The 100,500-nt window shown below is 41.8% G+C and carries 77 protein-coding genes, 1 tRNA gene, 5 pseudogenes and 1 riboswitch (1 of these 84 cut by a window edge); of the genes and pseudogenes, 30 read left to right on the forward strand and 53 right to left on the reverse strand.

Going from position 1 to position 100,500, the window contains the following annotated elements; genetic code table 11:
- From C825_RS27165 to C825_RS27180, 4 genes are all read left to right on the forward strand, one after another.
- Positions 1–2,590: the 3' portion of a glycoside hydrolase family 2 TIM barrel-domain containing protein gene (locus C825_RS27165; protein ID WP_010800876.1), read on the forward strand. 1,433 nt of this gene lie to the left of the window's left edge; 2,590 of the gene's 4,023 nt are visible here — the last part of the coding sequence; the start codon falls outside the window, past its left edge; its stop codon occupies positions 2,588–2,590.
- Positions 2,591–2,742: 152 nt separating this feature from the next.
- Positions 2,743–2,964: a DUF3791 domain-containing protein gene (locus C825_RS27170; protein ID WP_010800877.1), complete on the forward strand. Its 222-nt coding sequence runs from the start codon at positions 2,743–2,745 to the stop codon at positions 2,962–2,964.
- Entirely contained in the window at positions 2,961–3,437 is a 477-nt protein-coding gene (locus tag C825_RS27175; RefSeq protein ID WP_010800878.1) for a DUF3990 domain-containing protein, read from the forward strand. Before C825_RS27170 ends, C825_RS27175 begins: the two co-directional genes overlap by 4 nt.
- On the forward strand, positions 3,434–3,652 hold the full coding sequence (locus tag C825_RS27180) for a hypothetical protein (RefSeq protein ID WP_010800879.1): 219 nt from the start codon (positions 3,434–3,436) through the stop codon (positions 3,650–3,652). The genes C825_RS27175 and C825_RS27180 overlap by 4 nt, the downstream gene beginning before the upstream one ends.
- 88 nt (positions 3,653–3,740) lie before the next feature.
- On the opposite strand, the gene C825_RS27185 is transcribed toward C825_RS27180, so the two are convergent.
- The 10 genes from C825_RS27185 to C825_RS27230 all read right to left on the reverse strand — a co-directional run bounded on the left by C825_RS27185 (position 3,741) and on the right by C825_RS27230 (position 16,411).
- Entirely contained in the window at positions 3,741–4,904 is a 1,164-nt protein-coding gene (locus tag C825_RS27185; RefSeq protein ID WP_010800880.1) for a DUF4934 domain-containing protein, read from the reverse strand.
- A 25-nt stretch (positions 4,905–4,929) separates the two neighbouring features.
- Positions 4,930–6,132: a DUF4934 domain-containing protein gene (locus C825_RS27190; protein WP_010800881.1), complete on the reverse strand. Its 1,203-nt coding sequence runs from the start codon at positions 6,130–6,132 to the stop codon at positions 4,930–4,932.
- A gap of 14 nt (positions 6,133–6,146) precedes the next feature.
- The gene (locus C825_RS27195; RefSeq protein ID WP_010800882.1) at positions 6,147–7,325 is read right to left on the reverse strand and encodes a DUF4934 domain-containing protein; all 1,179 of its coding nucleotides are present in this window, start codon (positions 7,323–7,325) and stop codon (positions 6,147–6,149) included.
- Between the two features lie 51 nt (positions 7,326–7,376).
- The gene (locus tag C825_RS27200; RefSeq protein ID WP_228100049.1) at positions 7,377–8,891 is read right to left on the reverse strand and encodes a tetratricopeptide repeat protein; all 1,515 of its coding nucleotides are present in this window, start codon (positions 8,889–8,891) and stop codon (positions 7,377–7,379) included.
- A 27-nt stretch (positions 8,892–8,918) separates the two neighbouring features.
- Positions 8,919–10,115: a DUF4934 domain-containing protein gene (locus tag C825_RS27205; RefSeq protein ID WP_010800884.1), complete on the reverse strand. Its 1,197-nt coding sequence runs from the start codon at positions 10,113–10,115 to the stop codon at positions 8,919–8,921.
- Positions 10,116–10,185: 70 nt separating this feature from the next.
- Positions 10,186–11,763: a tetratricopeptide repeat protein gene (locus C825_RS27210; protein WP_010800885.1), complete on the reverse strand. Its 1,578-nt coding sequence runs from the start codon at positions 11,761–11,763 to the stop codon at positions 10,186–10,188.
- A 19-nt stretch (positions 11,764–11,782) separates the two neighbouring features.
- The gene (locus C825_RS27215; RefSeq protein ID WP_010800886.1) at positions 11,783–13,777 is read right to left on the reverse strand and encodes a M56 family metallopeptidase; all 1,995 of its coding nucleotides are present in this window, start codon (positions 13,775–13,777) and stop codon (positions 11,783–11,785) included.
- A gap of 21 nt (positions 13,778–13,798) precedes the next feature.
- Entirely contained in the window at positions 13,799–14,161 is a 363-nt protein-coding gene (locus C825_RS27220) for a BlaI/MecI/CopY family transcriptional regulator (RefSeq protein ID WP_009860035.1), read from the reverse strand.
- 198 nt (positions 14,162–14,359) lie between these two features.
- Positions 14,360–14,581: a hypothetical protein gene (locus C825_RS27225; protein ID WP_009860036.1), complete on the reverse strand. Its 222-nt coding sequence runs from the start codon at positions 14,579–14,581 to the stop codon at positions 14,360–14,362.
- A gap of 51 nt (positions 14,582–14,632) precedes the next feature.
- Positions 14,633–16,411 carry a T9SS type A sorting domain-containing protein gene (locus tag C825_RS27230; RefSeq protein ID WP_010800887.1) on the reverse strand — a complete coding sequence of 593 codons (1,779 nt, stop codon included), beginning with the start codon at positions 16,409–16,411 and terminating at the stop codon, positions 14,633–14,635.
- Positions 16,412–16,481: 70 nt separating this feature from the next.
- Between C825_RS27230 and hflX the strand changes: the two genes are divergently transcribed.
- Positions 16,482–17,693 carry a GTPase HflX gene (gene hflX / locus C825_RS27235; protein ID WP_010800888.1) on the forward strand — a complete coding sequence of 404 codons (1,212 nt, stop codon included), beginning with the start codon at positions 16,482–16,484 and terminating at the stop codon, positions 17,691–17,693.
- Between the two features lie 28 nt (positions 17,694–17,721).
- Positions 17,722–19,710, forward strand: coding sequence for a DUF4954 family protein (locus C825_RS27240; RefSeq protein ID WP_010800889.1), 1,989 nt, complete (start codon positions 17,722–17,724; stop codon positions 19,708–19,710).
- 107 nt (positions 19,711–19,817) lie between these two features.
- Here the strand turns inward: C825_RS27240 and xerD are convergent, their stop codons facing one another.
- Positions 19,818–20,723, reverse strand: coding sequence for a site-specific tyrosine recombinase XerD (gene xerD / locus C825_RS27245; RefSeq protein WP_010800890.1), 906 nt, complete (start codon positions 20,721–20,723; stop codon positions 19,818–19,820).
- A 99-nt stretch (positions 20,724–20,822) separates the two neighbouring features.
- On the opposite strand from xerD, the gene aroQ reads away from it, so the two are divergent.
- The 5 genes from aroQ (at position 20,823) to C825_RS27270 (ending at position 25,051) form a co-directional block, all read left to right on the forward strand.
- Positions 20,823–21,260 (forward strand): type II 3-dehydroquinate dehydratase, encoded by a 438-nt coding sequence (gene aroQ, locus C825_RS27250; protein ID WP_009860041.1) that lies wholly within the window; start codon positions 20,823–20,825, stop codon positions 21,258–21,260.
- 33 nt (positions 21,261–21,293) lie between these two features.
- Entirely contained in the window at positions 21,294–22,745 is a 1,452-nt protein-coding gene (gene pyk / locus C825_RS27255; RefSeq protein ID WP_010800891.1) for a pyruvate kinase, read from the forward strand.
- Between the two features lie 95 nt (positions 22,746–22,840).
- The gene (locus C825_RS27260) at positions 22,841–23,467 is read left to right on the forward strand and encodes an O-methyltransferase (protein ID WP_010800892.1); all 627 of its coding nucleotides are present in this window, start codon (positions 22,841–22,843) and stop codon (positions 23,465–23,467) included.
- Between the two features lie 12 nt (positions 23,468–23,479).
- Entirely contained in the window at positions 23,480–23,815 is a 336-nt protein-coding gene (rbfA, locus tag C825_RS27265) for a 30S ribosome-binding factor RbfA (protein ID WP_010800893.1), read from the forward strand.
- Between the two features lie 12 nt (positions 23,816–23,827).
- The gene (locus C825_RS27270; RefSeq protein WP_010800894.1) at positions 23,828–25,051 is read left to right on the forward strand and encodes an ABC transporter permease; all 1,224 of its coding nucleotides are present in this window, start codon (positions 23,828–23,830) and stop codon (positions 25,049–25,051) included.
- On the opposite strand, the gene C825_RS27275 is transcribed toward C825_RS27270, so the two are convergent.
- A complete protein-coding gene (locus C825_RS27275) occupies positions 25,044–26,126 on the reverse strand; it encodes a mannose-1-phosphate guanylyltransferase (RefSeq protein WP_010800895.1) in 1,083 nt (360 codons plus the stop codon). The genes C825_RS27270 and C825_RS27275 overlap by 8 nt on opposite strands.
- A gap of 176 nt (positions 26,127–26,302) precedes the next feature.
- Here C825_RS27275 and C825_RS27280 point away from each other — a divergent pair.
- Positions 26,303–26,386 (forward strand) — tRNA-Leu (locus tag C825_RS27280).
- A gap of 120 nt (positions 26,387–26,506) precedes the next feature.
- On the opposite strand, the gene C825_RS27285 is transcribed toward C825_RS27280, so the two are convergent.
- The 3 genes from C825_RS27285 to C825_RS27295 form a co-directional block, all read right to left on the reverse strand.
- On the reverse strand, positions 26,507–27,268 hold the full coding sequence (locus tag C825_RS27285) for a class I SAM-dependent methyltransferase (RefSeq protein WP_010800896.1): 762 nt from the start codon (positions 27,266–27,268) through the stop codon (positions 26,507–26,509).
- 963 nt (positions 27,269–28,231) lie between these two features.
- Positions 28,232–29,098: a hypothetical protein gene (locus C825_RS27290; RefSeq protein ID WP_010800898.1), complete on the reverse strand. Its 867-nt coding sequence runs from the start codon at positions 29,096–29,098 to the stop codon at positions 28,232–28,234.
- A gap of 116 nt (positions 29,099–29,214) precedes the next feature.
- Positions 29,215–31,566, reverse strand: a complete 2,352-nt coding sequence (locus tag C825_RS27295; RefSeq protein WP_010800899.1) for an ABC transporter permease — start codon at positions 31,564–31,566, stop codon at positions 29,215–29,217.
- Between the two features lie 218 nt (positions 31,567–31,784).
- Here C825_RS27295 and C825_RS27300 point away from each other — a divergent pair, with 218 nt between their 5' ends.
- On the forward strand, positions 31,785–32,678 hold the full coding sequence (locus C825_RS27300) for an AraC family transcriptional regulator (protein ID WP_010800900.1): 894 nt from the start codon (positions 31,785–31,787) through the stop codon (positions 32,676–32,678).
- On the opposite strand, the gene C825_RS27305 is transcribed toward C825_RS27300, so the two are convergent.
- The 3 genes from C825_RS27305 to C825_RS27315 form a co-directional block, all read right to left on the reverse strand.
- The gene (locus C825_RS27305) at positions 32,667–33,305 is read right to left on the reverse strand and encodes a DNA-3-methyladenine glycosylase (RefSeq protein ID WP_010800901.1); all 639 of its coding nucleotides are present in this window, start codon (positions 33,303–33,305) and stop codon (positions 32,667–32,669) included. The two genes, C825_RS27300 and C825_RS27305, sit on opposite strands and share 12 nt — an antisense overlap.
- Positions 33,306–33,460: 155 nt before the next feature.
- A complete protein-coding gene (locus tag C825_RS27310) occupies positions 33,461–33,613 on the reverse strand; it encodes a hypothetical protein (RefSeq protein WP_157310086.1) in 153 nt (50 codons plus the stop codon).
- Positions 33,614–33,624: 11 nt separating this feature from the next.
- Entirely contained in the window at positions 33,625–34,506 is an 882-nt protein-coding gene (locus C825_RS27315) for an agmatine deiminase family protein (protein ID WP_010800903.1), read from the reverse strand.
- 223 nt (positions 34,507–34,729) lie between these two features.
- Between C825_RS27315 and C825_RS27320 the strand changes: the two genes are divergently transcribed.
- Entirely contained in the window at positions 34,730–35,716 is a 987-nt protein-coding gene (locus C825_RS27320) for a sensor histidine kinase (RefSeq protein ID WP_010800904.1), read from the forward strand.
- 10 nt (positions 35,717–35,726) lie between these two features.
- Here C825_RS27320 and C825_RS27325 read toward each other — a convergent pair whose 3' ends face one another.
- Both C825_RS27325 and C825_RS27330 read right to left on the reverse strand, forming a co-directional pair.
- Positions 35,727–36,509 carry a class I SAM-dependent methyltransferase gene (locus tag C825_RS27325; protein ID WP_010800905.1) on the reverse strand — a complete coding sequence of 261 codons (783 nt, stop codon included), beginning with the start codon at positions 36,507–36,509 and terminating at the stop codon, positions 35,727–35,729.
- Between the two features lie 93 nt (positions 36,510–36,602).
- Entirely contained in the window at positions 36,603–38,249 is a 1,647-nt protein-coding gene (locus C825_RS27330; RefSeq protein WP_044215131.1) for a sigma-70 family RNA polymerase sigma factor, read from the reverse strand.
- Positions 38,250–38,453: 204 nt separating this feature from the next.
- On the opposite strand from C825_RS27330, the gene C825_RS27335 reads away from it, so the two are divergent.
- The 3 genes from C825_RS27335 to C825_RS27345 all read left to right on the forward strand — a co-directional run bounded on the left by C825_RS27335 (position 38,454) and on the right by C825_RS27345 (position 40,924).
- Positions 38,454–38,804, forward strand: coding sequence for a hypothetical protein (locus C825_RS27335; RefSeq protein ID WP_228100050.1), 351 nt, complete (start codon positions 38,454–38,456; stop codon positions 38,802–38,804).
- 195 nt (positions 38,805–38,999) lie between these two features.
- On the forward strand, positions 39,000–40,283 hold the full coding sequence (locus tag C825_RS27340; protein ID WP_010800908.1) for a hemolysin family protein: 1,284 nt from the start codon (positions 39,000–39,002) through the stop codon (positions 40,281–40,283).
- Positions 40,284–40,291: 8 nt separating this feature from the next.
- On the forward strand, positions 40,292–40,924 hold the full coding sequence (locus C825_RS27345; RefSeq protein ID WP_010800909.1) for a DedA family protein: 633 nt from the start codon (positions 40,292–40,294) through the stop codon (positions 40,922–40,924).
- Positions 40,925–41,036: 112 nt separating this feature from the next.
- Here the strand turns inward: C825_RS27345 and C825_RS27350 are convergent, their stop codons facing one another.
- From C825_RS27350 to C825_RS27375, 6 genes are all read right to left on the reverse strand, one after another.
- Positions 41,037–41,660 carry an LOG family protein gene (locus tag C825_RS27350; RefSeq protein WP_010800910.1) on the reverse strand — a complete coding sequence of 208 codons (624 nt, stop codon included), beginning with the start codon at positions 41,658–41,660 and terminating at the stop codon, positions 41,037–41,039.
- 162 nt (positions 41,661–41,822) lie between these two features.
- Positions 41,823–43,253 carry a BACON domain-containing protein gene (locus C825_RS27355; RefSeq protein WP_044215080.1) on the reverse strand — a complete coding sequence of 477 codons (1,431 nt, stop codon included), beginning with the start codon at positions 43,251–43,253 and terminating at the stop codon, positions 41,823–41,825.
- A 174-nt stretch (positions 43,254–43,427) separates the two neighbouring features.
- Positions 43,428–43,694: a GNAT family N-acetyltransferase gene (locus tag C825_RS27360; protein WP_052334429.1), complete on the reverse strand. Its 267-nt coding sequence runs from the start codon at positions 43,692–43,694 to the stop codon at positions 43,428–43,430.
- Positions 43,676–43,921 carry an MBL fold metallo-hydrolase gene (locus C825_RS27365; RefSeq protein ID WP_010800913.1) on the reverse strand — a complete coding sequence of 82 codons (246 nt, stop codon included), beginning with the start codon at positions 43,919–43,921 and terminating at the stop codon, positions 43,676–43,678. The genes C825_RS27360 and C825_RS27365 overlap by 19 nt, the downstream gene beginning before the upstream one ends.
- Before the next feature lie 11 nt (positions 43,922–43,932).
- The gene (locus tag C825_RS27370; protein ID WP_044215129.1) at positions 43,933–44,985 is read right to left on the reverse strand and encodes a winged helix DNA-binding domain-containing protein; all 1,053 of its coding nucleotides are present in this window, start codon (positions 44,983–44,985) and stop codon (positions 43,933–43,935) included.
- Between the two features lies 1 nt (position 44,986).
- Positions 44,987–45,172 carry a hypothetical protein gene (locus tag C825_RS27375; protein WP_010800915.1) on the reverse strand — a complete coding sequence of 62 codons (186 nt, stop codon included), beginning with the start codon at positions 45,170–45,172 and terminating at the stop codon, positions 44,987–44,989.
- 107 nt (positions 45,173–45,279) lie between these two features.
- Positions 45,280–45,406, forward strand: a riboswitch (FMN riboswitch).
- 127 nt (positions 45,407–45,533) lie between these two features.
- Here C825_RS27375 and ribB point away from each other — a divergent pair.
- Positions 45,534–46,169: a 3,4-dihydroxy-2-butanone-4-phosphate synthase gene (ribB, locus tag C825_RS27380; protein ID WP_010800916.1), complete on the forward strand. Its 636-nt coding sequence runs from the start codon at positions 45,534–45,536 to the stop codon at positions 46,167–46,169.
- Positions 46,170–46,231: 62 nt separating this feature from the next.
- Here ribB and C825_RS27385 read toward each other — a convergent pair whose 3' ends face one another.
- The 3 genes and pseudogenes from C825_RS27385 to C825_RS27395 all read right to left on the reverse strand — a co-directional run bounded on the left by C825_RS27385 (position 46,232) and on the right by C825_RS27395 (position 53,222).
- Positions 46,232–48,286 (reverse strand): alpha-L-fucosidase, encoded by a 2,055-nt coding sequence (locus C825_RS27385; protein ID WP_010800917.1) that lies wholly within the window; start codon positions 48,284–48,286, stop codon positions 46,232–46,234.
- A 59-nt stretch (positions 48,287–48,345) separates the two neighbouring features.
- On the reverse strand, positions 48,346–50,040 hold the full coding sequence (locus tag C825_RS27390) for a RagB/SusD family nutrient uptake outer membrane protein (RefSeq protein WP_010800918.1): 1,695 nt from the start codon (positions 50,038–50,040) through the stop codon (positions 48,346–48,348).
- A 12-nt stretch (positions 50,041–50,052) separates the two neighbouring features.
- Positions 50,053–53,222 (reverse strand): annotated as a pseudogene (locus C825_RS27395) (SusC/RagA family TonB-linked outer membrane protein).
- A 1,439-nt stretch (positions 53,223–54,661) separates the two neighbouring features.
- On the opposite strand from C825_RS27395, the gene C825_RS27400 reads away from it, so the two are divergent.
- Both C825_RS27400 and C825_RS27405 read left to right on the forward strand, forming a co-directional pair.
- On the forward strand, positions 54,662–55,705 hold the full coding sequence (locus C825_RS27400; RefSeq protein ID WP_010800920.1) for an acyltransferase family protein: 1,044 nt from the start codon (positions 54,662–54,664) through the stop codon (positions 55,703–55,705).
- A gap of 8 nt (positions 55,706–55,713) precedes the next feature.
- A complete protein-coding gene (locus C825_RS27405) occupies positions 55,714–56,901 on the forward strand; it encodes a DUF418 domain-containing protein (protein ID WP_010800921.1) in 1,188 nt (395 codons plus the stop codon).
- A 252-nt stretch (positions 56,902–57,153) separates the two neighbouring features.
- Here the strand turns inward: C825_RS27405 and C825_RS27410 are convergent, their stop codons facing one another.
- On the reverse strand, positions 57,154–58,080 hold the full coding sequence (locus C825_RS27410; protein ID WP_010800922.1) for an Rpn family recombination-promoting nuclease/putative transposase: 927 nt from the start codon (positions 58,078–58,080) through the stop codon (positions 57,154–57,156).
- A gap of 223 nt (positions 58,081–58,303) precedes the next feature.
- Between C825_RS27410 and C825_RS27415 the strand changes: the two genes are divergently transcribed.
- The 5 genes from C825_RS27415 (at position 58,304) to C825_RS27435 (ending at position 62,151) form a co-directional block, all read left to right on the forward strand.
- Positions 58,304–59,347 carry a sugar kinase gene (locus tag C825_RS27415; protein WP_010800923.1) on the forward strand — a complete coding sequence of 348 codons (1,044 nt, stop codon included), beginning with the start codon at positions 58,304–58,306 and terminating at the stop codon, positions 59,345–59,347.
- Positions 59,348–59,380: 33 nt separating this feature from the next.
- Positions 59,381–60,049 (forward strand): bifunctional 4-hydroxy-2-oxoglutarate aldolase/2-dehydro-3-deoxy-phosphogluconate aldolase, encoded by a 669-nt coding sequence (locus tag C825_RS27420; RefSeq protein ID WP_010800924.1) that lies wholly within the window; start codon positions 59,381–59,383, stop codon positions 60,047–60,049.
- 3 nt (positions 60,050–60,052) lie between these two features.
- Entirely contained in the window at positions 60,053–61,456 is a 1,404-nt protein-coding gene (uxaC, locus tag C825_RS27425; protein ID WP_010800925.1) for a glucuronate isomerase, read from the forward strand.
- A 135-nt stretch (positions 61,457–61,591) separates the two neighbouring features.
- Positions 61,592–61,852: a hypothetical protein gene (locus C825_RS27430; RefSeq protein WP_010800926.1), complete on the forward strand. Its 261-nt coding sequence runs from the start codon at positions 61,592–61,594 to the stop codon at positions 61,850–61,852.
- Positions 61,849–62,151: a type II toxin-antitoxin system RelE family toxin gene (locus C825_RS27435; protein WP_010800927.1), complete on the forward strand. Its 303-nt coding sequence runs from the start codon at positions 61,849–61,851 to the stop codon at positions 62,149–62,151. The genes C825_RS27430 and C825_RS27435 overlap by 4 nt, the downstream gene beginning before the upstream one ends.
- Before the next feature lie 85 nt (positions 62,152–62,236).
- On the opposite strand, the gene C825_RS27440 is transcribed toward C825_RS27435, so the two are convergent.
- From C825_RS27440 to C825_RS27910, 4 genes and pseudogenes are all read right to left on the reverse strand, one after another.
- A complete protein-coding gene (locus tag C825_RS27440) occupies positions 62,237–63,364 on the reverse strand; it encodes a DUF4998 domain-containing protein (protein WP_010800928.1) in 1,128 nt (375 codons plus the stop codon).
- A 27-nt stretch (positions 63,365–63,391) separates the two neighbouring features.
- Positions 63,392–64,579, reverse strand: coding sequence for a DUF5000 domain-containing lipoprotein (locus tag C825_RS27445; RefSeq protein ID WP_009860084.1), 1,188 nt, complete (start codon positions 64,577–64,579; stop codon positions 63,392–63,394).
- Positions 64,580–64,600: 21 nt separating this feature from the next.
- Positions 64,601–66,517, reverse strand: coding sequence for a RagB/SusD family nutrient uptake outer membrane protein (locus C825_RS27450; protein WP_010800929.1), 1,917 nt, complete (start codon positions 66,515–66,517; stop codon positions 64,601–64,603).
- Between the two features lie 18 nt (positions 66,518–66,535).
- A pseudogene (locus C825_RS27910) lies at positions 66,536–69,777 on the reverse strand (SusC/RagA family TonB-linked outer membrane protein).
- Between the two features lie 590 nt (positions 69,778–70,367).
- Here C825_RS27910 and C825_RS27465 point away from each other — a divergent pair.
- Positions 70,368–70,877, forward strand: coding sequence for an RNA polymerase sigma factor (locus tag C825_RS27465; RefSeq protein WP_010800931.1), 510 nt, complete (start codon positions 70,368–70,370; stop codon positions 70,875–70,877).
- 59 nt (positions 70,878–70,936) lie between these two features.
- Here C825_RS27465 and porW read toward each other — a convergent pair whose 3' ends face one another.
- The 19 genes and pseudogenes from porW to C825_RS27560 form a co-directional block, all read right to left on the reverse strand.
- Positions 70,937–74,533 carry a type IX secretion system periplasmic lipoprotein PorW/SprE gene (gene porW, locus C825_RS27470; RefSeq protein WP_044215079.1) on the reverse strand — a complete coding sequence of 1,199 codons (3,597 nt, stop codon included), beginning with the start codon at positions 74,531–74,533 and terminating at the stop codon, positions 70,937–70,939.
- A gap of 47 nt (positions 74,534–74,580) precedes the next feature.
- Positions 74,581–75,387, reverse strand: a complete 807-nt coding sequence (locus C825_RS27475) for a metal ABC transporter permease (RefSeq protein WP_009860090.1) — start codon at positions 75,385–75,387, stop codon at positions 74,581–74,583.
- 169 nt (positions 75,388–75,556) lie between these two features.
- Positions 75,557–75,976 carry a hypothetical protein gene (locus C825_RS27480; protein ID WP_009860091.1) on the reverse strand — a complete coding sequence of 140 codons (420 nt, stop codon included), beginning with the start codon at positions 75,974–75,976 and terminating at the stop codon, positions 75,557–75,559.
- Between the two features lies 1 nt (position 75,977).
- Positions 75,978–77,207 carry a 3-phosphoshikimate 1-carboxyvinyltransferase gene (locus tag C825_RS27485; RefSeq protein WP_010800933.1) on the reverse strand — a complete coding sequence of 410 codons (1,230 nt, stop codon included), beginning with the start codon at positions 77,205–77,207 and terminating at the stop codon, positions 75,978–75,980.
- A 55-nt stretch (positions 77,208–77,262) separates the two neighbouring features.
- A complete protein-coding gene (locus C825_RS27490) occupies positions 77,263–77,592 on the reverse strand; it encodes a type II toxin-antitoxin system RelE/ParE family toxin (RefSeq protein ID WP_009860093.1) in 330 nt (109 codons plus the stop codon).
- Positions 77,589–77,870, reverse strand: a complete 282-nt coding sequence (locus C825_RS27495) for a hypothetical protein (RefSeq protein WP_010800934.1) — start codon at positions 77,868–77,870, stop codon at positions 77,589–77,591. The genes C825_RS27490 and C825_RS27495 overlap by 4 nt, the downstream gene beginning before the upstream one ends.
- Before the next feature lie 200 nt (positions 77,871–78,070).
- A complete protein-coding gene (locus C825_RS27500; RefSeq protein ID WP_010800935.1) occupies positions 78,071–78,526 on the reverse strand; it encodes an HU family DNA-binding protein in 456 nt (151 codons plus the stop codon).
- Positions 78,527–78,754: 228 nt separating this feature from the next.
- Positions 78,755–80,227 carry a TolB family protein gene (locus C825_RS27505; protein ID WP_228100051.1) on the reverse strand — a complete coding sequence of 491 codons (1,473 nt, stop codon included), beginning with the start codon at positions 80,225–80,227 and terminating at the stop codon, positions 78,755–78,757.
- Positions 80,214–81,901: pseudogene (locus tag C825_RS27510) on the reverse strand (DUF6057 family protein). The gene C825_RS27505 and the pseudogene C825_RS27510 overlap by 14 nt, the downstream one beginning before the upstream one ends.
- A gap of 93 nt (positions 81,902–81,994) precedes the next feature.
- The gene (locus C825_RS27515; RefSeq protein ID WP_009860098.1) at positions 81,995–82,675 is read right to left on the reverse strand and encodes a DUF4998 domain-containing protein; all 681 of its coding nucleotides are present in this window, start codon (positions 82,673–82,675) and stop codon (positions 81,995–81,997) included.
- Between the two features lie 24 nt (positions 82,676–82,699).
- The gene (locus tag C825_RS27520) at positions 82,700–83,875 is read right to left on the reverse strand and encodes a DUF5000 domain-containing lipoprotein (protein WP_009860099.1); all 1,176 of its coding nucleotides are present in this window, start codon (positions 83,873–83,875) and stop codon (positions 82,700–82,702) included.
- A 32-nt stretch (positions 83,876–83,907) separates the two neighbouring features.
- Positions 83,908–85,851 carry a RagB/SusD family nutrient uptake outer membrane protein gene (locus tag C825_RS27525; RefSeq protein WP_010800939.1) on the reverse strand — a complete coding sequence of 648 codons (1,944 nt, stop codon included), beginning with the start codon at positions 85,849–85,851 and terminating at the stop codon, positions 83,908–83,910.
- 12 nt (positions 85,852–85,863) lie between these two features.
- A complete protein-coding gene (locus tag C825_RS27530; RefSeq protein WP_010800940.1) occupies positions 85,864–89,085 on the reverse strand; it encodes a SusC/RagA family TonB-linked outer membrane protein in 3,222 nt (1,073 codons plus the stop codon).
- 727 nt (positions 89,086–89,812) lie between these two features.
- Entirely contained in the window at positions 89,813–91,060 is a 1,248-nt protein-coding gene (locus C825_RS27535) for a uroporphyrinogen decarboxylase family protein (protein WP_010800941.1), read from the reverse strand.
- A gap of 36 nt (positions 91,061–91,096) precedes the next feature.
- A complete protein-coding gene (locus C825_RS27540; protein WP_350339016.1) occupies positions 91,097–92,113 on the reverse strand; it encodes an L-rhamnose/proton symporter RhaT in 1,017 nt (338 codons plus the stop codon).
- A gap of 16 nt (positions 92,114–92,129) precedes the next feature.
- Positions 92,130–92,831, reverse strand: a complete 702-nt coding sequence (locus tag C825_RS27545) for a vitamin B12 dependent-methionine synthase activation domain-containing protein (protein ID WP_224264106.1) — start codon at positions 92,829–92,831, stop codon at positions 92,130–92,132.
- Entirely contained in the window at positions 92,828–93,826 is a 999-nt protein-coding gene (locus tag C825_RS27550; RefSeq protein WP_010800944.1) for a uroporphyrinogen decarboxylase family protein, read from the reverse strand. The genes C825_RS27545 and C825_RS27550 overlap by 4 nt, the downstream gene beginning before the upstream one ends.
- A gap of 6 nt (positions 93,827–93,832) precedes the next feature.
- Positions 93,833–94,501: a cobalamin B12-binding domain-containing protein gene (locus tag C825_RS27555; RefSeq protein WP_010800945.1), complete on the reverse strand. Its 669-nt coding sequence runs from the start codon at positions 94,499–94,501 to the stop codon at positions 93,833–93,835.
- Positions 94,502–94,540: 39 nt separating this feature from the next.
- On the reverse strand, positions 94,541–94,864 hold the full coding sequence (locus C825_RS27560) for an L-rhamnose mutarotase (RefSeq protein ID WP_009860107.1): 324 nt from the start codon (positions 94,862–94,864) through the stop codon (positions 94,541–94,543).
- Between the two features lie 155 nt (positions 94,865–95,019).
- Between C825_RS27560 and C825_RS27565 the strand changes: the two genes are divergently transcribed.
- The 4 genes and pseudogenes from C825_RS27565 to C825_RS27585 form a co-directional block, all read left to right on the forward strand.
- Positions 95,020–96,003, forward strand: coding sequence for a FecR family protein (locus C825_RS27565; RefSeq protein WP_010800955.1), 984 nt, complete (start codon positions 95,020–95,022; stop codon positions 96,001–96,003).
- Between the two features lie 155 nt (positions 96,004–96,158).
- Positions 96,159–99,629: pseudogene (locus C825_RS27800) on the forward strand (TonB-dependent receptor).
- Between the two features lie 219 nt (positions 99,630–99,848).
- Positions 99,849–100,298 (forward strand): RagB/SusD family nutrient uptake outer membrane protein, encoded by a 450-nt coding sequence (locus C825_RS27580; protein ID WP_250690628.1) that lies wholly within the window; start codon positions 99,849–99,851, stop codon positions 100,296–100,298.
- A gap of 14 nt (positions 100,299–100,312) precedes the next feature.
- Positions 100,313–100,500: pseudogene (locus tag C825_RS27585) on the forward strand (RagB/SusD family nutrient uptake outer membrane protein); the annotation flags it as partial.

Raw genomic sequence — 100,500 nt, forward strand, 5'->3', positions numbered from 1 at the left:
TCTGGAAGATGAAGCCAATATCGAATCGCACGAATATTACTATGGCCAGGCCTCCCTGTCCCACCCGAAAGAATGGCGGGATGCACATGTGGCACGTGTCATGGAAATGGTAAACGCCCATATCAACCATCCGTCTATCGTGATCTGGTCGTTGGGGAATGAAGCCGGTCCGGGACACAACTTCATAGAGGCCTACGATGCTTTAAAGAAAGCAGACCTGTCACGTCCCGTTCAGTACGAGCGCAACAATAAAATCGTAGATATGGGTTCCAACCAGTATCCGTCTATCTCTTGGGTGCGCGGTGCCGTGAAAGGCGATTATGACATCAAGTATCCGTTCCATATCTCAGAATATGCCCATTCGATGGGGAATGCCTGCGGTAACCTGGTTGATTACTGGGATGCAATGGAGTCGACCAACTTCTTCTGTGGTGGCGCCATCTGGGACTGGGTGGACCAGTCTCTTTACAACTATACCCCCGACGGCAAACGCTACCTGGCTTATGGCGGTGACTTCGGCGATACGCCCAACGACGGTCAATTCGTAATGAACGGTATCGTGTTCGGCGACCTGGAACCGAAACCGCAGTATTATGAAGTGAAAAAGGTATACCAGCATATCGGCGTCACAGAAGTCGATGCACAGAAAGGCCTTTTCGAGCTATTCAATAAATACTATTTCAACGATCTGTCCGATTACGATGTGAAATGGTCGCTTTATGAAAACGGCAAAGAAGTGGAAAGCGGCTCCCTGAATCCGGGTAAGGTTTCACCACGTAAACGTGTGCAGGTAGCCATTCCTTATACGTACAGCCAACTGAAAGCGGACAACGAATATTTCGTTAAAGTTCAGTTTCTACTGAAAGAGGATAAACCCTGGGCCCCCAAAGGTTATGTAATGGCAGAAGAACAACTTCCAGTCAAAGCATCTGTGGGCAAACCTGCCATCAACGAAGTGGCAAATGCCTCAGCAGGAGAACTGTCTCTCGAAAAACAGTCGGACGCACGCTTCTCTACGATCAAAGGAGATAACTTCAATGTCACATTCGACAATGAAAGCGGTACGATCTATAATCTGAATTATGGTGGCGAAACAATCATTGCCGACGGTAACGGTCCGAAACTGGATGCTTTCCGTGCCTTCACGAACAACGATAACTGGTTCTACGGAAGCTGGTTCGAAAACGGCTTGCATAATCTGAAACATAAAGCTACCGCGTCCAAAGTGATCAAGCGGAAAGACGGTTCCATGGTATTGTTCTACACCGTAGAATCGCAGGCTCCCAATGCAGCCAAGATACTGGGCGGAACATCCAGCGGCAAGAACAAAGTGGAAGAACTGACCGATAAAGCCTTCGGCGAAGACGACTTCAAGTTCACGACCGACCAGGCATGGACCATCTACCGTGACGGTTCCATCGAACTGCAAGCCAGCATCACCTCCAACAATTCAAGTCTGGTACTGCCACGTTTAGGCTACCGGATGATCGTTCCTCAGCGTTATGAAAACTATACATACTACGGACGTGGTCCGGTTGAAAACTATGCCGACCGTAAAGCCGGACAGTTTATCGAGCAATATAAATCGACCGTAGCCGACCAGTTCGTGAACTTCCCGAAACCGCAGGATATGGGTAATCACGAAGATGTGCGCTGGTGTGCACTGACCGACAAGGCCGGCAAGGGAGCTCTCTTTGTGGCAACCAACCGCCTTTCTACTTCTGCTTTGCAATATTCCGCACTCGATATGACATTGGCCGGACATCCTTATCAGTTACCGAAGGCCGGTGACACTTATCTGCATCTTGATCTTGCTGTTACAGGTTTGGGAGGTAACAGTTGCGGACAAGGTGGCCCATTGATTCATGACCGTGTATTTGCCGGACAGAACAATATCGGCTTTATCATCCGCCCGGCCACACAAGACCTGTCGGCTGCCGCACAGGTATCGGCCGCCGGTGAGATTCCTTTCTCCATCACCCGTTCCCGTGTAGGTATGGTTGAATTATCATCTATTGATAAGGATGCTGTCTTCTGCTACACGATCGGCAAAGAGAAAAAAGCGAAAGAATATACCGGAGCTATCCCGATGCGCGAAGGCGGAACAATCACTGCCTGGTTAAAGAACAATCCGGAGATCAAGTCGACAAAGACTTTCAATAAGTTGGAAAGCATCCAGACAGAGGTTATCTACGCCAGCAGCGAAGAGGTTGGCGAAGGCGATGCCAAACACCTGGTAGACGGCGATCCGAATACGATCTGGCACAGTATGTATTCTGTCACAGTAGCCAAATATCCACACTGGGTAGATCTGGATGCCGGCGAAGAGAAAGCATTCAAAGGCTTTCTCTATATGCCTCGCAAAGACAGCAACAATGGTAATATCAAAGAATATTCCATCCAGGTCAGCTCCGATGGCAAGAATTGGGGTGAGCCTGTCTGCAAAGGCCAGTTCGCGAATAACCGGGACGAAAAGAAAGTCCTCTTCGACAAACCGGTAAAAGGACGTTACATCCGTTTCACCGCACTGAGTTCACAGAACGGACAGGATTTCGCAACGGGAGCGGAACTGACTATTTTGAGTGAATAAGAGATTTGTATCTTAGGATGTCTCTATAAGGGCGGGCTTTTGCCCGCCTTTTTTAATAATTACCCAAGCAGCAATCAGCCTTACTGAATAAAGATTTGCCTCTATTTGGAAAATCAGGAAAAATCCTGTTTCTTTGTAAAAAGGTTATATCAATGAGTAACATAAGAGACAAAGTGGAATTTATAGCGGCTATGATTGATGCGTTTGCACAACGGAATAGCTTAAATAAGCAGCAAGCTTACCGTTATATCCGCCGTTTTCACGGGATTGACTTCCTGGAGCAGCACTATGAGGCTATCCATACGCTCGATTTTAAAGAAGCTCTTTCTTATCTGACACTTTATTGCCAACGCCAGGGAGGGGCTATCGCATGATACTTTACCATGGTTCCAATGTCATTATAGAAAATATAGATTTAACTCGCTCTAAACCTAACAAGGATTTTGGGAAAGGTTTCTATTTGTCTTCGGATGAAGAACAAGCTTTTCATATGGCCGCTCTTAAATCTGCTATTTTAGGTGGAGAACCGATAGTGACTCGTTACGAGTTTGATGAAACCTATCTTCACGGAACTGATCTATCAGTGAAAATATTCAGTTCATATACAGAGGAATGGGCGCAGTTTGTGTTTGCAAATAGAAATAGTAAAAATGGAAATGCCGTATTTCAATATGATATCGTTTATGGACCGATAGCAAATGATAAGGTTGGTTTACAGATCAAGAAATTAGAAGATAAATCTATTGATATACAAGAATTTCTCCATCGATTAAAATATATGAAAGGAATTACTTTCCAGTATTATTTCGGAACTGAAAAATCAATTCATTTACTAAGAAGATTATGACAGACTTTGATTATATGGTTGAATCGGTTACGGCAGACTTAGTTGTCTTACTGATGGAACGTTTGGGGATGGATTTACAAACCGCATTGGATACGGTTTATACATCGGATACCTTCGCTAAATTGTCCAACCCGGCTACGGAGTTGTATTATCAAAGTCCATATTATATTTACTCTTATCTCGAAACCGAAATAAGAACAGGCGTGATGGGATAAGGTATTATCTCGTCATAGTGAAGCCGGACAGGGGCCGGCTGTTCACTTAAACAAGTTATTAGTAGCGGAACAATAATAGTAATCAGTATTATTTTTTCATTGTAACGATTATCAAAACAGGGTTATCATCTTCTTTCAGGTTCTGTAAAGCTTTATGTTCCAACAAAGCAGGATCTTTTTTTGTCAGTTCCAGAATATCCGTTGCCTCCCACAGATTAATAACCACATCGTCCGTTGTCTGGATATTCGGATAAAAAGGTAACCGGCTATTCATATCATTTTTTATGTATCCGCCTTTTACATTATAACTACTTTTCCCTTTTTTATCGTATACGACCAGCTTGCGTCCTTTGATACGATCTTCAAATTTCCAAGGAGAATAAGGAACGAAAACCGAACGGGTGGTTTCCACCATATTAGGACGCCAGTAAGGAGCTGAGACTTCATTAAAGCGCTCCCAGTTTCCATCCAATACTTCAAACCGGTACTTATCGGGCAATCTATACTTTCCCATGTCAAGGATATAACGCGGTATAAGCTTATCCTTCTTTACAGTAAAAACGGTATCATTATAAAACTCTTTCAGACAGGTGTTTCCGGCAAACTGATACAAGTATCTGTCATAAGGGTCTGTATTATAAAACGTCATTCCGCTCGGGACAGTAAACTGATCGTATTGCGGGAAAGTATTTATCTGTTCTCCTTTCATATTAGACAAAACAATCTTCTCTCTTTTCTTTCCGTTACCATTATATACATAAGAAACATACGTATCTTGCCCCAACAGTTCTAATTGCCACACCATCGGGAACCGGGCTTCCCTCAAAGATTTACCTTCCGACGAGAAAACCAGTACTTTTCCATTAGTTAATAAATGGATTTGCTTCTGTACTCTATCAACAGCGACATAGCGGATATTTGCATATTCACCGGGACCTTGCCCTTTACGGGAAACAGAGCAAACAAATTTACCGTCATCGGAAAATTGAAGCAGTCCCATATCACAAGGAATATAAATATCATGTCCGATCATCTGTATAGCACCTGCTTTCACTTTTGAGAGTAAACAATTCTCCGTTGTTTCCAACGGTACTATTTTCACATCCGCTGCAATCTGGCTCAAGACTAGTTCTTTCGTTGTATTTAATGCTGTTTCAAACGGTATTTTAACAGGGGATACATCTTGTGCATCCATATCATAGTAACTACTTAAAAGCAGCAACATAAACAAAAATAAGTTTTTCTTTTTCATAATGCCCTTGATTTAAAGTCGTGATTCAATCTCTCTTCAAATAAACAATCATCAATACCGGATTATCATCCTCTTTGAGATTTTTCAGCTGTTCATATTCCAGGATAGAAGGATTATCTTCCGCCAACTCCATCACCTCGGGTGCTTCAAGATAATAAAGCAATACATCATCCGAAATGCGGGTCTCCGGATAGAAAGGTAAACTACCCTGCATATCATTTATGATACGATTGTTTTTCACCTTATAGCAAGCGCCTTTCTTCTTATCGTACATGGCCAGACGGGGTAACTCATCTTTGTTGGTAACATCCCAGGAGGTATAAGGGAGAAATACCCATTGAGACGTTTCATGGAAATCCGGTCGCAGATAGGCTTGTGCCGGTTCTGAATAGGCTTGCCAATTTCCTTCCAGAACTTCAAAACGCCTTTCTTTCGGTATCTTATACTTTCCCAAATCCAGGATATAGCGGGGTTCAAGCCGTTCCGGGGTAACCGTAAAGACCGTATCATTATAATACTCTTTACAACAGGCTTCTTCCCTGAAAGAATAGAGATAACGGTCGTAATACCCCCACAAATAATAATTCAACCCATTGGCAATCGTAAACTGATCATATTGAGGAAAAGTATTCAGTGTCTCTCCCTGCCGGTCAACCAGGACAAGCCGGTCTTTCTTTTGGCCGGTATTGTTATAAATGTAGCCGACGTATGCACTATCTCCCAACAAAGTAAACTGCCAACAGAAAGGTATTTTAGACTCTCCTACATAGTCACCGCCTATTGTATAGGTAAGAATCCTTCCGTTATCCATTATATAAATTTGTTTCAGCCTGTCGTTAGCCGCTATAAACCGGATTATGCTGTATTCTCCCGGTCCTTGTCCCCGCTTGACTACCGAACGGACAAACTTTCCGTCATCTGTAAACTGCAATAACCCTTCGCTACATGGAATAAACAGGTTATGATCTACCATCTGTATCATACCCTGAGATACTTTGGCAACCAGACATTCGGGCTTTGTTTCCAACGGCACGACCTTTACTTCCCTGGCAATTTCACTCAACCGGACTTCCTGTTCCGTATCAATGCCCTTGGCAAAGGAGATTGTTATCGGATATTCAGGCACTTCCGATATATTTTCAACCGGCTGATCACCGGACTTCTTTCCTCCGCATGAGAGCAACAAAAGGGAAAATCCCCCTAAAAGCAAGTGTTTGATAGTTTTCATATTTGTGTATTTTGTTATTTATCTTTCAATAGAATGACCTGTATTACTTGATTATCGTCTTCTCGCAGGTTCGTCAAGAGATCTTTCAGAGAACCTTTGGCATTTTCAGGCTTTACTTTCTCCAAAAGAACAGAAGCAGAGACAACACCGATCATCTTATTGTTTTTGACAAAACGTGGAAAGATAGGACAACCACCTTCCATATCATCGGTAAAACCATCCCATTCGGCTTTCGGGGAACGGACACGGCAAACAGTTTCTTTCCCTTTGTCATACCAGGCTAAACAGCGACCTTGTCCCTGTGCATACTCCACACCTATCGCATGGGTTATCTCAAAGACATTGAAGAAACTGAATTTCTTTTCAGCGGCTTTATTGGGAAGGTTGGTTCCCGTATTCGTTTTCTTGTCTATAGCGATGATAGCATCATCTTCACCCGATAATTTTTCATATTGCGAAAGATCCAGTTTATATGCCGGAATTCTTTTTTTCCCTTCCAAGCGAAAGATTGTCGTTTCTAAAGGATTTTTATAATAGGTATTTTCCTGATAATCATAAAGAATACCATAACTGAAGATAATCCCCGGATAACGGACTCCTTGTTCCGGTCTGAAATGGTAGCTATACAATTCCTTTCCTTTAGTATTGTACACGAACAATTCTTTGCCTCTTTTGTCCTTCGTATACAGGTACTCATTGGTTATCCCAAACAGATTTCCGGTTTTATCTCTATAAGTAGTCATCGATCCACGTTGAGTATTGATGTCATACAAATATTTACCCTCAAAAGAATAGACCAGCACCTTGCCTTTTCTAAAATCAGATATAAAAATCTGTTTTGCATCTTCATCATAAGTAACAGCCAGAATAGATTTCGCATATTCCCCCGGCCCCTCTCCTGCCTTTCCTATCTTACGAATAAATTTACCTTCCGGCGTAAACTGGAACAGATTAACAAAATCACAGACAAACAGATAGTCACCGGCAAAAGTCACATTCAAAATATCTTTATCCAGCAACGATTCCGCTGTCGTTTCCAACGGAATATATTTCACTCCGGAAGCGACCTCACTTAACTTTATTTCTTTCTGTTCATCTACTCCTTCGGCAAAAGCAATCTTCTTTTGCGCCATAGCCGGACAAAAAAACAAAGCAAGTAATAATATTCCTATAATTCTGACGTGTTTTCCCATATCTATTTTAGTTTAAAGGTTATATTTCATTTTCTGCATCATTGGCATCCTCTATCGGCCGGTTTTTCCTTCGATATGGATGCCATTTGCCGAATCCCTTGCTGCTATCTCTTTTTTCTTATTTTTCTTTTCATATTCCTTCATGGCAGCTTTCATATCTTCACGACGTTTCCGTTCGAGGTCTGAAGGCTCTGGAAGTTGGTTGATAACGTTTTGTAAATCGGTCATGGTTAGTTTACTCTTTTTACCATCGGGAGCCAGCATTGTGAGTTCAGTAATATTACGGAAGAAAGCCTCCTGATATAAGTCTTCAAAGAAATAACGAAAGCCAAACAAGTTCTCTTTAGATTCTTTCCGCTTCATCATTTCAGTCATGTAAGTGTATTTACTGAAAAGGGTTTTCTGTAACAACTTCTCATCCTTAAACATTTCCGACTCCCTTAGCCAGTAGTGCTTATTGATTTCATATAGTAAATTCAACTGTGTCGGATCTTTCTTCCATGCTTCATAATAGACTTTCTCCGCTTCATTGAAACGACCGTCCCGTTCGAGTGTACTTCCTCTGAAAGAGGCCAATAGATTGACATAAAACTTCTTTGGTTTCATACACTCTTCTGCCTGGTCAAATAATTGATAGGCACGTTTGCGGTCATAGGTTTTACCCAATGTAGCTCCGTACAACAAGACTGTTTCCACGTCTGTCGAATCTATTTCGTAAGCCAGCTCCAACGGTTCCACGGCATCTATTGCATGGCCGGACATATAGCGGGAGGCACCTGCATATTTCAGATTGATAAAAGACGAATCACCTTCCGCTAACAGGTCGCTGTAAACGGTATCCGCTTTCAAATAATTTTTAGTCATATACAAAGCCATTCCCTGGCTTTGCCGAATCTGCCGGTTATCGGGATTATAGTACAAGGCGGTATCACAGACCTGTAAAGCAGTTTTTCCATCTCCTTTCCATAATAATGAATTAATCAGGGAAGAGGCCACACGGATATTCTCCGGATTGATTTCCATAGCACGGGTATACAGTTCCAATGCGATCAGCATATTCATACCGCCTTTTTTCATATGGCAATCCGCCAAACCGGCCAGAATAGTCGGATTATCACTCTCGTAGGATGCTAAAGTCCGGTAATGATCCATCGATTTATCATAATCACCCAACTGATAATAAAGACGTGCCAACTGATTATTGGCGTAAAAATTCAGACTATCCGATTCCAGCACTTTTCCATAGCAACGTTTGGCTTCCGTAATCTTACCATAATTAATTGCAGCACGGGCAAGTGCATTCAAAGCATCCACATTCGTTGTATCCATTGACAAACAATATTGAAAACAGGTATAGGCTTCCTTATACCGGAACATTCCCTCATAAGCCTGACCGATAGCCGACATAGTCGTATAACTGGCCGAATCGGCTGCCGTAAGACTGTCCGCCCGAGCCAACACTTCCGGGAATTGTTTTCTGTTCACCAACTCCTGTAAAGAAAGGTTTTGCGCCTGTGCAACAAAAGAAAGAATACTGAAAAAAAGGACAATAGTATATTTCATCATAAACTCTTTTAATTTTCCTATTTAGCTCTACTTAAAATGAACGACCATCAGGACCGGGTTGTCATCTTCTTTCAATCCTTTCAACTGCGGATGTTCCAGAATAGAGGAATCTTTATCAGCCTGTTCTAATATATCCGAAGGAGTCCATATACTTAACAACAAATTATCACCTATTGAAGTATAAGGTATAAAAGGTAATTTCCCTTCCAGATCATTCTTGATTATATTGCCGGCGACTTTAAAGCAAGCCTGAGTATTCTTCTCATATATAAGTATTTCTTCCAAACGACTTTTTTCTCCTGCCCAATGGCTATAAGGCATAAAAAGGAAAGAGTCCGTTTCCATCACATTGACGCGAAGATAAGAAGAGGCTATCTTTGTAAATTTATTTTGATCGCCTCTTTGATTTTCCCACCGGGCTTCCAGCGGCATGGCATATTTGCCCAACTGAATAACGTATCTGGGCTGTAATTCATTCTCCGTAACAGTATATAAGGTATCACAATAATAATCTTTAAAACATAAATGATTATCATAATGAAACAGATAGCGGTCATTACTTCCCATCATCATATATGTAACCCCTTTTTCTATTGTAAACAGATCATGTCGGGGAAAAACTTTTACCTTATCGCCGGCTTGATTGAACAAGAGAATGCGGTCCTTCATTTGTCCGGAACTATTATAGATGAATGAAGCCAAAATATTGTCATTCAATATCGCTGCATATCTCACTTCGGGTAGAGGTATACTCTTTAAGTAATCACCGGTTAATGAGTATACGTTCACTTTTCCATTATCCAACAAATAAATCAGTTCATTCTCGCGGTCAACATCTAAAGATAAGACAAGGCTATATTCACCGGGACCTTGTCCTTGACGACCGATTCGACGGACAAATTTACCCTTACCATCAAACATATAAACGCCCCGGCTACATGGAATAATATAATTACCGGCTATATATTGAATATACCCTCTATAATTGGATAACAAACAATCAGCTTTTGTTTCAAGCGGAATATACTCGACTTTTTCTGCTATCTGGCTTAGAGAAACTTCACGCTCATTCTCTATCCCCATCTCAAAAGGGACAGTTATCGGAAATTCGGTTCCATGTTGTTCTTCCTCTAAAACAACAGTCTTTTCAGTCGACTGCTTTCCTCCGCATGCGCCCAATAACATACAGGTTATGACTAAATTATAGATACTCCATTTATTCATAATCGGATTATTTTAAAGTTATTACCTGTATAACGGAATAGATATAATTAATCTATCCGTACTTATTTAGTTATTCCGACTTTTGCTCTTCTTTCTTTTGACTGTCAAGATACTTTTGAGCAGCTTTCATTCCTGCTTTAAACGCTTCCGAGTTCTCGTCAAGAGGCTCCGATTTTGTACTTCCGACTCCGTTTTCTTTCCTCTTTTTAAACACTTCTTCCATCTGTTGATAATGTTTTCTTTCTACCTCCGGAAGTTGCGAGATATCCGGCAACCGGTCTATTATAGACTTTAAGTCTTCAGCCGATATCTTACTTTTCTTATTGTCCGGGGCAATCATCACCAGTTCTGTCTTATTCGTAAAGAAAGCATCTTCATACAGATATTGCAGTATAGAACGATACCGCTGGAATCCCTGCATTTTCTTTCCGGTCAGAAAATATTCTCTCAGGAATGTAACCTTGGCAAACAAAGCCCTGCCCAAATCTTCTGCCGATTTATACTCCGGTCCCCAGTTGGAATACTCCCGTTCAATACGGAACAATAAGTCCAGCCGGTCCTTATTGGCAAGCCAGGCTTTATAAAGCAACCCTTCAGCTTCACGCTGACGCCCATCTTTGAACAAAGTCTCTGAACGGGAAGTCAACAACATATTCACCAATGCTTCATTCGGCTGCATCAACTTTTCTGCCTGATCGAACAACAGGAAGGCCCGTTTACGGTCATATGTTTTACCTAAAGCAGCACCCAACAACAGGTTCGTTTCTACATCCGTCGTATCTTTCCCATACGCCCATTCCAGCAGATCGATCGCATCCATGGCACGTCCGGCCAGATAACGCGAAGCACCCCCATATTTTAATGTAAGGAAAGAGGTATCGCCTTCTGCAAACAATTCTCCATATAACGTATCAGCCTGGGCATACTGTTTATTCATATAAAATCCCATAGCCTTACTGCGACGCAACGCATGATTTCCGGGATTATAAAACAACGCCGTATCACAAATGGATAATCCGTCCTGTATATTCGGACCTCCCATCCGGTATAGGCAATTCACCAAAGCACTGGCCAATCCGGCATTTTCACGGTTAACATTATAAGCCTGAAAATAGCAGATCGTAGCTGCCGGGATGGCATTCATTTTCATATAGCAATCAGCTATATTCCGGTAAATAACAGGATTTACCTTTGTCGTATCCTGATCGCGCAACACATTGAACTGCAACACGGCATTCTCATAATCGCCAATCTGGGAATACAGGCGGGCTAATTGATAATTAGCATAGAAATCGGTACTGTCGCTTTCGAGTACTTTCCGAAAACAATCCTGGGCTACGGAAGCTTTTCCCAGGTTCATAGCTACCCGGGCAACGGAACTTAAGGCATCGACATTCGTCGTATCCATTTGCAGACAATGCTGATAACACCGGTAAGCCTCATTATATTCCAATACACCTTCGTAAGCCTGGCCGATAGCCGACATAGTAACATAATCAGCAGAATCTGCCGGAGTAAGACTATCGGCCAGGGCGATCACTTCTGTGAACTTCTTTTTATTGAGTAGTTCCTGAAATGAAAGACTCTGTGCCTGCCCCATAAGGGACAGGACACTGAGAAGAAGCAAAACAGTATATTTGTGCATCATCTGCTCTATGTTTTAGTGATTACTGCAATGTGAAAGTAACAGGCATAGTATATTTTACACGAACCGCTTTTCCCCGTTGCGTACCGGGAGTCCATTTAGGCATTGCACTAACGATACGCAGCGCTTCCCTATCCAGAGAAGGATCAACACCACTAACCACTTCAGCATCTGTGACCGAACCATCCTGATTTATAATAAACGAACAAACGACCTTTCCCTGGATGCCATTTTCCTGTGCAATGACCGGATATTGCAACGTCTTTGAAATAAATTCATTGATCGCTTTTTCTCCGCCCGGGAACTGTGGCATCTTTTCCACTATTGCAAATACCTGGCCGGAAGTATCGGCTGATTTCTGTTCGCCATATCCCACAACAGTGATTTCATTATCGCCCTCTCCAGCAGGAAGAGGTGTCGGTTTATTGTCTTCTTTTCCTTGCAAACGGAAAGTCACCGGCACCGTATACTTCACACTGACCTCTTTCCCTTTCTGCATACCCGGTTTCCATTTAGGCATCATGGATATTACCCTGGTAGCCTCCAGGTCCAGCGACGGATCAACCCCGCGAATGACCTCGATATTCCGGATCACCCCATCTTTACCCACCACAAACGAACAGGTTACACGTCCCTGAATACCATTTTGCTGAGCGATTACCGGATATTTAATACTCTTTGCCAAAAATTGCAGTAAGGCACCTTGTCCGCCCGGAAATTCAGGCATCACTTCCACGACTGTGAAAACCAGATCCGAGGGGTCTGTCGATATCTGAGGTGACATAGGAGGAGGGGGAGGAGCAGACTGCGATCCCTGTGCACTTCCATCCGAGTACAACTGTACTTTCAACTTACCCTGCACATCCTTCACTGCGACTTCTTTCGCCTTCATACCCGGGAAAGAGAAGCGGAGAACAGCATTCTTTGTCGTTTCCAGCACAAAATAACCTTCCGTATCCGTAATGGTACCTACATTAGTACCCTTTACAATCACATTCGCGCCGATAACCGGCCCGTTAAAATCGTCAATTACCTGACCTGACACTTTCACATCATCCTCCGAAAGCACACTTATTTCAGTCGCTTCCTTTACCCCGGCAACAGCTTCAGCTGCGATTTCTCCCGTGATACGGGCAACCGCCTCAATGTTGCTCAACAGCATCAAAAATGCTGCTAGAGGGATGAATATCAGATATTTTGTTCTTCCGATCCCGTGGGATCTCTTTTTGTTCATCATACTGATTCTGTTTTTTAGATGTAATACGTTAAAACTATTATATAATGTTGCTGCAGCCTGATAATGGTGGGCAAGGCCTAACAGATGGTACTGATAGCTCTTGCAGTCGTATCCGGATTGGATAACGGTATTGTCTGCCAGGTATTCCAGGTTATGACGCACTTCGCGTTTCAAAAGCCACGCAAAGGGATTCACCCAACATATGACGGTAATCAGCTCGCAAATCATCACATCTACCGAATGCCACTGGAAAACATGGGTACATTCGTGTGTAAGTATCTCATCTATTTCTTTCTCCGAATGGCTTTCCGGATGTATGAAGATCATTTTGAAGAATGAAAAAGGTCCGGCAGGCTTATCCAGCCGGTAGACTGGTACGCCGTGTATAACAGTCCGTCTACTCCGGTAAGCCAGCAGCAGGATACTGCTTAACTGAATAAAAAAACGGACAAATAAAAGAGCCATGACACCCCAGTACATATATGAACTTGCCGAAAGCAGGATTCCTTTCCAGTCTGTTTTAACAACGACCTCTGGGGTTACTGTCATCTCCGGCAATATAGCCGAGTAAATCTGTATCACCTCCGTCATCGGCTCCTGTTCCTTCACCCAGTCCTGAATATTCAACAATGGGTAAAGCAACGCCAAACCAAAGAAAGCAAGGAGGGAAGCCCTGCGCAACTTAAAGAATGTGTCCTTATAAAAGAGCAGACGGTAGAAGGCGTAAAAGAGTACAAAGGCTACATTCACCTTCAGAAAGTAGGCAAATTCCGGTGTCATGGTAATAAGGTGTTAAAAGGTTTATTCTTTTCCTTTTTCTATCAAATCGATGATGTCTTTCAAATCTTCTGCCGAAATCTTCTGATCTTTGGCAAAGAAAGAAACCATTTCTTTGTATGAATCTTCAAAGTAGTTACGAACAACACCGCTCATAAAGGTACGTTTATATTCACTCTCCGGGATCAGCGGAGTGTATTCATACGTATTTCCATAGCGTTTGTTCTTCACGTACTTCTTACGTTCCAGATTTTTTACAATAGAAGCAAGTGTTGTATAAGGCGGCCTCGGATCGTCATACTTAGCCAGTATATCTTTAACGAAACAAGGCCCAATCTGCCAAATCAAGCGCATTACTTCTTCTTCCTGCATTGTTAATTTTTCCATGATCCCTATTTATTTACGATTATATCGCAAATCTACGAAATTATCGTATATCTGCAAATAGAAACAAGTTAAGAAGTATTAAAGATTAATACAAACGATTTCCTTTCGGTTCCAATCAATGTATCCGGTAAATCTCGTTTAAAACGAATCCTACACCCGTTTTAAACAAGATTTCGCCCGTTTTAAACGAAATATATCCTATTTTTCTGTTGAATGCCGATTCTCTTCTTTCCATTTATCCCGCATCTTCATCCGCTTAACTTGCAGATAGCGCAGCAGGAGAATGACGAAGAGGGATACTCCCATTACCGAGAAATACTGTACCCAGTCCGGATCGGGCTGTTTTCCGGGCCATCCCCATACACTCATCACAATCAGATAGATCACCAGAACGCCAGTTGTAATATTAATCTTCTTCATACGGCTTTTTTATTGTTTTGAACAGACAAAGATACAAGATAGTTTATTCTTTCATTGGGTCAGAACGCATTTGTGTTGGGCATGATAATGACCTGCCTCCACATTTATTATATAGAATCCTGCCGGTAAAGAAAGCGGCAGGGTTGAAGAACCCGGTGATACCGAATGGACAGACACCACACGTCCGGTAAAATCAGATACCCGCACAGTTCCAGTCGACGGCAAATCTGACAGATAAAGTATCTTTCCTTTCAAATAGCATTTCTTCTCTGTTCCTGAAAATACTGAATTATGAACAGCCACTTCTTCCGGCTCTGTAGCCACTACAGAGAAAGGAAAACCTGTTTTCAGACGAACTGCATTTGTTGACAATGCAGCAGCCGTCAAATCAATCTCCGTATCTACCGATGCTTTGACAAAGAAAGCCGAGAAAGGAGGAAGTACATACTCGCTGCCTATCGGATAGGACTCGTAGGCATTTCCATCATATATATAAATATTTCCATCCAGCGCCGGATTTGCTGATATCTGCGACAATGAGATAGGAGAAGGCAATGGATTTCCACAAAGATACCAACCCTCATGCGCTTTGTCCGTATTTCCGGCAGATGCCGCATAGACCGGAACAGATGCCGTTTTACCAAAACTTTCAGGAATATCGTTCCCTGCGGTTGAAAAGGTCAAAGTATTATCGGATGCAGCTGCATCCAAAGCGACCAGATAACCTTTTCCTTTTTCAAAGACAAGACCATCGGATAGTTCCTCCGGGGAAAGCACCGTCCAGTTACCCGTCGCGTCATTGCTTTGGGCACGCTTCTTCCCGTCATAAACTTGCACGTACAGAAAATCACCTTTACCGGAAAAGGTTTTATCTTTTAACTGAAAACGTTTATCTATATCATTCAGATAGACATCAAAGGGGAAAGAGAGGAAATACCATTTACCTTTTTCCGGAAATGTATAACGGACTTCCAATTGCTTGTTAACCGTCAGTTTACCTGCCACTATCAGTGAATTGTCAGTAGTTGTCAGCGCTCTGTCAGTGTTTGTCAGTGGATTGTCAGTGCTATAGAGAACAAGCTTATCCACGATGAAATGACCCTTTTCTGAAATATGCAGACCACCGTTACCCAACAGGGCCTGCTCACACTGCACGGTAGAATTAATTTCTGCCTCACCACTAATCAGGGCACTTCGATGACGCAAGGGAGGAAGGTGAGACCAACGAATGGAATCATTCCAGTTGCCATTTCCGGAAAAAAGGGAATATTGGCGGATTGAGCCGTAGCTATAGACACTGTCCACTTGAATATATCCGTTTTTAGTTTTACTTGAAGGTTTAGACGTTGATAGTTTTAAATAATAAGGATTTGTTTTAAATCGTATAGAGAAGTAATCTCTTTCCACATCATCAGGATCAGGATATAAGACTGCTGGCCTCTCTTCCCCAAGGGCGTTACTAAATACAGCATTCAACATTTCTCCTGACACCAATGAATAAGCTTTAAAGCCCAAGAAAATACGTACACTATCATAACCCAAAATAGATATTTTTTCAAAAGCGACTGAGGAAGACAAGGGCATTTTCAACGTTTTCTGATCATTAGAAATGATTGCACCACCACCAAGAGTATAATTCCAGTTATTCTGCTCTGCTTTGGCAAACAACTGCCAGCGGAACGTATCCACCACCGACGGATTCGCACCACTTTCTACAAAACTGCTCCATGTTTCGGGATTTGTTACCTGTGCCTGAACAGACACCATACTTGTTAGAACCATAGTTCCGGCAAGAATATGCCGAAACATACGTAAATGTTTCTTTTTCATAGCTAAACTATTTTAGTCGTTATTGTGTTTGCAAATATAAAGAAATAATTGAAATGATTATCTTTGCCGCATGAAAGAATTTATTATATCAGAAGCACTGACAGAAAAAGCGGTGCTCGTTGGTTTGATTACCCCCGAGCAAAACGAACAGAAAGTTAAAGAATATCTGGACGAACTGGCATTTCTTGCCGATACGGCCGGAGCCGAAGCCGTCAAAAAGTTTTATCAGAAACTGGACTACCCGAATCCCGTCACATTCGTCGGTACCGGTAAATTACAGGAGATAAAAGAGTACGTGATCGAAAATGAAATCGGACTGGTTATTTTCGACGACGAACTCTCGCCTAAACAGCTTCGCAATATCGAAAAAGAACTTCAGGTGAAAATACTCGACCGTACCAGCCTGATCCTCGATATATTTGCCAGCCGCGCCCAGACTGCCAACGCAAAGACGCAAGTCGAGTTGGCACAATACAAATATATGTTGCCTCGCCTGACCCGTCTGTGGACTCACCTGGAACGTCAGCGTGGCGGTGTCGGCATGCGTGGCCCGGGTGAAACCCAGCTGGAAACCGATAAGCGTATCATCCTGGATAAAATAGCCAAGCTGAAACGTGACCTAGTGGATATCGACAAGCAAAAGAGCGTGCAACGGAAAAACCGTGGCAAGATGGTCCGCGTCGCCCTGGTCGGATACACCAATGTCGGTAAATCAACATTGATGAACCAACTGAGCAAAAGCGATGTGTTTGCCGAAAACAAGCTGTTCGCCACACTCGACACGACAGTAAGAAAGGTAATCGTTGAAAACCTGCCGTTCCTGTTGTCAGACACTGTTGGTTTTATCCGCAAATTGCCCACCGAACTGGTCGAATCGTTCAAGTCGACCCTCGACGAAGTGCGCGAAGCCGACCTGCTGGTTCATGTGGTAGATATCTCCCACCCGACTTTTGAGGAACAGATCGAAGTGGTGAACAAGACCCTGGCTGAAATCGACAAGACCGAAAAGCCGATGATCATGGTCTTCAACAAAGTCGACGCGTTCACCTTCGTCCCGAAAGACGAAGACGACCTGACTCCGCGAAAACGGGAAAATATCGACCTGGACGAGCTGAAACGCACCTGGATGAATAAGTTGCAGGATAACTGCATCTTTATCTCCGCCAAGGAACGTACCAACATAGATGCGTTGAAAGCATTGTTATATGAACGGGTAAAACAGATACATATCACCCGTTTCCCATACAATGACTTTCTCTTCCAGCAATACGACGAAGAATAAAGCAATAGAAATACAAACAAGTTGACCAATGGAAAAAATCAGAAACCTACAACCCGAAGAGATTGCGGTATTGCAATCTCAGGGTTGTTATGCCGAAAACTGGGGACAGGTGCTAGTCCCTTTATCCTTCGAGACCAGATATATCCATCATGTACATTTCTCAGGCACAGTTATTTTAGGACATTTCGAGAAAGAGTTCACCCTCCCCGGTGGAATAAGAAAACATAGCGGACTCAGAAATACAACACTGCATAATTGCATGCTGGGCGATAATATCCTGATCGAGAACACCCACAATTACATTGCCAACTACCGTATCAAAGACAATTGTTATATAGAAAATGTCAACGTGATGGTCGTGGAAGGAGAAAGTACGTTCGGCAACAACGTACAGGTTTCAGTGCTGAACGAAACCGGAGGCCGCGAAGTCCCCATCTACAATCAGCTTTCCGCCCCATTGGCTTATGTAATCGCACTTTACCGCCACCGTCCGATACTGATCGAACGGCTACAGGAAATGATTGCAGATTATACCAAAAGCATCACCTCCGACTACGGGACGATCGGAGAGAACGTAAAGATAATCAATGCCGGGACAATCCGTAATGTAAACATAGGCCAACACGCTACCATCGAGAACTGTACACGCTTGGAAAACGGGACAGTGAACAGTAATAAAGAAGCCCCTGTATATATCGGTGACAGCGTGATCGCCCAGGATTTTATCATCTCATCAGGGGCAGTCATTGCCGATGCGGCAAAGATCATCCGTTGCTTCATCGGACAAGCCTGCCATGTGACACATAATTTTTCGGCACACGACTCCCTGCTATTCAGCAACTGTTCTTTTGAAAACGGAGAGGCCTGTGCCATCTTCGCCGGACCGTTCACGGTATCCATGCACAAGAGTAGCCTCCTGATTGCCGGCATGTATTCGTTCCTGAACGCCGGAAGTGGTTCGAACCAAAGCAATCATATGTATAAGTTAGGCCCGATTCACCAAGGCATTGTCGAAAGAGGTTCCAAGACGACCAGCGACTCTTATATACTTTGGCCGGCACGTATCGGTGCCTTTTCATTAATCATGGGCCGACATCACCATCACAGTGACACGTCCGATATGCCTTTCTCCTATCTGATTGAAAAAGACGACGAAACTTATCTGGTGCCGGGCATCAATCTGCGAAGTGTCGGTACCATCCGTGACGCTCAGAAATGGCCGAGACGTGATAAACGGACCGACACGAACAAACTGGATATGATCAACTACAACCTGTTGAGTCCCTACACCATCCAGAAAATGATAAAAGCAGTCGGTATCTTAAAGAATCTACAAAGCCTTGTCGGAGAAACTTCCGAAATATATTACTATCAGAATGCCCGTATTAAAGGCTCTTCTTTACAAAATGCACTGAAACTATACAGAATGGCAATTAATAAATTTCTCGGTAATTCTCTGATAAAAAGACTGGAAGGCACACAGTTCCAGAACATAGAAGAAGTCCGCAAACAACTGACCCCAACCGCCAAAGAAGGAACCGGCGAATGGGTTGACCTGTCCGGACTGATCCTTCCGAAAGATCAATTAAATGGTTTGATAGAAGATATCGAGAGCCACCGGATAAATTCTTTGGAAAAGATTAATGCCTTCTTCCAGTACCAACATAATTCATATTATGAAATAGAATGGACATGGGCCTATCAGAAAATAGAAGAATACTACGGAATCAAGCTAGGTGAGATCACCCCCGGAAAGATCATCGAACTGGTTGAACTCTGGAAATCATCCGTCATCGGTCTGGACGAGATGCTTTACAAAGATGCCCGCAAGGAGTTCTCCCTTACTTCAATGACCGGCTTCGGCGTAGACGGCACACGCAAAGAAAAAGAAGAGGACTTCGAAGTCGTACGCGGTGCTTTCGAACAAAACCCGTTCGTCGCAGCCGTAAAAGAACATATCAGCACCAAACGGGCACTGGGAGATGAACTGATCGGAAGGATAGAAAAGCTAATATAATAGTAGCAAAAGATTCGTATCATATATTATGAGAATATAATCTCACATATTATGCGAATCAAATATCATATATTATACGAATCCATTCTCATAATATATGATACATCTCATTCCCGCCGACGGCTCCGGGGATGGTGTTCCAGTATTTCCTTCCGGAGAAACTGTCGGTCGATATGTGTATAAATCTCGGTAGTCGTTATCTTCTCATGCCCCAGCATCTCCTGGATAGCCCGCAGGTTGGCACCGCCTTCCAGCAAATGGGTCGCAAAAGAATGCCGGAACGTATGCGGACTGACATTTTTATGAACGCCTGCCATCTCCGTCTGCTGCTTGATAATATGAAAAACCATGATACGGGAAAGAGCCGTGCCCCGGCGACTCAGGAATAAAATATCTTCGAACCCCTTTTTTACAACCATCAGATTACGATCCAGCAGATAATTCTTTATCTCCCGGATAGCCGTCTCTGAAATCGGAACCAGGCGTTGCTTGCTTCCTTTACCTTCCACCCTGATAAAACCTTCATCAAAATAAACATCCGAATAACGCAAAGAGATCAACTCGGAAACACGCAGGCCGCAGCTATACAACACCTCCAGCATAGCCCGATTGCGCTGCCCTTCCGGCAAAGAAAGGTCTATCGTATCCAATATATCATTTATCTCATTGATCGTCAATACCTCGGGCAGCTTCAATCCGATCTTGGGCGATTCCAACAATTCCGTCGGGTCGGCTGTTATATACTCGTCGAGTAAAAGAAAGCGGTAGAACGATTTTATACCGGATATGATGCGGGCCTGCGAACGCGGATGGATTCCTATATCACGCAGCTGGGCTACGAACTGCTGTAAATCCTGATAAGAGATCGTAGCAAAGTCTTTCCCTTCACTTTCCACGAAGCGAATGAGTTTGTCCAGGTCAGTCAGGTAAGCTTCTATCGAATTGGCAGATAGAGACTTTTCCAGCCGGAGCCAGGTCTTATATTTGTCGATTATATTATTTCCTTGTTGCATTGTACACAGGCAATTATGTATGTATCAAATAAAATCATTACCTTTGCCGGATATTTTCAGCCCGTACCAGGTGGTGCAAAGGTAATAAAGTTACAGCAAATGAAGAAGATTCAGATTATTAACGGTCCTAATCTTAACCTGTTGGGCAAACGCGAGCCAACAGTATACGGTAATGCTTCTTTCGAAGGTTATCTGGACGAATTACGCGCCCGGTATCCCCAATGCGAAATTGCTTACTTTCAGAGTAATATAGAAGGCGAAATGATTGACAAAATCCATGAAACGGGTTTTGAATACGATGGGATTATAATGAATGCGGGAGCATATACACATACATCCATTGCATTGCACGACGCCATAAAAGCAGTGACTACTCCGGTTATAGAAGTACATATTTCAAATGTACATGCACGCGAATCATTCCGTCATGTATCGATGATCTCTGCTGCCTGCAAAGGGGTTATACTGGGATTCGGTCTGGATTCATACCGGCTGGCGCTCGAAGCGCTTATGCAGCAGCCAACGGCCAACGACTAAAAAGTAAATAATAGGTTATAATATTTAAGGTATATGTTAAAGCATACGAAGATTGTTGCTACAATTTCTGATCAACGTTGTGATGTGGAATTTGTCCGCTCACTGTACAATGCAGGAATGAATGTTGTGCGCCTGAATACGGCCCACATGATGGAAGAAGGTTTAAACCGTGTTGTTACAAATGTACGCGAAGTATCCGACCGCATCGGTATATTGATGGATACCAAAGGCCCGGAAGTACGTACCACTACGGCAAAAGAGCCAATACCTTTTACAACCGGCGACACCGTTAAGATAATCGGTGATCCGGAAAAAGAGACAACCCGTGATTGCATTTATGTTTCATACAGAAACTTTATCGGTGACCTGACCATCGGCAGCGATGTCCTGATCGACGACGGCGACCTGGAACTGAAAGTCATCGAGAAACAGGATGATTATCTGCTCTGTGAAGTGCAGAACGACGCTACATTAGGAAGCCGCAAAAGCGTGAACGTTCCCGGTGTACGCATCAACCTCCCTTCACTGACAGAGAAAGACCGTAAAAATATTCTTTGGGCGATTGAAAACGAACTGGATTTCATTGCTCACTCTTTCGTAAGAAACAAACAGGATGTATTGGATATACAACAGATCCTGGACGAACATAAAAGTCCGATCAAGATCATTGCCAAGATCGAAAACCAGGAAGGTGTCGACAATATCGATGAAATCCTGGAAGTAGCTTACGGTATCATGATCGCCCGCGGTGACCTGGGTATCGAAGTTCCGGCCGAAAAGATTCCGGGAATCCAACGTGTGTTGATCCGCAAATGCGTGGAAGTGAAAAAGCCGGTGATCGTTGCGACCCAGATGCTTCACTCCATGATCAAGAATCCGCGCCCTACCCGTGCGGAAGTAACCGATATTGCCAACGCAATCTATTACCGCACAGACGCATTGATGCTTAGCGGTGAAACAGCTTACGGTAAATATCCGCTGGAAGCAGTCCAGACAATGACTAAGGTTGCCCGCGAAGCTGAAAAGACCAAGCTAGCCGCCAACGACATCCGTGTACCTATCGAAGGTAACGACCTGGATGTTACTTCATTCCTGGCAAAACAAGCGGTAAAATCTTCCAACAAGCTACATGTAAAGGCAATCATCACCGACAGCCACACCGGACGTACAGCCCGTTACCTGGCCGCTTTCCGTGGTACCTCAACGGTATTTGCCATCTGCTATAACCCACGCGTAACCCGCATGCTTTCTCTGTCATATGGCGTATGGGCCGTATATCAGCCGTGGGATGACAGCCGTCGCGGTTATTTCTACAGCGCACTGAACGAATTGATTAAGAGCGGACGTATCACCCGTAACGACATGGTTGCTTACCTGAGCGGCAGCTTCGGTGAAGGTGGCGGCACGACATTCCTCGAAATCAACAACGTTGGAAAAGTGTTGGATGCCGGAAGTAAATATTCACTCCCGACCTTTAAGGAATAAATAAAATAAAACAGGAAAAGGTGTCGCAAAAGTCGGTAAAACGCTTTTGCTACATCTTTTTTCGTATATTTGAAGCATAAACATTCTTTATTTAAATGACATTAGACGAATACATTCTCAATCACAGCGACGAAGAAGGCGCATTGTTATCCGCGTTAAACCGCGATGCCAATGTCAATCTCTTGCGTCCCCGTATGCTGTCCGGCCATCTGCAAGGACGGATACTGAAAATGTTTTGTCGCATGCTTCGTCCCCGCCGTGTATTGGAAATAGGGACCTACACCGGTTACGCCACGCTCTGCCTGGCCGAAGGAACCGAAGACGACGCCCTGATCCATACACTCGAGATCAATGATGAAATGGAAGATTTCATCATGAAATATCTCTCACGCTCTCCCCTGAAAGATAAAATAAAGCTGCATATAGGCGATGCGATGAAAATCATACCGGAACTGGACGAAACATTCGACCTGGTATTTATCGATGCCGACAAACGCTTGTATTCCGACTATTACGATCTGGTATTTCCCAAAGTGCGTCCGGGAGGCCTGATTCTGGCCGATAACACCCTGTGGGATGGTAAAGTTTTGGAAAAACCTCACCCGTCAGATAAACAAACCATCGGGATACTTAGTTTTAATGATAAAATAAAAGAAGACCCCCGGGTGGAGAAAGTGATCCTTCCGCTTCGCGACGGTCTGACAATGATATGGAAAAAATAAATTGATAACGATATGGAAAGTACAAGACTGAACAAGATAGGTCGTCTGATCCAGAAAGAATTGGGCGATATTTTCCAGAAACAGACCCAGGGAATGCCGGGTATATTGATTTCTGTAAGTGCGGTACGCGTCAGCCCCGACCTGGGCGTTGCCAAAGCATACCTGAGCATCTTCCCTTCCGAAAAAGGGAAAGAGTTACTGGAATCGATCCGTGCAAATACCAAAGCGATCCGTTTCGATTTGGGTAAACGTATAGGAAAACAGGTCCGCATTATCCCGGAACTGAGTTTCTTCATTGACGATTCGCTGGATTATATTGAAAACATTGACAAACTGTTACAGAAATAAGAGAATCAAGCGTTGAACCTTTCGTTTTATATAGCCCGACGGTACCTCTTTTCGAAGAAATCCCACAATGCCATCAATATTATTTCGATGGTATGTGTCTGCGGTGTAGTCATTGCTACCACCGCAGTTGTTTGTGCACTGTCGGTCTATAACGGGTTCAATGACCTGGTAGCAGACATGTTCAGCAGTTTCGACCCGGAGTTGAAGATTTCTCCTCGCACCGGGAAAGTGTTCGACCCGACAACTGCCGAATTCCAACAGGTAAAACAATTACCCGATATTGCCTATTTCGGAGAAGTTCTTCAGGATAATGCATTAATACGCTATCACGACCGTCAGGATGTGGCAATAATCAAAGGGGTGGACGACAACTTCAGCCATCTGACCCAAATAGACAGCGTACTGATAGACGGCAGCTTCATCCTGAAAGACGAAGTAACCGATTATGCCATTCTCGGAGTCGGACTGTCATCCAAACTGGGAGCCAAACCAGGATTCGCTTCTCCGCTTGAGATTTATGTCCCCAAACGGAATGAAAAAGTCAATTTATCCAACCCGGCTTCTTCATTCAGTCAGGAATATGCCTATATAGGCGGAGTCTTTATGATTAACCAGCAGGTATACGACGAAGGATACATGATACTCCCCCTTTCACTGGTACGTGAGTTATATAAATACGACAAGGAAGTCACCTCCATCGAACTGAAAATTGCTGACGGAGCCAACATATCTTCAGTCAAAAAGCAGCTCAAATCCATCCTGGGTGACCGGTTTATCATACAAGACCGTTACGAACAACAGGAAGCATCCTTCAAAATGATGCAGGTAGAAAAATGGATCACTTACCTGATACTTTCATTTATCCTGACAATCGCCTTGTTCAACGTAGTCGGTTCGCTGTCTATGCTGATGATAGAAAAGAAAGATGACGTACATACCCTTCGGAATATGGGGGCTGACAATAAACTTATCCGTCGTATCTTTCTATTTGAAGGCTGGATGATCTCCGGATTCGGAGCTCTGATAGGGATTGTGATCGGTCTGGCATTGTGCTTTTTACAGCGACAATTCGGATTGATTAAATTGGGACAAACAGCAGGTGCTTTTATTATCGACGCATATCCGGTGCGGGTGATGTTCACTGATGCCCTGATTGCGTTTATTACGGTAGCGGCCATTGGATTCATGGCCGCCTGGTATCCCGTACATTATCTGGGAAAGAAATGGTTTAATTAAATTCTTTCCCGTATTTTATCTGTGCATCTGCCACAAACTGCTTAATACGCTGTTCGTCATCTTTTTTGCAGATAAGCAATACATTTCCCGATTCAGCCACGATGCAATCTTCAACACCCTGAATCACAGCCAGTCTTTTTGAATTACCTACGGCAATTACATTTCCTGAACTTTCATAAAGCAATGCATTACTATTCTTCAATACAGCATTATTATTTTCATCTTTCGGAGCCAAATCAAACAAGGACCCCCAAGTACCCAAGTCTGCCCAACCGAAATCAGTGCATAACATATACACATTATCCGCCTTCTCCATAATACCGTAGTCGATGGAAATCTTCAGGCAATAAGGGAAGTTCTCATGTATAAACTCACGTTCGTTTTCCGTATTGAACTTATCCTTACCCAGGTCAAACCGGACGGCAATATCCGGAAGATATTTGGCAAAAGCTTCCAGAATTGTATTTACGTTCCATACAAACAGACCTGAATTCCAGAAAAACTCACCGCTTTCATAAAAGACTTTTGCCAGTTCCAGATTCGGTTTCTCCGTAAAAGTCTTCACCTTGGTAAATTCTCCCAGCATGGAATCGCTGCTCTGGATATAACCATAACCTGTTTCAGGACGGCTCGGTTTGATACCCAACGTAACCAATGCATTATTGTTCTTTACAAAATCCAATCCTTTCTGAACGTCTTTCAGAAATATATCTTCTTTCAGGATCAGATGATCGGAAGGAGCAACAACAATATTGGCATTCGGATTACATGCTCTTATATGGTAAGCAGCGTAAGCAATACAAGGAGCTGTATTTCTACGTGCCGGTTCCAGCAGGATCTGGTCTTCTTTCAATTCGGGCAACTGTTCTTTAATCAAGTCGGCGTAAGCTTCGTTAGTAACGATAAAAATATTTTCTACCGGGATGATTTTGGAAAAACGATCGAAAGTCATTTGCAACAGGGAACGTCCGGTCCCGAAAAAATCTAAGAATTGTTTTGGATAACTTTCTCTGCTAAAAGGCCAGAAGCGACTGCCAATCCCTCCACCCATGATAACGCAATAATTATCTTTCATGATACACAGGTTGTTTTTTAATTATACTCTTACAAAGTTAACGAAATAATCCGGTATTTATTCTCCTATCTTATATTATTCCCCGAAAGCTATAGATAATTTGAAAAAAAATCGCTGAACGTTTGCACAAATAAAAAATATGCGTACCTTTGCAACGCATTAGCAAAAAAGCAAATGCCCAGATGGCGGAATTGGTAGACGCGCTGGTCTCAAACACCAGTGGATTCACTTCCATGCCGGTTCGATCCCGGCTCTGGGTACACTACTTTAAATTAAGTTCCTGATTATCTATAGATAGTCAGGACTTTTTATTTTAGTGCGGAACGAATTACGGAACGTTTGATACTTATTAACTTCGGTATAGAGCTAAATTAACCGCATCACTTATTAAATGCTAATATGTATATCTGTTTTTCTGAAATATCGCCAAATGCTTCTTCTTCAAAACTCCCAAACTTATGGATAATCTCAAATCCAGCCCCTTCCAGATAGGAGTCTAATTCCTGAGGAAAAAACAATCTCATATCCAGATTTTGAATTGAATGAAACTCACCATTTATAAAGTAATGCCATTCTATGCGGTTAATTTGAGTTGCGTTTTCATAACGCATTGTCTGCTTTATCAAGACTTCCCTTCCATCATCAGTTGTATATGCTGCAATTTCCTGTTGTTCCTTTTCACCTTCAACAATATATTGAATATTAGGGTTAAAGCAATCTAACAGGAATAAACCTCCGTCTTTAAGATGATTTTTAACGACATTAAATACCTCAAATAAATCTTCATTCTTATATAAATGATGAATTGAATTAAATGGAATAAAAATAAAGTCAAATTTTTCGTGCAAATCTAACGTTCTAATATCCGCTTTAATGAAAGTAATCTCTACTCCTGCTTCAGAGGCTTTTGCCTTTGCTTGTTCAAGCATGGATGAAGTGTAATCGACTCCACAAATATTGTATCCATCCTTTGCAATTGGAAGCGTAAGTCTGCCTGTTCCACAACAAAGTTCAAGTATTTTAGCATCCCTATTTTTCGGCAGCCACTTTTTGTAAAACTGCAAATCGGATAGGAAGGTATTTAATCCATCATAAATACTTGCGTCATAAATCAAATCGCCCACCTTGTAATCTGTATTCATTCTGTTCTTTAAATTATATTTTTTGTGTATGGCCTCAGGTTAGTCTGTTTCCAATAAGACAAAATTAATATCTTTTTCTCTTCATGACATTAACCTTGCAAGTAATAAGTTCCATAACAAATCACAGCAATATCAAAAAGATAAAAAATTCCAGTTATCTGATAGGTAGATTTGGAAAGTTCCCATGATTTTATTTGATTATCAAAATGATATTTTATGTATATGGAGGATAAGCTATACAGTGGGGTGGAATGTCGATTCATTTTTATGGAATTCTCGCGAGGTTTCCTCTGCTGTCTTTGTTCTGATTTATGTTATATTTTTAGCGTAATGATATGTATTGCTTATGTTTTTGGACAATATACTGCATGCATATCTATTATTATTGGTATTTTGACATTTATCGCTTACCTGGATAAATGGTTGTTCTGGAAACAAAAAGTGCTTTAAAACATATAATTTCCTCTCTTAAAAGTACCTATTGACATCTTGCACCACTATGAATTAACATATATTTGCAATAGATTTCTACTACAATAAAAAGACATCTCGTTTAAAATGAAAAAAATCTCGTTTTAAACGAAGTTCATGTTTGTTTATAGCAAAATAAAAAGTTGATATAAAACGCCCATCACGTTAATAAATGTATATACACCTCTTCCAGAATGACTGATTGAAAAATAAGCACGTTCTTATTCAGTGACATTTTCTATCATAATGTTTGCATATCCCCCTATTCGACTGTCTTTTTGTCGTTTCATAAAACAAATTACAATTATAGAAAACCATTCTCTTTTCTTTTAAAAAAGCTTTGACATCGATCGCACATAATACACCTATCAGCCGCTAAAAAAATATTAAAGACTTCTGTTGTGCTTCTTTCAGGTCAATATTGATATTTAAATCCCGTACACTTTATCACTTATTCATAGTGTTAAAAACATTTTGAACATCTTTTTGTGTCTATTCCAAGATATTTTCGGGAATTGCTGGTGTGGTATTAAGTACTCCCACTATCGTATAATTTGTATCATCTATCGTGGTTTTTAAAATTGGTTCTTCTATACCCACACTTCTGCTGAGAGTTTCATGTACAAGAGCTTTCCAATCCACACCTAAACAAACTTGTATCATATTGATGACAGTATTGCTACTTGTTTCTCCGTCAAGAAGTTCAAATCTCAGACTGTGAGGAGTATGTGCTATAGCTTCATCAGTAAAATTCCCATTTATGTCCGAAGCATAATTTAATGTTAAATAAGGTATACCATACGTATTTGATGAGTTACCTATACCATATTCTATCTTGACTGAGAATTCGTATGTTCCTTTTGCTATCAAGGTATTAGTGGCTCCTGTTCCAGAACCTGTGTTTCGGAAGAAATAACAATCTTTTGCTTCATTATTTATCAAATAGACTAATGTTCCCTGTGAAAGTGCCGGATGATTGCTATTTTTTATCGCATAAGCCAAATAAGAGTCTGTTACTTTTATTTTCAATCCAACCTCCTCATTAACAATATTGTCTTTTATGGTAACGGTGGTTTCTCCTTTTTGCTTCGGGGTGATAACTAAATTTCCCATATCTATCGAACTTGACAAATCCACAGACACATCCAAGATATCTGTTTTTTCAACAGTTACAGAATAATTCCTGTTGCCACCTCTAATGGATATAGATTGATTTCCTAATAATGGAACCTCGTAATACTCTTTTTCAAACGATAGAGGGTATATTTCTTTTTTCTCATCATCATCACTTCCGCAACTGCCAAATCCCATAGCCGAAAAAAATAGCAACAGTATTTTGAACAAAGTCTTTATATTCATGTTTTCTTTATGAATTTAGTTTATAGATTACAAATATACTTATTTCCTGAGATCTAGAAAGTAATATACTTTTTATTGAGAAGGATTTCAAGTGCTGTGCCCGGCAAAGCTGCTTTTTACTCATCCCTCAACGCTCTAACCGGGTTTCCGGAGGCTGCCTTGAAGCTATGCCAACTGACAGTTAATAACGTTATAATGAGAACAATTAATAATGACAAAATATATGTCCAGACGCTAAAACGCGCCCGATAAACAAAACTTTGCATCCATTGATTAAGCAGACACCAGGTTACAGGGACAGCAACAACGAAAGCAATCCCAATCCATATAATAAACTGACGATTGAGCAGTTTTATAATCTGCCAGGTAGTCGATCCGTTTACTTTTCGGATCCCGATCTCTTTTGTTCGTTGTTCGATAGCGTACAGCGCCATACCGAAAAGCCCGAAACAGGTGAGCAGGATACTGATAACCGAATACATCATCAACAAATCGGACAATTCGAAAAGTTTCTTGTTATTACCCAAAACTTTATCATACAAGCTCTCATGTTCAAGGTAATTCCCAGGATAAAGCTGATCCCATTCCTTATAAATTTGTTTGATAACCGAAGCATTTCCGGGAGCTATGCGGACTTTTAAATCAGTTCCATTCCTGGCAAAACCAATAATACCTTTATCGACAGGAGTTTCAAGGCTATTAGGAATATATAGCTTAAAATAATCTTCAACAACCCCGGCAATAACATGATCATCACCAAAAGGAGGACGGTCCTTCAACCGGGGTTCGTATTCTTTTATAAGATTCCCGACAGGCAGTTCTCCATCCGGAAACAGGCTCTGAGCCCAGGTACGGTTCAGATAAACCGGATGCGGATACCTTTCTATCGCTTCTTTCCAGGGCAGACCTTTCAATAGCTTATAGCCCATAACTTCCATTATTTCTTCATCACCATCCTCTGAAGTATAAGATTCATATGTACCATCCGGCGAAAACTCACCGAGAGGCCATTCATATATGGGATTGCTTAATGCCACCGCCTGTATGCCCAAAAGAGAACCGATATTTTCTTTAAGTCGTAACATAGATGTCTTGTTATCTCCGACTGAGAAAATATAAATACCTTTATAATTTTCTGCTTTATCATATAAAAGTGAGATTTGCCGCCGTACGGAAATATTACCGATTATCAGAATAAATGAAATAACGAACTGAACGATAGCCAGCGAGGTAATGATACGCCCTTTTGCTTTTCCCCGATAGAAATTGTTATACATGGAAATCGACATTTCCGGTAAACGCCGGCTCATATACAAAGCAGGAATACACGCCAATAAAAGAATAAACCCGAATGTAACCGGCAGCATCTGACTACTATACAGAAAATTAACCGGAACCTGAATAGACATGATGCGATTCATTATCCCCAGCAGATCGAATTGTATCAGTTGTGCAATCAGGAAACCGAAACCAACAGTCATAAATGTATCAGCAAATAATTGCATGCTCAATTGTCCGCTTCCTGCTCCCATCAGTTTCTGTATATGCAGGGAGTATAACTGTTTAAATACACGTGAAAAGCTTAGATTAACATAATTGAAACAAGCTATGACCAATATCAGAATAGCTGAAAAAAGAGCAATAAACAGTAATGTCGTATTTGGTTTCTTCAACGATGACGGGAGCGTTACCGTATCAAAACAAGCCTGTTGAATAGTGAGGAGTTCATTCTCAAAATCCTGACCATCACTTCTCTGAAGAACCAAACGCCCTGTTTTAGCCTGTAAGTCGGGAACGGAGACATTCTTTTTCAGCAGAAAGAAGTTTAATCCGGAAGAGGGATCGCCAAAGAATAAAGCATCAAAGCCGAAAGCCGCCTGGCTATTATCTTTCACCACAGCAGAAACAGTAAAAGTCAATAACCCTTTTTCATCCCCGAAATCACCAGGGCCGAATAATATCTGAACCGTTTGTCCTATCGGGTCACTCTCTCCGAACAAACGTTTAGAAAAAGATTCTGTCAGGACTATCCGATCCGGTCCCACCTGGGTATCCGCAAAACTCCCCCTTACAATTTCCTGAGGAAAGAATGAAAGAAAAGTACTATCCGACTCTATTACTTTTATCTCTTTGAAGAAATTCTCTCCGGCTTTACAATAGGTAACCATGAAATAAGGATGTACCCGGCACGCCTTATCCAATTCCGGGACACGTTCGAGTAACAAGGAAGTGATATCCCGTGAAACCGTATTGAAAGCAGTCATTCCTGCCCCCGAAATCGTTTGTTTAACCACAACCATCCTATCTTTGTTCGGATTCTCCTGTTCTATATTATACTCATGGATAACAAAAGCTGCCAATAAGTTGGTACAAGCAATACCTACTGCCAGGCTGAGGATAGAGATTACAGTAAATGTTTTATTACGCAACCAACTCCGAAATATAAGTTTTAATGATATGTTCCCCATGATATTTCTGTTTTGGGCCAAAACTAATCAGTCTCTGTCTGCCTGACAACAAAAATAGCATTCCTTTGTAACAACAAGATGAAATCGTCTAAATTTTAGACAATTCAGGGAAGTGGCTACCCATAAATCAGAGGTTCAGTCGAAAGCTGAGTATTTTGAATGTATCGTGTTGGTTTAAATTGTACTTTTGCAATATAAGGATATCTTAAATTATTTTCATGAACTATAAAGCACAAATAGATACTGTCCTTCATTATATAAACTCACAAATACAGAAAGATTGGTCAGCAGAAGCGGACAATGCTTTCAATAATGCAACATCTATTGCCCAACTGGCAGATATTGCTTGTTTGTCTAAACGTAATTTTCAGTTGATGTTCAAATCTTATATGAAGGAAACAGTAAAACAATATGTGAATCGGCTTCGGACTGAATACGGATTGTATCTACTGAAGAAAAACGTCCTTTCCCAAAAAGAAATTGCCGAACACATCGGATGGGCAAACGAGACGGCTTTTTATAATGCTTTCAAAAAGAAGTTTACACAATCTCCGACAAAATATAAAGTCGAAAAGTTTGAGAAACTGCATACTCCTGATATTGAATGCTATCAAATAGATTATACTCTCATAGAACTACCCGAAACGCCAATTATCTTTTTCCTTTATCAAGGAAGTTATGTTGATTATATTTCTGAGCTCTTTGAAGAAGACAGCTGGAACAAACTTTATGAATATGCCGAACAAAATCATCTACTCTCTTCAAAAGAAGAGTATTGGGGTATTTGCTATGACGACTGTGATATAACAGCAGACGAAAAGTGTAGATTCTATGCAGGATTAACTGTTAACAATTTACCTCAAATAAAAATAACAGATGAGATAAAAACTATGTATTTACCCAAAGCCAATTATGCCGTTTATACACACAAAGGTCCTTATGACAAACTTGAATCTTTCTATAACGCCATTTTACAGCAAATACCTAAAGGATATGACTTAAGCGAAGGTTTAATTTTAGAACGGTATCTAAACAGCATAGCAGAAACTTCGGAGGAGGAGGGACTACTAACCGAAGTTCTGCTACCAGTTATTCCTAACTTACTCCAATGAGAAATTCCACAAAAGATTATTTTTTTCCTCAAAGTCAGAAGCAACCTTATACCTTCGTTGTTTTTTTACCTCCAGTTTTCTTCGCTTTATTATCTCTGCAGAAGTATTCTGTAAAACGATTTCATCAGTAGAATTGTCTTCTCCCACCATCTTATCATGATCTCTTGCTTCCAATCCCATTGTCTTCAAGACGATATTAGGACTCCCATTTTTTGCTCCAACAATATTGAAATCAGAATCCCACACACTTCTAATTAGAAAACTTACAGGAACACCTTCATGACCAACAACTATATCAAACCGAGTATATGTATCATCTACATTGCTAGAACTTAAATAGATACGAAATCCTTTTTTGTTTTGAACTTCTGTTTGTTCTTTGTATTTGGATGTTTTATAAATAAAATTAGTCCTATACCAATCGTGAGCATCATCTCCGATTCCACCATAATATATCTCCAACATTCTAATAATATACTTATGGTTTCGGATACATAAAGTTGAGCCTAATAGAGATTGGGCCAATGTTTCAACCGCCTGTATTGAAATTTTCTTAGCATCAACATCACCTATAAAGTTTCCATTCTCATCTATAAGATTTTTCATTTCATCAAAATAACGAGTCATAATGTCATTTTTTAGTTATTAATTCAAAGTACTAACAAAAACATCTCTTCATCAAGAGCTATGCCCTAATATACACATGTTGCTTTAGAAATCAGTAGTTTCTTCAAAAAAAAACTACACAATTATAATATCCTGCATCCTGAAAAATACCCTAGCTAACTTTCAAGATTATTCTTCCGCTTCATTTCTTTAAGTATCTTCTTTTGATTTTTAGTAATTTTACTTGTTCCATTTATCCAACGCTGAAGCTTTACTCCAACCCAGAATAGACCTTCAAACACTAATATGAAAATAATTAACTCTTTCATGTCTTCACTTTTTATAAGGTTATACATTCGTTTTCACAGACTTTCATTTTTATATTCCATGTAATACAATTAAGTACTCCACCATCTAATGCAATTTCATTGGAATTTATGGGAATTACCTCACAGTAAGGAAATAAATCTTTCGCATAATCAAGTGCTACTTCATCCATATTTAAACCAAATTGAGGGAACAGTATACAATCTTCAAGCTGCATAAAGTTGATATAGATTCCTTTAGCAGTATAATCTCCATCATCGTTCTTTTCATCTACGAATTCTGCAGGAAACGGGATAATATTTAAACTTATGTTTTCCAGTGCTTTATTCATCTTATCTTGCCAACTCTTACTTTCATTGGAATAATCAGCAACCAACAAGTCTGTATCGTTCATAAATCGAACCATTCCATCTGCATGTCCTGTCATTTCATACGGAGCTTGAGGTATAAAATAAACATTCCCCACGCCAAGTTCTTTTTTAATTATGTTTTCAATCGCATCTTTATTGAACTTTGGATTGTCTTTCAAGACCTTTTCTGTAAGAATAACACAAGTTCCAGATTTCACAATATTGCCTCCATCAATAACTAAATCAATCTTTTTAGCATTCATCTTCTGATTAACTCTAACTTCAAAGGGGATTGTCAATTTAGAGATATATTTTGGTGAAAGATAGTAATCGGGAAAATAATCAAATTGAACAAAGTCATTTATATCCGTTTGAACGGGCATATAGTCCCTACACCAAATATCACGGGTATACTCAATGAAACTATATCCGATTCTTTTCTCTATCAATATACTCTCCAATCTTTCCCAAAATGAAGAATATCTATCCGTTTCTTTTATTAAAGAACTGAAATATACAAAGTTGGTTTCTTTATCTGTAATCATGTTTTCAAGTTTTATAATGCAAAATTAGACTAACCGAAAAAAGAAAAGCTACTCAAAAATGCAAAACTAATCACCTTCCGTATCTTTAGTATCGGTTTGATAGAAATCGTCTAAATTTTAGACAACGCCGGGATTTGATTACTAAAAAACCATACATCCAATTAAAAGCAGACCACTTTACATTTACCTTGTCGGTTTAAATTGTACTTTTGTGACAAAGGATATGTTGAATCGCAGATTACACCGGATCATTATCGGAGGAATAACAGGAATCGTGTTATTCTCACTCATAGGTGCCTGGCTTTTAATCAGCCGGACTTCTCTTTTTTTTGCTTTTGTCTGTATCTGTATGATCATAGCTTTGGCTATTATGCTGATAAGGAAAATGGACAAGACAAACCGCCAGCTGGAAAGCTTCTTCAGCGCAATCAATAACAACGATTTCAACGCCCACTTCACAGAAAAAGGGGACGATAAATTCCTGAACGGGTTATTCCGGGAGATGAACCGGATTATCACACAATTTGAAAACAATCATACCGAATTAGAGGAACGGCGATTCTATTACGAGAGTATCATTCGGGTATTGACACATGAAATCAGAAACTCCATTACACCGATAGCCTCCTTGTCGGCCGACCTGATCAAATATAATGATGAATATGGTAAAGAAGGGACAATCGACGGGTTGCAAACCATTAACCAGCAAGTGCAGCAACTAAATATTTTCCTGAATGCCTATCACCGATTAACCCATCTCCCTGACCCGGTCAAAGCAAAAGTCCAAATCAGTTCTTTGTTCGACAAGCTTGAACGGTTATTGAGTTCGGAACAAGGCAGTGAAAACATTCGCTATATTTCACCGGAAAACATAGAAATCCTACTGGATCAAAACTTAATAACACTGGCACTCATTAATCTTATCCGCAACGCCTTACAGGCCACAACCAATACCCCGGAACCACAGATTAGGATTGAGGCAGGGAAAAAAGCCACTTCTTCATTCATACAGATAACTGATAACGGGGAAGGCATTCCGGCAAACCGACTGGAAGATATCTTCATTCCCTTTTATTCCACCAAAAAAGAAGGAAGCGGAATAGGGTTGCCACTATCCCGGCGCATTATGCAACTCCATGGCGGAGAACTTCTTGTGAACTCAGAACCCGGAGAAGGAACAGTGTTCCGCATGACATTCCCCGGTCATTGACAGATCTGAATTATTCATCCCCTTTCTTCAACAAATAAAAGCAACTTGTACTAAAGAAGTTTCTCAGATACGGAACGGAAGAAAGAACTCTACCCAGCTTTCGCGGTGATAATCCGAACTTAACCTCATAATGCGGATTTATAAAAAATAATTGCTGGTCAACAATCTGATATCCCGTCTGTTTTACAAGATTCCGGAACATTTCAATGGTGCATTTCGTTTCTTTAATACTCAGCAACTCCTTTATTGTATCTTCTTCTTCACCGCCTGTTTCCAGTATCCATTTATATAAAACCCGTGGAAGCAAATGTATGAAAGGAAGATGCGAAACAACCCTGCCCCTTGCTATCTGCTGATGCCCTCCGAACGGCATCTGCCAGGCGGGAAAGGCGATAAAGATCATACCGCCTGCCGATAGATAACGTTTCATACCGGACAGAAATTGAGATTTATCATTGATATGTTCAATCACATCGTGTACAAGTATAAGCGGGAAATGTTTTTCCTGGTCCTTCAATCGAAAAATATCAGATGCGATAAAGGTTCCTCTCTGATTTCTTCGGGCGAAGAATGTTCGAGCCTGCTCTATTCGTAAAGAGGCAATGTCCACTCCGACTATTTCACAACCTGACTCGGCAAAAGGAAGCAGATTACCTCCTTCGCCACATCCCACTTCCAAAACTTTCTCCGGAAGGTCGCCAACTATTCGCTTTATATACGGAATATAATATTTCCGGGTTGTCTGTGCCTGTTCTTCAAAATAACGGTCACGGTTGATATGTCGTTCCTGCATCTCTTTTCTGTTTTTAAATATCTATAAGTATGATATTCTTTCAGGCAAAAGACTGCGTGGTTAAATCATGTTATTGAAACTTATTGTTTTTCCCTACCAACTGAAACGCAAACCGACAGGAACCGTGAATGTCACCGGGTGCTCTTTCCGGATAGTACGCAACCCGCTTCCGTCAGGAATATAATAATTGACAGTAGGCTCTATATAGAGACTGATGCGGGGAGTGAAATGATATTGTACACCTGTACTGGCATTAATCGACCATTGTAGAGGTACATTCAATGACTGACGCCCCATGCTCATAGGTATACTGTCCGTTATATGAGAAGTTTGAAGTGTCCCTTTTAACGGAATATCAAGTTGCATACCGGCTGTCGAGTAAAGCGAGAAATTCCTGAAATTACCCCAGCGATAAGAGACACGGAAAGGAATTCCTATATAATGGATTCTTTGTGTTTCCTGAATACGGAAATCATTACCTGTGGTAAAGTCGGATTTCAGGAAGGTGTACTGTAACCCCGTTTCAAGGCTCCAGCGTTCGTTTAGTTTTTTATTTGCTGAAAGCCCAATGGTAACAGGAGAATAGTGGTGTTGACTTTCTACAATATCTCCCTGATTGTTTTTTGCGATATTTATTATCGTAACTGAATCGCCCAAAGTACCTTCCTGATAACGGGTGTTCAGGTAAGTGTAATAATCCTCCCAGGTACTTACCTGCTGAGGAAGATCAGCCCCTACTCCACTGTCAGAATGGGGAGTAGCAATCAGTTTGTATATATTCTGAGCCAGTTGTGGACCCAACGAACCTGCCAGCATAAACTTCCAAACTCCTGCTTTCTTTTTACGTTGCACGGAGACAAAGTTTCCTTCCGGACACAAACCGGAGATAGTCGCACTTGGCAAATCAGAAACAAACAACGGTTTATTGACAGGTGGCACACTTATCGTAATATTTCCGACTGGTAAGATAGGCGGTACTTTTCCTGCATCCGCCAGTGGTGACGCACTAATCAGTTCTGGCAATTGTGAACGTTCTCCCGTACCGGGACAAACCTTCTGTTCCAGGGAATCGGTCTGCCTGTCTTCCTTCCTTTTTTCAGCTTTCGGCTGACGCATCGCCATCTTAGGCTGATGGCTTTGTTGTTTCTTTTTCCAGGGCAGATAATTGTAGAACAGCGGGACAAGAAGCAGCAGCAATATTATAATAACCAGGCGACAATCGACAATCATTTTTCTCAGCAACGCTTTCGCACGATACAATTGCGAAGATGATGAATGAGGAGCTATATGCAACAAGTCACCTATCTCTTTATGAGGCAGTCCTTCAAGCACCGCCAGTTTGAACACCTTTGAATAACCATCAGGAAGCCCTTCCACCAATTCCATCAACCGGTCATACGATACCAAATCAGCCATGAAAGGACTTTCCGCCGGTTCATCTTCTTCAGACATTTCAGACAAAGGGATAGTATTAACCATATTGTTTTGACTGAGATAATGAAGTGCGATATTCTTCATCACGACTCCCATCCAACTTTCCAACCTCTCCGGATTACGCAATGAGCCGATGGAAGTAAAGATAACAATGAAACCGTCATGCAGCAGGTCTTGTGCAATTTGTCTGTCGGGCACATAACGAAGGCATATCTTCATCATCTTTCCCGAGTACGTTTTATAAAGCTGGTTTAATGCCTGCTCATCACCTTTTTTGCACAAATCTACGAAGTCCTCTCTGTCCATGTCCCACAACATCATATAACTATGATGCGCTAATATGGAAAAGACTGCATGGGGTTTGCACTTTTTTATTCTCACATAAGAAAGATACTCAAATAGATGGATGTTAAAGCAAATTCGTTAAAGTAACACAAAAACGCGTTGAATACTATGTACCGAACAGACGAATATGTATTTTCGTACCCAAATTCAGCTGTACATTATTGCATGGCATTTACGCAACATACGATTTATACTGTCAAAGCACGGGCAATCTGTATCATCATGTTATTCCTGGTGTTACTCGATGTATTCGGATACGTTGTGCCCAATTACGATACACAGACAGCAGACCAGACGGAAATTTCCAACCAGGCGGAAGATACCGATGAGCCGGGTAATACGGACGAATTGTTTTACCGCAACGGGAACCGCCCCGTTCATCCTCTGATTCCGGTTTGTTCCGTACCGCTTCCCGACCTGTTCACACAGCTGGTTCATATTAATTACTATACCCCCGTTAACAACAGACCTGCCCCACGGCAGATACATTCCTTGTTCTGCACATTCCTTATTTAGTACACAGCCATATTCTTTCACCGGACGAAAGCATAATATCATATATTATAAGACTGCTGTATCATATATTGTGATACTCCGTTCTCATATATTATAATATTCTTGTATCATATATTATGATACTACCATCGTATGCAAACTCTCCGGCCCCGCCCATAAGACATTTAAATAATAAACTAAAACAGTATCATTTTCATGAACGAAATAATAATAATCATTTCACTTATCCTATTGAACGGCATATTTGCCATGTCTGAAATCGCATTAATCTCCGCCCGCAAATCGAGCCTGAACACTGACGCAAAGAAAGGCAGTAAAGCGGCTAAACTGGCCCTGAAACTGGCAAATGAGCCGGATCGTTTCCTCTCGACCATTCAAATCGGCATCACACTGATTGGTATCCTGACCGGTATCTATTCCGGTGCAACTTTGACGGACGACTTCTCGGTTATCCTGAAGAATTGGGGAGTATCCCCTCTTTACGCATCCCTCATTGCCCAGGGGTTGATTGTTGTAGCCGTCACTTACCTGACCCTGATATTCGGCGAACTTGTCCCTAAAAGAATCGGTTTGAGTATTGCAGAAAAAGCCTCCAAAGTTGTTGCCCGCCCGATGTATATCTTATCGCTGGTAGCCGCCCCGTTTGTATGGCTGCTGTCGAAAAGTACTTCCTGCATGTTCAACCTGCTGGGCATAAAGGACTCGGATAATAAGGTGACGGAAGAAGAAATCAAATCAATCGTACAGGAAGGAAAAGAAGGCGGAGAAGTACAGGAAGTAGAGCAGGACATCGTCGAACGTGTTTTCATCCTGGGCGACCTGAAGGTCAGTTCCATTATGACACAGCGGAATGAAATCATCTGGCTGGACCTGGATATGGATAAGAAGCAAGTGAAAAAGACTATCGAACAGGACTTATATGAAATGTATCCGGTGACCGGCAAGAAAAAGGGAGACGTGGAAGGAATCATCTTCCTGAAAGACCTGGTTCTCCATCTGGATACACCTGATTTCAATCTGGAGTGCATCGTCCGTCCGGCTTTCTATTTCCATGAGAACATGAGTGTCTATAAAGTGCTTGAAGAAATGAAAGAACAGGGAATAAGCCGTGCCCTGATATGCGACGAATTCGGTATGTGTCAGGGAATTATAACACTCAGGGATATTCTGGAAGCCTTGTTAGGCACCATCAACGATACGCAGAAGGAACCGGAGATTATCCAACGGAGCAACAACGACGGCTGGTTGGTCGACGGACAGTGTTCTTTTTATGATTTCCTGTCTTATTTCGATAAAGAAGATTTATATGAAAGATGTAACTATCATACGGTAGGAGGATTATTGCTGGAACAGTTGGGACATATCCCCCAATCCGGGGAACAAGCCGAATGGAACAACTTCCGCTTTGAGATTGTTGATATGGACGGAGCCAGAATAGATAAAATCCTGGTTCAGGTACCCAACGATAATAATGCATAAAATACCCTATGGACTTTTCAGATCTGATCCAATGGTGCCTGGAGCACCTCAGCTATTGGGTGATTTTAATCCTCATGATACTTGAAAACTCGCTGGTTCCGCTACCATCCGAGTTGATCGTCACACCTGCCGCCTACAAGGCGGCAAACGGTGAGATGAATATTTTCCTCGTGATACTTTTCACAACCTTGGGAGCGCTCATCGGAGCGTTGATCAATTACCATCTCGCCCTCTTCGTCGGCAGACCCATCGTCTATAAATTTGCCGACAGCCGTTTTGGCCATCTGCTCGGCATAAACCGGCAAAAGATAGAGTATGTGGAAGCATTCTTCCTGAAACACGGCAAGATATCGACTTTCTTCGGGAGGTTAATACCGGCCGTGCGGCAGTTCATTTCCATCCCTGCCGGACTGGCACGAATGCGGCTTCCCGCCTTTATTCTGTTCACAACACTCGGTTCGGCCATCTGGAACAGTATCCTGGTTCTGCTCGGATATTATCTGGCACAGATACTACCGGAAGACCGGTTGCTGGAAGAACTGGAGAGATACAGCAGGGAAATAAGCTATGTTTTTGTGGCATTGGTAACACTCGCCCTCATTACCTGGTATCTGAAAAGGAAACTAAAAGCATGTCGATAAAACCCTCGCTACACGTAAAGAAAAATATACGGCCGAAGCACGGGAGAACTTCTCCGGGAATATTTTCGTCCCTGAGGATATGGAGATAATCAAATTATAAAACCGGCAACGATCATTTATTCAAAAGTCCCGCCCTGTTCAGCCACTTACCGACTGACGGGGCTTCGTATTTTCTCATTTTATCCAGCAGGTCTTCTATATTGTCGCTGACCAGAAGCATTTCCCTGTTTTCTTTTCGGAGGAATCCTCTGTCGACCATTGTATCGACCAATGCCAGAAGAGCATCATAGAATCCGTCTACGTTCAAAAGAGCCACAGGTTTCCGGTGAAGACCTAACTGAGCCCAGGTCAGCATCTCAAAAAATTCTTCAAGTGTACCAAAACCTCCCGGAAGGGCAATGACACCATCAGAGAGTTCATTCATTTTCGCTTTCCTCTGATGCATGGTATCGACCATCACAAGTTCCGTCAGATTTAAATTGGCAATCTCCACTTTCTTCAAAAAAGCAGGTAAGACCCCGATGGCTTTGCCTCCATTTTCCATGACTCCGTTGGCAACAGTACCCATCAATCCCACATTGGCCCCGCCATAAACCAATTCAATGTTTTGAACGGCCAACGTCTTTCCCAATTCGTAAGCCTGTTCTTCAAATATCCGCTCTGTCCCACGGCTTGAACCGCAAAAAACGGAAATTCTCCTGATTACTTTCTTCTCTGCATCACTATTTTGTAACATACGTATATATTTCGTTTGTATCTGTTTATCCGGTCATCGGACAACTTACAAAGATAAACTTTTTCCGGCAGCCTTTTCTATGAAACAAATTCAATAGATTTCCATTATCTCTTTCCAACCTGCAACTCTCCGGTAGGCAGAAAATTAGAAAATGATAAAAGACTATTCTTCCGCCCTAAAAGTAAACGAGATATTACCTGGCGAATTATCCAGGTAGTTTGCTAATGTGAATTCGAGCGGATAAATATGATCGGCTCCCGCATTAATTCCATCTTTGTAAGCATTCACTACATCCAGACTCCCTTTTTGGACCTGCACATTCTTATCTTCATCAAAATAAACATAGCAGAGATCCACTGTCGAAAGCAGACTGGTTTCTTCCGGAGACAACGGTTCATCAGCCAACACTTTATCTATCGCTAATTTAACATCGCGCGAATCTGTGTCCGATTCAACGATCAGCAATCCGACCCTGCCATAACCGACAGAAGAAACATACGAAGCGCCTTTTGCTTTATCTGCATCTTTCAGTTCTTCCTTTATAAGCTTTTTCGGAATATCTATATCTAACGTAAAGAAGGTCCGCTTGAATGAATAAATTAATCCATACTTCCGAGTCATTTCTTTTTCCTTGAAAGAAACATCCGACATGATTTCGTCCAGCTTCACTCCCAGGTTAACCATCCCGACAGTATGCAACTGCTTATGAGTATAAAATTCAAACTGGCCTTTATCTTCAACCAAAGTACCACTTTGGGTGGATATATTCCCAACGATTTGCCGGGCAAATGTTTCTTGCTCTATCGGTGATGGAATATAGGTTTTCATAACTTCAGCAACAGGAGCAGATGTTGAAACGGTAATCGGATTGAAGGTATAACCAGTTAATTCAGGTATATTGGTATTGGATTGGGTTGTATGACAGACAAGGTTTCCTACATAAATCTCATCTCGGATAGCCGGATTTATAAATAAGTTGTTAGTCAACACTGAATACAGATCCTGATTGGATGACATTTGTTTAAAACGGAAAATAGGCAACCACGGTAACCGGATAACATCACTAAGTCCAAACTGATTGATAAGCAAATCACTCTGCATATTTTCCCCTATAATTGACACGTATAAATGCCTCATACCCGGATTACGATTTTCTTTCACCTCGATAGTTATTTCAGCAGAACCTTCACCTGAAGAAGGACTGACAGAAATCCACCTATAGAAATTCTCAGACATTTTCCATGGTCTGTTGGTGGTCAGCTTTATACGTTTTATCCCCGCACCAGTAAACATTTGTACTGGATTTTGACTCAGTTCTATAAAAGGATCTGCTTCTGCCAGGCTCAATTGTTCCACATCCAACGTCTCCGTTGCTTTTCCATGAGAAAACCGCAGAGAAGCCTTTCTTCGCTCAGCCCCTTTATTTTCTGCCACCTTGATAGTCACCATGCCATAACCATCGCCCGATGTAGGGCTGGCCGAGATCCAATCCGGAATATCCTGAATCTCCCACAGACCATTCGCCATAAGATCTATGCACTCTTCCCCTCCTTCCTGATTTATTAAGAGAGAAGTTGTATACAATTCGAGCATATCTTTTTCTCTTTCCAGCTTACTACAGGAAATGGATAATGTCAGTAGAAAAAGATTGATTATTAAAAATAGAAACGGTCTGTTATTCATTGTTCCAAGAATTTATACATCACATAGATAAACAGGCGGCAAGTTATAAAAATATTTTGAGAAACATGATCTGACAGTAAAATATCAACGAATTATAACCTTTTCCATCAAAATCATAGAAAGACCTCCCATCTTTTCTTTCGAAACGATATGGTAACCTACTTTTTCATACAGATGTAAGGTATTGGGCGTTTCTTCGCCGGTGAACAACACAAACTTACAGCAAGCCGGAAAATACTTTTCAATTTCATACATCAGGGCCTTACCGATTCCCTGATTCTGATATCCGGGATGCACAATCAATTTACCGACATGGCAAACATCATTGCTATCTACATACCCCCGGACCAATATTGCAATCCACGGGTATGGTCGTTGTGCCCATGGGACAAAGCGATTACAGAGACCTGTGCCAGGTCTATCCCCAACGCCTTTGCATTACGGATGTAAACATCCGAATAACCGGTATCGAGCAACAAACGGGTTTCACCGTCTTCTATATAATAACAGACTGCCGGTTCCCCCAGATAATACTGATCTATATATGTATTATTATCTACCAATACCGTTAGTTTCATAAATTTCTCAATTAAAAATTATAAAAGGCCTTATATCTCTCCCCGGCCTCTTCCAATAACTCTCTATCCAAATCCGGACATTCGACAAAGAAGGATGTTTCAAACGAAATTCCACCTTTCTTTTTTACTTTTTTCCAGTTACCAACAATCTGTCCATTATATAAAATGACCGGATAAAATATACCGAAATTATTAAAGGCCTTCGGATGGTGTTCTTTATCCATCGCAGCGGTACGATCTTTGTAACTGATAAGATATTCATCAAAAGGAGGCATAAAATGTAATACATTGCTAGCCCTGAACTTTTTGTCCCACAGCTGATGGAGAAACAATTCCTGCGAGGCAAATTTCTCTTTATTCAATTCACCGTCGATTGCTGCAATTGCCTGACGCGCCTCTGCCACAGGTAAGCCTGACCACCAGACAAAATCACTCAGGCTGGCCGGCGAATGGCTTCTGAAATACTTTCTAGCAAGCAAAGCCAATGCTTCCTCCTTATGTAATTCTTTAGCTTTAGGGGCACGTTCTTCCAATAGAGCATAGGTCGCCTTTTCTTTTCTATCTGCTCCGCTGCATATAATACCTTCCTGTTCTGCCCGTGTGAAAAGATAACCTAATTTAGGAGAATCAGGCATAATACCAGCCTTCACAATCTCATCTTCCAGTTCTTGTTTTGTAAGATGGTTATTACCCTCCAATACCTTTTCAAACAAATCATTCGCTTTGGTGTAGGTACTTTCAGGAATATCCACTCCGTTACCTTTAGCAAAGGAGTTGCACGCTGCTATGATCCGTTGCGACGATAACTTCAGCATCCAACGGATATCTTCCGCTGCTACCAGATGCCAGGTGGGACGCATCACATGAGTCCGCAGAATATCTCCCCGCTGATACGCATCGTTAATAGTCTGTAATGTAGCTGATTTCAGCCGTATTCCCAGCGCCCACTTAACCATTCTATACTCCTGTGCCTGGACAGCTCCCATCCAAGAAACCAAATCCTTGGGATCTTTAAATTCCGGACGAACTAATTGCTGACTTCGCAAACGGATATCGGTGAGCATCTTACTCATATTTTTTGAAGTTATACTTATTACGCAATAGCTGTTGCTCATCCGCATCCAACGACGTGAAATAGGCTTTCCAACCCGGACAATAATCAATGTGCCAACGCCAGAAACGACCTAATAATGACCGTGGATTTTTTTCAAATTTCGCCCGTATCGGGCATTTGCTGCAATTGTGTCCCATGATATTTTATTGATTAATATTTCTACAAATATAATTATTGTTTTCAGAATTGCACTTTTAATCTGTTTACCCTGTTTGTTTTCCTAATTCTTTCTATTTTTGTGACCAGTATTCTTCGGGGCAGGGTGTAACTCCCTACCGGCGGTGACAGTCCGCGACTCCTCTGCAAAACAGGGGACTGACCTGGTGGAAATCCGGGACCGACAGTTAAAGTCTGGATGAGAGAAGAAGACAATAACGATAGTACGACAATTCTACCGGCATAGTCATTATGCAGGAAAAATGTTGTATATAGTATTCCCTCCTGCCCTGTAGCAATATGTTAACGATTTAACAACTACTTAAATTACAGGGTTTGAAAATGAAAACGATCAAAAATTTCGGTGTTGACTACAAAGAACGTGTAGAAAAGGCGATCAGTTGTTTACAGGCAGGAAAAGGTATTCTGCTGGTCGATGACGAGAACAGGGAAAACGAAGGAGATATTATTTATTCCGCAGAAAAGATGACAGTAAAAGACATGGCTTTGATGATCCGTGAATGCAGCGGCATCGTATGCCTGTGCCTCACTTCCGAAAAATGCAGATCACTCGGTTTGCATCAGATGGTAGACGACAACACCAGTAAGAACCAGACAGCATTCACCATCTCGATAGAAGCCAAAGAAGGGGTAACCACCGGAGTCTCGGCAGCCGACAGGATACAAACGATAAAAACGGCAATTGCCCAAGACGCCAAACCGGAGGACTTATCCCATCCGGGACATGTTTTCCCCCTGCAAGCCAAAGATAACGGCGTTTTAGAACGAAGGGGCCATACCGAAGGAAGCGTAGACCTGGTGAAACTCGCCGGCCTGGGAGACACAGCCGTTTTATGCGAACTGACAAATGAAGACGGGACAATGGCACGCATGCCGGAAATCATTGATTTTGCAGAAAAACACGGGATGACAGTCGTCTCGGTCGACGACATATGCCGATTCAGGACAGAGGCTTAGTTTCGCAAAACAGCAAGGACCTTCACAAGCCCTTGCTGTCACCATCAATTATGTTGAATACCTCAATCTTCTGTAAGCACAGAAAATTCAGCAATTCCAACACGTTTAGCATTATCCACTATTCGTGTTGCCTTAAAGATTAATTTTTGACCTTTCACAGGATTAAAATGTATTTCCTGTTCTATCGGATTGTTTTTGATATTCGAAAATTCACCGGAAGCAACTATCTTACCATCTACCAGTAGCTGATAATTGGAGATATGACCACTCGCATCACGCCCTTGATTCGGAGTATAAACAAAACCTTTGATCACATGCGGTTCAGCCAGTTCAATCGCCAACTCATTTTTACCTTCCGGCAGATAATAAGTCGAATAACCGTTCCCGTCAAAGAGCAAAGACGTACGATCATCGACAGGGTTTACAACTTTATAATCAGTAGCCGGAAGATCGAAATATCGCATGCCGACTGGTCCCGTTTTACCCGATTGAGGATCGCAAGTAATGGCTTTTACGGTTCCTTTTGTATCCCATATAAACGGTGTCTCATATTTTGCAGATTGGGCAGTCGGTTCCGTTCCATCCGTCGTATAATAAATATCGGCACCTTCACTTTCTGTTCCGATGCGTACTTCGTTTTTGGCATTACGCATAATATAGGGTTGTTCCAACAACGGAGGGGCCAGGAAAGCCTCCACATTATTGATACACAACGGACCTTTCGATTCTGTAAAACTTATACGGAGGGCATCCGCCGGAGTTGTTTTAAAACGAACGATACGTTTATACCCGATCGTCGAAAGCGTATCGGCAGTTTCAACAGGCATCCATTTTCCGTCTTTCTCTACTTCCAACGTAAAAGCACAAACACGTTGCCCCAACGGGATATATTCCTGTATCAGCACACGGTTCAGAGAAGTTCCGGCAGGTAACGGGAATGTCAACGTCCCGGTTGTCACCCCATCAGAGGTCGCCCAATAAGAATCCCAGTTACCATCCGTTACATTGCCAGCTTTATACGTTCCACCACGGGTTTCACTGGCTTTCGGTTTGATATCTTTCAGTAAATTATCTTTCAAATCTGCCGTGATGGTGTGATACCAGTCGACAGCGCGTGCCGAATCGACCGGATGAATCTGTCCACTCAAAGCGACCGAGAAATTTAACAGGAAATTGGCATTATGACCGACACTACGGTAATAAAGATCCACCAGATTAGGAACGGTACGGACCTGATGGTCTTCGCGATGATGATAAAACCATCCCGGACGAATAGAGACATCGCATTCTCCCGGCAGCCATTTATCACCGTCTTTCATTCCCCACTGGGCCTGGCTGTAATGTTCTTCTTTATCGTATAAATAAGCAGACCAGTTCGTTTCGCCCGCCCAGCCCGACTCATTACCGATCCAGCGGATATCCGGAACGGTTCCACCAAAGATCATGGCATCCGGATGCTTGGATTTAATCATTTCGCGGGCCGTCTCATAGCCGTAATATTCTTTCGGATTAATGGAACGGCTTTCGTCGGCACCGCCGTACCACCCGTTTCCGCCATTCGCCCCGTCGAACCAGAATTCGAACAGCGGACCGTAATTGGAAATCAGTTCGTTGATCTGTTCATGATAAGTTTTCTGATAACCTTCCCGTCCGTACTCGGCATTATGACGATCCCAGGGAGAGAGATAAAGGCCGAATTTCAGTCCGTATTTCTTACAGGCATCCGACAGTTCACGGACCATATCGCCTTTTCCGTCTTTATAAGGAGAATTTGAAATATTATAATCGACCGTTTTTGTAGGCCACAGACAGAAACCGTCATGATGTTTGGCCGTCAGTATCACCCCTTTCAGTCCGGCCGCCTTAATGACACGCACCCACTGTTCGCAATCCAGGTCAGTCGGATTGAATGTTCCGGCAGGCGTATTCCCATATCCCCATTCCAGATCATTGAACGTATTCAGTCCGAAATGTACAAAAGCATAGTTTTCCATTTTCTGCCAGGCAACTTGTTCCGGAGTCGGAACAGGCAAAATAGGAGCTGGTGGTTCCGCGTCTTTACAAGACAAGAATGTACAAGCACAAAGGCCAACAATTAATATATTACTTGTATTCATAGTATTTTCATGATTTAAAAGAGACAAAAAGGGGCTGCATGATACAGCCCCTTTTACTATTATTTATCCCATCCCGGATTTTGAGGAAGCAAATTCGGATTTCGCTGTAGTTCTGCTGTAGGAATCGGACGTAAATATAAACGATCATCCCATGTACGGCTCTTGCCGGCTTCATAAGAATAATCTTCATTCGTATAATTAGGATATACGATTGCATATTTACCATCTTTTTCAGGTTGGCGCTTACCCACATACGTTTTTATGTTATCACAAATCTTTCCGGCTTTCCAGCGCATCAGGTCATCCCAACGACGTCCTTCACCGGCCAGTTCAACACGGCGTTCACGACGGATTTCCTGCAACAGCGGGGAAAGTTCGTATCCCCACTTGGTCCAGTTCGGATCGGTAAAACCAACATTTGTTGTCAAATGAGGCATACCAACACGGTCACGCAGCACATTGATCGTTTTATCAAGATCTACTTGCGAGATTGTACCCAGTTCAGCCTTGGCCTCAGCGTTTATCAACAATGTTTCAGCATAACGGTAAGCGATTCCGTCGTACGTATTGTTATTCGCCTCAAAAGCTTTATCGGTCGGAATAAAATATTTGATAGACTTATAGCCGGTATAGCAATATTGATCGATAAACTTAGATTCCTCCGTTATGAACGTACTGTCATTTGTTGACACGGTTACACGAGTCGGAAAATCCCAAGTCAGAACAGTTTGTTTCAAACGGGGATCCCGATCTGCCGTTTCGTTACGCATATTGTCATCTCCTTTATAATAAGAACTTAAAGAGATAGGCTTTCCATCCTTACACAAATAGCCTTCCATGAAATCCTTGGAAAAACCGGTATTAGCTTCCCATAAAGTACGACTCATACCATGTTTTCTTTTTCCATCCAAATAAGTCACCGGAAGGATTGCTTCCTTAAGATTAGTCTTATCTTCCATGACGAACATTTCATAATAATCTTTTTCCGGTTTTCCCGTATTATAAATTTCATACCGTCCGCTGTTAATAATCGCATCGGTTTCGTCGGCTGCTAACTTCAAAAGACGTTCAGCCTTGTCCTGCCATCCCAGCTCGGTATGATATCTGTAATAAGTAGCTTCATGCAAACAAGTCCTGGCTTTTAAATGACGGGCAACATCTTTACCGATACGTCCGGCAGCCGGTTTTTCGGGTAACCATTGAATGGCAAAATCAAAGTCTTCTATGATTTTATCCATTATCTCATACCGTTTGAGTTTCGCATCATATAATTCCGGAGAATCAGTACCCAGTTCTTTATCGACCCAGGGAAGATCACCAAAAGTTCTCATCAATCCGGCATATTGCAGAGCCCTGAAAAATCGATTTTCACCCACATATTTATTTATATCCGCTTCAGAACCGACCACTGTCTTATAATGTGTCATAAAATAATTAGTCAGACGAATCGGTTCCCATGCACCTTTACTCCAATTACACCAGGAAGATGCTTCAGGTGTAGGTGTGGTATACTGTCCCCAGAAATACTGGCTTATACCGTTAGGTACCTGGTCGTCACTTTCCCCATCAGCAATAGAAGTCACGCCACTAGGTAGCCAACTATAAAAATTGTTCACATAAGCTTCCAGGTCACTCGGTGTATTCCAGAACGTTTTATCATTGATACTCTGCGGAGAACGTTCCAGAAATGAGTCGTTACACGCCGTTAATGAGAGCACGGCTGCCACTCCGATATATACTATTATTTGTTTCATAATCCTTTATTTTTAGAAAGTTAAATTTAAACCGAAAGAGCAAGCGCGTTGCATCGGATACTTATAGGGGTCATCCAATTCCGGATCGAATCCTTCAGGAGTATTTGAAATGGTAAAGAGATTTTCTCCTGTAAAATAAACACGTAATTTTTCAATAGAAAACTTCGATGTAAATTCTTTCGGCAACGTATAACCGATACTCAAAGATTTCAAACGACAATAAGCTGCATTCAACAAATAACGAGTCTGGTTCTGCCCTATAGCCGAACCGCCATTAAAGCGGGGAACGGGGAATAAAGCACCCGTATTGTCTTTTGACCAATAATCCGTATTATAACCGGAAGGGACATTCCATTCGCTGGAATAACCATTACGGAAAGGTAGTCCCGGCATCATTATATCGCGCTTAGCCACCCCTTGGAAAAATACGGAGAAGTCCACACCTTTCCAGTCTGCTCCCAGGTTAATACCATAATGGAAACGTGGAGTCGAGTTACCGATTATCTTTTTATCACCAGGATTATCAACAGTGTTGTCACCCCAATCGATAACTCCGTTACCATCCAGATCAGCAAAACGGATATCCCCCGGTATCAATTGAATACCACCGGATACTTTATCCTGAGTAGGTGCATCGGCTATTTCATCCGGACTCTGAAACAATCCTGCTGTTTCATATCCCCAGATCTCACCCTGTTTTTGACCTACATAAGAGTTGCTCAAACTTCTTTCTATATTGTCAAACTTTGTTACTTCACTCTGATAATCAGACAAGTTGAAACCGATATTATAATGTATACCATTAGGTAACTGATCATTCCAGCTTATTTCGAATTCCCAACCTTTCGTCAGTGACTCTGCTGCATTTTCCAAAGGTTCGTTGGCACCTAAAACACCCGGTAAGATTTTGCCTGCAGAAAGAATATCAGACGTACGTCTCTGATAATAGTCGAACGCACCCTTTAAGCGGCTGTTTACCATATTGAAATCAAGACCAATATTCCATTGGGTAACAGTTTCCCAGGTAATAGACTGACTCACCAGACCGCCCGGTCCAACTGCCTGCGGCTGGTTGCTCCCCATAATCCAACCGATCTGTCCGGTTCCATAATTGGATAAATATGCATACCATCCATTATCCAATGCCTGGTTACCCAAACTACCATAGGAGCCTCTTAACTTCAATTCATCAAAGAAACTATTAGTCATACTTTTAAACCAGGCTTCTTCCGACAATTTCCATCCAACAGAGAAAGAGGGATTAAAAGCGGAACGGTCATGTTTCGGGAATTTGGATGAAAGGTCATAACGCCCGTTAAATTCCATCAAATAGCGATCGGCAAATGTATAGTTCACACGGAAGAAACCACTACGGGTAGCCCAGGAACCTTCGCCATTACTCACATATTTTTCTCCGGTAGCAGCATTCATCGAAGGTATATCATTCGCAATCAGAGCTTCGCGACTGGCACTAAAACTACGTGTATGTTTACTTTCCTGGTTATAACCGAGCATCACTTTAAAATAATGCTGTCCCAGTGTCTTTTCATAATCTCCAAAGAAATTGAATGCATTATACGTATCATTACTTTGCGATTCGGCTACAGAATTCGGATTTGTCCAGGTAAATATCTGAAGGAATTGTCCGTCCGCACCGTATTCATTAAATGATTTCATATGAAATTTATTATGCTCGGCATAATAATTAAACGTATAATCCATATTCACATTCATACCTTCGATCGGCGTTAATTTCAATGCAACCGTATTCCAAAAGTCATTCTTATCCGTTTTACGACTACCATTGGAAAGAACTGCCGGGAAATTGGTAAAATTACCCTGACCGGCCCAGTTCCCATCCGGATGCTTCACCGGCATGATCGGACGCGTATCGCCTCCCATAAAGTTATCACCATGCGTCTTGTCCTGATTCAAACCCGACAAGCTCGTACGGTTATAAGTCGTCTTCATTGATAAGTGCAACCAGTCATTAACATCATAATTAATGTTATTCATGATATTAAACTTCTTGAAATCTTCATTTCCGTATTTCAATAAAGAACCTTGATTCAGATATCCCAAAGAGGTATAATAAGTAGCTTTTTTTGTACCGCCACTGATATTCACACCATAATTTTGTACCGGATAAGTCTTTTTATACATCTCTTCCATCCAGTCTGTATTACCACAATAGGAATAACGGGTACCGTTTTTACTTAAATTCGGATTTGAAGAAACATAAACAGGAGAATTATTAACAGGATCATTATAATATGCCTGAACATGTTCCATAAATTCTTCATCAAACTCTGAATAAAGCGCACGGCCGGAGGTGTTATATTCTGCCGTATTCATCCAGTTCACCCACTCCATGGAATTCATATAAGTAGGACGGGTAGTCGGACCGTTAAAAGAAACGGATGCATCAAAAGAAACCTGCGTTGGCTGATCTTTGCGGCCTCCTTTAGTCGTGATAAGTACAACACCGTAAGCGGCACGTGTTCCGTAAATAGCTGCAGAAGCGGCATCCTTCAATACAGAAACTGATTTTACGTCCTGAGGATTAATCAAGTTTGGATCCATCTCCACACCATCCACCAAGACCAATGGACTACTACCGCTTAAGGCCGTCGTACCACGAATGTTGAAAGAAGAACCTGTACCCGGGCGGCCACTGGTCGTCACATTCAAGTTAGGAATGGCTCCCTGCAAACCTTGTCCCAGGTTGACGATAGGACGATCTTCGAGGACCTTACTATCTATTGCAGACACGGCACCGGTCAAATTGGCTTTTTTCACAGTAGCATAACCAACCACCACCACTTCATCCAAGGCTTTGGAATCTTCTTTCAGTACAATCTTCAAGGCTGTTTGTCCCGTGTAGGTGATTTCCTGCGTAACAAACCCAATGTAGGAGACCTGAATAACATCACCCTTTTTCACATTTTCCAATGTAAAGTTACCATCCATATCGGTAACATTTCCATTTGTAGTTCCTTTCACTAGTACAGTAGCTCCGGTAATAGGACCTAAGGCATCTTCTACCACACCACTAACTTTCCCGCTTTGTTGGGAAACGCTAACACTTTGCTTTTCAGGTGCAATCTCAGCAAAAGCACCAACAGGAACAGCTAAGGCCCCGATAGCAAAATTAGACTTACTAACTTAGTTTTTTTCAGCATAAAGTTATAATTTAAAGAATACATCTTTTATAAAAAGGGCGGCAGTCTTACAGGTAAGTAGAAACATTCACTCTCAGACAATAGAACTGGGCGCACTTTTCATAGTCATTTGCTTGTCATTATTTATATAAGTTCTGAAAGAACTCTGTCACCCCATTCTCGTATTTCCATTCAAAAACTGGTTTTTATTTCAGTGAGTAAAAAATAGTAAGATGTAGTATGAAATTTCTAACTCTTTTATAGTGATTTTTACGCACACATCAGCATTATCTGTTAAAATTGAATTAGAATATGATATTTTTACATAATTATATCACGATTAAATAAATATTTCAATATATTTGCGAAGAAAAAACAGAGTTCTTTCAGAACTTAAATCATCTTACAACTATCACACCAATTCATATAAACAGAGATAATCAAGGTTTCTTCGCATAGGTCAACAGGTTACGCCAGATAAGGTCATTCTTTCCTCTAAAAATTTTCAATATATAAATTTCAAACATAATTAACGGTTACATATTATCTATTTCACTTTAATGCGATACGGTTTTTGAGAAAATATTAATAACAACAACGCTCGCAATAATCAATCCTACCCCCAGATTACCCTATGGTAGTTTCAAAAGATAATATAGATTGACTAGTAGACGTCAGTCATCATTCGGGATGTATTACGACAAGTATATAATAAATGAATCCCCATACCCTCTTTTTCAATTTGATGCATTTAGCATCAATAAACTATCATATTGATCCATTTATAAACATTTTCATATCAGCCACATTACACAAGACAACCAAAGCAGAGGAACCTATTATACAATATTTAACATTTAATCCATCAAAGCTAAATTCAAATCACCGTTTTAAATAAATTGCAAGTTCGTTTAAAACGAGATTTTTTTCATTTTAAATGAATTGGGGATTTATTTAAGAGAAAATTTTTGTTAAATTCGGTCGAAGAGACCTCTTTTCAGAGTCTTTTTACCCTCAAAACACATGTTTTACAGCAGATTATTTTTCCAGACGGAGACAAATATCGTATCAGAGCCAAATAACACATTCATACAGATAATTCATATTCAATATCAATATTCAACAATATCAGCACAATGCAGACTAAAAGACAGTCGCAATAAACAAAAACCGACATAAAGACACACAAACATTGCTCATAAGAGCAATAAAAAAGGACATGCTTGAGTAAGGACACATACAGTCCACTGGCAACAGGGTTAATTTGACATTTTGACAAACAACATTTACCCTATAAATCAATAAACGGAAATTTACGGGCTTTCTCCATTAGCTCATATGAAAGTCGCCCGGCATCTTCTGTCTACGAATTCCATGCTTACTTCCCTCCGATTTTGATCTATGTGAAGAATGATTTTACTTTAATTCGTTACCTTTGCGGCAAATAACAGACTTTTACCATGATAAGCCCATTGACATCGCTCCGTTTTTTATTTGCATTAATGGTTTTCGGAGCACATATTTACACTATCGATCCCTATTTCGACCATTTGTTCTATAAAGAAGGATTTGTGGGTGTAAACTTCTTTTTTATTCTTAGCGGATTCATTATCGCTTATACCTATCGCGACAGGCTTCTTGAACAAAAGTCTACCTTGCGGGAATTTTGGGTGGCTCGTATCGCACGCATCTATCCGCTCCATTTACTGACACTTGGCATATCGGTTTATGTGGGTGGATATATATCGGGTGATCTTATTGACTGGATCAAACATTTTGTTGCCAATCTATTTCTTCTCCAACCGTTTATACCAGCTGCCGATTATTTCTTTTCATTCAACAGCCCGTCATGGAGTTTGGGATGCGAACAATTATTTTATTTCCTGTTTCCTTTTATTATCGGATGCCTGGGCAAAAAGAACCGGATTCTTTACCTTGCCGGGGTTCTGGTTATCGCAATCCCAATAGCTATGTACTTCACAATGGATCAAGATATAAAAGCGATATGGTATGTAAATCCGCTTACCCGTTTACCGGATTTTCTGATCGGAATGCTATTGTTCCACCTGTATGATAAATTCAAACAGAAAGAATGGACTTATAAACAGGCTTCGGTCTACGAAACAGCCGTTGTCCTGCTTTTCCTTCTTTTTTATCTGCCTGCGGGAGAATATATTCCCAAAGTATTTCGTTATTCCTGTTACTACTGGTTGCCTATCAGTCTGTTGCTGTATGTTTTTGCACATCAGAAAGGATATATATCACGTCTTTTATCCAATAAATATCTTGTTATTGGAGGTGAAATCAGTTTCAGTTTTTACCTGATACATCTCTTCATAATAGAAGGATATAACTGGATAATCCGTAGCTACGATCTCCATATCCCGTATCAACTGGGGATACCCGTCATATTAATTATCGTGACCGGACTAAGCCTGCTGTCATATTACTATTTTGAAAAGCCGGCAAACAAATTGGTAAAGAATTTATTAAACAAAAAATAATAATCGACATGCAACAAACTCCAACTTCCAAAATTCCCCGTATCGAGGTGGTAGATGCTTTACGAGGCTTTGCCGTTCTGGCAATTATTCTGGTTCATAACCTGGAACATTTTATCTTTCCGGTATATCCGGATGCGGCCAGCCAACCAGAATGGCTGAACATTCTGAATGAAGGCGTCTTCAGCGTCACCTTCTCGCTGTTTGCCGGGAAAGCATACGCTATTTTTGCTTTATTATTCGGCTTTACATTTTATATCCAATATACCAACCAACAGAAAAAAGGGAAAGACTTCGGTTACCGTTTCCTCTGGCGATTGCTTCTGCTGGTAGGTTTTGCCACATTGAATGCCGCCTTCTTCCCGGCAGGTGATGTGTTACTGTTGTTCTGCGTAGTGGGAATATTCCTTTTTCTGGTACGTAAATGGAGTGATAAAGCGGTCCTTATCACGGCAATCATTCTTTTATTGCAGCCTGTCGAATGGTTCCATTATATCGCCAGCCTGTTCAATCCTGAATATACGCTGCCGAATCTGGGCGTCGGAGAGATGTACGGCGAAGTAGCCGCTTACACCAAAGAAGGTGATTTCTGGAAATTCATTCTCGGCAACGTGACACTCGGACAAAAGGCCAGCCTGTTCTGGGCAATCGGTGCCGGTCGCTTCCTGCAAACAGCCGGCCTGTTCATGCTCGGATTGCTTATCGGCAGAAAACAATTATTTGTTACTTCCGACACGAATACCCGCTTCTGGGTAAAAGCCCTGATCATTTCTGCGATTGTATTCAGTCCGCTCTACCAGTTGAAGGTCATGTTATACGATAACAGTGATGCGGATATGATCAAAAATACGGTAGGTGTAATTCTGGATATGTGGCAAAAGTTTGCCTTCACAGTTGTACTGGTTGCCTCTTTCGTTTTATTATATCAGAAAGATTCATTCAAGAAACTGACTACCTCATTACGTTTCTACGGAAAGATGAGTTTGACAAACTATATCTCCCAATCCATAATGGGAGCAATCATCTATTTCCCGTTCGGTTTATACCTAGCTCCTTATTGCGGATATACCGTCAGTCTGCTGATCGGTTTCATCCTGTTCCTGTTGCAGGTAAGTTTCTGTAAATGGTGGCTGAAAGGACATAAACAAGGCCCGCTGGAAAGCCTATGGCACAAACTGACCTGGATCAATTCAAAATAAATACGAATTAGAAACGGACAGAATAACATTCATGACTAACTATATATTCGCGTTTATCCGGTTCAGAATTTGTTAGGTTTGAACTATCTTGTCCCCGTGCTTGACACGGGGACGCAGAAGAACCAGCAGTATCAAAAGATACATATAGGATACGGTCTGTGCCTTTGCGATCCCGTGTCAAGCACGGGAACGGGATAGTTCAATTATTTCTAAATTGGCACATTAGCATATTGCCACATTGGCTCATTATTTTTATAACTTCTCTATCACCTCAATCGGCAACCCTGTACATTTTGCAATATCGGTAATTTCCATACCCATACATTTCATATTAACAGCTGTCTGGCGTAAGGCTTCCACTTTCCCTTTGGCTTCTCCTTCTGCAAGCCCCTCAATCCGGCCTTCCCATTTGGCAGTGTCGAGCACATCGTTCTGGATCATAATCACATTCAAATGCTCATCGTATGCATGACGCTCCTGAGAAGACATCGAGTAGTATTTCAGCTTTTCCCGGGCCTCACGAAGCCCCGGTGTTGTTGTGTCTGGACGAATCGTACCGTCTTTCAGATATTTGATCCATTCGTCAAGGGGTGTCGAGGCTACTTTATCGAACTCGTTTACACGGATCAGAATGTACTCGGGAAAAATTTCAGCGGGTAAACGAGTGATGACTGCATCACGATCGCGCATGTTGATTCGCAAGCGGTCACCGGTATGCACACCCGTGAAATGATTCTGTCCATGGTAAAAATAGTCCGTACCCACACCAAGGTCAAAATAGAGGATACTGATGGAATAGACTTTCTTCACTTCCTGATATCCCTCGCCCAGCGAGATATGTTCGGTAATGGCTTTGGCTACACCGTAAAGAATGCGTTCGAGATAATGAACTTCGCGAGTGTTCTGGATTTCGACGATGATGATCTCACCTTTACTATTCAACGCCTTGATATCGACACGATTAAACTTGTCATCGACACTTTCCTGGTTACTTTCGCTTTCGAGAATTTCGAGAATACGGACCTCTTCCCGCAACATGACAGTCAGGAAACCGTTAAGCACATCGAAGTTGGCCTTCTGACGCAACAAACGTTTGATGGCCCAATCAAAGCGGATATACCGATCCTGCAATTCTTTTCTTTCATTCTCTGCCATGGCTTTTGAATCTGAATTTTTCATAATTAAGTGTTTTATGTATTACGTAGTTCACAAAGATATACATAATTCATGGATGAATAAAAATTGTTAGTACAATTATTTATTATCAATAAATGAACTAATCTGCCAACATAAACAAGACATACCCGTTTTAATTCCATTTTGTATAAATGTTTTCGCACACACATAGTAGGAAATTAAATATAAACTACTACTTTTGCACTGGAATATAAAAGTTTATGCCATGGATAAAAAAGTAATCACCTTTGGAGAGATAATGCTCAGACTGGCCACACCAGATTATCTCCGTTTCAATCAGACAAATCAATTGAATGCTACCTTCGGAGGTGGCGAAGCTAACGTTGCCGTATCGCTGGCAAATTATGGGATCGACACAGAGTTCGTAACCCGTTTGCCGAAAAATGATATTGCTCGTGCCTGTGTTATGGATTTACGTAAATATGGTGTCGGAACCTCCCACATCGTTTACGGAGGCGACCGCCTGGGTATCTACTTCCTGGAAACAGGAGCCGTAGCCCGTGCCAGCAAAGTTGTTTACGACCGTGCCCATTCTTCTATTGCTGAAATAGAAGCAGGAATGATCAACTGGGAAGAAGTGCTGAAAGATGCCTCCTGGTTCCACTGGACCGGTATCACTCCGGCTATCTCACAAGGTGCTGCCGACGCTTGTCTGGAAGCTATCCAGGCTGCCAATAAACTGGGTGTACCTGTATCCTGCGACCTGAATTATCGTAAAAACCTCTGGAAATACGGCAAAAAGGCTTCTGAAGTAATGCCTGAACTGGTTGCCGGTTGCGATGTGATTCTGGGAAATGAAGAAGATGCAGAGAAAGTATTCGGTATCAAACCGGAGGGCTTCGACGTTGCACAGACTGAAGGCCAGGTAAATGCAGCTGAATTCGAATCGGTTTGCACACAATTGATGGAAAAATTCCCACGTGCAAAGAAAGTGATCATCACTTTGCGTGGTTCTATCAATGCCAATCATAATACATGGGGCGGCGTTCTGTATGCTGACGGTAAATTATATCAGTCACGCCGTTACGATATTACTCATATCGTCGACCGCGTTGGTGGCGGCGACTCTTTCATGGGGGGCCTGATCTACGGTTTGCTGACTTATACTACAGACGACCAGAAAGCACTCGACTTCGCTGTCGCTGCTTCCTGCCTGAAGCACACCATCTACGGTGACTTCAACCAGGTAACTGTCGACGAAGTGGAAAAACTGATGGAAGGCGACGGATCGGGAAGAGTGTCGAGGTAATTGAAAATTGAGAATTGAAAATTAAAGAGAAAGATGGCTAGATTTAGTAAAATGCAGGTATTGGATGCGATGATCAGCACCGGAATGGTACCTGTTTATTATAATAAAGATATAGAAACGGCTAAACAAGTATTAAAGGCTTGTTATGATGGCGGAGTACGTGCATTTGAATTTACCAATCGCGGAGACTTCGCTCATGAAGTATTTGCCGAACTAGTAAAATATGCTGCGGTAGAATGTCCTGAAATGGTTTTAGGTATCGGTTCTATCGTCGATCCGGCTACGGCTGCCCTGTTCCTGCAACTGGGTGCCAACTTCGTTGTCGGCCCGTTGTTCAATCCGGAAATTGCGAAGGTATGTAACCGCCGCCTGGTTCCTTATACACCGGGATGCGGATCTGTTTCGGAAATAGGATTTGCACAGGAAGTGGGATGTGATTTGTGTAAAGTATTCCCGGCCGGGAATGTGGGTGGTCCTTCTTTTGTCAAGAATATCAAAGCACCGATGCCATGGTCTATGATTATGGCTACAGGAGCGGTCGAACCGACAGAAGAGAACTTATCGGCCTGGTTCAAGGCTGGCGTTACTTGTGTAGGAATGGGTTCCAACCTGTTCCCTAAAGAATCCATTGCAGCCAAAGACTGGAATGCCATCACTGCTCTTTGCAGCAACGCATTAAGTATCATCAAAAAATACCGTTGATATATGAAACCTTTTCTTGATTCAGATTTCCTGCTACAGACGGAGACAGCCAAAAAACTGTATCACGAACATGCAGCGAAGATGCCGATCATTGACTATCATTGTCACCTGATCCCGCAGCAGATAGCCGACAACTACCAGTTTGCCGACCTGACAGAGATTTGGTTGGGCGGAGACCATTACAAATGGCGTGCCATGCGTGCAAACGGTGTTCCCGAAGAATATATTACCGGTGACAAACCGGCATTCGAGAAATTCCAGAAATGGGCGGATACCTTGCAACATGCTATGCGCAACCCGCTTTACCACTGGACTCACCTGGAACTGAGCCGCATATTCGGTGTCGATAAGGTGTTGAATCCTTCAACTGCACGTGAAATATACGACGAATGTACAGCCAAACTGCAAACCCCGGAATTTCGTGCGCAGGCCATCATGGAACGCATGAATGTGGAAGTTGTTTGTACGACTGACGATCCGGTCGATTCACTGGAATACCATAAAGCGATCCGTAACACTTCGTTGAAGACGAAAGTTCTTCCTACCTGGCGTCCGGACAAGGCGATGGCTATCGAAAATGTAGTTGCTTACAATGAATACCTGACGAAGCTGGAAGCAGCTTCCGGCATGTCGATCCTTTCTTTTAAAGACTTGTTAGCGGCTTTACAGAAACGTCATGACTTCTTTGAATCTGTCGGTTGCCGCGTATCGGATCATGGTTTGAGTACATTCTACGCAACTCCTTATACCAATGCCGAGATAGAGGCTATCTTCATGAAAGCCCGAATGAATAAGGCATTGACCGGCGAAGAGATCGACAAGTTCCGCTCTGCCATGTTGTATGAACTGGCTGTTATGGATGCCCGCAGCAACTGGGCACAACAATTCCATATCGGTCCGACACGTAACAACAATGCCCGCATGTTCAAAAAGCTGGGTCCGGATACCGGATACGACGCTATCGGCGACCTGGAAGTGGCAGAACCGATGGTTCGTTTCCTCAGCCGCCTGGAAGAAGAAGGAGCATTAGCTAAAACAATATTCTACAACCTGAACCCGAAAGACAGTGCCGTAATGATGACTACGGCTTACAGCTTCAACGACGGTTCGCTACCGGGCAAGATGCAGTATGGCGCCGGCTGGTGGTTCCTGGATCAGATCCATGGCATGGAAGACCAGATGAACACGCTGTCCGATCTGGGCCTGCTGAGCCGTTTTGTCGGAATGCTGACCGATTCACGCAGTTTCCTGTCTTATCCGCGTCACGAATACTTCCGCCGTATCCTTTGCAATATGCTGGGTAAAGAAGTGGAAAACGGCGAATTGCCTGTTTCTGAAATTCCTTTCATCGGTAAGATGGTAGAGGATATCAGTTATAAGAATGCGAAAGAATATTTTGGATTTTAAGATCAATAATTTAAGAAATGACGGAAGCGAAGGTTCGTAGAAATGAATCTTCGCTTTTTTATGACATACATGATATATACCGTATATATTGTATATATCATATATATTCCATATCTTTACCAAAAATTCAAAGTGATGGATGCAGTAATACCAACAAATAAAAGAAAAGTAATCGATCTGAAAGACGATACCTTTAGATCATTATCCGTAATGGCAGCACAACAGGGTACTAATCTTAAAAGACTTATTGAAAGCCTTCTAGATCGTACTGCAGAAGAATATAATGATACGGCTATGTACCGAATGCTATCGGAACAAAGACCAGAGGGGAAAATCAAACTTAACCCACAGGAAAAGAAAGATTTTGAAAACTGGTTAGGATTGGATATCAAATGAATGTAGACTTCTCGAAAGACTTTGAAAAAAGTGTCCGGAAATTATCCGGAAAAATACTTTTGTCTGTAAAAGAAGTGATCCAGGAAGTCATCGATGCTAAAGATCTGGATGATATAACGCACTGCATAAGACTTACCGGCTATGATTATGTATATCGGATCAGGATCGGGGATTACCGAGCTTTCTTTGTGTTTCACGTTCAAATTATTGGCGATACGGTAATGTTTGAATATCTGGTATCCAGGGGAGAAGCATACAATAAGAAAATACAACAAAAGCTAAGAAGGAAAGATAAATAAAACAACCACTTATACGGGAAAGGATGTACCAACCGTCACTGATTGATACATCCTTAAATAAAATAATTAGTACTATGAAAAACGATCACTTGCCATAAATATACACTTCTGCAATGTTAGTAAAAGGTTCACGGTTACTATCCGGCAAGAGAATCTTCATGTAACGGCCCCGGTTTGTATCTATTGATGCGGGAACAGGCAATTCCAAACTATCACCATCACCGAACACTCCGGTTACCAACTGAATCCAATCTGTAGCGTTGGCATCCGGACTATTTCCTATATAAATTTCAACACTTTTCGTATCGGTGGTACCAGGACGGCGATAAACTTCTATTTTCGACATTTCTTTCGATGATTCCATATCTATCACAGCCCAATGCGGCAGAGGTGTATTTCCATCCGTATAATTGGAATGCCACCAGGTATCCAGTTTGTCATCAATGATCGCATCTTTCCCACCGCCGTCACTAGCAGTTTCGTCGGAAACGGTTACCGTCCATCCGCTACGATCGAACTTGTATTCGGCAGGGAAAGCCTCATCATACTTACTCCATGCCGTATAAAAAGTATCGATTGACTCTTCTTCCGGAATAAATAAAGAACGGAACTCAAACTCTTCACCCGCCTTGGCATCCGGACAGAATGTCGTATATTCTGCCGACGACATCCGGATAATACTTTCCGTACCATCATTTTTTACGTATCTGACTTCATTGGCTAATAAGCCTTCTGCAGCCGAATACCATTCCACCGAACCGCCTTTGTCCGTAAGTGAAATATCCTTTATACGACGGTCCATTAGGGAAACCTGATAATTCTCACCATAGGAAGTTCCAAAATCTGTTACAGACAAAGAACGATGGTCGAAATTATCCACCAGTTGTACAGTGAATGTATATGACTTCTCTTCCATGTTATCCAATACGACCTCGATGCTGTCATAGCTTGAATTAAAGGATACCGGAATAAGCAATGAATCCAATCCGTCGTTCCAATACAGATTTACCGATTTCACATTTGGAGAATTATATGTCCTGCAAAAAAACAGAATACGCTCTTTTCCCGCAATGAACGCAATTGAATCCGGTTTAGGAGCATAAATGATCTCTCCGCCTTCAATATACTCTTTATGCACATCCATAAAATCTTCACAGGAAGTAATCAGGAGAGTGCATGCTATAAATACTAATAAACTATATATTCTTTTCATGGTTTATATATTCTTTTTTAATTTATACTATTCAACCACTTCCCCATACAGATCCACCTCTGCCGGATGAGTAAAGGCAGAACCACCCCAGGTACTCAATATCTTAAGACGGATATAGCGTATCGGTTCCTGTGACAATTCAAAAGCAAATTCATGTCCTTCTTCAGCAGCCGTAATATCTTCATCCGTCACTGTTCCGCTCGGAGATCCGGAAGGTTTGACAACCAGACAATCCATCACTTTTTCCCATTCACTCCAGTCACCGCTCTGCGAAGGTGTTCCCGTCCCTTTGAACACATACACCTCGAAATCCAACGGATTTCCCCAGTTATAATACGAATCGGAATATTTACGCTGGAACATCACAACACGGCTGGGTTTCGCAACACATCCCAGATCGATGGTAAATGCGGCAGGCATGGAATTGGATGCCGAATGGCCGAAAGTATCATGGTCGTCGTCGATCAGATAGCTGTCCATCCCCTCCCAATTGGTAAAGCTGGCATCAGAACCCAATTTCATAACGACCATTTTCTTTTTATTCAGTTTTTCTTCGAAAAGCGGTGTTATCTGACCTTCCGAAGGGAAAATAGTATCGGAAGCGTTGTCAAAGTTATCCCGCATGATCATCCCGAAATAACGAGGCTCGGCTTTATAGCCGCGCAAACTATAACGGTTCGAATCAGCTTCCGAAGTCATAATACGCATAGTCTGCATTTGCCCCAGCGAATCCTGTGCAAGAAACTCCATCGTCAAGGGAGCTTTGTCTTCATTCCGCCAGTTATATTGGGCACCGCCAAAATCCTGTACGATCGATATTGTCTTGATGGCTTTACTCAAAGAAGACTCCAATGGAGTAAAAGTCACTTCCACAGGATCCGACAATTCCTGAGCACGATTGATCACATAAATATTCGCTTTATTCGGGATGGTATCGTTATATCCTTCTATTTTGATCTTATTCTCATAAAAAGAAGCGACTCTTTCCGTCTCTTTTCCATTCGTAAGCGTATAAACGGCTTTTACAGCCAGGATATCTTCCGAATTGGGAATGCGGTAGGAAACGACGGCACCACCGGCTATCGGTTCCACATTTACATCGGTCACCACTCCGGGTTTTCCCAGACTTCCGGTTATAGGTTCCAGTGTCTTTTCCGAACAAGAGCAAAGCAATAGAACCGAAGTCAGTATACTGAAATAATATTTCGTTTTCATAATTCTGTATTACATTATTAATTACCACCCCGGATTCTGTACCAATTGCGGATTATTCACAATATCAGACTCTGGTATCGGGGCAAAATAGTTTTTATAAGTAAATGACTGCGTATAGACCGTAGTCAAAGTATAATAATCCACGACCTCTTTGGCATTGACATTCCAACCCTGTATCAGACGGTTCTGCTCTTTCTGGGCTGTTTTCCAGCGGCGGCTGTCCCAATAATAAACACCTTCACAAGCCAGTTCGATTTTACGCTCACGCTGAATGATCTCACGCATGCCGACTTTCGTAGACGGTTTATTAGCCTGATTCGAATATTTCTGCCAGCTTTCCACCACTCCTTTCAAACCGGCACGTTCACGTACCATGTCCACATACTTATAAACTTCCGCATCGGGAGCATCTTTCGATTCATTCAAAGCTTCGGCGCATAGTAAGAGAAGGTCGGCAAAACGCATATCCGGAAAAGCATAGTTTTCCCAGCTGATATCATTGGCATTACGGAAACTGGAATTGATCGAAACCAACTTTTTGGGCCAATAACCTGTCGCATTATAATTACCCGGATTGGCTACCGAAGAAAATTCACCGAACCGATTTTTGGGATATAGACACTCCGCATCGTCATCCGGTACGTTCTTATATGAGTTCCCATACCATTTACCACGGTCAAAACCTAATGTCGAATAAAAACGAGGCTCACGGTCAAAATTCATAGCGGCAGTCTGCTCACCTTTCTGAATATAATATTTATGATCCTCGTCTCCGGTCCGCACATTGAAACGATTCGAATAATCATATTCTTTGTCTTCCTCAATAGGAACACCATTTTTAGAATAAAACTGTTCGACCGTCGCCATCGACACACTCATACGTGTTCCATAGTTTAAAGAGGTTGCCTGCTCCAGATAACAGATGCATTCTCCCTGCAAACCACTATTTACCGGATAAGAAGAATTTCCCCATACCAACTCACAATTCCAGCGGTCACTTACAGAACCACGCAATGTCTGTACCAATTGAGTTTCATCCGAAAGAGTTTTAGTAGCAATATAATCGGAAATCTGGTACAGACGGATACCAGCACTCTCACAAATATCGACAGCCTCTTTACAAGCCTCCGCAGCCTTTTGCCAACGTGTTTCATCATACGTCTGATTAAAGAACGGTTCCCCGTTATAATTACGGAAACTGTTATAATCCGTATTCCCGTTAAACAACGGACTGGCCCAATAGACCAAAACTTTTGCTTTCAACATATAAGCTGCCGGACGGGCAAAACGGCCTAATTCACTAGTCTGGTTTTCAATCACCAAAGGAAGCGGATCGCCTTCTATTACTTCATCCAATAATTCCAGGATATAGGCAAAGCAATCATCAACTTTTTCACGATATACCCTGACACCTTGTGTTGATTCGTTCACCGGTATATTTTCACGCAAAGGACAGATAGGGCCGTAATAGGTCAGCAAGTAAAAGTGCATATAGGCTTTAATCAGTTTAACTTCTGCAATCATACGCTTAATTTCGTACTGGTTCAGATCTTTTACACCAACAATTCCTTCCATAAAAGTATTACACTCACGAATACCTGCATACAAAGAACGGATCATGCTACCTGTACCACCCCAATAATTGATCAAAGCACTGGTAGGACTATCGGTTCCCAGCCCGAATTTCATACCACCGGAAGTACTCCCTTCTTTATTAAAGATCATCTCTAACGATCCGAATATTCCCGGATTCTCGTTCCATCCGGCCGACTTTGGCATTCCCCAATAACAGGTAGCCAGATATTGTTCAGCTGTATACCGATCTGAAAAGGCATTATCCAATGTCGGAACATTGTCCGGAACAACATCCAGATAGTTACAGGAGGCTATTGAAAAAGCCGTACATATATATATTAAATATTGATATATCGATTTCATATTTTCCGTTTTATTAAATTAGAATCCTAAATTAAGTCCCACATTGATCACACGTTGAACAGGATAACCTAATCCGTTACCTGCCATTTCAGGATCCCATAGTTTAAATTTGCTCCAACAAAGCAAATTAGTTCCACTCACATAAAAACGTAAGTTCTGAACCTTGAACTTCTTCACCAAATTTTTGGGTACAGTATAACCTATTTCCACAGATTTCAATCGAAGAAAAGTAGCATCCTGCATAAACCAGGTACTTGTCTGATTGTTATTTTCAACTGACTGATTTGCCAAACGAGGCCAGAAAGCATAAGGATTCCTGTTATTTTCCGACCAATAGCTATTAGCTATCACATCCAGCACTGCATTTTGTCCCAGCAAACCATCTTCACCATTCTCTCCGGCATCTCCATCTAAAAACGGAGTGATCTTTTTAAGATCCAGCCAGAAAGACTGGCGTCCCGACCCCTGGAAAAAGAAAGAGGCATCGAGTCCTTTGTAACCTACCGACAGACCGAAACCATAATTAATCTCCGGGGTTGTCGGATAACCGATAGGAACTTTATCCAATTCCGAAATTTTACCGTCACCGTTTACATCACGATATTTAATATCACCCGCCATATATTCACCGAATTGGGTAGGAGAATTTTTTACTTCTTCTTCATCAACAAACAAACGTTCTGCTATATATCCCCATGTCTGTCCCAACGATTTGCCAACTTTCGACAACCAAGGAGTTTCACTGTAATCCGGTTCTTCCCATTCCACAGCCTCGCTCGTTGCATACGTAAACGTTCCGCGTCCTGTGATCCATAAATCTTTATTGAAACTCTTCTCATAATTCAGTTCCATATCCACACCTTTACCTTTCGCCTTTCCTAAATTAGCCTTTACATCAGGAATGATCCCCATTGTATTCGGGATTATACGGTTCAGCAAAATATTTTCCCGCCGTTCCGTGAAATATTCAACATTGGCTGAAAGCCCAAATACCGTACGCATTTCTGCTCCCACATTCAATTTATAGGATTTTTCCCATCCAATCTCATCATTGGCATAACGGTCTACAATAATCCCCCCGGATTGTAATTCAATTGAGTACCCCAATTCACATTCCGGTCACTGCTATTCAATGTTACTTGCGACAGATAATAGAACCGGTCATTACCATCTCCAATCTGATCCTGGCCTGTCAAACCGTAAGAGGCCTTAAACTTAAACTGGTCAAACACTGTCGTCAGAGGTTCGAAAAAGCTTTCTTTTGAGAGCATCCAGCCACCGGCTACAGAAGGAAAGAATCCCCAGCGATTATTTTTGGAAAAACGTTCCGAACCATTATATCCAAAAACGAACTCACCGAAATAACGCCCGTCATAATTATAGGCTGCACGTCCGGCTAACCCCATATTACGCCCGGGTAAAGACAATTGAAGATTATCGGCTATACCCGTCTTTTTACTTTGCATTGTATAAACTAACAAAGCATTTACCCCATGTTTGTCAAAATTACGGGTGTATTCTGCTGCTCCTTCCAGATAAAAATTCGTATTTACATATCTATTTCCCGGATTATAATTAATCCATTCCGTACCGGTAGCCGGATTCAAACGATTCAGTTTATAAGTATTATTCTGAAGATTATAAGATGATATATTATAAAAGAAAGGAGAATAAGCACGGTCTACCGAATATTCAGAATAACGGTCTATATTGATCTTTGCACGGATAGCAAGTCCTTCGGTCAACATATCCAACTTCTGCTTACCTTCGAATTGAACCAGCATCGTATTCTTACTATAATCATTATACCCCTTCAATGCCTGTGCATACGGGTTTACATAATTACCGGCACCATAGTTACCGAATAAGATATGCTTGGAATATGCGTACTGTTCATCCGGTTCATAATAAGGTTTGAATAATACGGGATTGGCCATCATCACTTCCTTGTACATAAAAGAACCGCCGCCGATAGGTCCTGTATATTCATCAAACGTTCCGCTCATACGCAATACCAACTCCGTTGTTTTTGTCAGGTTGATATTGATATTCGAACGGATCGAATATTTCATCAGGCTGATATTAGAATTAAAATTATTTCTTTTATCGACTTTCATGTTACCATTGTCTTTCGAGACATTGGCAGCCACATAATAACGGGCAACCGTTCCACCACCGCTAAGGCTCAGATTGGCACGCTGGTTGGAGATCACATCGTTGAACATGGTATCATACCAGTCCGTTGTCGGGAAAATATTCGGATATAATCCACGTTCGGTCATCGTTATTTTTTCTTCCGAATACAAAGCCAATCCCAGTGGGTCACGGGTTTTAATCGCTTCATTCTGCATCCGCATATAAGTAACAGGATCGGTCTGACTGATTTTTTTGGTCGGAGATGAGAAAGAGTTTTCCACACGGGCGTTAATGGTTACTTTTCCTTCTCTACCTTCTTTCGTTGTAACAGAGATTACGCCATTCGCTCCGCGTGCACCGTATAATGCCGTAGCCGTAGCATCTTTCATGATCGAAAAACTGGCAATATCATCTGTATTCAAACGTGCCAGGTCATCCGTACTCAATTCAATACCGTCGATCAGGATAAGCGGATCTTTCTTTGCCTCAGCACCAAAAGTCGTAATACCACGGATAAAGAAACTGGCGTTATCCTGTCCCGGCTCACCACTTGTTTGATAAGAGATCAATCCGGCAACACGACCGGCAAAAGCCGTTGTCAGGTTACTGCTCGGAATTTTTAACTCCGTCGGTTTCACAGTCGTAATGGCGGATACCACACTTTCTTTTTTCTGTTTGGCGAAAGCGACTACGGTTACTTCTTCCAACTCATCCGTTTTTGCTTCCATTACAATATTCAGGAATTTCTGTCCGGTATACTTTATTTCCTTAGTTTCCATACCGATATACGAAACAACCAGGGTACTGTTAAGAGGACAATCATCAAACTCAAAGTTACCATCCATATCGGCAATAACCCCTTTCGTACTACCTTTTATCTGCACCGTAGCACCAGGTAAAGGATCTCCTCCCGTATCCGAGATTTTACCTTTGAATTTCGACGATTGTTGAACTTTGGCTACCACGGGAAATACTTCAGCCCGAAGGTTTCGACAGGGTAGTCCCACAACTGTTAATAAAAATGCCAAAAATATCCATCCATATGAATATTTTCCAGGCTTCGTGCTTTGAATCTTCTGAGGCTGACAGCATTGACCGCTACACCTCTTTCGCAATCTAATCATTACACTTGCTAATTTAAGGTTAATAAACAAAAAACAGGTCTAAGAATTATTTAATATGAACAGTCATTTTATCATCATAGTTCTTGGAGAACTATGGCTACAATATAACCTGCTAAATATTAAGCACATAAGCATATTGATTGAAATATAAGACAGACAGAGAGATGATAGATGAAATCTGAGAAGGCTCTAATTGGTTAAATATAGTTATATTATCGCATATAGTTTTGTTTTAATTTCTATTTTTATATAATTTTGTTTTCACAATGTGATATAGTCTTTAAATGAAATAGTTCTCCAAGAACTAATATCCGGAAAAATATTCTTTACCTTACCAATATCCTCTCCAATAGTAACTAGATAAGAACAAAAGAAGATCATTTCTATCCGATATTTACAATAAATCTATTCAGCATTCACCGAGAGACCATCTACTGTCTACCAAAAGTACGAAATCATCCGACAAATATGCTCTAACGGGTATGTAAAACAATTTCTGAATCTTTCCGTACGAAATCGAACACGCCATAACGAACATAAAAAATAGATTTGCAGCAGATAAAAACGTAAATTAATAAACAACAAACATTATGAACAGAATACAATTTCAACAAAGATTACTCGGATTACAAGATCACATGATGAATTTCGCTATCAAGCTAACAGCAAACAGGGATGACGCTCTGGATCTGTTGCAAGATACTACGCTGAAAGTGTTGGACAATCAGGAAAAATTCGTAGACAATGTCAATTTTACAGGTTGGGTTATGACCGTAATGCGCAATCTTTTCATTAATAACTATCATAAGATTGTGCGTGAACAGACTGTAGTAGATCAAAATACTGATTTGTACAACTTAAACATAACCAATGACTCCATCTCTGGTTCTCCAGACAAAGTCTATCAAATTCAGGAGATCACAAAAGCTGTTGCAGAATTGAACGATGAAGTAAAAATCCCATTTTCCTTATTTTTAAATGGCTATAAATATCATGAAATTGCAGAACAACTAAATCTCCCTTTGGGGACAGTAAAAAGCCGTATTTTTTTCGCACGCAAAGAATTACAGCAAAAGCTGAAAGACTACCAATATGCATAAGAAAAACTGTTTTGTCATGGCAGACTCGAGCCATGACAAAACAGGGGTATCTGTGCAGATCACCTCTTACGTGCCGCCTCTTTCGCTTTTTGCGCTTCGCGGCGGGCCTTTTCTTTTGCTTTCAGCGTTTCTTTATACTGTTTTTCCTTCTGCTTACGCTCTTTTTCCTTTTGTTTGAGCCTTTCCTTGTATTCGCGCTCTTTTTGTTTGCGAAGTTCTTCACGGGCTTTCTGCTTCGCTTTACGGTCGGCTTCGGCCTGTTTCAACTTGTTCTTACGATCCTGTTCAAGTTGCTTTTCACGGTCGGCTTTCGCTTTCAGAAGGGCTTTCTCTTCTTCTTCCTGTTTCTTCAACAGGTCAGCACGTTCCTTGGCTTTCTGCTCCTGCAATTCTTTCTCGGCTTTCTGTTGTGCTTCAAATGCCTTGCGGTCAGCTTCCTTACGGGCTTCTTCGGCTGCGGCTTCACGTTTGCGGATTGCTTCTATTTCTTTTAATGTAAGCTCTTTCCGTTCTTCCGGTGCCTGCACGGCAGGGACAGTATCCTGAGGAGAAACAACCGCAACAGTATCGGAAACAGCCGGCTGTACGGAAACCGTATCAACAGGAGCTTCAATTGCCGGAACATTGGCAACAGTATCCGGGACAGATATCTCCGGAATGACAGTATCTTTCGGAGCAACCTGTTCTACTGGTTTTTCAGCTTCTTCTTTCTTTTCTTCCTCGGCTTCTTTTCTACGTACCGACTTGATTTCTTTTGCCGGGGATTCATCTTCCGGTTGAACTGCTTCGCCCGGAAGTTCTGTTTCAGCTTCAGCTTCTTTCACTTTTTCTTCTTCTACCAGCATACGATTCTTCCAACGTGTTGCCAACTCTGGAGCTTTATCGCCGAAGTTTTCTTCAAAGAAGTTAATATATTCTTCTAGTGTCTTACCTCGCATCAATGTCTCGTAATTGTCCTCGGAGATCGGAAGGATAGCAACATTTTTATCCAGAGCCTGGGCGTAACCGTCTTTACCATAAATCATTTTATAGTATTGCAGGATTTCCTCTATACCTGTAAAGCCGCTGATGTTCAGCATTGACATCGGGCCTGCTTCTTCAAAAGCCAAATCAAACTCCTTCACCATAAAGTTGGCAAAGTTGTAAGCTGCCACGGCAAACAGCAACTGGTTTTTATCCACACTTCCGGTCGGATACATCAGGATCATACGGTAAGGAGTATTCGGCTCGGCAGTAAATGTACGAGCAGAGTCGGCTGCCGACAAAGAACCGTCTTCACCCAGACCAAAACGCAGGTTCCAGGTCATACCGGTCACACTGCCTTGCATCAGGGTACGGCCGCGAAGGATACCTTTCAGCATCTCACCTGCCAGTTCCGTCACATCGGCTGTCGGATATTTCTCTACTAACGCTTTCAGGGCCGTTTTGAAACCTTCGGCATCACCGGCTTGTACATAAGTCAACGCATCCAGGAACATAAATTTCGGCATCAGGGTTGCCAACGGATATTTAACACTGACATCGCGGAAATTCCGACGCACGGTAACGGTATCGCTTGCCAGATAACTATTATAGGTCTGTTGATAGATCGAATTCTGTACGGAATCCATCATACGTATATTATATTCATAATTCGGGTCAGAGATGGCAATCGTATAATCCTCATTCGGGAAGGCTTTGATCATCTTCGTCTTGTACTCGGCAGCCAAAGAGGTATTACCCGTATGGAGCGCCATCAGATAGACCTGGTAATAACTCTCCAAGCGGTGCGAATTATCCGGAAAACGACGTTCCAGTTCTTCAAAAGCCTCGATCGACAAAGGCAAATCCTCCAGTTTATCTTTATAGATCATCGCCATATTATACAATCCGTCCTCAATAATTATATTCGAGGCATCCACATCTTCCTGCGTGAAAGGTAACTGCTGCAAATAATATTCGCGTGATTTCGGGTCATCGGCAGCAACCTCCGGCAAACCGGCCTCCAGCGAGTCGGTCGGCAAAGGCTGACCGTCCGGTCCGATGGCTCCGGCTGCTGTCTCCGCCAGTTCACCCTCTTCCAGAGCATCTTCGTTGAAGGTCGACATTTCTTTTTTACGGCGACGCCAGTTATCTTCGAGTGTACGACGTCCCCACTTGCGCTGGAACTGCGCCTTACCCTGCGATACGGTCGAAGGATTATAGAAGTAAAAAGAAGTCCCGCCCGATGCAGTCGGGAGAACGATACCGCCGGTTTCTGTCCCGGGACGGTTTATACCCGTTCCTTTGGCAGCCTGGTCAGCCAGATAAGCCTCTTTCTCAGCCAAAGCCTTGGCTTCTTCTTCCTCTTTCTTTACCTGTTCTATGATCTTGTCGATGACAGCCAAACGTTCCGTTTCCGGCATTTTTGCCAGGGTCTGTAAGCTATCCTGCAAATGGACAGCTTCCACATGTACGACCAGCTCGTCCAGGACTGCCGAAAGTTTCGACACACGTTTAAAGTCTTTGTATTCTTTTTGGATGCCGGACAATGCGCCACTGAAACAAGGCTGAGCCTTTACATAATCACGCATGGTGAAATAGATATCGCCCAGTTTGATCTGGCAGATAGCTTTCTCCAGTCCGTTCTGTGTGCTCTTTTCGATACCCAATTCATAATTCTTTATGGCATTTGCCGTATCTTCCCGGTTCAGGTAAACATTTCCGAGGGCATAATAAACCTGATCCAGATAATCCTTATTCTTATCGCTCTTCGCCATGCGTTGAAGCATCTTGACTACCTTCTGATAGTTAGCGCCTGAGAACACTTCCGTCTGACGAATACGGGCTGCAAATTCAAGTTCATAGGGAGGACTGGCTTTGGCTACTTCGTTGAACATTTTATAGGCAAGGCCGTCCTGTTCCTGCGCAGCATAGATTTGCCCCAGCAGGTATTTCATACGGGTACACTGAAGTTTGCTTTTTTCCGATTTGATTGCCGTCTTAAAATAAGGGATAGCTTCTTCATACTGTTTGCTCTTGACCAGATAATCGGCATAAACAGCGGCATACTGATTCAGGTTCTTGCGGGGTATTCCATTAGTATTCAGCTTACCCAAAATATCTTCGGACTCATAGAACCAATCCATTTCCGAATAACAACGGGCCTGCCACAAACGGGCTTCGGCCACTACTTCCTCGTCATGGGAATAATGGCGGGCAATATAAGAAAAAGTGGCAGAGGCTTGCAAGAAATCAGCATTATAGAACTGTCCCTGCCCGATCAGCAGCCAACATTTCTTCAGGAAAGGGTTATATTCTTCCTGTTCCTGCAAAGCACGTTGTTTGGGATCGTTGCGCCAACCCGGTTTCTTTGCCGGCTTGGCTTTGATGGAATGAAGTTTTATGGCTTTATTGCCTTTCTCGATGGCGCGGTCGAAGGGGCCGCCGGTTTCCTTTTTATCTTTCGGCTGTGCACTGATCGGATACATGTGGATCATTTCGGAATAACTTTCCTTGTAGCCTGTCTCCATAGATTTCAGGGCTTCATCAAAAGAAGTTTTTCCGTTATAATAGATATTGTATCTGGATGTAAAGGAATGGTAGAACCGGCTTGCTTTGGTGTTTTTCTTCGTACTGCACGACCAAAGCAAGAGAACCACGAATATCGAAATTATATAGTAAAAACCTTTCTTCACGTATTATGTGCACTCTTTATCATATAATAAACTGAGAAGAACCTGTTTTATTGCCTCTTCGTAAAGAATAATACTCCTTTCAGGATCAAAAAGACCAGCACCAGCACCAGGATGATAAAAGCTCCCGACGGTACATTCAGGAAATAAGACAGAACCAGCCCCACCACACAACTCAGAAAGCCAAGGACAATACTCCCCCAGATGATCTTCTTAAAGTCGGAAGTAAACAGATTCACTGTAATTTGCGGCAAAGTCAACAAGCTCATCAGCAACATAATACCGACCAACCGGATGGAAAGGACGATAGTCAGGGCAATAAAGAACATCATCATATATTCGATCCACTTTACATGGATATGCTGCGTCTTGGCAAAGTCGCTATCGAAAGCGACATAGACTATCTCCCGCAGATAGAGGGAAAAGACTGCGATCAATACCACCGCTAAAGCTGCTATCCAGATAATATCGGACAGGGAGATCGTCAGGATATTACCGAACAAATAGGCAGACAGATTAGGAGAATAGCCGGGAGTAAGAAATATAAAAATCACTCCGAGCGCCATTCCAAGCGCCCAAACACCGGCAATTGCCGAATCTTCACGCACATCCTGTGTCTTGCTCGCCCATTCTACCCCGAAAGCGGAAAGGACGGAAAAGACCATTGCCATCAAGATCGGGTTTGTACCCAGATAAAAGCCAAGTCCCAAACCACCGAAAGAGGCATGAGTTATACCGCCACTGATAAACACCAGACGGCGTGCAACAACGTATGTCCCGACAATACCACAGGTGATGGCTGTTAGCAAGCTGCCCAGCAAAGCATGTTGAAAAAAAGTATATTGTAATAGATCCATATTCATTCCATATGATGGTTCGTCTTATTTGTGCAATCTTATCCTTATATCCGATACGAGGTACAGAAAGTTTCACTATAAAGAAACAACTGTTTCACCATATAGAAACAAGTGTTTCATTAGGTAGAAACAATCTTTATGTTGAACACTGGTTGACGTTCTCTACCGTTTAATGTATTCTTCTCTCACCGACAATAAGAAATGCTTCATCCTTCAGTGCATCCGGCAGGTTCACGCCACGAAGTTGCAGGCTACGGAGCCACCCGGCCACCTCTTCCGACTGCAGGGTATAAAGTACCTCGCGGAACTCATCGACGGCATCCTCTTCATACTCATCTCCCTCCAGCCCCCGGAAACGATCCAGTTCCTCGTCATCATAATATTCAATCTTTTTGCTGACGGCAGCCAACAGACTGTCACGCTCACAAGTCTCATGCTGGCCACAGCATTCTTCGGGAATTTCACGCGCTTCAGGTATCTCGCTGATCTCCCCGCGTTCCAGCATCTGCTGTAATTTTTTATTTCTGAAATAACCGGCTATGGCAGCAATAACGCCAAGCACGATAATACCAATGATAATGTACCACATGTTAATTTTCAATTAAAGCAAATCCTGCTTTGCGCAAGTCTTCCCAATAGGCAGGATAACTCTTTGTCACCACTTCCGGATCAGCCACTTTAAGACCTTTCGGCAATACCAGCGCAGCCGGGGCAAATGCCATTGCCATCCGATGGTCTTCATATGTGGCAATAATCGGATCAGCTTCCGGTTCGCAACGTTCCCCGTTCCATTCCAGAATACTGTCGTTGCTGTCGGTCAACAGATAGCCGAGTTTACGAAGTTCCGTTTTCAAAGCTTCGATACGGTCGGTTTCTTTTATCTTCAGCGATTGCAATCCGGTGAAGCGGAAGGGGATATTTAGTAACACGCAGGTGACAACAAATGTTTGCGCCAAATCGGGTTCGTTGACAAAATTGTAGATCAGTTTTTTTACCGCATTACCGTTATATTTCAGTACAACGCCCCGATCGGTAAAGGTCGTACCAACACCCAGTTGAGCAAATAGTTTTGCTCCGGCGGCATCTCCTTGCAGACTGTTCTTAAAAAGACCCAGCAGTTCTATTTCGGCATTTTTCGACAAAGCCATGATAGAATACCAGTAAGAAGCGGCACTCCAATCCGACTCCACGGTAAAACGAATCGGTTTATATTCCTGGGGAAGAATCTTGATGGTTTGGCCGTTCCAGATAGCTTTCACCCCGAACTGCTCCATCAATTGTAACGTCAGATTGATATAAGGGCGGGAGATGATATTTCCTTCCAGATGTAATGTCAATCCCTTTTCCATCAAAGGAGCGATCATTAACAAGGCTGAAATATATTGTGAACTGACACCTCCAGCCAGAGAGATCTCACCTCCTTGCAACGCACTTCCAAAGATACGCAAAGGGGGATAGCCTTCCTTCTCGATATATTCAATGCGGGCGCCTAACGAGTTCAGTGCATCGACCAGCAGTTTGATCGGGCGATTCTTCATCCGCTCCGTTCCGGTGATCGTCCATTCACCCACTATTTTAGAAAGGAAAGCAGTAAGGAAACGCATAGCCGTCCCGGCAGCCTTAATATCGAAATCACGACTATCGGAGTTCAGCGCCTTAACCATCACTTCCGTATCATCGCAGTCGGAAAGGTTCTGTATATCATACGGACTATAACTTAGTGCATTCAATATCAAAGCACGGTTACTAATGCTCTTGGAAGCAGGAAGTTGCACAGAAGCCCGAAGTCTTTCTTCCGGGGCCTTTATCAGATATTTCATTGCTTTTGTCTGTTCGTTTTAAACTGATGACAAAAGTACGGAAATTTCCGGATAGTTAGGTCTTCTTTTTACGAATACGGCTTATCAATGTAGAGGGATCGCGGCGAACATCCCAAAGAGAAACGATATAAAGTACAGATTTCTTCTCATCCACATAATACACGAGTTTAAATAGTTTATGAACTAACAAAGTTCGATATTGGCGACGCGATGTATCCAATTCAGGAACATGAATCCCCATCAATGGATTTCCAGCCAAAAGTAAAATCTGATGGTCTACTGAATCAAGAAATTTCTCTGCAACTCTTTTCCCAAATGTTTTCGCACAATATTTTGTAGCTTTAGTTAGTTCTGCCATGGCAGTTTTCTTCCATTCGCATGTCATAAGGAAGCGAGCATTTGTCGTACATCCTTCATCACATCTTGATGCGAAACCGTTTCTAATATACCAGCATCAAGATCTGCCTCAAATGCCGTAATATTCTGCTTTACCTCTTCCAATGAAGAAGGGACACCAGGAATAGATTCCGTGTTCTTAGCTTGAGCCGCTTTAACCGCCCGATTGAAAGATTGTTTCATCTTATCAAGAACTTCAACACTATCTGTTTCCATAATCTTTCGGATAAGTTCCATTCGACGAGCATCCAGTTCCATTGCTGTCATAATACATTCCTTTCTTTAATTATATCTGATGACAAAAGTACGGAAATTTCCGGATAGTTAGGTGATATTTTCATGAATAGGATTATTCGTTTATTATGCATTTAACTTCAATCAAAAAAGAAAGTGTTACAAACCCTTCTCCCATCCCGACGGACAAGGCAGTTACTTTGCAACACTTTCATCATACATTCAGAGAAAGATCACTCGATCTCCGGACGGTCTCCGCCACCACCTTCTTCAGGAGTTGTCTCGGGTGCGCCGTTCAATTCCATCCAAAAGATGTTGTTGCTGATAAGCGAACGGTTCATCGTCTTACTACCGCTGTTTTTTGTAGCTTCAGGAATGAAACGAACACGTACACCGGTGATCTGCGATGCATTCACCTTATCTGCCGAGTCAGCTCCATTGCCGTTAGAGGTGCAGGTGTAGTAGAAAGTACCCAGACCATCGATCTTCACGCTGCGTCCCTGTGCCATATAATCGGCCAAAACGCCTGCCAGATCCGTCAAGACAGCATAGACGTCAGCACGACTCACGGTAGAAATCTGCGACAGGCAATTGGCTACCTCTTTCGTCGTTACAGGTTTGCCCACGGTAACTGCCTGCGGATGCCACTTGCCACCCATTTTTTTAAGAACCTTTTTAAAGAATGCCATAATTGAACATTTTTAAAAGCCTCCCCTTACTCTCTGCACATACAACAAGTCTGAGGATCGGTATAGCGACCTATAAGAAGTCACCATGTCACCTATAAGAAGTCACGATGCCACCTAAGATTAGTGGCATTACCGCCCTACAGAACTGTTCCAATACATCAAGTAACGGGATAAATCTGATTACCGGAGTTCCCACGCCATCTCCGACTTAGCGTGTCGTGTTTAAATTCAGTCATTTTGTATTTCGTATTTACTTTTTATTACAGGAGCTTCCATAACTGCTTTCCGAAGGTTATAGGGATTAATATTTACTTTTCCTTTTACCAATTCGGGAACATTATAAGAAGTCAGACAATAAATATAAAAGTCTGGGTTCTCCTGAGGCAAAAGAAACGGTTTGGAAGCCTTCCCGGCATCATTGATTTGTGTAAACCAAGGGTACGTATAATATCCGTCATTCCGACGACTACTAAATACCACCCATCCACCCACAGACGACCAGGAATGAAAACTATCCACATCCTCCGAGTTTATCTCGTCTAGCGTCCTATGTGTCTTATTTTTTAAATCATATAAAGCCAAATCAGATGATTTATGATAATTGGAAAACGAACCGTATTCCACCTCCGTATAAAGCAAAAAACGTCCGCAGGGAGAGACTCTCGGATGTAACATACTTTTATTAATCCGGGAAGCTGACACTAATGTATCCACCGTTTCCCCAAATTCCATTTTATCCGCATCAAAACGAATCGCACAAAGAGATAATTTTAAATCACTCTTATATTTAGGAACCTGAACAGCTTTACCCCCGCAATAAATCAAGGTTCTACCATCGGGCGTAAACACAGGATAGTTATTATGCAATGAATCTGCAAATAGTTCCGGAATTGTATAACTTTTCTTGTCTTTCAAATCATATACTATCACATCCGCCCCCAAGTCAAAGACCTCTATGGGAGTCTTCCCTTCATAAAAAATTTGTCGCGTCTGACTAACAGAAAAAGCAATGTAGTTGCCCGACGGATGCCAAAAAGGATATCCGGCGGCCTGTGACATTTCTCCCGCCTGAGTATTCACTTTCTCTATTTCTCCATGTCGGATAAAATAAGTCCCAGGATTTTTCTGACGTGAATGAAACAGCATCTGATCCGGATCATTCTGACAAAAAGAATGGCAGTTTATACAGCCGGTTTCCGATTTCATATTATCGATTAAAACTTCATCATTAAAGTTTGTCAAATTCCGCTGGTTAATCGACATAGTATTAGTAGTTGTATACCCTGGTTCTATTTTTCGATAAACCAGTACCGGATCGATTGGAGCAATCGACACCTCCCAGTCAAACGGAACGTATTGATATGTCTTTCCATCCCATTCGGCTTTCAATGTCACCGATATATGACCTCCTTTAGCCTTTTCAAGCCATTGTTTCCACTTCTTTTCCGGGAAAATAATCTTTTCTTCTCCTGTAAGTACCCAACTCTCGTCAGAAAACCGCAACACAGCCTCAACTCGCTCAGGGCGACCAGTCACTTTAAAGTTCAACGGGGCAATATTATAGGGTATGACAATATCGGTATAATCGGGAAACAACTGAGGTTTCTGCGACAGTTCCTCAGTTATATCCTTGGATACAGATTGACACGAAATACATACCCATACCAATAAACAGAAATAACAATACCTATTTATGAACATCGACAGATTCATAATAATAAAAGTAACTGGATTTATAATCATTATTCATTACAAAATAACCGGATATCGTATTTAGCGGACGTTTTCCCTGAGTACAATACTCTTTGAAACGTGCCAATACGCCTTCATCATAGTTTATCTTTAATTTCCGGTCTTCACTGATTTTATTCTCTCGCTCATAGATTAAAATTCCTTCCTGACACAGGATCGGAATTTCCGAGTTCGGAGAAAAATCCAATCTATAGCGGACCATCCTAGCCACCCAATCAACCTTTTTCTCCAGTAATGCCAAATTCCAAGCATATTCCAAGGCCAATGTTTCAAATGGTAATTGGATAGCTAGGTTTGTTATATTTTCTAATGGCCTGTTCATACCTATTTGGAAACCATATGAAGGAAGCATCTTCCGGAAACGAATGATCCAATCGACCTGTTCCAGATCTGGATCATGTTTCATCCGGTTCAACAAATCGACAGCCCAGCGATTATACATCACCGTTTTTTTCAATATACGCAGAAGTTTTATTGCCAAATCATTTTCCCGATAAATCAAATGGATCATCGCCAAACGTTTAAGATGATAAGGGTTCACCCCCGTATCCCACATTGACATGGCTTCAGTCGAGAACACCTGACTAGCCCGAAAACAACCTAAGTTCCAATAGATATCGCTCAAACGAGTTTTCGAAACATACGATTGCTCACCCGCTGAGACCAATGACTTCGAATAAGGGAATCCATCCCGAAACAAGGCATTGCTCAATTGTCCGGTTTGTGCCAATGCCATATAATAATAATTCAAGGTTCTAGAGTTCAGTTTTTTGACATCACCTATACTACCCAGTAATTTATTCCATTCACTTTGTTGCATTAGGTAAAACAATTTTATCTCAAACTCCCTAATACGGTCGGTATTCACATAACAAGCATATATAACCAGCAGAAGATAACCGGAGGCAACAAAAAAATACCTCCGTGTGCAACGCAATAAAAAGATACAACCGACAAAAGAAATCATATAAATCAGATACCAAGGATACCAATCCAATTCCCATTCAGCAACAAACACTTCTTCCATCGGGAAACAATATTGGAGCAATAAAGTCGTGAACAATGCTGAAAAGGCAAAAAGAGAACAAAGAGAGATCAGGTAAGAATAATTTCTCATCCCTTTAAGATACTCATAAACAAATATATACAAACAAGGCAATAACTGAACAAAACACGTATGCGCTTATCGGATAGTCCGATATAAAGACGGCAACAGATAAAAGAAATCAATAAAGTTAGATCTTTCGACAAGGGATAATCGGAGAAACTATGTAGAGACCAAACAAATGTCGTCGAATATAAAAAAGATAAAAGAATGCGGTAACGAGATTCTGTAAAAGGTTTTAACAACATATTTATCAAAAGTCCCAAGAGAAAAGCCAGACTTATCAAGACTCCGATTCCGAAATACCTAATCACATAAAATTGTACAAGAAAAGAGGCTAGATAATCTACAATTCCTTGTATCCGAGGAAGAAAAGATGTGAAAAAATCAGTTGTTGCTAAAAAACAACCAACCTGTCCAGATAAAATAATCCAGTAAGATTGGGTATAAAAGAGATATGTTACCATACCTACGAATAGAAACAGGACAAATAATATGTCCGCAACCTTCCTGTTCATAATGAATTCACTTTAGAAGAAAGGAGGGTATGTTGTACCCCAACACACCTCTCCTTACATTCAACATGTTTATCTACAAGTTATAAAGACTACTCATTCAGGAAAATCCCTTGAATCTTCTTTCGTATTAAAGCTATCCGGTGAATTAGCCGCCGGTTTATATATTGTATAATACGTAAATGAAGATCCGCTTTGGACATTCTGAATGATATCTTCCAAGACCGTAGCCAATACCTCACGAACCTGCTGCTGACCGGTTGCATCGGTATAAGTCAACACACATTTCTCCGCACCATCATTTGCCGCGCCCCAGGTTATCAATATATTACCATCTTCCGTCTTCGAAATGTTTTCAATATGACGGTTAGGTAAGGTATTCCGATAATCTTCACCGCAAGCTCTACCTGTTGCTTCAAACGGAAGTGAACGATTTCCATATTTATCAAAACTGACGATTTGGAACAAGTATTCCCGTTCCGGCAGATTTTCAATCATAAGAGAGAATTCACCAACTTGTCCGCCGACATTGAAATCAATGGAATCCGTATAAGCATTCCAGTAAATACGGAGCTTCTCAATACGTTGGGCATTGATGAACAATTCCATCTTAACACGACCGTTACCCGGACCGACGGATGCACTATCCACTTTCGCCGCATAAATAGTTTCGCCTTCTTCCAGGAAACCAATATGTAAAGCGTCCATATCATCACAAGACGTAGAAAATACCCCAACACAAAAAATCAGCAGGGGAATAACATATTTTACTATCATACTTCTATACATTTAATAATTACCTTACTTATCCTCACCAACCTGTCCATAGACCTCTATTTCAGACATATGGAAAAAGTCACCATTAGACCAAGTTTGCAAAGCATGCAAACGGAGATAACGAACCTTAGGTTTACTTGGGTCACAAACGAACTCTTCACCCGCTTCGGCCCATTGCCTGTCTTCATCGGATATCTGCCCTAATGGTAATCCGGAAGGCTTAGTACTCTTACAATCCATCATCAAAGTCCAGACCGAAGGATCATTCAAATTTTCAGCATCTGAGGTTCCCCAGATTTCAAAATGTTCCAAATTTCCATGTTTATAAATCCAGTCACCCAAACGTTGCCATACTTTGATACGGCTGATCTTCCCGGTCACACCTAAATCGAATGTAATCCATTGCGGCCAAACACCTGACCCATTAGCTGTATGAAATCCGTTACCGTCACTTTTCGTCCCATCAAACAAGTTTGCGAGAACCCATCCCCAAGCCGAAGGTTGGTCGCCTTCAATAGACATACCTGTGATTTTTGTTCGATCAAATTGTTCCTCAAACAGAGGTGAGATGGTCGTTTCCAAAGCTTCACTTACATTTCCCCAACGATCCTGTATATAAATCTTAAAATCTTTCGGATCAGTATCCATTCCACGAGTCGCGGCACTACCTTCTACCACCGTACTATAGTAAGCATCGATCCGGTTGAACTCATTGTTATTATCTTTTTGTTCCAAAATAACAGAAATTTCAGATCGCCCGGGATTATCCCAATAGGCATGTACACCACCAAAGTCGGCAATCAACTTTAAAGTACGTCCGATCGTAACAACAGGAGCCTCCAGTGGCTTCACGGTCACTTTTACAGGTGACGATTCATTCAGACTACGATCTATTGCTACCAGTTCCACGATACGTTCATCTTCCGTGCCGAAACCCTCGATCTTAAGAGTATCCACAAATAAGGAAGCTTTCACTTCACTTGAAACACCTGATTTCAATTCATAATTAGCTTTTACACAAAGCAGATCTTCATCGTCCGGCAAAGTATATTTCAAAATAGCACCACCCGGAATATTAGTAACTTCTACATTGCTGACAGGTTGCGGAGCGACAGAATCTGTTTTAACAAACGTACGTTCCTCTTCCGAACATGCAATCAGAAGCAAAACGGAAAGTATATATAATAAATTCTTTTTCATTGTCCCATTTATTATGATTACTAATTACCAACTTACCAATCAAAATTCTGAACCAGATTCGAATTTATCGAAATCTCTTTTTCATTGATCGGCCAGAAATAATCTCTTACTGAAAACTCAACAGGAGTCTGGGCCACTGAAGTCACTGTGTAGAAGAGATCTTGAGTATCTCCCTGAATGACATTCCATCCTTTTGGCTGTTCATTAAGATCCTGAATTCTCTTCCAGCGTCTGAGATCCCAGAAATGTTGTCCCTCAAAAACCAATTCGATTTCACGTTCATGCTGTATAATTTCCCGTAAGCCTTCTTTGGTTGCAACTTTAGAAGGAGAAATGGAATATTTAGTCCAGGAAGCCTGAACTCCTTCCAAACCGGCGCGTTCACGAATCATATCTACATATTTATATACTTCACCGCTCGGACCGCTATATTCATTCAGTGCTTCAGCATACAACAAATACAGATCTGCCATACGCATGATCGGGAATGGATAATACTCTATACTATAATCGTTCGCCGTCATAGCATCTTTAAAACTATGCATTTTCTTAGCTCCGTATCCTGTAACAGAGAATGCCTCGGAAGCAGAAGCTACTCCTGAATATTCTTTCGCACAAAATTCGCAATGCTTTACATTATCCGGAAACTTATTATAACCGTTACCGAAATAGATACCTCGGTCAAAACCTATATTTGCATAGAATCGGGGTTCACGATTATAATGTAGATTAACAGTCTTCTGCCCCTCCTTTACATAATACTTTTCAGCACCGGAAGAGACTTCCGGACGAATTTCGTAACGTTGGCTATACCAGTTGTTCTGTACCCAGTCTCTATCTTCATTGATAGGTACGCCATGGGATGAATAGAATTTTTCAACCGTATTCAATGTTGGGGCCCACTCGGTACGAACTACTGTTCCCATTTCTGCACCAACACGCAAAACACGGGATTGACATCGTTGAACAAATGAATATTGGTCATTATTAGTACTCCCCCAAATCAGTTCACAATTCCAACGATCACAAATAGCCTGACGTAAAGTGGTTTGCAATTTGAAGGTATCGTTCTGCGTACTCAACAGTGGATCTACACTCGTATAAAGCCGTTTATTCTGTGCATGAGCCATATCAATCGCCTCCAAACAAGCATCTGCTGCTTTTTTCCATTTTTCAGGATCATACGTTTGAGGGAATAATTGTACTCCGCGATTATCGACCAAAGAGGCATAATCCGTATTTCCATTAAACAATGGACTTGCAGCATATGCCAGAACTCTAGCTTTCATTGCTTTAGCCACCAGATTATATACTCGTCCGGCTTCAGTGCCTTCCACCAAGTCGTCATTAGAAGGAAGACCTGCAGCCGCTTCATCCAGCAGATTTACTATATAATCAACAACATTATCTACCGGTTCACGATATACTTTTACCTCTTCCGGAGTAGCCGATACCGGCAGATTGACATCCATAATAGGTATAGGACCATACATTCGGAACAAATAAAAATGATAATAGGCTTTCAGGAATTTTACTTCTGCTATCCAACGGTCACGTTCATACGAAGGTAAATCTGTTACTTTATCCACATTCTCAAGAAATATATTACAGTCACGAATACCATCCCACAAAGCCGGAATGACAAAGGAATCCCCTGATTTAGCTCCGCTCCAGAAGTTCATATAAGGATCATTCACTTTCTGCATGCCACGAGCTATATAACGCCCGGCAGAATTAATATAAGAATGGCACCAAACTTCATCTGTAGCAGCAATCGCCGGGTCCCACGAGAAATCGCCATGCCTCGGGCGATAGCTATAACAAGTATATAAATACTTTTCACATGCTGTACGATTACGGAATGCATAATCAATTGTCGCCATATTATCCGGAACAATATCCAAATAATTACAAGAGATACATTCCAGTAATACGATACAGAACAGTAAGCTTTTTAATAATATATTTTTCATCATCTTATTTACATTTTAGAATGACAACTGAACTCCGGCATTAAATACTCTCTGGATAGGATATCCCAAACCATTTCCACCCATTTCCGGATCCCACAATTTAAATTTAGAGAAAGTCAGCAAGTTGGTTCCGCTTAAATAGAAACGTAAATCACTTATATGGGCTTTATCAATAATATGCTTCGGAATACGATAACCGAATTCCAATGATTTCAATCGCAAAAATCCGCCATTCTGCATAAACCATGTAGATTTCTTATTGTTATTTTCAACTACGGATGTAGACAGACGCGGCCACAATGCTTGTGTATTACGATCAGCTTCCGACCAATGGCTATCGGCATACGCTTGCAACAATGCACTTTGGTTTCCAATAAATGGGGAAGTTTTTTCTACATCAATCCAAAACGATTCCCTTGCCAATCCTTGGAAGAAACAAGAAAGGTCAAAATCTTTATATCCCATAGAAAAACCAAAACCGTACACAATTTCAGGACTGGTAGGATAACCGATAGCTGCCTGATCTAATTCCGTTATTTTCCCGTCACCGTTCAAATCCTTATATTTAATATCTCCAGCCATATAATTACCAAACTGAACCGGAGAGTTGCGGATATCTTCTTCATCAATGAATAAGCGTTCAGCAACATAGCCATATTCTTGAGCCAACGAATGACCGATACGTGATTTCCAAGGCGTACTACTATAATCTGGTTCTTCATATACTAAAAACTCACTAGTTGCATACGTGAAATTAGCACGCCCCGTAATCCATAAATCTTTATTGATCGAGTGATTATAATCAAGCGACATATCAATACCATGGCTCTTTGCTTCTCCAACATTTGCTCTCAAACTACTTTGAAGCCCCATCGTCTCCGGTATGGCAGCACGATCCATCAAAATATTCCAACGCTTTTCCGTGAAATAATCTGCCTGGATTTCAATTTTGTCAAATAAGCCTAATTCAATACCATAATTGGCCTTACGTGCAATTTCCCAAGTGATGTCTTCATTCGGATAACGACTAATGGAAATTCCGCTCAACCCACGCCCCCCTCTATTACCTAACGTACCGAAAGATGAGCCCAGATATGAGTTATTCATATTCACATTAGATAAATAGAAGAAGCGGTCGTCTTCACTACCGATTGCATCATTACCAACTAAACCATAAGTTGCTTTCAATTTTAACTTGGTCACTGTCTTTTTCAAAGCCTCAGGGAAAAAATTTTCATTGGAAATGAACCAACCTAAACCTCCGGAAGGAAAGAAACCAAAACGTTCTTTTTTTGCAAAACGTTCAGAACCGTTATACCCAAAGTTAAATTCAGCGAAATAACGTCCGTCGTAAGCATAAGTATAACGTCCTGCCAAACTGATATTTCGTGAAGGTAATGACTTTTGTAGGTCACTTTCATTTCCATTCTTCGATTCCCTCATCGTGAAAACCAACAAGCCGCCAACATTATGTTTTTCATGGAAAATACGATTCCAGTTCAATGCACTTTCAAAATAAAGAGCAGAATTAACCTTTTTTTCTCCCGGCACATAATTCAAATATTCCGTGCCGCTCTGTTCATTCAATATATTCAGTTTGTAAGTATCTGAGGCCTTGTCGTACATACCTGCTGAATAATAAAAAGGATTATAAGCACGTTTTACTTCAAAGTATGAATAACGACTCGTATTAAACAATCCCCTCAAAGAAAGACCTTCGGTTATGAAATCCAATTTTTGCTCCAATTCAAACTGGGCAAACATATTGGAAGTCGAATATTCTTTATACCCTTTTACCATCTCTGCATACGGATTCATATATTGTGCCTTATCTGCATTACCAAATAAAACATGTTGAGTATATTTATTCGCTTCATCAGGCAAATAATAGGGCGGAAACAACGCCGGATTGGCATTCATCACTTTCTTATACAAATTATCTCCGCCATCCAACGGACCACTATAATCGTCAAAAGTACCCTGCAAACGAACCTTTGCTGTTGTTGTAGGTGTTACTTTAATATTTACGTTGGAACGTAAAATATAACGATTCAAATTGACATTATTATTAAAGTTACTTACACCGTCTACTTTCTGATTTCCTTTATCTGAGTTATAAGTTCCTGTGATATAATAACTGGCAACTTTACCACCACCACTTAAGTTGAAATTCAAGCGACGACTATGAGCCTGTTTTTTAAACATAATATCATACCAATCATTAGCAGGGTAAACATACGGATTTCCTCCGGCAATCGTATTATCGATTTTCTGTTGTGAATACATAGTTGCTCCCAGTGGGTCACGTGTTTTAATGGCCTCATTGTGCAGCTTCATATATGTTACCGCATCTGCCAAATCAACCATACTTGTAGGGGTTGTGATAGACTCTTCATAACGGACATTCAGTCTGGCTTTTCCTTCAACACCTTCTTTCGTTGTAACCAAAATAACGCCATTTGCTCCACGCGAACCATACAGGGCTGTTGCTGCAGCATCTTTCATAATATTAAAACTGGCAATGTCATCTGGCTGGATTTTTGACAAATCTGAAGAAGATATTTCATTATTATCCAACAATACCAATGGATCTTTTTTATAACCGAATGTTGTTACACCGCGAACGAAGAATTCTGCATTGTCTTGTCCAGGTTCTCCACTTCTCTGATAAGCAATCAAGCCGGAAATACGACCAGCCAAAGATGTTGTCAAGTTACTACTGGGAACTTTTAAATCAGTAGGTTTAACGGAAGTAATAGAAGAAATAACCGATTCTTTTTTCTGCTTGGCAAAAGCAACAACAGTAACCTCTTCCAATTCGTCAACTTTAGGTTTCAATGTAACATTCAGTTCTTTTTTACCTATAACAGGAATTGTTTGCGTTTCCATTCCTAAATAAGTAAAGACCAATTTGTCTGATTCTTTTACTTCTATAGAATATGTCCCATCAACATCGGTAGTTACCCCCCTCGGCGTTCCTACAACCTGAATAGCAACTCCAGGCAAAGGTTCACCTAAATCATCTGTCACTACTCCACTGATTTTTTTCTGTTGTTGCATTGGAGCAGGAATAAGAGCCATTCCTGCTTTTTTGACTTTATTATCTGTAATAGTAGATTTTTCATCAGCTCCAGTGGCAAAAGCCGAATCTGCCAAAACAAATAAAAATGTCGTAAAAACGAATATAGGAAGGGATCTTTTAGCTACCATCCCTATTTCAATTCTTTTTTTATTCATAATAATTACTTAGTTTAAGAGTTTTAACCAGTTTTACATTTGGTTTAATCTTACGTGAACCGAATAATTGTGTAAACATTATCCGTTTTTAGCATACTGTCCTTTTCTTTATATCATAGGCATTAAATTTAGGTTTACAAATTCTTTTATATTCATTAATACTATAGCTATATCTCATCCACCTTCAATTCGTATTGAGATTAGAGATAAGGTCAAACAAAAGTTAATACAAATATCAAACGACTATTCATAAGTCTAAACCATAAAAATCATCACCTTTGCAATCTATTATTGCATACTTATAAAAAAAGTCTCTGAACCATAGTCTTTGTAGAACTATGGTTCAGAGACAATAATTATTCCGAGATAATCAGTAAATTGCGTCAAAAATATGCAGACAAAACTCAACAAACGTTTTGTTAAAGGTTAAAACTTCACCTTTTACCCCTCTATTATTAGTTTAATATCGGATTTTGCAAAAAAAAGAACGGATTTTTTAAACGATTTTATCGGATGTTTTTCTATTTTTGCAAAAAGATACGTAGTTCTACAAAAACTATGATCATTATTTAACTAATCATCAATCCCTGCCTATATATATTGAATCACATTTTATTCTTTAACAGACGGAGGAAACAGTGCTTTCGTTATTTTCCAACGTACAAGTCAAACAGAAAGTACACCCCCAAAAAGCATTGTTTTTTTTTATATTTTCACATCATCAACTTCATTTATTATTAAACTCTTTCACCGCATCAAACATCGCGATAATATTCTCCGGCGGAACATCCGGAAGTATATTGTGCACGGTATTAAAGACAAAACCACCTCCGGACGACATGATCTCCAGACGCTCCAGGACTTGTTCACGAACTTGAGCCGGTGTACCGTTGTTCAGTGTACCGACGGTTTCTACACCACCGCCCCAGAAAGTACAATCCTGTCCGAACTCTTTTTTCAGAAATTCGGGAGACATATCTACGGCATTGGTTTGTACCGGGTTGAAAACTTCAATTCCTGCCTCGATCATATGCGGCATTAATGAAGAGATGGAACCGCAGGAATGGATAAAGGTATGCATCTGACTATGCGATTTTACATAGTCACATAACTGTTTATGACGGGGTTTGAAAAGGGTTTTATAAGTATCCGGATCCATAAACGGACCGGTTGTCATCCCGAGGTCATCCCCGAAGCGGATAATGTCAACTATATCGCCGACCGAAGCACAAACCTTTTCAAGTGTTGCCAGGTGACGTTCCAGTAACTCATCCAATACACGTTCCACCTGGTCCGGATCACAAAGCAGGTCCATCAGGAAATTATCCATCCGCCACAGGAAAGTTCCCCATTCAAAAAGATTGCAACCGCAAACGATCATCAATGCCTTATCCGTTGTCTCCCGCAAATGCAAGGCATTTGTTCTCAACTGTTCCCAAAAACCGTCATCGGCAGCATGATCCCAGGGACTGTGCACATAACGCGACCACAGGACACGTCCCATCTCTTCATCCAGACCGTCGTAACTATCAGGATAGCCATCCACGTAAGGGAAATAGGACTGGTCGAAGAATGTGGCACCTTTCGGCATCATTGCTAACAGGCGTTTACCATCGGTATCATAACAATGCCAGGAACCGTCGGGTTGTTCTACAGGACTGAACCAGGCGGGATACAGGGCTTTATCGCCATTAGCCAGTATTGTCTCCTGCCAGTCGGACGGACTCACATTAAACGTACGGCCGATATCGAGGACATCGATACCGAACTGATCGATAATCGACAGATCCGGCTGTGCCAGTTGCTGCACCACATCGTAAATCTGAACCGGGAGGTCGGTACGCCCCAGGTGTTTTAATAAATTGGAATAGGCAATTGCCGAAATACCCGAACTGGGAGTTGCTCCCATATCGACCGGAACACGGTCAGGCTCTTTATGAGCTATAGCTGATAAAACACGCTCTCTTGAAGTCATAATTTTCAATTCTCAATTTTCAATTTTTAATTATCCTCACTCTCCGCCACTCATTCCTATAATGAAAGAGGCAGCAACCAATACGACCAGTCCGGCATACATCCATGCTTTTGTCTTTGTATCCGTAGCCTTCCATTCACCCCGGTACAATCCCCAAAGGGTAGCAAAAACAATGGTCAGCGACATCAATATTCCCCAGGCCGTAAACGAGAACTCTCCCATCCGGCTTTTCCCCATGCCGTAAAAGATAAAGTTGACAAACCAAAGAAAACCCGCCAATCCGCAATACAGGTAGTTGCTTGAAACAGCGATATCCTTTGTCTTTACAAAGACTTTCAGGTTATTATTCTTTTTCGACAGGAACAAGCACCAAATCGCAGTCGCCAGAAAAGAACCGCCGAACAATACGAAAAAGACAGGTAACGTCTGGAATAGCGGATCGATACCCGAAGCGACCAAAGCAGATGAAATCCCCGTGCCCTGTTCTATACCCAGGGCTTGCGAAGCACCGGTTATTCCGACAAAGAAAACCAGCACCAGTCCTTTTCCGAAATTAAGTTCCGGGTTCGCTTCCGGTCCGGCACCTTTATCTTTCCGGTAACCGGCATATCCACTCAAAGCAATACCGACTGCGGCAATCAGCAAACCGGCTATCAACATAGTCCCCCCGGATTGTTGCAAGAGAATATTCAAACGCCCGTCGATAGCCGGAGGAATGATTGTTCCCAGTATCATCATCAATCCCAAAGAAAGCGAGAAGCCTAACGAAAGCCCCAGATAACGCAGGGAAAGTCCGAAGGTAAGATTACAAATACCGTAGATGATCCCCAGTAAAAAGATCCATCCCAACGTCTGTGCCGGGACACCGGACAGCACATTCATAAAGCCCGGACAAAAAACATAGCATGCCACCAACGGCACGATCACATAAGCAAACAAACTATATATCAGCCAATAGTTTTCCCACGCCCAGTTACGGGTCTTTCCAAAAGGGATCGAGAAACTTCCGACGAAAACGCCCCGATAGCTATCAGCCCGATTCCGAATAATAATTCAAATGTCATAACTCTTAATGTTTTTTTCTTCTAATATTCCGATACGCACAAGAGGCGCTGTTACAGATATCACAGCCATAAGGCCGCTTTCTGACCTCATCCCCTATTCCTATAATTCCGCTAACCGATTTGATCGGCTGCATCAGACAAGATTCATTGATAGTGATCCCGGTCGGGTGGTCGCCGATATAGGCAAACAGATCGCGCTGCCCTGACAATGCCCATTCGCAATAGCCCGGACTGTAACGGTTCGTGATCTTCTTTCCCTGTTCTGTCATATCTTCTTCCAAATACTGCTGCACTTTATCCATTGCATTTTCAACGGTCGCCGAGCCGATCGACTCGACAACGAATGCCTCCAGAAAATCACCGTTCTGCTGATAAGCTTGTGACAACCCGGTAAAAATTTTCCCTGCCGTACAAAGAAATAAAGCTATCCGGCCGGATCCTTTCATATAACCGCTAATCTTACGCCCTGTATGCAAATACCCTGCAGAACAAGCGACTATTCCTTCTCTCATATTTACTTCCGGACAATCCAGTACGCGGTATCCACCGATAATCTCTTTCGAATCTTTCAATTCGTCAAAGGTTTTCTCCACAATCTCCGAGACGAGTGCATAACTCTCTGAATCCGGGATTTGGAGATACTCCATCAATACCGGTATTTCCGGACGAACCTCTTCAAACGAAAATGTGTATGACCGGAACATCATTTCCCTGTATTAAAATCGGCTATTGCCTGATAAAAGGCTTTGATATTTGCATCCGGGACCAAAGGCGGCATATCACAACCGGAAGAGATAACAAAGTTTTTATACTGCGATGTCTTTGACAACAAATCAGCAGTAATCCGGTACACCTCTTCCGATGTGGCCTGTTTCAGAATGCCGACAGGGTCGATGTTTCCCATCACGATGAGGTCTGACGGGCATTGTTCCAACGTCTCGACCATATTTACGGCATTTCCGAAATGTAAAGCTGCAGCGCCGGAATCGATCATTGCCTGGGTACATTGTCCTTTATTTCCGCAATTATGTAAGATCACGGCAAAGTTCTCATCCTGTACCGCCTCCACTATCTGCCGGACATAAACGGTCGAATATTCCTGACAGTCTTCATTGGAAAGTAATCCGGCAGCCGGTTCGGCCATGATCACACCTGTTGCGCCGATCGCTTTCAGCTCCCGGCAATAAGCTGTAATATAAGCTGTACATTTATCCAACAGCGTTTTTACCACATCCGGTTCGATATAAATACCGACCATAATCTCAGACATATCATAGAGTCTTCCCGCTAATGAGAAAGGGCCGATACAACCGGACAGAACAGGTTTGTCTTTTATGTTTTCCACTGCCAGGCGGTTCGCTTTCAGATATTCCGGCATCCGGCCTGCAGACAAAGAAGGGACCTGCAGGTTATTCACGGTTTCTTCGTCATACACCAGACGCCCGGTAACACTGGGTACCTCGTGTTCCGGCATACTGATCGCACAACCAAAAGCCTCCGCCTCGACAGTCAAATCCATAATGACGGTACAAGCCGTTGTATGATAGGTTTCCGTCACCTGTTTGATTGCCTGATAATGAACCTCGCCGTCCGTAACGGCATCGATCACTTTTTTCCCGATCGCTTCAATGCCGGGATGGGTCATGATAGGGATAGCGATCCGCTTGTCGCTATCCTGTAATTGTTTGATAAACTTATTCATACGCCATCAGGCTACGATTGAATCCAACCAGTTGATATTATCCTGCGGATCACGGGCATAAGCATCCGCCCCGATCTTTTGAGCAAATTCCGCATTCAACGGTGCTCCACCGACAACCACTTTAGTTTCGGGATATTTTGCACGTATAGTGGCGATCATCGGTTGCATATTACTCATGGTAGTAGTCAGCAAGGCAGACATACCGCAGACAGCTCCGGGATGTTCGTCCAATGCCTGAATATATTTCTCGGCCGGCACATCCGTCCCCAAGTCGATCACTTCCCAACCGGAGCCTTCCACCATCATGCCTGTCAGGTTCTTGCCGATATCGTGCAAATCACCCATAACGGTACCGATAACAAATACACCTTTTCGTTTGATCTCGCCATTCTGAAAAAAAGGTTTCAGGTGCTTCATGGCACTATTCATCGCTTTAGCCGATAACAGCATTTGAGGTACGAATATCTTCCCTTCCGTAAACTTATTGCCGACCCGGTTCATTGCCGGTATCAGGGCGTCATTCAGTACGGATTGAGGAGATAAGCCGTTCTCCAATGCTTCCCGGGTCAATTCGTCAGCACCCGGTTGTCCTTTCATTGCCGGTGGATAGGGCGATGCAAGACTGATCTTGCCGAATTCCACGCATTCGCCAAGTTTAATAATAATGTCGTTCATGTTCAATAATATTTAAAGTCTATTCTATTTATATGCTATTCAGTCTGTATGGAAAACTTCTTCCATAGCAGCCCACCATTCGCCGGGAGCACGGTTCTCTACCGGTTGCTGGCAGGGGTCGGTGAGCTTCCACCATTCCTGTGTGGTCGGATCGGCAGCCATTCGCTGCATATCCTTTTCATAATCATTTCCGATATATTCATAATAGCTATACAGCATTCCGTCTTTGTAATAAATGGAGTAATTGCGGATATTACATTCACTGATCATAGCCAGCACCGCCGGCCATACGGCTGCATGCAATTTCTTATATTCCTCCAATTTTTCAGGCTTTACGCCGATAACACTTCCATAACGTTTCATATTTTTCTGTTTATTAGATTAAGTATGAGCAAAAATAGCAGAAGTAAAAGAGTTGAAGTTTTCATTTTGCGTGGTTCTTTTGACTGTTTCCGAGATTTGAAGAATTACTTAGTTCATAAAGGACTAAGTCACTTTATATCTAACAGAGAAATTATATGGAAGACGGACGATCTGAATTGGTCATAAAATATCTGCAAGGGCAACTGGATACACAGGATATAAATGATTTTTACACCTGGGTGAATGAGAATGTCGAAAATAAAAAGGTATTCTTTGAAATCAAAGCGGTCTATGATGCCTGCTATACCAATAGAATGCAGAATGATATGGAAGGAAGTTGGGATCGCCTTCTGAAGAAGAGAAAGGTGTTTTATCCACGTAAGAAAAGTAGATGGCTGCAATTGGGTAATTATGCAGCAGTCTCTTTTATAACAGTATGTCTTACCTCTTTATTTCTGACTTTCAATAAGGATGAAGACAAAATAGCGACCCGATATATCGGTGGGGACGGTTTGGATGCTGATGTCGTCGAATTACCGGATGGAACACAGGTTTGTCTGGGATCGAAGACTGTCTTTCATTATGAAAATGATTATGGTCGAAAAGAGAGAACCGTCTACCTGGAAGGTGAAGCCTATTTTGAAGTAGCAAAAGATAAAGACAAGCCCTTTATCGTAAAGACAAAGGAACAGAATATCGAAGCCCTGGGAACAAAATTCAATGTTACAGCTTACGCTTACGCTTCCGACTCACTGCTCACTACAACCCTGCTGGAAGGAGCCGTTCGTCTGAAGACAGAGAATATTCTGCATCAAACCATACTGAAACCCAATCAGCAGTTTATTTACAACCGGAATACACATGCTGGTGATGTCAGGAATGTGGATGCCAAACAGTTCACATCCTGGACTACCGGTTATTATTATTTTCCGGAACAAAGCCTGGAAGCCATACTTTACCGGCTGAGTCATGTCTATGGAGTGCAATTTACCGTCACGTCCGAAACTCTGAACAAACGAACTTTCACCGGAACTTTTTACCGGGGACAAAGTATAAAAGATATCATGGAAATCGTCAACCTTTCTATTCCAATCAAATATAGGATTGACGACCGTCATATAACCGTTTCTGAAATATAAATAATAGCTAATCTTAAAAATGTATTAATATGAGCGAGTAAAGTGGTAAAAAGAAAAGAAGAGAAAATCTTGCCGGATTCTCTCTTCTAAAACGTGTGATTCAATTAAACTCCCATTGCCGTGGGATTATGTTTAATCTTAAAACATTCAAAAGTATGAATAATCAACGTATAGTTGTTTCTGTAAATCTGAAAAGAACTATAAAAATTATGAAATTAACCGTGTTAATGCTAACCGTTTGCTTGTCGCAAATGGTCGCCGCAACTTATGCGCAAACAACAAAACTAAATGTTTCTGCCAAAGAGGAGACATTAGAAAATGTGTTGAAACAAATAGAAAAACAATCAGAGTTCTTGTTTTTCTATAATCTGGAAGAGGTCAATAAAAACGAAAAGATCTCGATCAGAAAAAAGAATGCCAATATCCAGGACGTTTTGGATGCCATTGCCACCAAAACAGGCTTGAGATATACGATCAAAGACCGTCACATTGTGCTGACTACAGAACATGTTTCAAATGCTGCTATTTCACAACAATCACAGAAAGTAACAGGTGTTGTCAGTGATCTTATGGGACCGGTTGCCGGAGCTAACGTGATTCAAAAAGGAACAACCAATGGTACGACTACCGATCTAGACGGTAAATTCTCTATCGAGGTGCCTGCCAATGCAACATTGCAGATTTCTTTTATCGGCTATATTCCACAGGATATTGCCGTAAAAGGACAGAGTGTTATTAATGTAACATTGAAAGAAGATTCACAGGCGCTGGAAGAAGTTGTCGTTGTCGGTTACGGTACGATGAAGAAGAAAGACCTGACTGGCGCTGTTGCTTCTGTTAAAATGGACGATGCCCCCGTCGGTACGGTTTCAACCATCAGTCATGCGCTAGCTGGTAAGGCTGCCGGTTTGCAGGTAAGTACGATCAGTGCACAGCCGGGAGGTCAGTCTACTTTCCGTATCCGCGGTGCTGCCTCTTCAGACAAGGCTGGGAATGATCCGCTGATCATTATCGATGGTTTTCCAGTGAGCGATCCGGGATCATTGGACAGCGGAAACCAATATAAGGATGGAAATAAGGATAATATCCTGTCTTCAATTAACCCGAACGATATAGAATCTATCGAAGTACTGAAGGATGCAAGTTCTACTGCTATTTATGGTGCACGTGCCGGTAACGGTGTGATTATCGTAACGACGAAACGAGGTAAAAGTGGTGCGGCAAAAGTACAGTATTCCGGTTCTGCATCTGTTCAGGATATTTCAAAGTCTTATGAAATGTTGGATGCTTCAGGCTTTATGCAAGCGACAAACGATTACAGAAAAGAGCTTTGGCTGCGTACGAATGGCGTGGGCATTTATGGTGGTAAATCCGAATCAGAAGTGGCTTCACCTTTTGTTCCGGATTATACTGCTGAACAAATTGCCAATCCTGCATATAACACAAATTGGTTTGACGAAATCTCCCGATTGGGATTCCAAACTTCACATAATTTATCCATTACCGGCGGTAATGAGAATACGAAATATCTGGTTTCCGGTAACTATTTCAAACAAGACGGTGTAATTAAAAATAATGCCATGGAGCGTTATTCTGCACGTGTAAATCTGGATCAGAAACTGAGTAAATATGTAAAGATGGGAGTAAACCTGAATGTATCCCGTAACCAATATGATAATATTCCTCTGGGAAATGGGCAGAATGAAAATGCAGGTATCCTGGTTTCGGCCGCTCAGTTTAATCCAACATTGCCTGTACGCGATGAAAACGGTGAATACTCAATGAATCAGGACGCCTCTTTCCTTCCCAACCCAGTTTCTTTATTGGATATTACAGATAAGACAACTAAAGAAAGATTACTAGGTACGGTTTTCTTTGAAGTTCGTCCGATTCAGGATTTATTGTTGAAAGCTAATTTCGGTATCGACCGTAACTATCAGAAACGTAAACAATACATGCCTACAACAACGTTGTATGGAGCAAGAGAAAATGGTTCGGGTTATATAGCACAGGCTGATAACTCAGACTATCTGATGGAATTAACAGCTAACTATACTAAACAATTTGGTGATCATAATTTAAATGCATTGGTTGGTCATTCTTACCAGTTGTTTGATTATGAATTTCTGTCAGGAAAGAGCAATGACTTCATTACAGATGGTTTCTTATATAATAATCTGGGAGCAGGCAATGCAAAACGTCCGACTGTAGGTTCAAGTGCAACAAAATCACGCATGGCCTCATTTTTTGGTCGCGTGAACTATTCATTCAAAGATCGTTATTTATTGACTGCCACTCTTCGTGCGGATGGTTCCTCTAACTTTGCAGACGGAAACCGCTGGGGTATTTTCCTTCTGTTGCTGCCGGATGGAGATTTACGGAAGAAGAATTCCTGAAGTCTTTGACAAATATCTTATCAAACGGTAAATTACGTTTGAGCTATGTGAAACAGGTAATGCCAATGTGGGTGACAAAGCATATAGCTACTATAAAGTGGGTAATAATAATTTCTTTGGCGGTAGTGCAGTTAATGGTGTTTACCTGGATCAGATGGGTAACAATGAACTTACCTGGGAAACGACACGTGAATGGAACCTTGGTCTGGATTTAGGTTTTCTGAACGGTCGTATTAATGTAACAGCTGAATATTTCCACAAAGTAATATCAGACCTGTTAAACGAACGGACTCTGTTATCTTACAACGAAGTGAATAAAATTATAGCTAACGTAGGTAAAACTCAAAGCCAGGGTTTTGAATTTACACTCAATACTACCAATATCCGTAACAATAATTTTGAATGGACTTCCGATCTGACATTCTCTTTATACCGGACAAATGGAAAGAACGCGATCCGAACTGGAAGCCGAGTGCATACAGCGAAATACAACGGTTATATCCGTTCTTATGCCGGTTATCTGTCAGATGGCCTGGTACAACCGGGTGAAAAGATCGACCACATGCCAGGAGCTCTTCCCGGACAAGTAAAAATTAAAGATATCAACGGATATGTTTACAATGAAGACGGTTCGATTAAAGTTGATGAACACGGTATTCCAATGAAGACCGGTAAACCTGACGGCAAACTGGATGATGCTGATAAAGTGATTTATGGTTCTGCCGACCCTGGGTATCTGTTTGGTTTTAACAATACATTTCGTTATAAAAACTTTGATCTGAATGTTTATTTCTACGGACAATTTGATAAATTATCAGCCGGTAGCTATAAGAAAACCTGGATTAGTAATAACGTCAATGACTTACGCCGTGGTTACAACCAACCGGTTTCAGTAGGCGATATTTGGAGTTCAACGAATCCTAACGGCACATTGCCTGGTTATTTCCAAACTGAAAGCGCTTACGGAACGGGGGATTATTATTACGAAAAGACCTGGTTTATCCGTTGTCGCAATATTACGTTAGGCTATAATATACCGATCAAGACCAGCAAGCACATCTTATCTAATGTCCGCGTATATTTTGATGTGAACAACCCGTTTGTTATCACGCCGTATACAGGACTTGACCCGGAAACTGACATTTCAAGTTCAGAAAGTACTCTTCAAGTCTGCAATGGGCTTATCCGAATGTCCGTACTTACAGCTTTGGTTTGGATATTACATTCTAATTTATTAATCAATAAAAGAAGATATAAGATCATGAAGAAATTATTATATATACATTAATGTGCTGCTGTAACATTAATCTCATGTACTGATCTGGAGCCGGAAAGATATGATGCCATCAACCCCGGATTTTCCCAAAAAACAGAGAAAGATGCGGAAGCATTGATCACAGGCGGAGTTTACGCCCTTTTCGTTGCGATAACTATAGTGGTATCTTCAACGTGGCAACCGGTGTACAGATTATCGGAGATATGTCGACCGATCTGGCTGTTTGTTGTTGGGTGAATGATGCATGGATTCCTTTGACCAGTCACAACTGGACACCCAATCACCAGTATTCGACAATAAACTACACCAATTATGCCAAATATCTGGGGACAATGACATTGACGCTTGAACGCATTTCCGGTGTGGAAATGGCAGATAATGTGAAAGCACGTATGAATGCCGAAATCCATATGGGACGTGGTTGGCTAGCCTTCCTCTTATATGATTTCTATGGTCCCATGCCAATACCTACACTTGAACAGCTAAATAACCCGTTGGCAGAAGAGATCATTCCCCGGGCAAGCCAGGAAGAAATGACAACATTTATCGAAACAGAATTAAAATCAGCACTGGAAGCCTTCCTACCCGCGCTTCTGCATTCGGACGTTTTGATAAAGGTCTAGCATATACAGTCCTGATGAAATTCTACATGCACGAAAAGAACTGGGCAAAAGCTGTTGAATGTGGTCGTGAGTTGATGAAAGCCGACTACGGATACGGATTAATGGATTCCTACCAGTCTATTTTCACCCTGGAAAACGAACAGAATAAAGAAATCATCTTTGCCTGCACCGAAGAAAGAGGTACCCAACTGGAATTATGGCA

Origin of the sequence: Parabacteroides sp. ASF519, from assembly GCF_000364265.2 — a bacterium.
Classification (GTDB): Bacteria; Bacteroidota; Bacteroidia; order Bacteroidales; family Tannerellaceae; genus Parabacteroides; species Parabacteroides goldsteinii.

Excerpts from the sequence above, each read along its gene's own strand:
- C825_RS27465 (WP_010800931.1), top strand. The coding sequence starts at position 70,368 with ATGAACAGAATACAATTTCAACAAAGATTACTCGGATTACAAGATCAC.
- ribB (WP_010800916.1), top strand. The coding sequence starts at position 45,534 with ATGAAAACGATCAAAAATTTCGGTGTTGACTACAAAGAACGTGTAGAA.
- C825_RS27415 (WP_010800923.1), top strand. The coding sequence starts at position 58,304 with ATGGATAAAAAAGTAATCACCTTTGGAGAGATAATGCTCAGACTGGCC.
- C825_RS27325 (WP_010800905.1), bottom strand. The coding sequence starts at position 36,509 with ATGCAGGAACGACATATCAACCGTGACCGTTATTTTGAAGAACAGGCA.
- C825_RS27555 (WP_010800945.1), bottom strand. The coding sequence starts at position 94,501 with ATGAACGACATTATTATTAAACTTGGCGAATGCGTGGAATTCGGCAAG.
- C825_RS27420 (WP_010800924.1), top strand. The coding sequence starts at position 59,381 with ATGGCTAGATTTAGTAAAATGCAGGTATTGGATGCGATGATCAGCACC.
- C825_RS27295 (WP_010800899.1), bottom strand. The coding sequence starts at position 31,566 with ATGGGGAACATATCATTAAAACTTATATTTCGGAGTTGGTTGCGTAAT.
- C825_RS27525 (WP_010800939.1), bottom strand. The coding sequence starts at position 85,851 with ATGATGAAAAATATATTATTAAAAAGCTTACTGTTCTGTATCGTATTA.
- C825_RS27430 (WP_010800926.1), top strand. The coding sequence starts at position 61,592 with ATGGATGCAGTAATACCAACAAATAAAAGAAAAGTAATCGATCTGAAA.
- rbfA (WP_010800893.1), top strand. The coding sequence starts at position 23,480 with ATGGAAAGTACAAGACTGAACAAGATAGGTCGTCTGATCCAGAAAGAA.
- C825_RS27190 (WP_010800881.1), bottom strand. The coding sequence starts at position 6,132 with ATGAAAACTATCAAACACTTGCTTTTAGGGGGATTTTCCCTTTTGTTG.
- C825_RS27410 (WP_010800922.1), bottom strand. The coding sequence starts at position 58,080 with ATGAAAAATTCAGATTCAAAAGCCATGGCAGAGAATGAAAGAAAAGAA.
- C825_RS27400 (WP_010800920.1), top strand. The coding sequence starts at position 54,662 with ATGATAAGCCCATTGACATCGCTCCGTTTTTTATTTGCATTAATGGTT.
- C825_RS27200 (WP_228100049.1), bottom strand. The coding sequence starts at position 8,891 with ATGATGAAATATACTATTGTCCTTTTTTTCAGTATTCTTTCTTTTGTT.
- C825_RS27530 (WP_010800940.1), bottom strand. The coding sequence starts at position 89,085 with ATGAATAAAAAAAGAATTGAAATAGGGATGGTAGCTAAAAGATCCCTT.
- C825_RS27300 (WP_010800900.1), top strand. The coding sequence starts at position 31,785 with ATGAACTATAAAGCACAAATAGATACTGTCCTTCATTATATAAACTCA.
- C825_RS27205 (WP_010800884.1), bottom strand. The coding sequence starts at position 10,115 with ATGAATAAATGGAGTATCTATAATTTAGTCATAACCTGTATGTTATTG.
- C825_RS27520 (WP_009860099.1), bottom strand. The coding sequence starts at position 83,875 with ATGAAAAAGAATTTATTATATATACTTTCCGTTTTGCTTCTGATTGCA.
- C825_RS27330 (WP_044215131.1), bottom strand. The coding sequence starts at position 38,249 with ATGGACAGAGAGGACTTCGTAGATTTGTGCAAAAAAGGTGATGAGCAG.
- C825_RS27320 (WP_010800904.1), top strand. The coding sequence starts at position 34,730 with ATGTTGAATCGCAGATTACACCGGATCATTATCGGAGGAATAACAGGA.
- C825_RS27285 (WP_010800896.1), bottom strand. The coding sequence starts at position 27,268 with ATGAATACAGATTACAAGGTGGGCGATTTGATTTATGACGCAAGTATT.
- xerD (WP_010800890.1), bottom strand. The coding sequence starts at position 20,723 with ATGCAACAAGGAAATAATATAATCGACAAATATAAGACCTGGCTCCGG.
- C825_RS27345 (WP_010800909.1), top strand. The coding sequence starts at position 40,292 with ATGGACTTTTCAGATCTGATCCAATGGTGCCTGGAGCACCTCAGCTAT.
- C825_RS27335 (WP_228100050.1), top strand. The coding sequence starts at position 38,454 with ATGGCATTTACGCAACATACGATTTATACTGTCAAAGCACGGGCAATC.
- aroQ (WP_009860041.1), top strand. The coding sequence starts at position 20,823 with ATGAAGAAGATTCAGATTATTAACGGTCCTAATCTTAACCTGTTGGGC.
- C825_RS27485 (WP_010800933.1), bottom strand. The coding sequence starts at position 77,207 with ATGAAATATCTGATAAAGGCCCCGGAAGAAAGACTTCGGGCTTCTGTG.
- C825_RS27275 (WP_010800895.1), bottom strand. The coding sequence starts at position 26,126 with ATGAAAGATAATTATTGCGTTATCATGGGTGGAGGGATTGGCAGTCGC.
- C825_RS27495 (WP_010800934.1), bottom strand. The coding sequence starts at position 77,870 with ATGACAGCAATGGAACTGGATGCTCGTCGAATGGAACTTATCCGAAAG.
- C825_RS27195 (WP_010800882.1), bottom strand. The coding sequence starts at position 7,325 with ATGGGAAAACACGTCAGAATTATAGGAATATTATTACTTGCTTTGTTT.
- C825_RS27375 (WP_010800915.1), bottom strand. The coding sequence starts at position 45,172 with ATGGGACACAATTGCAGCAAATGCCCGATACGGGCGAAATTTGAAAAA.
- C825_RS27315 (WP_010800903.1), bottom strand. The coding sequence starts at position 34,506 with ATGATTACAGATAAAGAAACCAACTTTGTATATTTCAGTTCTTTAATA.
- C825_RS27175 (WP_010800878.1), top strand. The coding sequence starts at position 2,961 with ATGATACTTTACCATGGTTCCAATGTCATTATAGAAAATATAGATTTA.
- C825_RS27240 (WP_010800889.1), top strand. The coding sequence starts at position 17,722 with ATGGAAAAAATCAGAAACCTACAACCCGAAGAGATTGCGGTATTGCAA.
- C825_RS27550 (WP_010800944.1), bottom strand. The coding sequence starts at position 93,826 with ATGAATAAGTTTATCAAACAATTACAGGATAGCGACAAGCGGATCGCT.
- C825_RS27220 (WP_009860035.1), bottom strand. The coding sequence starts at position 14,161 with ATGGAAAAATTAACAATGCAGGAAGAAGAAGTAATGCGCTTGATTTGG.
- C825_RS27340 (WP_010800908.1), top strand. The coding sequence starts at position 39,000 with ATGAACGAAATAATAATAATCATTTCACTTATCCTATTGAACGGCATA.
- C825_RS27260 (WP_010800892.1), top strand. The coding sequence starts at position 22,841 with ATGACATTAGACGAATACATTCTCAATCACAGCGACGAAGAAGGCGCA.
- C825_RS27215 (WP_010800886.1), bottom strand. The coding sequence starts at position 13,777 with ATGACACCGGAATTTGCCTACTTTCTGAAGGTGAATGTAGCCTTTGTA.
- C825_RS27440 (WP_010800928.1), bottom strand. The coding sequence starts at position 63,364 with ATGAAAAGAATATATAGTTTATTAGTATTTATAGCATGCACTCTCCTG.
- C825_RS27310 (WP_157310086.1), bottom strand. The coding sequence starts at position 33,613 with ATGAAAGAGTTAATTATTTTCATATTAGTGTTTGAAGGTCTATTCTGG.
- C825_RS27435 (WP_010800927.1), top strand. The coding sequence starts at position 61,849 with ATGAATGTAGACTTCTCGAAAGACTTTGAAAAAAGTGTCCGGAAATTA.
- hflX (WP_010800888.1), top strand. The coding sequence starts at position 16,482 with ATGAAAGAATTTATTATATCAGAAGCACTGACAGAAAAAGCGGTGCTC.
- C825_RS27390 (WP_010800918.1), bottom strand. The coding sequence starts at position 50,040 with ATGAAACAAATAATAGTATATATCGGAGTGGCAGCCGTGCTCTCATTA.
- C825_RS27500 (WP_010800935.1), bottom strand. The coding sequence starts at position 78,526 with ATGGCATTCTTTAAAAAGGTTCTTAAAAAAATGGGTGGCAAGTGGCAT.
- C825_RS27350 (WP_010800910.1), bottom strand. The coding sequence starts at position 41,660 with ATGTTACAAAATAGTGATGCAGAGAAGAAAGTAATCAGGAGAATTTCC.
- C825_RS27290 (WP_010800898.1), bottom strand. The coding sequence starts at position 29,098 with ATGAATATAAAGACTTTGTTCAAAATACTGTTGCTATTTTTTTCGGCT.
- C825_RS27535 (WP_010800941.1), bottom strand. The coding sequence starts at position 91,060 with ATGACTTCAAGAGAGCGTGTTTTATCAGCTATAGCTCATAAAGAGCCT.
- C825_RS27475 (WP_009860090.1), bottom strand. The coding sequence starts at position 75,387 with ATGGATCTATTACAATATACTTTTTTTCAACATGCTTTGCTGGGCAGC.
- C825_RS27225 (WP_009860036.1), bottom strand. The coding sequence starts at position 14,581 with ATGAAGAAGATTAATATTACAACTGGCGTTCTGGTGATCTATCTGATT.
- C825_RS27365 (WP_010800913.1), bottom strand. The coding sequence starts at position 43,921 with ATGAAACTAACGGTATTGGTAGATAATAATACATATATAGATCAGTAT.
- C825_RS27445 (WP_009860084.1), bottom strand. The coding sequence starts at position 64,579 with ATGAAAACGAAATATTATTTCAGTATACTGACTTCGGTTCTATTGCTT.
- C825_RS27305 (WP_010800901.1), bottom strand. The coding sequence starts at position 33,305 with ATGACTCGTTATTTTGATGAAATGAAAAATCTTATAGATGAGAATGGA.
- pyk (WP_010800891.1), top strand. The coding sequence starts at position 21,294 with ATGTTAAAGCATACGAAGATTGTTGCTACAATTTCTGATCAACGTTGT.
- C825_RS27180 (WP_010800879.1), top strand. The coding sequence starts at position 3,434 with ATGACAGACTTTGATTATATGGTTGAATCGGTTACGGCAGACTTAGTT.
- C825_RS27210 (WP_010800885.1), bottom strand. The coding sequence starts at position 11,763 with ATGATGCACAAATATACTGTTTTGCTTCTTCTCAGTGTCCTGTCCCTT.
- C825_RS27565 (WP_010800955.1), top strand. The coding sequence starts at position 95,020 with ATGGAAGACGGACGATCTGAATTGGTCATAAAATATCTGCAAGGGCAA.
- C825_RS27560 (WP_009860107.1), bottom strand. The coding sequence starts at position 94,864 with ATGAAACGTTATGGAAGTGTTATCGGCGTAAAGCCTGAAAAATTGGAG.
- uxaC (WP_010800925.1), top strand. The coding sequence starts at position 60,053 with ATGAAACCTTTTCTTGATTCAGATTTCCTGCTACAGACGGAGACAGCC.
- C825_RS27185 (WP_010800880.1), bottom strand. The coding sequence starts at position 4,904 with ATGAAAAAGAAAAACTTATTTTTGTTTATGTTGCTGCTTTTAAGTAGT.
- C825_RS27450 (WP_010800929.1), bottom strand. The coding sequence starts at position 66,517 with ATGAAATCGATATATCAATATTTAATATATATATGTACGGCTTTTTCA.
- C825_RS27405 (WP_010800921.1), top strand. The coding sequence starts at position 55,714 with ATGCAACAAACTCCAACTTCCAAAATTCCCCGTATCGAGGTGGTAGAT.
- C825_RS27385 (WP_010800917.1), bottom strand. The coding sequence starts at position 48,286 with ATGAATACAAGTAATATATTAATTGTTGGCCTTTGTGCTTGTACATTC.
- C825_RS27355 (WP_044215080.1), bottom strand. The coding sequence starts at position 43,253 with ATGCTCGAATTGTATACAACTTCTCTCTTAATAAATCAGGAAGGAGGG.
- C825_RS27480 (WP_009860091.1), bottom strand. The coding sequence starts at position 75,976 with ATGTGGTACATTATCATTGGTATTATCGTGCTTGGCGTTATTGCTGCC.
- C825_RS27170 (WP_010800877.1), top strand. The coding sequence starts at position 2,743 with ATGAGTAACATAAGAGACAAAGTGGAATTTATAGCGGCTATGATTGAT.
- C825_RS27545 (WP_224264106.1), bottom strand. The coding sequence starts at position 92,831 with ATGATGTTCCGGTCATACACATTTTCGTTTGAAGAGGTTCGTCCGGAA.
- C825_RS27490 (WP_009860093.1), bottom strand. The coding sequence starts at position 77,592 with ATGACATGCGAATGGAAGAAAACTGCCATGGCAGAACTAACTAAAGCT.
- C825_RS27515 (WP_009860098.1), bottom strand. The coding sequence starts at position 82,675 with ATGATAGTAAAATATGTTATTCCCCTGCTGATTTTTTGTGTTGGGGTA.
- C825_RS27230 (WP_010800887.1), bottom strand. The coding sequence starts at position 16,411 with ATGAAAAAGAAACATTTACGTATGTTTCGGCATATTCTTGCCGGAACT.
- C825_RS27505 (WP_228100051.1), bottom strand. The coding sequence starts at position 80,227 with ATGTTCATAAATAGGTATTGTTATTTCTGTTTATTGGTATGGGTATGT.
- C825_RS27370 (WP_044215129.1), bottom strand. The coding sequence starts at position 44,985 with ATGCTCACCGATATCCGTTTGCGAAGTCAGCAATTAGTTCGTCCGGAA.